The sequence below is a fragment of the Photorhabdus hindustanensis genome (assembly GCF_002968995.1).
Lineage (GTDB): Bacteria > Pseudomonadota > Gammaproteobacteria > Enterobacterales > Enterobacteriaceae > Photorhabdus > Photorhabdus akhurstii.
Map to the genome: position 1 here is coordinate 1 of NZ_PUWT01000003.1, position 85,913 is coordinate 85,913.

Below are 85,913 nucleotides of genomic sequence, written 5' to 3' on the forward strand. Positions count from 1 at the left end.
GGCGAATCACCTTCTTCCGATTTTCTTGAATATTTCAGTCAACACAACGGCATACTGAATGCTTACGGCCCGACAGAAGCGACCGTTTGTGCGACAGGGAAGCTGTATCAACGGGGGGATATTGCAACAAACATTGGTAAAGCGATTAATAATGTCCGCCTTTATGTTCTTGATAATCACGGCAATCTGTCTCCTATCGGTGCTCCGGGAGAACTGTATATCGGTGGAGCCGGGCTGGCGCGGGGGTATTTAAACCGACCGGAACTGACCGCCGAACGTTTTGTGGCGAATCCCTTTGCCACCACAGCGGATAAAACCAAAGGGTATACCCGTCTGTATAAAACCGGCGATCTAGTCCGCTGGCGGCCGGATGGCACTCTGGAATATCTGGGGCGCAATGATTTTCAGGTTAAAATTCGTGGTTATCGCATTGAATTGGGCGAAATTGAGACGGCCCTTGCGGCTCATTCTCAAGTCAAACAGTCGGTGGTGATTGACCATGAGCATAACGGCCACAAAATACTGGTCGCGTATCTGGTGACGACAGGGGAATTGTCTGATGACAGCCTGATAAAACATCTCTCTTCCCGCTTGCCGGAATACATGCTACCGGCCAACTTCACCCGTATTAAGTCCGTTCCTCTGACTCTGAACGGCAAACTGGATCGCCACGCCTTACCTGAACCAATCTGGGAAGATCGAGATAGCTATGTCGCACCCCGCAATACGCTGGAAACTCAGCTCTGTACCATTTGGCAGGACGTGTTGGGACTGGAACGCATTGGTATTGAAGATAACTTTTTCCGCATTGGCGGTGATTCCATTGTCAGTATCCAATTGGTCTCAAAACTACGTCAGGCGGGCTTTTCCCTTCAAGTTAAATCAATTTTTGAAGCACCAACAGTGGCCCGGTTAGCCCAATTGCTAGCCCTCTCATCATCTACCGTTAACGTGCTCTCAGAGCAGGGATTGTTAAGCGGGGAATTTGGCCTGTTGCCTATCCAGCAGACCTTCTTCGATTGGAATTGGCCAAATCCACATCATTGGAATCAGGCATTTATGATTCAGATCCCCGGGAATATCAAATCTTCACAGATTGAACAGGCTCTGATAATGCTGGCTGAACATCACGATATGCTACGTACCCGTTTTGTAGATACCCAAAACGGCTACCGTCAGTGCTATTCCGCAGAAATGCCATCTTCATATTCTATTTTACATCACTGTGATATCAGGGGATTAAATAAGGAAACATTACATCAACAACTAACCCAATGGCAAAGTGGGTTCGATTACAACAACGGGCCATTATGGCAAGCAGGTCATCTGACCGGATACACGGACGGCAGTGCCAGACTATTCTTCGCATTCCACCATCTGATTATTGATGCCGTCTCCTGGCGGATTATTGCTGAACATATGCGTCTGTTATTACAAGAGATGACCTTACCACCGAAGACCAGCAGTTATCGACAATGGGTAGCGACAGTCCATCATTATGCACAGCAGCATCAGGATGAAATACCCTACTGGCAACAGGTAATAATAGAAAACGATACCAAACCCACGCAGGATAACATCACTCAGCACCTGTTAAGCATTTCTGCCGAAATGACGGACATGCTACTACATGAAGCCAATACCGGTTATCACACTGAAATTAACGATTTACTGTTAAGCGCATTGACACTGGCCTTACAGGAGACTTTCTCCCAAGCGGTAAACTACATCACTCTGGAAGGACATGGACGGGAATCCATTGACGACACATTAGATCTTTCCGAAACCGTTGGCTGGTTTACAACTACGTACCCTGTCCGCCTGGAAATGCATACTGATATTGCAGAAACCATCATCCACACCAAAGAAATGCTTCGTGGCGTACCGAATAAAGGTATTGGTTACAGTGCGTTACATCAAGCGGGATACCTCACTGGCAATCTACCGGCCATCAGTTTCAACTACCTTGGCCAGTTAGGGGGAGCCAGCTATCAAGATTGGTCCATAACCAACGATGATTGTGGGTCTGTGTCAGACAGCAAAAATATCAACCACTTACTATTGAGCATTAATGGCGCGGTTCAGGCGGGAAAACTGCAATTCAGCGTGGATTCCCGCTTACCACAAACCCGGACAGAGATGTTCATCATAGCATTTGAGCAAGCACTGAATAACATCATTGCGACTGGTCAAAAGCAGGCTCAATTAGGCGGAATAAAAACCCCCAGTGATTACGGATTCAAAGACATTTCAATGAAACAGCTAAATCAGCTCATTCATCGTTTTGATCATGTGAATCATGAAAATGCAGACTATCTCTCAGAAAAGAAAACTATTTTGGACGTGTAAAAGATGCTGATACTATTTAAAGAACTCAGTAAAAATCATATATCAATATGGGCCAGTGAGAATAAGTTGAAACTGGCGTTTACCGGGGAAACTCCTCCCTCCCAACTTATTGATAAGGTTAAACAGAGAAAAGAAAACATTTTAGATTTTTTAAATGAAAGAAGTATTTTCTCTGAAAATGACTTTAAAAATTTTTCTTTTAATGAAAATCATTCTGGTTCGAATACTCCAATCGTCTCCTCCAGAAATAAAATTGAAAAGATATTCCCTGCCACCAGCTTACAACAAGGGTTTGTTTATCATCATCTGACTCAACCACAGGATGATGCCTATCGAGTACAATTGCTATTGGATTATCACACCAATATCAACTTTGCCGTTTATCAACAAGCCTGGTCACTGGCTTCACTGCGTTTCCCCATTCTCAGAACCGCATTTGATTGGGAAGGAAAAATATTACAAATCGTAACAACCGGCGCCAGTATTGGACCATCGAACTTCAAGTTCAAAGATATCAGTCAATTACCAAAAGAAGACCGAGATAAGGCGATTAACGAAGTTCAACAACATGACCGTACTCTGCCTTTTGATTTAAGTCAGCCCGGATTAATCCGCTTCACTCTCATCAGGCAGGATGAACAGTTAGCTACCCTACTGCTTACGCAACATCATTGCATTGCCGATGGCTGGAGTAACCCGATTTTATTACAAGCTGTGCATGAGTATTACAACCAATTGATAAAGGGGCAAAAACCCCAGATTGTGGTGGAACAAACTTATCTGGCAACCCAACAATATCATCTGGATCATCAAGCCGAGTCAGACACCTATTGGGCGGCACGCAAAGCCCAATTTCAGGACGCCAATGATTTTTCTGCGTTGTTAAGTCATCGCGTCGATTTAGCCCAGATAAAAAGCGTTGAAAACCCGGCAGAACAGGAACTCATTGTTCAAGGCGGCGCTTATACGCAGCTTAAAGATATGTGCCGAACACAAGGGGTGACGCTAAATGTGGCCCTGCAATTTGCCTGGCATAAACTCTTGCACAGCTACACGGGCGATACACAGACCCTTGTCGGCACCACCGTCTCCGGCCGCGATGTTCCGGTGGTGGGGATTGAATCCAGTGTTGGCCTATATATCAATACTTTGCCGCTGATAGTGCAATGGCATCCAACAGACAGTATAGCGGCGGTTCTACAGGATATTCAGACGGCTATCGCTGCCCTCAACAGCCACAGTGCTATCTCGCTGGCGAGCTTACAATCCGACGGGGAACGATTGTTTCACAGCTTACTGGTATTTGAAAACTACCCTGCTCCCTCGGTAAGCGAAAATCCAGCAGGTATAGAACATACCCTGACATTCCGTCAGGCCGTCGAAAAAGCGGATTATCCGGTATCGCTGGTAGCTTATGAGCACAATAACAGTCTCATCATCAAATTCAGTTATGGCAAAGACTGGCTGACAGAAGCACAGACACTGCGCATACTGAGTCAGCTTGAACGTATCCTGCACGCAGTGGCATGCAACCCAAACCAATCACATACATCAATCACCTTCCTCAGCGAAGCAGAGCGTCATACCCTGCTGCACCGCTGGAATCAAACCGATGCGCCTTACCCGCAGGATAAAACCCTGCAACAACTGTTTGAAGCCCAAGCGGAAAGGATACCGGATAACGTGGCGCTGGTGTTTGAAGGCGAATCCCTGACCTACCGCCAGCTTAATGAACGGGCAAACCAGCTAGCTTATCTTATCCGTGAACGTTATCAGCAACACCATAATGTCCCTGTGCAAGCGGATACCCCCATCGCCCTCTACCTCGACCGCAGTCTGGAAATGGTCATCAGTATTTTAGCGGTACTGAAAGCCGGTGGCGCTTATGTGCCCATTTCCCCTGAATATCCATTAGAGAGGGTTCGGTTTATTTTAGACGATACCCAATCACCCTGTGTCGTCACTCAGCAAAATTATCTGGCAACGCTGGAGACAGACACGCAAACATGCGCAAAACAACGGATGCTGATAGCGGCGGATGATCCGATAATCACCGCAGGCCAGCCTGTGGACAATCCTACATCGGTAAACCAACCCTCAGATTTGGCCTATATTATCTATACCTCAGGCACCACCGGCCTGCCGAAAGGCGTCATGATTGAGCACAAAAATGTGGCTCATATGGCAGCGGCACAGGCAGAAATCTTTGATGCCGCCAAGAGAAAAAAATCCTTAATGTTTGCCGCCTATGTGTTCGATGGCTCTGTTTTCGAACTCTTCCCCAGTTTATTTAATGGTCTGACGCTTTATCTTTGCAGCGAAACAGAACGTCATGCCCAGGCAATTGAAACACTCATTCAACGAGAACACATTGAGATAGCGACCTTACCGCCAGCCATACTCAAACTGTTAATTGGCTCACACTTACCTTCCTTGCAATTATTAGTGACCGCCGGCGAATCACCTTCTTCCGATTTTCTTGAATATTTCAGCCAACACAACGGCATACTGAATGCTTACGGCCCAACAGAAGTGACCGTTTGTGCGACAGGAAAGCAGTATCAACGTGGAGATATTGCAACAAACATTGGTAAAGCGATTAATAACACCCGCCTTTACGTTCTTGATAGTCATGGCAATCTGTCTCCTGTCGGCGTTCCGGGAGAGCTGTATATCGGCGGAGCCGGGCTGGCACGGGGGTATTTAAACCGGCCGGAACTGACCGCCGAACGTTTTGTAGAAAACCCCTTTGCCACCGCAGCAGACAAGGTTCACGGTTATACCCGTTTGTATAAAACCGGCGATTTAGTCCGCTGGCGGCCGGATGGCAATCTGGAATATCTCGGACGCAATGACTTCCAAGTCAAAATCCGTGGTTACCGCATAGAATTGGGTGAAATTGAAACTGCACTCACGTTGCTCCCACAGGTAAAACAGGCGGTGGTGATCGACTATAAGCATAACGGCCATAAAGTACTAGCGGCGTATCTAGTGACGGAAGGGAAACTCTCAGACGATGAGCTCGTCAGGCACTTATCTTCCCACCTGCCAGAACATATGGTGCCTGCCAGTTTTACCCGTATTGAAGCAGTACCCTTGACCCTGAATGGCAAAGTGGATCGGCGGGCATTACCCGCGCCGCTCTGGGGTAATAAAGACCACTATGTAGCGCCTCGCGATACACTGGAAACTCGGCTCTGTGCCATTTGGCAAGCCGTATTAGGGTTGGAGCGGGTGGGTATTGATGACAATTTCTTCCGCATCGGGGGAAACTCCCTGACGGCAATTAAGCTGACCACGGCGATACGTCATGAAATGGGGGTTGATATTCCTTTAAATATTTTATTTAGTTGCAAATGCATTTCTCTATTATCCCAATGGTTGGAAACAGGTAATACAAAACCCAGCTTGCTTAATTTATTAACACCAAAATCAACGGCAACAAATAAGCTGTTTATGGTTCATCCTGCTAATGCAGGTAGTGAAGTCTATGAATTTCTGGCAAATAATTTATCTAGTACGTATAACTGCATAGGTATCGATAATTATAATCTCTGTACAGATAATCAGATAGATTCACTATACCAAATAGCTCAAATTTATAAGGAGTTAATTCTGACTGAAACTTCTATTGATCAACCTATTCGCATCTTAGGATGGTCATTAGGTGGACAATTAGCGATGGAGATTGCATTTCAATTAGAACAGCTAGGCGCAAAAGAAATTCAATTGTTCTTGTTAGATACTATAATCAATAATGATGAGATAAAAGAGTTCAGAGATAACTTAGCTATATCAAGTGAACATGGTCCCATCATTGTAAAATTGCGAAAAATGGGGGCAAGTGATACCTATATTAATAAAGTTTTGGCAGCAATACCATTTGAACATAGAATGACTAACTGCAATTTAAGCGGGAAATTATCTTATACCAATATTATCCTATTTAAAGCAGGCCAAATGACACCATATTGCATAGATGAAATTCAATTAGCTATGGGTAAATTGATAACAAAAATATCGGATAATAATATCTCCCAATGGACAGTCAATCCATTAGTGATTACATTGCTTAATGATTATTATCATGAAAATATTATTGAAGCTGTTTCGATTATCAGCGAAAAAATAATCAACACGCGGTTAATTAAGGATAATATCAATATAACTTGATTATGGTTTACGGGGCCGGCATTGCTGGCCCCGTCAGATTAATACCAAATTACAGATATTAAAAAAGTATGTACAGGAATATGAGCTGAATTTGGAAAAGTGCGTTGCTTATGGTGATTCTGACTCTGACCTCCCTTTATTTAATGCCCTTACTAATACGGTTGCCATAAATGGGACGGATAAAATACATGAAATCGCATTAATTCATTACGAAGGTAATAATCTATGGCAACCCTATCAGCTCATACGGAAAAAATCAGTTGTGAATAATAAGGATATCGCTATGAACTGAAACGCCCTTTCAATTTATAGCGGTTACCGGGAAATAGCAGCCTGGCACTGGAAACAGTGTAATGAGTCGACCAAGTTCGACGACTAATTAATAAACAGGGAGCTTCCGACTCAATTTGCAACAACTTACAGGATCGTGGATCGCCAGCAATCGCTTCCACAATGTGTTCACCTTCCGTTAATGGGGCAATCATTGACAAATAATCGTGTGGCGTAAGCTTGGTAAAATCCTGTTGCAAATAGCCAGGAGCCGCTTGAGCATTGACATAACGATCTTCTATCTGAACAGGAACATCGTTTTCATAGTGGATAATAACTGAATGGTAAATCGGCGTACCGACGATAATATCCAATTCAGCGGCCTGTTTCACATCCGCATTCAGCTCAGATAATTTTAAGATTTTACAGCGATGCTGATGAGAACGAGCTGAAATCTCATCAGCAATGCTGTGAATTTCGAACAGCGCAGATTGTCCCTTCGGTTCAGCAACAAACGATCCCACGCCTTGCAGCCGTACTAATAGCCCTTCAGCGGTCAACTCACGCAACGCGCGGTTGGCGGTCATACGGCTACAGTTAAATTGTTTAACCAATTCAGCTTCAGAGGGAACACGATCATTTGATTTCCATTCACCAGTATAAATTTTTTCAATGATAGATTGTTTCACTCTGGCATACAGAGGCGCAGGTTTGGCAAATGATCCTGATAAGTGCGTCGTCACAATAAATTCCTTATGCTGTAAAAATGTTAAGTGATTAATTACATTCACTTTATCAGGCTATCTTTGCCAAAATAAAAAACACAATAGTACTGTTATTCTAGATAATCAATACCACCAATGTGCTAATTGCCAGGCAATACGCGCCGCTGCTTTTCCACCTATGCCTTGCATATCAAATATTGGATTGAGTTCAACCAAATCAGCCGCCTGTAGTTTACCGCTCTGACAAATTGGCTGAACTAATTGCAAAAGGCGCTCTAATGGCATCCCCAATGCGGCTGGCGCAGAGACAGCTGGCATCTGATAAGCAGGTAATACATCCAAATCGATCGTCATATAAATCAAATCAACTTGCTGGAGTATATCTTGTATTTGCTGTCGCACCTTGTCCAGCATAGTTTCACGACATTGATCATCCCAGATAATCGTGGCATTCAAATTGTTTGCCTCATCCACCAATGCCTGAGTATTAGATGCCAAACTTGCGCCAATGCAAGTATAGTGAAACTGGCGTTGATGTTGCTGACAATATTCAGCAAGTTGACGAAATGGTGTGCCAGAAGTGGGCTGCGGCGACCGCCGTAAATCGAGATGAGCATCAAAGTTAATAATACCAACACGTTGATGTGGAAAAGCATCATAAATTCCAACACCATGAGCAAAAGCCGTTTCATGTCCACCACCCAATACCAAAGTACGTACATTCTGACGCTGGCATTGGGTAACGGCGTCAGATAAGGCTTGTTGCGCCTCACATAATTGATTGGGATTAGCACGAATACTTCCCAAGTCCACCAATCGATCATGCCCTTTATGACTAGCCATATTTGCCAGCGATTGCCGCAAATAATCAGGACCTTGATTGGCGCCTGGCCTCCCTTGATTACGTTTTACACCTTCATCACATTCAAACCCTAATAGAGCAATATAGTGAGAGAATTCTTCCGGCGCAAAATACGGAGATAGTTTAACTGTTTGAAAAAGCCGAAGTGCATTATCCGCTTCTGCCAAATCATTTCGTCCTTGCCAAATAGTCGGCGAAGTAGCATGCCATAAATTCATTTACTGCTCCTTATTTGTTTATATGTTGGAATAAGTCATAACGCCACGAAATACTCTGGTATTCAAAGGGTTATGACCCAACTCATAAAAAATATCAACGGGATTTTCCGCATCCCAAACAACAAAATCGGCGTAAGCTCCCGCACGCAACTGTCCGTGACTCTGCTCTCTACCCAATGCACGAGCCGCATGCCGGGTTACACCCAGCCATACCTCTTCAGGAGTCAATCCAAATTGGACACACGCCATATTCATAGCCATTCGCAAAGAAGCAAATGGGCTGGTTCCAGGATTAAAATCGGTAGATACGGCTATCGGCACATTAAACTGCCGCAATAAATCGATAGGCGGGCGCTGTGTTTCCTGCAAAAAGTAGAACGCACCAGGAAGCAAAACAGCTACCGTGCCACTGTGACTGAGCGCCTCAACTCCCGCCTGATCCAAGTATTCAATATGATCCACAGAAAGACCATGATAGCGAGCGACCAGTTCACTTCCGCCTAAATGAGATAACTGCTCCACATGACCTTTTACTGGGATATTCCAACGTTGTGCTTCCTGAAAGAGTCGTTCAGTTTGTGCCAGGGTAAATCCTACACTTTCACAAAAAACATCTACTGCCTCAAACAACCCTTTTTGCCAGAGTTGTGGCAGGATATCTTCGCAAATCAGATCCATATAAGCGTCAGAATTATGCTTATATTCAGGTGGACAAGTATGAGCCGCTAGCAATGTGGGGCTGATTTCTATCGGATTATGTCGCGCCAAGTTTTGCGTAACTTGTAGCAACTTTTCTTCATTTTCCAGATTTAATCCATAACCCGATTTAATCTCAATAGTCGTTACACCTTCGGCCATAAATGCAGCAAGACGCTGCTGCGCAGAACGTTCAAGTTGTTCATGAGAACTGGCCCGAGTCGCAGAAACTGTCGCGTTAATCCCCCCTCCTTGAGCACTAAGCTCAGCATAAGACATACCATTTAAACGCTGTTCCCACTCATAAGCCCGGTTACCACTAAACACTAAATGGGTGTGACAATCGATTAAACCAGGGGTAATTAGGCGTTGTTGAACATCAATAACCTGACAGCAATTCGTCTGTAATGTTGCGGTGGGTAAAATAGCTAAAATTTTGTCATCACGTACCAGAAGATCATATTCTTTTAATAATCCGTAAGCTGCATTGACAGCAGGGTCCATTGTTGCCAGTCTTGCATTGCGCCAGATGATATCAGTATCACGCAGTTCTATCGCCATGATTAGCATCCTGTTATTGGTCTATATCTGATAAATCAGGTTTCTAGTTGTATATACATTTAATTTCCAACCAACTGTTATTGTCAAATTATTTTGTTAACTACCGAAATATGCCTTCTTATCAGCATTTTTAAACCACAAACTCGGTAAAATCAGGTTTTATTAAGCATAATTAGGTTTAATAGTTAAAAAGATGCAGTACACTTGTCACAAAATGGTTTAATTAACTGAGCAATGATGAAAAATAAATACTCCCTGAATGAGGAAGAAATTCACTTATTTCAACAATCGGTAGCAGGCACCAAACGCATTAACCAGGATACCGTCTTACATTCTCCCAGAAGAAAAAAAATCAGCTATATTGCCCCTGAACGAGTCCAGCAAGAACAAATTGATGCCAGCTACTATTTTTCTGATGAATTTCAGCCTAACCTTGATACCGAGGGTCCTACCCGTTATGTAAGGGGAGATACAAACCATTACGAATTGAAGAAATTACGTCGAGGTGACTATTCGCCAGAGCTGTTTCTTGATTTACACGGACTAACTCAAATGCAGGCCAAACAGGAAATTGGGGCATTGATCGCTGCTTGCCGTCGTGAACATGTCTATTGTGCCTGCATCATGCACGGTCACGGAAAACACATTCTCAAACAGCAAACACCTCTGTGGTTAGCTCAACACCCAGATATCATAGCCTTCCATCAAGCGCCAAAGGAATGGGGCGGCAACGCCGCACTATTAATGCTGATCGAACTTGATGAGCCTTGAGCCTATACCCGTTATCTTTCCATAGGGTATATACATTGCTGGATTATTAGGCTTTTTCTGCTAATTGTGACGGACTGACCTGCCAGACAAGAGTCCCTTTGCCAGTCTGGCTGTTTAAATCTACACATATCATTGCAGAAGTTGCAAACATCGGTGGTGTTTCTGCCGGACATAGCTCAGCAACTAAGTAGCTGACTAATGGTAAATGAGAGACAACTAAAACAGCGTTATGACCTTGCTCAGCAAGAAACTGGAGATAACTACTCGCTGTAGCAGCATCACCTGATGGCGTTAACCCCAGCAATACTTCTTCACTGTCTGGTAAAGATAAAGATTTACGAACAATCTGTAACGTCTGTTCAGCGCGAATATAAGGACTCACCAATACAAGATCAATTTGATGCTTTTGCTGTGCTAACCAACAAGCCATTTTTTGCGATTCATCACAACCGCGAGGAGTCAGTTGCCGGGCGGCATCGCTCATTGCATCTAAAGCCGCGTCACCATGACGCATAATAAAAATTTGCATAGTCCACCGTATGAATGAGTAAGTGCAGTTATTCTACCGCTAACAAATATCAGCAATCCCGACCTGAGTTATACAATAAAAATTGTTACTACAAAAACATTTCAAAGATAGTGAACAAGCATTCTACTCAAAATAAATAAAATGGTTGAACGACAACTCAATGGATGTTGCTTAAATCTATAAAGAGATCTTTTTCATTCAAAAATACTCAATACAATTCCGGTGCCTCAACGGCACCGGAAATCATTTTTTCATCAATGCAGCACAGGCCACTATGGATAAAAACTTTTATTCTGTTCAGCCATTTTCACTAAACATTCACAAGGTACAAATCTGTCTCCATACTGGCTTTCCAGCCTACGCAGAATCTCCACCACTCTGGCACAACCAAGGCTATCAATATAACGGAATGGACCACCAAAGAATGGCGGAAAACCTATGCCAAATACCGCCCCAATATCACCATCACGCGGACTTCTGATAATACCTTCATCCAGACAACGAACAGCTTCATTAAGCATTAGCATCACACAACGCTGAGCGATTTCTGACGAGAGCATATGCGACTCAGGTGTTATATTCAGTAAGTTATAAATCGAGCTATCAACTTTTTTGCCTTTCTTACCAAACTGCCAGAATTTTCTGGCCTCTGATGCATACAAATAGAAACCACGGCCATTTTTCCTACCCTTGCGACCATCTTGCAGTACAGCATCGAGAGATTCAGGCGCAGCAAAACGCGGACCTAGTTGCTCTACCAGAATCGGCATGATTTTGGTGCCAACATCAATACCTACTTCATCCAATAAATTAATCGGCCCTACCGGAAAACCAAAATTAACCAGTGCTCCATCGATATGGTCAACAGGTTCTCCTGCTACCAGACAATGAGCGGCTTCACTAATATAAGGGACAAGAATCCGGTTTACATAAAACCCGGCTTTATCACCCACCACAATAGCGGTTTTACCCTGTTTCTTCGCCAAAGCAACGGCTGTAGCAATCGTTTTCTCACTAGTTCCTTGATGTGGAATAACCTCCACCAGCGGCATCTTATCCACTGGACTAAAATAATGCAGACCAATAACCTGTTCTGGTCGTTGGGCTTTTTCAGCAATCTGATGGATAGGTAGTGAAGATGTATTAGATGCAAATATGGTCTCTGGTTTAGCATTCGTTTCAATTTCTGCCACCATTTGCTGTTTCAGTGACAAATCCTCAAACACTGCTTCAACAACAATATCGGTTTGTGCGAAACCACGATAATCCGTCGTTCCTGAAATCAGCATCATTTGCTGAGCACGCTCTGCCGGGCGTAGTCGTTTTTGCTTCACCCGCTTGGACAACAAATCCCAAGTATATTTCAATACCTGACTAATGCCCTTTTCATTAATATCTTTAATCCGCACCGGCAACTTGCCACGAGTGACTGTTACATTCGCAACGCCTCCGCCCATCAAGCCACCACCTAATATACCAACGCGCTTGATTTCCGCCGGTCTCTCTGATGAACCCGTTTCATTCTTCAACGAAGTTGCAGCAAAAAACAGATTACGTAACGCAGCAGATTCCCGTGTCATTGCCAGTTCACCAAATGCTACCGCCTCAGCCCGTAAACCCTGACTCATGCCTTTTTCAAGACCTTCTTTGACAACATCAATAATTCGTTCAGGCGCAGGATAATGCCCACGAGTTTTCGCCAGCGTCTTTTTACGAACGATATTAAACAAAAAGTATCTTCCCAAGGGGCCAACTAATAACCGTTGTTGCCACGGCAAAGGCTTACGCACAGGAATACCCTTTTTGACTTTTTCAATAGCAATGTCCAGCAGAATATCCAACGGCACAGCATCATCCACCAACCCGAGCCGTAATGCCTGTTTCGCCCGTAGCTGTTTACCTGTCAGAATGATATCCAACGCTGAACTGACGCCAATAAGTCTCGGCAACCGCTGAGTACCGCCAGAACCGGGTAATAACCCAAGTTGAACTTCCGGTAATCCAAGACGAGTTTTATCGTCCAGTGAACAGACGCGCCAATGACATGCAAGCGCTAATTCCAAACCGCCGCCCAAACAAGCGCCATGAATTGCTGCTACGACAGGCAAGGGATAATTAGCTATCTGAGAAAATAGTTTCTGACCCTTTTCAGCCAAATCTCGCGCATCTTCTTTAGTCTTACATCCGGCAATCATAGAAATATCGGCACCGGCAATAAACGTATCCGGCTTACCGGAAATTAATATTAATCCTTTAAGACCCGAAGATTGCTGAGCTTGTTTGAAAACATTCAGAAACTGATCAACAAATTCTGCTTTCAGCGTATTTACCTTTTCTCCCGGCACATTAATGGTGATAACGCCGATCTTATCTGGCCTGATATCAAAACTGAAAACGGAAGCAGTTTGATTTGTACCCGTAGTGATGGGTGCCGCATCATGCTGAGCCTGAGTCATTATTCCACCTCCAATACCATAGCTGTGCCCAACCCGCCAGCAGCACAAGCGGTTGTCAACCCAAGCCCACCGCCCCGACGGCGCAACTCATTCAATACTTGCGTCACCATACGAGCTCCTGTCGCTGCGAATGGGTGCCCATAAGCGATTGAACCACCTAAAACATTAAATTTGTCCATATCGACTTCACCAATTGCCTGAGCACGCCCTAATTTATTACGAGCAAATTCATCACTGGCAAACATTTTCAGGTTTGCCAGCGTCTGAGCCGCAAAAGCCTCATGCATATCGATTAAAGTCAGATCTTTCAGTGTAATACCGGCCCGATCAAGCGCTATTGGCGTGGCGTATGACGGCCCTAATAACATATCCTGCCAGACATCAATGGCTGAGAATGCATAGCTACGCAGATAACCGAGCGGTTTTGTTCCCAACGCCTTAGCCACTGATTCACGCATCAATACGACCGCCGCCGCACCATCTGTCAGCGGTGTACTGTTTGCAGCAGTGACCGTACCATATTTATAGTCAAATGCCGGACGCAGCTTCGCATAAGAGGTCAGTACAGAATTTCTACGAATATTATTATCTTCAAGCAGTGCTTCGCGGTACGGTGGGAAGTGAGCTGTCATGACTTCATCAGCTAACAATCCCTGTTCCCAAGCTTTCGCTGCCAGAATATGGGAGCGGTGTGCTAACGCATCCTGATCCTCTCGACTGATACGGTAAGTTTTCGCCATCTGTTCTGCGGTATCTCCCATGCGCAGACCTGTCGAATATTCCGCTACCGCCGGAGATACAGGCAATAAATCGCGAAATTTAAGGCGACTAAGTAGTTTAAGGCGTTGCGATAGCGTTTTAGCCTTATTCATATCCACCAGAGTACGAGCCAGGGATTTAGTCACACCAATCGGCAATACAGACGAGGAATCCGCTCCGCCGGCAACCCCGATGTTCACCGTGCCAGCCATAATGCTTTCAGCCACATTGGCAATCGCCTGAAAACTAGTGGCACACGCACGGGATACACTGTAAGCATCAGTACTCACACTTAACCCAGCACCAAGAACGATTTCACGGGCAATATTTGGCGCTTCCGGCATCTGCACTACTTGCCCAAACACCAGTTGGTCAATCTTTTCAGGGAGTAAACCACTCCTAGTCACAAGTTCGCTGACGACTGATTTACCCAAATCCACAGCCGGGATGCCGTGATACGATGTTGCCTGTTTAGCAAATGGAATGCGTAGCCCACTGACAATGGCGATACGATCACCTTGCTGTGTCACTTTTGTTAAAGGACGACTCATAACGGCTCCTGAAAGATTATCGTTAACTGAATCAAATTACTGAAAAAACTTTTCAACCAATCTGGACAGGTCTGACCTGACAGATCATTGTTAGCGTAATGTTTATAAATAGCAAACCTGAATAAATCAAAAATGAGAGGAAGCGCAACTTTAATTTATTTAATAGCTAAATGGTTTCAATACTTATTCGAACATGTTCGCAAGCTTTCTATGCGACATTTAGCCTATTTACGCCAGTCACAATTTCATTACTAAAATATTCATAATGAATTTTAATATTTTATCTCCCTTTAACTACCGGGAAACTCGTCCTACCCCCTAAAGAATATTTATTTGCCGAAATTTGATCTTAAAAAATCATTTTTAAACGTTTTTATTAATATCAAAAATCATTTTTTTGTTAACTGAGTCGCGTTTTTGATATCAACTTGGTAATATTTTGAAAACATTCTTGCAACACCAACTGTTATCAGACCTATACTTCACGACTGGTCTGATTTGTCAGCGAGGCAAACCGACCCTACAATCCTGCGCTCCTTGCTAAGATAAGTGGCATAGTTAAATAATAAACAAGAGGGTTTTGGTTATGAACCAGAAAAACCTGTTCACCCGTTCAGCATTAGCGGTTGCAGTGGCAATAATTTCATCGAATGCTGGCGCTGCTGGTTTCCAGTTAAATGAATTTTCTACTTCGGCTTTGGGCCGCGCTTTTTCCGGGGAAGGCGTTGTCGCTGATAACGCAACGGTAGGAAGCCGTAACCCAGCAGCAATGACGCTGTTTGATCGCCCATCATTTTCTATTGGCGCTATCTATATCAACCCTGATGTTGATATTACCGGTAAATCCCCAATAACGGGCAAAAGTACTAACGCTAAAAATATTGCGCCTACCGCTTGGATACCTAACATACATTTCATTATGCCAATCGATGATCAATGGTTTGTTGGTACTTCGGTCACTACCAACTTCGGCCTGGCAACCGATTTTAGCAATAACTATGAAGCAGGCCCTATCGGCGGTAAAACTGACCTGACAACATTAAACTTCAACTTAAGCGGTGCTTATAAGCTGAATGATCACTTTAGCTTTGGTTTAGGGCTGAACGCTGTTTATGCGGATGCAGAAATCGTCCGTCATGCAGGTGCTCTGTCGTATCACCCTAAATTGCCAAAAGGTCTCATAAAACCAACAGATGAAGTTGCTAATCTGTCAGGTAAAGATTGGGGCTATGGCTGGAACGCAGGCATCATGTATGAAGTGGATGAAAATAACCGCTACAGCTTGACTTATCGTTCTAAAGTTAAAATTAAGTTTAAAGACGGTGACTATAAAAACGACATACCTGTTGCGCTAGGTCAAATGGCGCAAAAAATGGGAATAAATTTACCGGGTACTGGAGGCCAAACCATTGGCGGTAGATTGGATCTCAATTTGCCAGATATCTGGGAGATTTCCGGTTACAACCGCGTAGCACCTAAATGGGCTATCCACTATAGCCTGGCATATGCAGGCTGGAGTGAGTTTGACGAACTGAAAGGGACCAGAAATAAAGATGGCTCTGTCCTGTTTAGTAAACATGAAGGCTTTAAAGATGCCTACCGTATTGCTTTAGGTACAACTTATTATCACGACGACAACTGGACATTCCGTACAGGTATCGCCTTTGACGACAGCCCGGTTCCTGCTGAAAACCGTTCTATCTCCATTCCGGATCAAGATCGTTTCTGGCTGAGTGCTGGTGCAACCTACGCATTTAACAAAGATGCTTCTGTTGATGTAGGTATTTCATATATGCATGGTCAGAAAGTCACTGTTAAAGAGAAATTGTCCGAAGCGTTGCCTAACGCATATGAATTCGACGCTAAAGGCACTGCTTGGCTATATGGTGTGAACTTCAACTACTCATTCTAATAATATGCCACTCTCAAAAAGGATAGCGACATTGCTATCCTTTTTTATCTACGCGGTTAAAAACCCAATAAGGAGTTATCAATCATCAATACTATCTAAATCATCCTGTATTGCTTCAGCATTTGGATTTTTCGTGGCTTCCAGTTTACCTCCGCTTGCCATAAAATCATGGCTCTGGAAATAAGCCTCACGCATCATCAAATAAGGATCTGACGAGTTCTTCAACAAGCCATCAGAATCCAGTAAACGAGCACGGTTTTCGATCCCTTCAAATGCCCACTTGCCGGCTGACATCCAAATAGTCAGATAACTCAGCATTGGATAAGTCATATCCGCCCAGTTTCCCCCTTCATCACGTAGGGTGAAATTGCCATAGCCCGGTAATACAACATAAGGGCCATACCCCACCTTATGATAGCCCAGAGTACTCCCAAAGCGTTTTGGCTCTTCTTTTGCCAATTTGGGGTTTGCCATCGTTGCAACATCAATCAGCCCCCCCATACCCAAAATGGTGTTCAGGAAAAAACGATTAAAATGTTTCATTCCCTGATATGGATTACCACGCAAGAAACTGTTTACCATACTAGCCGGCTCTTCGAGATTACTCAGAAAATTACCCAAACCATTTCGAGCAGGCATCGGCACATAATCACGCCACGCTACCGCGACTGGACGTAAAACATAAGGGTCAAGAACATCATAATTAAAGTTGAACATTGTACGGTTAAAACCTTCCAATGGGTCTGAACGCCCTTGTTCAACAGTATCAGATGAATTAGCGCATCCCACTAGTAATGCGGCGGCAAGAGCAATTCCGCCCAAACGATACTTCATACATCTCTCCAAGTAATAACCTTCTAGATTCGGCAAATTAGTTTGTTGCACGACTCGCCGATGATCATCAATAATGTCAATATTACTGACAATCCAACTTGAATGGTACTCAATTCAATCGATCACTAAATAGGCAAACAGTTTATAACGCCTTATATTATGAATGAAAAACCGTTATAATAAAGCTATGTCCCCTTAGTTAAATGGATATAACAAGCCCCTCCTAAGGGCTAATTGCTGGTTCGATTCCAGCAGGGGACGCCAGAAGCATATCCCACCAAGGTTAATAAATTTAAATTTTTCCAATTAAATCATGTAAATAAACTCAATGCTTGTCTAAGCAAGCCCGTTTTTGTTTAGTGGAATCTAAATACAATCTTATTGATTCTCTTATCCATGAAAAAAATAAGCGCCTTACTTGGCGCTTTCATTCAAAATAGGATTTTTACTTTTTTTCTTTCTCTGCACAGCTCTTATCACGATAGATTTGCTGTAGTTTTTCGTACCTATCTTTTGCTGCCTTTCCTTCTACCGTTTTTGCATCGCTAGTATCTATGAAGAAAAGCGGAATCAGCAAGAACACTCCAGTGACACCCAAGGCTGAATTTTTCGCTATTTGTCCATTCAATTCACTATCTTTCTGTTTAACAAGATTCTGCATTTTCTCCATTTCAAAAATGACAGACTCGCATGACATCAAATTGTCACCAGGTTGTGATATTTGAACAGGCATAGGAGTAGTGTGAACACATCCAGAAAGAAATATGGCAGTCAATGGTAAAGTTAATTTTTTAAACATTTCATACTATTAAGTTGTTGACGTTTATTTAATTTACCATTTTGTGCTATTTAATGTAAGCCCTAAATTACGCGTCATATACTTAATCATGCTACCCCATAAAACCCGATTTCTTTATCTGACTCAGGTAAACAAGGGGCCACTCTCCAGCACTGACTACTAAAACACCCAACTCAGGGATAATATTGACCACATTGGCATCAGCCTGTTCCGTTACCCTATCCGTTTCTTTGAAACCTTCCGCTACATCTCAACTGAAATAAATCGCATATATCAATAATCAGCACAGTACAGAAATGCTATCCATTCAAATAGTAAGCTTTTTCGAATTACACGGTACTCTATTATTGATTAGAATTAATACCGACTCAAAGCCGGCATTATTTTATTAATTAATCATCGAATAGATAAAAACCCAAAGATTTGCTTATTTGGCATTTAACACTTCGTTTAATTTGCTTTCATCAAGCTGACGACAACTCTTCGCTACCACAATCGTTGCAACACCATTGCCAATCAGATTTGTTAAAGCTCTTGCTTCTGACATGAAACGATCTATTCCCAATATTAATGCCAGCCCCGCTAATGGTAAATGCCCAACAGCGGAAATTGTCGCAGCTAATACAATAAACCCACTACCTGTTACACCAGCGGCACCTTTGGAGGATAAAAGCAATACAACTAATAGCGTTATTTGATGCACTATATCCATATGAGTATTCGTCGCTTGAGCAATAAATACCGCGGCCATTGTCAGGTAAATAGAGGTTCCATCCAGATTAAATGAATATCCCGTTGGTATCACCAAACCAACAACAGATTTCTGGCATCCCACTTTCTCCATTTTATCTAACATACGCGGCAATGCAGATTCAGAAGACGATGTTCCCAATACGATTAATAATTCTTCTTTAATGTAATTAATGAATCGGAATATACTAAACCCAGTGGCTTTTGCAATTGTTCCTAAAACAAACACTACAAAAAGAATACAGGTGATATAAAAACAAACTATTAATTGCCCCAATTGTACCAACGTACCAATACCATATTTCCCGATGGTAAATGCCATTGCGCCAAAAGCCCCCAAAGGAGCCAACCGCATTATCATATTGATAATACCGAAAATAACATGAGAAAAACCATCAATAATATTAAAGATTGGTTTCCCTTTCTCTCCTAAACGATGAAGTGCAAAACCAAATAACACAGCAAATAGTAGGACCTGCAAAATATTGCCACTGGCAAACGCCCCGATGACACTAGCCGGAATAACATCAAGTAAAAATGCGATTATCCCTTGTTCAGCCGCCTTTTCCGCATATAGGGACACCGCTTTAACATCTAATGTAGAGGGATCAATGTTCATCCCCGCGCCAGGCTGTACAACATTGACAACAATTAGCCCAATAATCAAAGCAATTGTGCTAACTATTTCAAAATATACCAATGCAATAGCGCCTGTTTTACCAACAGCTTTCATACTTTCCATACCTGCGATACCGGTCACAACGGTACAGAAAATAACAGGAGCAATAACCATTTTGATTAATTTGACAAATCCATCACCTAATGGCTTCATTTCTGCCCCAAGCTGTGGGTAGAAATGCCCCAAAAGTATGCCGATAGTTATTGCAACCAAAACTTGAAAATAAAGGCTTTTTAGTAAATTTTTCTTCACTTCTTAATTCCCTAATCCATAGTGTAAAATCAGATTCTATTTATTCTTATTAGAACGGTGTAGTTATTGTTAAATGTACCTTATGTCTTCATTCATATAACACATAAAGTAAATTTTCATCATTTTTTCACAAAAAATTAAAATTAACACACAATTTTTCAAGATATAGATCACATAAACACACAATCAATAACCTCACTAAGATGATTGAACCGATAATCATCTCATAAGTTATTTAAAACTTTCCATTTAATAATATTATTTACTTGAAGAACATTTATTTTTCAATCCATTAAGTATTACATTGAAAAAATTAACAAGTTTTTGATACATGAACGTTTTGAGAACAACTTAATCATAAGATATTATTAACTATAATTGTGCAACCTGGTTGCTTTTTTATAATTTAAGCAACAATATACACGGTATGATATCAATACCTGAAAGAAAATAATTCTCATCATGAAATTAGACAACCCGTTAAATTACCATATGCAGATACCGGAAAATCCGCTCTCTTCTACCCCTGTGGTATTCATCCACGGGTTATTCGGCGATCTCAATAATCTTGGGGTTTTAGCCCGTGATTTGCAGCAATACTATCCCGTCATTCAAGTCGATGTACGCAATCACGGTTTATCCCCACGGGCGAATAATATGGATTACCACGATATGGCACAAGATGTTATTTCCCTGCTGGATCATCTGCAAATTCAGTCTGTCATTATTATCGGTCATTCAATGGGCGGTAAGATCGCGATGGCAATGACAGCACTAGCACCAGAACGGATAGAAAAAATTGTCCTTATTGATATAGCACCTGTGGCTTATCAGGTTCGCCGTCATGACCAAATTTTTACCGCGCTGAACAAAGTGACAGCAGCCGGAGTTAAAACTCGTCAAGATGCCGCTAAGATTATGCGAGAAAATATTCAGGAAGAAGGTATCATTCAGTTTTTACTGAAATCATTCCATCAGGGGGAATGGAAGTTCAATTTACCAGTATTGATTAACCAGTACGAAAAGATCAGCGGCTGGCAAGAAATCCCTACATGGCCTTGTCCCGCCTTGTTTATTCGCGGTGGCCTCTCCCCTTATATTCAGGAAGAATATCGGAACGATATCGCCAGACAATTTCCACAGGCTAAAGCTTGGGTAGTCGCCGGTTGCGGCCACTGGGTTCATGCAGAAAAACCAGACGCGGTTTTAAAGGCAATTCATCGTTTTCTTAATACCGATACGGAATTAATGTAGGAAACCGGTTGATTAGCAATAAAAGTGGCTCATTTATCTTGAGCCACTTGATTATCAGGAATTTAATTAGGCAAATTTCCCCTTGCCAATCGTGACATCTGCCCACGCTGTTGCGATAGCCACTTTCGCTTGACTCTCCAACCCCTCAATAAAACCATTATCACCGACTGTCGGAGCGAAACTACTCATTGCCTGAATCAAAGAGTCCACCGCATTATCTGACAGTGCCGTAAACTCACGCTCCCCTGACCCGTTCTTATCACCCATCTGAGTCACCAATTTGGCACGATTGCCATTAAAGTAATCATCAAAGGTAACCGAACCTACTGATTCAAATAACCCCTGCGCACTGTTGTCCCGAGTTTGGCGCTTCACTGACAGCACCAGATCATACCCGCTGCGCTGCAACCACAGGTTTCTCCAGTCAACACCATTAAGATTAAGCAATATCATGTCTTCTGCGCTGATATCATTGACTGACGTATCAATCACCTCTCCGCTAACCACAAAACTGTCCGCACCCAAACCACCCCGGAAGCGGTTCTGGTACCCGCCAAGCACCAGCAAATCCTGACCTTCACCGCCATCAAATTCACTAAACTTCGAAATCGCCGTGGCTATTAAGTGATCATCACCTTCCCCACCGTTGATTACCGCATGGTAGCCCATCAGTTTTATTGCATCATTGCCGGAATAGCCATCGATCCGGTTGTCATTGCCAAATACTCTGGCAAAATCATTGCCTTCACCCAATTCAACCTGGTTATTATTGCCGATGGCGACAACGTAATCCTGACCTTCACCGCTATCTACTCGGTTATAGTTGCCGGAGATGGTGACGTAATCCTGTCCGTTACCAGCATCAATAAAACCGCCTTCACCAAAGACAAACGCCTGGTCATTGCCTTCCCCCATAAACACATGGTTAATACGCCCGGCCATTACTGCGGTATCATCGCCATTACCGCCAAACATCCAGTTTTCACGTCCCATCAGGACGCCTAGATCATCTCCTTCACCGCCGGTAAAGATGTTGGAAGTACCCATTGAATAATAAACATCATCACCGCGACCACCCCAGAAGTTGTTGTTATCTCCCAGATAAGCGCCAAGATCTTTACCGTCGCCACCCCAATTGAAGTTATAGCTTCCCAACGATATATGGATATCGCCATCGTCATGCAAATGACCGCTGTTACGCAGGAAATCAAACGTCTTTTCCTCCATATTAAGCAAATCAACCGTCAAGTTTTCTTTCAAATGCGTGATTAAGGACTTCATTTCTGTTTGCTTATCTTTACTGAACATCGTCGCAAACAGATTAGGCAAATTCAGTGAATTAAAACCAAATGCAGATTTGGCTTTATCATCATCGGTCTGAGCACGCTTTCTATCGACGCTCACTGGAGATTCCGGTTCACGATTTCCATCAGACGCTTTCTCTTGCAGGCCATGACTTTCCACAAACGATCTGACGCCATCCTCGCCCATATCAATGCCCGCTTTCAAACCATCAAGCAACTTCTCTAGATTTGTAAAAGCTTTCAGTTGATCCCCGCTAAATTCTGCAATCACTGCCAGCATCTCTTGCAGAATCGCTTCGCTATCAACCGATTCCCCTGTAAGGGAAACAATTTGGCCCTCTGCGGTGTAATTCACGCCAAAAATGTCCGCTAGGGTAGTCTCTGCATTTACACTTGCTAATCGACCAAGCAGCTTATTCCTAAGCTGACGCGGCAAGTCTTGCGGATGATAGGTAAAAGTGGTCTTCGCCATACCCGTTGCCGAATATTGCTGAGTCATCAGACCAAACAACGAACCCAGGTTGGTATCCATAATCGACTGGATATGGTCACCAAACATAAAATTCCAGTTTCCGGCTGTTACCTGGATATCCGCTCCTTGACCACCGATGGCAAAGTTAAAAGCCAGCTTCTCATTAGCCTGCCGGAATTTATTTGCGCGGCTCATGGTGCCCATACTAGTCACATTGCTGGTTAACCATTGGTGATATTTTTTATTCAATGTTGATTCAATATCTCGCTTCAAACCGCGGCTACTACGTTCATGCTGTAAATCCAGCTCAACCAACGTTTTGTAGTTCACACTACTGGTTTGATCCAAACGGGACATATCTTGTACAAACTTGTTCGCACCGGCGATGGTCCATTGCTGATCTTGCGCGATTAACCAATCTTGTTCTTTGCCAGAGTAAGCAATACCTTGTAGTACACCGGCAACATGCACCACACCATCAAATGGATTAACCAGTGGCGGCGTTGGAATGGATTTGTCCATCATCACAATCAAGTCATTACTGCTGCCCTGATTGAAGCTCACGTTACGATTACCGATAAACATCTGCGCCCCTTCAAACGCTTGGTAACCATTGATATCGAAGCTGTATTTACTGTCTCCATCACCGATATGGACCATCACATTATTGTCACCGAAGGCCAGTGATTTAAAGCCACCGCTACCCACTTTAATACCGACATTTGATGTTCCCCAATTGAGCGCAGTAAACTCCCCTTCACCCACATTAACCTGAATGTTGCCGGAGTAGCTAAACTGATTATTCGATTTATCGTTGGAGTCAATCTGAATAGTATTTTCACGTTTCTTTGGCATGGTAAAAGGACGACGATAATCTGCAACTGCCCCTCTGGTCACCGCATCATCCCCGGTGTATCCCACCTTGGAAAGGGTGATATCACTTTCAGTAACACCGCGAATAACCCTTTCTGTACTGGTTGTCAATTCACCCTGTTTATTCCATTCGAATACAACTTTGTTATCAGGCAAGTTATTAACCCATTGGTTATTGGCATCACGGGTAAATTTACGGCCTGTTGCATCAATTGCTACTTCGCTACGGCGGGCGGAAACATTACTACGAATACCTTGTTTATCTAACTCAGTGATAAAGCGACGAGCAAAACCGTCCCGTTTGTCATCACTTATCAAAGAACAACCCACAATGCTGATATGGCCTAGTTTACCCGCCGATTTAAGGTCGTGACTGAACTGCTTTAGTTTAACAGCGAGTTCATCGGCAGTGTAACCACTCAGGCGAATGTTATTTTGCTCCGACGTATCACGGCCATGACCGACAATTTGCCAACGTAACTTGCCGGATAATCTGGCAGGATCGCCATAGACGACACGATATTTACCGTCAGCATCCAGTTGCACCACTACACTGGAATCCGGATGTTTACCGGCCAGATTGGCGGCGGCTTTGGCAACGATCGGATCATCTTCCATTTGAATAATAATCTGACCATAAAAACGCGTTGCACGATCATCGGTTTGTGGTGTGACAACCACCTGCTCCCAAGTTCCCGCATCTTTGTTTTTGATGATGTCACTTGATGACAATTTTTCCAGTGAAGAGCTCGCCGCATCACTATCAACCGGCACTTTAAGTATCAACCGATTTGCTGCTGGATAAGAGAGGACTTTATCGATATTCGACTGCACAAAGCTGGCCGCTTGTTTAAAGTTGTTGCTCTCAATGTCAACCAGAACCTTCTTAGTTTGTTTACCTTGCTTAGCTGTCACTTCCAAGGTGATATCACCTTCTCGGTAATCAACTACACGCCCAGTGACGTTTGAGCCTAAGTTAAATACCTTGCCTTGCTCTTTCAATGCGCGCAATACGTAGTTTTGTTCACCATCACGTGACGTTTTCCAAACGCCGTCATATTTCGCAATGGTTCCCTCTTCAAACTTATTAAATTGAACATAAAAGCTTTGGTTGGATTCTTTACTTGCCTGAAATTTATAACTCGTTATAAATCCTTTATGGAACGTATCCATAAAGCGACGGAAATCGTTATAGTTAGCAAACGATTTGCCACCATAGTTAGGATCATAAAATGACCAGACTGTTTGATTGATTTTTTTATGTACCACAACGGACATAGCATGTTCTTCAGACATGAATGTCATATAAGTCGATTTTCTTACATGACGCAGCTTATCCATGACGGATTCATAGCCTTCCGCAGAGTAATTCAGTGCATTATTAATGTTCGGCCCGGCCAATCCATTAGCTTTCAATTTGCCGCCATAAGCAGCATTCGCTTTTTTATAGGCTTCAAGAGTAGAGTCATCCATAAATTGGCTGTACTGCATCGATAATAAATCTTCAATAACCACCCCAATATTTTGACGGCGATATTGAGTCAGCAAAGCGGATTCAATGGCGTTGATATCGGTTTTCTTATTGACTGATTTGTCGTTATAGGCTTTAACAGTGTCCTTCAACCACAACATATAAGCTTTACCACCCCCAGAGCCATGTACTCGCTCTTCCATTAAGTAACGGGCAGATAAAGCAAAACACAATCCTTTCATGAGCTTTTTAGACTCAGCGGTATCTCCTTTAGTCAAGAGCACACTGCCAATTTCTGGGATGATTTTGCTAACTTTTTCCAACACATTACCATCTTGGCTAAAATGGAATGAATAAGCCTCCAGCTCTTTTCCATGTGCTATGAAGTCAAAAATTTTGTTATCAATTTTTTGAAAAACATCTCCTTTTATTACCCCACGATGTTGAGAAGATGTTGTTAGCAGATTTTTATCCAACGGAGATTGATTATTAACCTGCAATCGATTAATCATGTTTTCTGCATCTTTCAGTATAGTCAGATCTTCTTCTATCAATCCTACACTGAATCGCCCATCTGCCTGTGCGACAAACTCAGGGTTAACATGGCTGCTGGTTTCAGGCATAGCCGTGGACTGATAAGCCTCTCCCGGCAAACCGCTACCAAGTGCGCCTATTCGCTGTGGCTTAGCATTGTCACTCTGTTTCGCGCTCTTCGCATCGGTTTGTGCCTGAATCACTTTCTCCTCAGCCACAGCAATATCACGTTTGCCTCGATTTTCTGCCTCTAGATAAGCAACACTGGCATTACTTTCCGCTCTTTCTGCTTGCCGCTGTTGTAACAGGGCCTCTTTTTCTCTCAATTCCACTTTTTTATGAGCGTCTATCATATCTTGTCGCACGCCAATACGATGCTGCTCACTTTTCGCTATACCTGCCTCCGATTGTGCAATCGCTTTTTTCACACTCTGTCGGTTATCGCTAATATTTTGCTGTACATTAACCAATGCTCTCTGTGCATTAGTTTTGGTGTTATCCAACTTACTCTGAACATTGTTTAAGAATTCGGCAGCAAATTGATTACGCCATTGATCACCAGATTTACCGTGATAATTATCAAAGTCATTCAATGCATCCAGACCTTGAGTCATGGAGAGCAGCTCATCTGTCACTGCTTGTGATTCTTCTTTTATCGCATCACGCTGCGCTTGCCCATTGGTGTTTAGCACCGCCTGATCCGTTGACTCCAATCGAGATTGTGTTTCTGCAATTGCTGCCAGTTGTTTCTCTTTCTCTTGTTCCAAGACGCGGCGATCTTCTCCAGCCTTATTTTTATCACTTAACGCGTTTTGCGCCGCTTTATCCTGTTTTACCTGTTCGATAACGGCCTTGGCTGGTCGTGAGCTTTCAGATTTCGCAACAATATTATCGAGAACATAACCTACGCCATCATTTAAACCTGTACCTTTAAATGCAATTTGGTTACTACCGGTTTTCGCTGTCAACTCCAGCGTTTTGTTTTGCCATCCAGCGGCATCTCCAGAAGTTGAGAATACCTGTTCCCCGTTCCAGAAAACCTCCATGCCATTATTGGTAAGATAAGCATTGGCGCGATTGGCAAAATCAAAGCTCAATGAAATAACTTCTCCCTCGAACAAGTCTTGTAGATCCTGATAAATCGCAGTGTTTCTATCCGCGTCAAGTTCACTAACCCGCTCTCCATGCCCCTCGTTATCAAGACCGTAAGCACCGGCTGAGTGATATGCTTCAATACCATTAGTTGCCAGCCAGCCGTAATTACCTTGCTCAAAATTACCATTGATGATCAGATTGGCTTCCTGTTTCCGATCATCGCTTTTATCAATATTCAATGAATGATGGATATTTTCGAGCTCGGGCGTTTCTATCGCTGTTACAGAACTATTCAGACGACTGCTTAAATCTGAACTTACCGGTGCGATTTCATCCATCTTAAAACCATCAATAGCAGAAACTTCGGCTAAATTAATAGCCCCCCTGCCTTTATGTGTCCCAGATGTACTAGCCTCACCGCCCTCAACCAGATAATTGATCGCCTGACTGCCCCCCACACCTAACGCTGTCTGTTTGATATGTTCAAAGAAGGAAGAGAGTTTGTTGCTTTGCGTATTGCTTTCTGCAACAGAGAAACTATAGAAATCACCGTTACCGATCTTAATCGCCACGTTATTACGTGCATAAGAGGCATTCATCCCCAGACCATCACCAATATGAATATTGGCGTTATTTTTACCTTTCATCACCGCAACATTCAGGCCATTTCCAACTTTAGTATTAACATTGAAATTACCCCATGCCACGTTAACGGAAACACCCTCACCCACTTTGGTATTCACATTCAGGTCGCCATGCGTCGCCGTTACATTTAAGCCATTTCCCACGGTGGTGGTGATATTCGCTTTGCCTTTTGCCGCGGTAACTTGCATGCCATCACCCGCTTTGGTGACAATATTCCCTTTACTCCACAAGGCATTAAAACTATCACCGTTACCCACCTGAGTCACAATATTAGCCTCACCTTTGGCAAGCACCACATTGCGCCCATTACCGACCTTGGTAATGACGTTAGCTTTACCCCAGGCGCCGGTGTAATCATCACCGTGACCAACATGAGTGATAATATTGACATCACCCTGAACGATCGTCACTTCTTGTCCATCACCCACTTTGGTTATGATGTTCGCTTTACCTTTCGCGAAGTTATAACGATCACCATGCCCCTTTTGCGTCAAGATATTAGCTTCACCCCAAACCGCATTGATACCGGCGCCATTCCCCACTTTGGTAATGATATTGGCTTTACCTTTAGCAAATCCCACTGTTGTGCCATCACCAACATGGGTCATGACATTCCCCACATTCGACACAAGCAAGCCGACAGTCGTCCCCTCTCCCACTTTGGTCAGAATATTACCTTCGCCAAGCAGTACGCCAGCAGTCACCGCGTTGCCTACATGAGTAATAACATTAGCTTTCGCCCCTGCAACCACCCCCATAAAATCATTACCGGTTTTGGTGACAACATTCGCTTCTCCTAACGCCAAAACACCGGTTAAACCATTGCCGACATGGGTCATGATATTGGCCTGACCAAACATTGCCGCCAACGTTGTGCCATCACCGATTTTAGTCATTACGTTCAGTTCACCGGCAAACAAGCCAATACTGGAACCATTACCCACATGGGAATAGATATTAGCTTTACCTATCATCAAAGCAGTTGTCAGATCATTACCGATCTTAGTCAACACATTGGCGCCACCGATCATGGCGGCAAAGGTATTACCATCTCCCATATGGGTAAAAATATTGGCGCCACCCACCATTGCGGCTAACGTCATACCATTACCCACCTTAGTCGCGACATTACCTTTTGCCAGCATCAGGGCGACACTACTCCCATCACCAATGTGGGTAAATATGTTGCCTGCGGCTATCATCAGCGCCAACGCATCACCATCACCCACTTTAGTAAAGATGTTTACCGCGCCTCCCATCAACGCCCATACATCACCCTTACCGACATGAGTAAAGAGGTTGCCTGCGCCAATCATGGCTGCAATCACAGCGCCATCCCCGACTCTGGTAAAGATATTGCCTGCCGCTCCCATCACCCCCACAGTCTGACCGCCACCGACATGGGTAAGTACATTACCTATCCCAAACAGAGTGCCGGTAGTATCGCCGTCTCCTATTTTTGTCAGGATGTTGGCGCCACCGAGCATCACACCTGTCGTATTTCCGTTACCAATGTGAGTCAGAACGTTTGCACCACCGCCCATCACTGCCAACACATTACCCGGCCCTTTCTTGGTAAGAACATTAGCGCCACCCAAGGCAATTGCCCTAGTATTCGACACTTCAGCATCATCACTGATATGCGTGATAATGTTAGCCCCGCCGAGCATACCGGAAACCAAATCACCGGTACCGAGCTTAGTCAGCACATTGGCGCCGCCCACCAATACCGAGGAGAGACTGCCATTTCCTTTTTGGGTCATGACATTAAAACCGCCCGCACCTAACCAGCTCGCTCTACCATTGCCTATCTGCGTGTGCGTGTTGCAGCCACCTAACATGAAAATCTGGCTGTTGCCATTGCCGTTGTGGATTGAAATATTGCCGACCGCCAGAAGATGTGCCAAATATCGTCCATCTCCGACACGGACGAAAACATTTGCCGCACCACCAGCATAAACATCCATATCTCCACGCTGACTTTGATGAACAACGACATTTGCCAGACCTGTGCCACGGAATGTCAACTTACCCTCTTCCCCCTTTTTTACAACGACGTTCGCAGCACCCGCTCCTTCAAAATTGACATTGCCATAGGTGACGCTGGATGTAATAACATTTCCGCCGCCAGCGCCATTGAATTGAATATCACCGGAGCTGTCACCACTGTTAGTAGATGAGTTCACCAGTGCTTGCTGACGGTATTCTTCGGTATGTGCCAACCGATCAGAACCATACCGCATCGTTGCATTAAGGCTATATTGAAGCTGACTTAACACACAACTACCTGCACTTATCGAGTGATAACCGTTTGCGGATGAAATATCTTCATCAGCCAGATTGCCGGTATGATCACCCGCTTTGAACCACGCGTTGACAAGGTATTTGAGTTCCTGCGTGATAGGATCATTTCCCAGTTCAACCACCACCACTCTCGTGTATGATTCTAGATATTTAGCATATACATAAGTATTCGGTTGACGGTTCGATCTCACCGCGGAAACATCAAACTTCTGACAATTGGCAGAGATCGCATGCCCTCCCATCTTTGCATCAGAGAGGGTGATATCTTCCGCTTTGACCGCTGTCCCACCCGCATAAATAACCCATTCATTTTCAGACAAACCTTCTTCAACGGCATGGATAGTTACCGGTTGATGATGTTCAACCATTAAATTGAAAAGTCGGTAAGCATCATTGATGTTGATATTGACAAATCCATTACCGGAAGAAATCTCCGTTGAAGCGAGACCATTGAGGTGATTACCCTCTTTATACCAGGAGGTAGCGTAATAATTGAGCTTGCCGGTTTCGGGATCATTTTGGAGCTGAATTTTGCTGATTTTCGTATACATTTCGTCAGCAAAGGCAAAGAGATAAGTATCAGGTTCAGTGGTTGATTTAATACCTGTCACTTGCCGGGCTTCTTGAATCCAAGTTCCGCCCATCGTCGCTGTAGTTAATACAATATCTTTAGCCTTAGCATATTCCAGCGCCTCATCACGGAGACTATTATTGACACCTATTCTTGATATTTGGTTGTAGGCTCCGACACCGGAGAAATTAATATTGCCATGCGCAATATTAGAATAAATCTTGTTATAACCACCTGCCCCCTCGAAAGAAATATCACCACGGGTCTGTACGTAAACATCTTCCTTTTGGCGAATACGCTTAATTCGGTTCGATGCCCCAGCACCACTCAAGGTAATATCACCCTCTTTACCTTTACGTACAATGTGATTATCAACCCCGGCACCTTCAAAAACAATATTACCGAACTCTGTCCGCGAGCTAATACTATTTGCCGCACCTGCGCCATTAAATGTGACATCGCCACGGCTTCCGTTGTAATTGTCATACCAAGTGCGGTCAATTTTGTTACCCGCTCCAGCGCCATCAAAGAATAAATCTCCCTGATTGGTTCCGTGCCATAATTTATTGTAGCCGCCAGAACCATTGAAGCTCATATTACCCGTTAGACCGTCACGGTTCATTTCGTTATAAATGGCCGCACCGGTAAAATCCAGATCACCGTGATGACCGGTGTGATCCATAACAACGCCACCCGCGGCACCAGAAAATGAAATATCACCATCACCATCTTTATCAATATCAGTGTAACCCGCACCACCTCTTACTACCAAATCACCTGTGGAATCCACAATGGATAAATATGCCGCACCACCGACTACCGTGTCATTACCTGTACCGGTATAAACTTTGGCGGCAATCGACCCCAGAGCAATATGGTCATTTCCTCCGCGGGCATAGATATAGCCACCAAATCCAATGGCATCAATGTCATTATCATTGTCATCAGCGAAATAATTCCCGGTAAAGAAATATTCCGCACTTCTGCTTGATGATTTCCCCATAAACAATCCCTTAGTTTAATAGAAGTTAAAACCGTACTCGACGGATATAATGGTTAGGTTGAATGTCTCATTTTTTTGGCAATATAAATCCTTTAGCCTCTTCATGATAAAAAGAGACCAAATAACAGATTGTTAGCAACGTTAAAGCGGTGATCACGGGATATAATCATTTCGAAAAAAACAGATATTCCGGCTCAACGATTAAGCTTTATTTAAAATACTGAATGCAGGAAAATGCTACTCCACCATTATTTCATTTATCCGGCAATTTAGTTCTTAGCACACAGAATATAAGGTAAGCAGCTCTCCTGCTGATATGCAGATTAGAGAGAATTTGTACAAATCTTTTAGACATACTTTTACTCAAAAGACAATTTATTCATAAAAAACGCACCATAAAACTTTAAAATCAAAAAATACCTAAACTGATGTATAGACAAATACTTTCAAATAAAAAAGCCAAAATTAAAAAACAATATTTAACGCAGAAAACCTCTTTCTTTCACATAAGATATAACGTTTCACTAATTATGATCAATTATTTATTTTTTCTTTATTAAAATACCAAAAATATATTTTTACGAATAACATTAATTCCGCACATATAATATATTATTAATATAATAACAATTTGAAATAATTAATATCGATTCTATTTAATGTAAACCTGCCACCTACCATGACGTTAAAAAAATGCCCAGTTCACATTTGACTGGGCATTAATCTAGAAAAGAGAGATTAAAGAAGGAGAATGATTTTTCTTAATTCTATAGAAAAATCATGAGAATACCCCATGTTCCAGACGCCAGATGAGATCTAGCACTTCAAGTGCGCCACTTTCAGTTGCAATAAGAGACATTGGAGTAACTCCACCAAGCCCCTTAACAGGACTTTTTAACCATATCCATGCTTCATTCTTATTTCCGCTAAAAAGTTGTACTGCGGCATCAAACACACGAATCAATCGTGCAACACGCTCACTCTCTTCGGCAGAAAGAACACAACCTGCATTTTTTCGGCAGGCAACGTTTCGCTCTTTATATTTGTATTTGTCAAAGTTGTACATATGACACCTTAGTTAATCTGATAATAATGACCGCTATAGCTCGGCTATCACAAATTATGAACTTAGAAGCTTGCAAGATACAAAAACAATCGTACAATATATTGTACGATTAATCGGTATTTCGTTGTATTTTTCAGGTTATTTCTTGACATAGGTGGGATAAATGAAAGTGTTAACTTACTCAGAAGCAAGACAAAATTTTTCTAAAACGATGATAAATGTCGTGAACGATTGTAGCCCAGTGATTATCACTCGTAAAAATGGCGAAAGTTGCGTACTTATGTCATTAGCTGATTTCGAATCTTTGCAAGAAACAGCTTATTTGATGAGATCACCAACCAACACGAATCGCCTTATAGAATCTATTTCTCAGTTAAGAACCGGGAAAGGAAAGGTCAAGGAATTGGATTTAGACTGATGAAAGTAACTTTTTCAGATAACGCCTGGGAAGATTATCTTTATTGGCAACAAACTGACCGAGCAATATTGAAGCGTATTAACAACTTAATCAAAGATATAAAAAGACAACCATTTACAGGTATTGGTAAACCTGAACCTCTTAAACACAATTTTACCGGGTTCTGGTCAAGGCGTATTACTGAGGAACAGAGGTTAGTATACTCTGTTGAGAATGATGAACTATTAATAGCACAATGCCGCTATCACTACTAAAAATACCCTATATAGGAATTTCAGATTCTTTAAGCAGACAAAATAGCCCCTAATTCCCGCTCAACTTATTGATGTTCAGTACAGAGCCGGGAAAACTCCCAGCTCTGACCGTTAACGATGTTTTGGATAAAGCGGTACGTTATCAACAATCCGATCTTATCCAGTAAACTATTGATACTCGACCATCATATAATTCACTCTCTCAGGCGCCGATTTATCCATTCTTCACTTTACCTTTTACTGCTGTGGCAAACGGTTTACCACCATCTAACGCAGTGTAGTGGAGATGAATCTGAATATCTTTCAACTGCGATGTATAAAGGTTGGGAACCAGGACATCAATCACAGACTGATCGGGGAATTCCAATGTCCAGGTTGAAATGGCTCCTGTTCCTTCGAAAGGCAGATAGCGATCATCATCAAACATCAGGGTGCATAGCCAGTTCTCTTTAGCGACACCACCATCATCTTTTTCATTTAAGGAAGAGAGGGCAATTTGCTGTTGAGCGCGCAGATTCTTCACAATATTTTTATCGCTTCCGCTATTTCTGGTTGGGTCATAAAGCCAGGTTACCCCATCAATATCGGTATTGGTTAAAGTGAAACTGCTGGTTTGTGTCAGGATGGCGCTAATCTCCGTCGGTAATGCAGGGTAAGGGCTGGATATGTTTAGTGATATCGAAACGGAAATGCGCTTAATCTGGCGTAGATAATGTCCGGGATAATTCGTGTCGAACAGTTTAGAATCCAGCGTAAAACTCACCGCCTTTTTATTAATGATTTGAGTTTTCAACCCATTGTCTGACAGCAATTTACTGAGCGAGATGGTTTTATTGATATTCAAACGGCGTTCATTGCGTTGTAACCAAGCGCTTTCCATTTGTAATAGATCAAGCTGCAAAGATTCCCCTGCCAGCAAACCCTGGTAAGAATCATTCCACGCCGAGGTTTTGATAAAACCTTGCCGCTGATAATCCCCGACTTCATACCGCCAGCTTCTTTCCGCCATCAAACACATAGAAAGTACCGCATCATAGGCTGGCGCATACAGTGCTGCGAGACGACCCATCAGCCACTTATAGGTTGGGACAACCAGAAAGCCGGATGTTATAAACTCATACAGCTCACGGGCAGCGGATTGTTGTGCCTGAGCTTCTTGCAGGGCGGTTTGAGAGCTTTTGATAAGCAATTCCTGCTCTTTTAATTGCATCTCAATGATATTGATTTCGCTGTGGGCTTGTTTGTACTCAATTTCCCATTCCTGGCGGCGGCGTTGGTATTCTGCTCCGTCTTGCAACCTGTCGGCAGTGTTGTCTAATACATCAGAAAGAATTTCAGCAACGATAGCTACATTTTTGACAGGCGCTTCGTACCTTGTTCCCCCAACTGCCAGACCAAAAATATTGGGTATGGTTTCCAGTGCCGCGCTGGTGATAAAGAAAGGCGCCGCCGTCATTCTGGATATTCCTGATGCCACTTTCATGCTGATGGCTGAAATCTCCAAAGCAGAAAGATTTTCTTCATATAGAGCGTGATAATGTTGGTAGCGCTCCTCTGCCATTTTTTTGCTGACTTCCAGTGTGGCTTTCCCCATTTGCGCAAGTTGCAAGGCTTGTTGTTGCAGTTCCACTGTAAAAGCAGATAACCGGAGCGCTTGCGATTGTACCAGCACGTCCTTTTCGGCATCAACTTCAGTTTCTATGATATGAAGTAACCGATGTCCCATTTCAATTAATTGTTTTACCGCGCTATTTGCGCTTTTTAACATCAATGGGAAGCGATAAGGGGGGATCTGCTGCTGCATATTGTTCAGCCCGCTGGTGAGATAGCCTGCGTTTCTTTGCGTCAAGCTCTCTGCACTCGCGGCACTAGCATAAAGTGGCAACGGTTGTACTTTGCCATCCAGTGTTAGGCCATGACGCAAGTTATAGAGCCGAGTGTTCAACGTTTTTTGAAATTCAATCAGTTTTTCATTGAACGGGGATTTAAATAAATTTTCAGCCGCACGTACTTTGGGTTTCAATTTTGCTTTGACCTTTTCCAAGGTCTCTGGGCGCCAATGACTGGCATCCAAACCTTCCGGTAATGCGCCGAGCAATTGCAAAGCCTGTTGATAACATAAACCAGCCTCATTCAGGCTATCTCTGGTCAGTTGTCTGTAGAGGTTATCGCCTTCTTGTATCCACAAATTGATTAAGAAATGGAACAGGGATTTCTGATAATAGACGGGCTGGTTGTAAGCGATAGTATCAGGATCGGCCGTTCTCATTATTGGAGGAAGATCATTGCCATTTTCGACAATGGCGCGAGAATTCCACATTCGAATATTGTTATAAGGGTCAAACAGGTAATTAATAAACCATCGGCGTGCATCATAAAAACGCTGCTCTTCATAAAGTCGGGAAGAGATTAGGAAAGGAAGATGGAAAAACAGTTCCCAGAAATATTGCCCGTTAGCACCATTAAAATCGACTTTTGTCGGTGAAGTTTCGTTATCCAACGCAGGCTCCAGCAAGGATTGAGTTTCCCATGCCAATACCTTGTCAATGGATTGCGTCGCTCGTGCGACCAGTTGTTTGCCAAATAATGTGTTTAATCTAATGGCGGTAGATTTGAATTTCAGGTTGGTTATATCTAGATATTGAACTTGCTTTGTATTTCTTTTCAACGTAATGGCAGGAATTTTATCACCTTCTTCGATCGTGAGTTCGTATATATTCTCGATAACTTGTAGTTTATTTTCTGATTCAATTAATCCTGCAACTAAACTAAAAGAATAAGTATTGATATTTGGCTTAAGATTAAAAATGATATCTTGTATTACCGCGTTACCATCTAGTGGTAATTCTTGTATGGCGTATTGTTCACCTTGTGGGTATGTTCTGAAGATCAGCACAGATGATAAATATTCCCAACCATCTTGGATTTTGTATATCTCTTTACGTAAGGAAATATTCTCTCCCTCAATGGAGAGGGACAGGTTTTTATCACTGAGATTCCATTGTGTACTGGCCTGAAATGCACCGCTACCGATCCATGAAAAATCGTGGCTTTTGGTAATTTGATCATCTTTCCATTCAGAAGGTAATAACTTGAAAAGTTGTGTTTCATCATAGCTGATAATAAAAACATCCGTTGGTGCATTTTCTCCAACCCATTTAAAATTAAACGTTTTTATTGCCGTATCACTGGCAGGAATTTCGACTTGCATTTGAATGTTCTTAGTATCGATCACCCAAAAAAGTGCTTCAGAGGGGAACCTGTCAGGGTTTGATGATTCTAACTGATGGCGTTTAACCAATGTGTTTCTGCAAGTTAACAGAAGATTAGTTCCTCCGCTGCCTACTTTGCCCTCTAATTGCAGAAAAGAAGATTTATGTGGTTTAACACCATCATAACTATTCTTCGTTTCCTCCTCGGTTTCTTTTATGGTGAGAAACTTCGCTGTACCTGCATAGTGATGTTGTAGTGTGTCTGGATTGCTGAACAACTTATACCACATCGTAACAAGTGTTTTTTCATTCTCTTGAGTCAGGGACTTCTTATCCAGCAATAATAAGTCGCGCAATTCAAGGTAATAATCTTTGTTTTTCTCCCACTTGCTGCTATCTTTATTTTCGGAGTCGTACAATAAAACCCCCATCCATTGGTCTCCGTCCACTTGTAGTTGTACATCCACCATGGCTATCAACCCAGGTTTATATTTTTCATCTTTCAAGTAAGGGTTACTTTTATCGGTAACGCGCTGCCCCTCTTGTGTCGGATATTCACCGTTGGCATCTCTACCATCCAAGCGGAGTAATAGATTGGGGGCGCTCCATTCACCATTGCTTTGTTTGAAGGTAAATTTCACATTAATGGCGCGATAATCGGTGGGTTTCTGATCTACACCCATCAATGGCGTTGCTTCACGCTCAACCCAGATTGCATATTGACGGCCAGAAATCACAATAGGCCGGATTGCCAGCATGGTTCCGGATAAAGACAATGTGATTTTTTCCCATTCACTCCACGCCAGTGGGCTAATGACATCGTTGTTATCACGCAGCTTAATATCCAGTGTGCGCCAGTAATACTCTATAGGTTCGACATTGCTTTTACCGATAAAGTGATAGCTATCGTTTTTAGGGTCAGTACCGTCGATATAGCCGCACATTAATTGCAAATTGCTGATCCGTTCAAATTCGGTCAGATAATGCAGAATGGCTGTTTGGATCATATTGTTGTTCAAACGTGATTGACCCAAATCGTTTTCCAGCGTGGTAAAGGCGCTGGTTTTACGCAGCCTGCTAGCGGGGGAGATAAAGTTTTCCGGGAAGTTTCTTTGCCTTTGCCAAGCTTGCCAACGGTTATATTGATTCAGAAAGTTCTCCCAGAACTGGGTGCGTTCATCACTGATGATTTGTCCCTCATAGCCGGTTTCCATCCGGGAAAAGAGACGAAACAGATAACGTTGTAAGCTGGCAATGCAAAAAGCCACTCTACTGGTATCGACTTCTTTAGCAACCAATATATCGGTCAGGAAATAGTTTGAAAGATCTTCAACGGTCGTGATATCCGATGAAGCATCGCTGGAAGGCGCCCAACGCCGTAACAGATATTCGACCATCGCATCGCGCCAGCGTTCATTGAGTGAACCGCCTAGCTTGGATTGTACTTCGGAAGAGGTGGCGGCAAATAAAGCGCTGCTGACTTGATACCAATGATCATAGCTGGATGCTGTGGTCAGTTTGGCGATATCCAGTAATGGCTGGGCAGATACTTGACTCTTTTCGGCCAGTGCTTTTAGACGCATGACGGTACTAACGTCAACGACATTCTGTGCCACCTTCAGATTGAAATCGCTGGTTACCCGCAGAACCTCTTTACTTGACCAGCCAATTAATTCGGCCAGATTTGTGGCTGCCTGTTCAGCACTCCAAACTTTGGCGTCAGACGGTTGTTGCCCAATTTGACCGACTTGATACAGATAGTAGATCACATCAACTTCTGTTTTATTGGCGGGTAATAAATTCAGCCAATCACTATAACGGCTCAGGCGATGGAGAAACGTCAAATCAAGGGGGCGAAGTTGGTTATCTTTCTGGAGATTGAACCCGGCAGGGTAACTCACTAATGCTATAACGCTTGTATCTTTCAGCTTGAATAGCTTGCAAATCTCAGCATAACGGTTGAGATCGTACCATGTAGTCAGCGCTTGCTCTGTTTGTTGTTGAGAACCGGAACGACGAGCCAATACAATGGTCTTCCTCAAAAAGTTAACGTTGCTATTTCCCGTCCATCGCAATAGTGGCAGCGCAAGTGAATCCTCAATATCAAAGACATGGGCGATAGCATTAATTATCAGATCCTGTTGGGCAATAAAGGCGTTGCCTATCAAGGTCGTTAACTTTTGTGTCCAGGTATCCCCTTGTTGTTGCCATTTATCATCTTGGGCTAATTTTTTAAGAATTTCGCTGACTTTGCCGCTTAAGGCTTTTTGATCATCGTTTGAAACGACTTGAACCAAAACAACACCTAATTCTCCTATCAGTTGATTAAGCTCATTCATCCACTGGATCGGCGTCTTCTTCGCCTGAAAGTCTTGCATGACAGCGCCAATTTTAGCTTCACTCAACAGCGCATCGCTAGCATCAGGGATAACAGTTCTGACTTTGTTAATCCAATCAATATTCTCAATATCAACCGTCACATTGCCGTCAGATCGATAAGGGGTGAGTAACGTGTTCAGCGACAGGGGAGATAAATTATGGCGCTGAATCCACTGTGCCGCATTCATGACCGCGATAAGTACATCAAGGATATCAATGGCCTTGGCATCTTGCGCCAATGTTGGAATACCCGCTAGCTGTTGCAGATAATTGTTATTATCACGGCTCAATATGACGAGTAGCCCCAAACCCTCTTTAATTGACATGCGTAACTGACGAGGCAATTCTACCAAGCGATACAGGGCGGAAACGACATTCAGTGAACACTGGGGTTTCTTCAACCCCTGAACATACATCACGAGCGTTAGCAGAATTTGGCATGTTTCATCATCAATATTCAGACCTTTGCATAGCTGATTAACGATTAAAGCATCAGGGCCTTCGGTCGCCATTGGGTCAAATTCACGATTATCCAGCACAAGCACAGAGGAAGAGGATGCCTGTTTTGACAGTCCTTGCGCATTGAAAATCCTGTCAAAGAAGGAGAGTTGATCGCCGAGAGCATAAGGCGTTATCTGGCCGATAAAAGCAGCAAACCGCTCTGCGGTTATGTTGTACTCTTGCCGGAAATGCAGGAAGACGCCCAATGTGCGGATAGTTGCTTCTGTGATAACAAAACCGGTCTGTTTTTCTGCTTGTCGTGCGGTTGCCAGTAACAGATCCAGTTGCTCATAAGAGAGTTTCAGTGCTTTTTGCAGATGCAGGAAACGTTGGATACGGTCAAAGTTATCAGTACTGACGTCTGAGATTAGGATAACGCTTTTGGCGGTGTCTTTATTCTCGAATTTTTCCAGATAGAGCGCGGGAGCTTGACCCGCATTGATATAGGAAGCGGCATAGTTAGCACCGGAAGGAAACCGTTTATCCACATTGTCGGGTTTGATGACATTCGCGGAATAAGTGACGGTACTGTATATCTCGTCTTCTTCCTCTTTTGATATGCCATTAACGGCAAACAGGCGTTCAGCTTCTTGGGAACTTAGCCCGGTTTGTTGGGTAAACACTGTGAGGCGAGACAAAGAGCGTTCCGCCTCGGCTGCATCGCCTTTGAGACCGTAGTAGTTATCGAAGAAATCTTTTTGGCCGCTTTGTGATGTTTCCAACAGCAAAGCTTGCAGTTTGGGCGCCAAGGTACTACTAACCATCATGGCCGTTTGCAGCGAATCCACGCTCAGGTTGTCATCTATAAAATTGGGGTATTTTCTGTCGGCTTGTTGAATAAGATCCAGTAATGAGATCTGCTTTTCGGCCAGTACGGTTGTCGTTTGCTGGAGTGGAAAATGAAATGGCAACGAAAGCGGGTAATAAATATCAGCCAACGAACCCGTCAAAGGTTGGTCGTTATTGAGATATGTTTTAACTTTTTCGGCAAGAATTTCAACAACAAAGGGTAATGATTGACTGGTTTGATTGAGATTTGTGCCATCAAGCAGTAATTTTTCAATATCTGGCCGTCGTTGGCTAAGAAGCCGGGCACTCTTTTTATCGGCATCTTCTTCAAACAAGCAGGACTGTTGATACAGATCGACCAAATAAGCCAAAGGGCCATCGTTGGCTTCAGGTAAACCGGGAAAACAATAGAGATCTTGGTTATCGTTAAATAGCGTTTTATAGCTAATTCGTGATTCTATTTTATTTGCCATAAGTAATTACCTTTTTAATAGAAAATAGGAGTATTCATCAAACATCATGATGCTTAGATGTTTGATGAATAGGATTACACTATGGCCTATCACGGTGAATCATCCAGTCTAAAATATATTTCTACTTTAATCGTTTTTAAAAAATCGTTTTATTTTAATCTACCGTATATATCTCAGTTCAATTAAATCTAGATTTTATATATCCAATTTACACGAGAATTAAAACTATTCTCAATCATCATATAGATGATTAATCCATTCAATAAATTAATACTAGACTAGTAATGCAATCAATTAATAAACACAATAGGATTAATAAAAAGATAATAAAAATCACCTTGCTATAATAGTTATCCAATAAAATATTTATACTATTTTCAATTTCAAAAAAAATAGTTAAAATTTCACACAATACCTTTCATACCAGAAGAATGCCAGATTCACCACTTTTCCACTACGCTTTAAGTTGACATAGGATGGAAAGAATAGCAGCATCGCAGCACTCCTGTGGTTGCCATATTATTAGCCTCTCAGTTTACTTATCAATTTTCGGTAATGGCCCCAATTTCACACCTTCTGGGTAATATTTCCAGCCATCACGAATACGGATGTTTTCATCCCAAGGCAATTTATATTCACCGTTTGCCAAATCGCGCACCCAAGTCAAATAATTAGCTCTCTCCCCGCCAGGTTTACCAACATAGCCTCGGCAACCGAGATTAAAAATACTGTTCTCTAGCGCCCAATTCTCACGAGCCTTATCCGCCAGACGCGGGAATAGTTCAGCGGTAACAATTTCCCACGGATTACGCTGACCTTGCTGGATAACGTTACCGTCATAATTACAAATCGTACCTTCACCGAAATAATAAAAAACTTCATCGTAACCTGCCAGATTAACCGATACGGTATACATTAAGTTCTGCCAGGCATTAGTGCGATTAGTCCAGATCCATTGATCGTTGACTTGGGTAGAATAACCAGAAATACGGATAAAAACGTTACAACCTTTATAGGCTGCTTCACGCGCCAACTCAGGAAACATACCATCATGACAAATACACACCGCCAGCTTTGTACCTTTAGGCCCTTCACAAACCGGCATGCCCAAATTACCCGGCATCCAAGGCTCAATCGGCACCCAAGGCTGCAATTTTCGGTAATGCAATGCAATCTCACCATTATTGTTAATAATAATTGCAGAGTTATAAGGTGGCTGAGACGGATCTTCATTACGTTCCATGACTGAAAACACGCCCCAAATATCATTGCGGATACAAGCCTGGCGAAAACAATCCACTTCTGGACTGTCCAGCGATAACAACATTTCATCGTAAGTCCAGATCTTGGTATTTAATCCCTGAGCGGAATATTCAGGAAATACAATAAAATCCAAGTCAGGATAACCGGCTTTAGTTGAATCGATTGTTTTACAAATCTGCCGCACTTGAACCTGAATATCTTCAGGCCCCTTAATAATAGGAACAGGATATTGAATAGCGGCAATTAATAACGCTTCATCCCACGCACTGACACTTCCGGTACTGCCCATAAAGACCTCTGAATGAATAGTAATTATTAAAATTGAATAACAAGTTTCATCGTTATACAGACAAAGAGAACGTTATCTTTACCCGTCGTTAAGCGATTTCGCTAATGCATAATAGCGTCTCTTTTATTCACAAAAATGCGATCTGTAACATTAAATAAAAAAATTAATAACTTTGTAGTAAACAATACCTTTATTAATATTAGGGTTAATTTGTCCTAAATGACTTTGCAAAAGTCGAACACTTTGAAGGAACTCAATCCGGTTCGAGCGATCTAAGGAGTTATAAAAAATCCCCAACAATCTGTTTGGCCTTTGCCGCATGTTGACCATCAGCCATCAGTTGATAGAAGACTTAAATTCACTGCATTTGAGTGTAACAGCTAATAATGCAAGTGCGTAATAGCTAATAATGCAAGTTCGTAAAAGCTAGTAATTCAATATCGTAATAGCTAATATTGTATTCCCGTATTAGCTAATACTTGAACATCTGCTGGAAGAAAGACATGGCAAAAACTGGAAACGAAAGGTTGGCAGAAGCGCTGAGAGCTGCAAGCGATGCGGCCGTGGGCAACGTGTTGAGTTCTAAGTCAATCACTGATAAACAACGCACACTTCTGATCAATAAAGGCTATTTCAAGCAAATCATCAGGGGATGGTATCTCCTGGATGCAGATTTCACGACTGAAAAAGCAGGTGATTCAGTACTTTGGTATGAATCCATCTGGTCTTTCGTTGGGCAGTACGTCGAAAGTATCTTCGGAGATGATTACTGGCTAAGTCCCGAATCCTCTCTTGATTTACATACAGCAAACAATGCCTTACCAAACCAGATAATTGTCTACACCTCAGACACGACGCCTCGCACACTTAACCTACCTAACAACATGAGTATGGTGATCATCAAGGGAAGGGTTCCCTGTAAGACTATCAGAGTAAACGGTATAAATGTTCATTCGTTAGAAAGCGCACTCGTTGAAACTGGCCCACAAACTTTCAGAGCCAACCCTATAAGCATTCAGCTAGCACTCAGGAATGCTGATCTGAGTCTGCTTTCAGAAGCAGTACTGACAACCAAGAATGTTGCCTCAGGAAACAGATTAATTGGCGCCTATCAGCAGCTAAAGATGAGAGCCGAAAGCCGGAAACTACAAACCATCATGGAAGGAGCCGGTTTTGAAGGTATTAAGCAGGTTAACCCATTTGACCATATTCCGATGATAGTAGGTGGTAGTCGGGGAGAATCCCCAAGCGCAGTTCGTGTGAGGCTCTTGTGGCAGGAGATGAGACAAGAAGTCGTCGAGGTATTTGATGACTTTCCACCACCTTTTGACTTCTTTGAGCGCTCAATCGAAAAAATACACGCCATGATGAGCAGCCTCTACATAAGCGATGCCTACAACTCACTATCCATCGAGGGTTACAAGGTTACGCCAGAATTAATCGAGCGCCTGTCTAAAGGTGACTGGTCGCCGGATACAATCCAAAGGGACAAGGAGCAGAAGGATGCAATGGCTGCCAGAGGCTATTACGATGCCTTCAACAAGGTGAAAGAGCTACTGCGTGAGGCACATGAAGATAAAGAAGGCTTGGATATCCACTATCTGATCGACGTTGGCTTGACTGACTGGTTCACTGCGCTGTTCAATCCTTGTGTAGATGCCGGAATTATCAACAGACTAGATTTAGCGGGATTTCGCAAAGGACCAATCTATATCCGCACTTCAATGCATGTGCCACCCTCCAGCGAGCAATTGATGGACTGTATGGAAGCACTGAAAGAGTTGATCGCTAATGAGAAGTACTTTGTAGTAAAGGCTATCTTGGGACATCTTTTTCTGGGTTACATTCATCCGTTCCCCGATGGTAATGGCCGCACTGCCAGATTCTTAATGAATTTCTTGCTGGTAATCGGAGGATACCCTTGGACGGTGATTAAACTCAAAAATAGAACTCAGTATTTATCAGCGCTAGAATCAGCCTCGGTAGGAAAAAACGTAAAGCCATTTGCGGAGTTCGTAAGGCAATCTATGCAGGAAGTAGAACACAATATCGCAATATGAACTAAAATCGGGGCTGACAGGCCCCTTAGAAACTAGCAAATCTTCCAACCTTATTTGTGATCTATTCCATTTAATAACAAAACCCTAAATTTAATATTAAAATAATGATGAAGAATTAATAAAAGCATTAACAAATAAAACTCAGAAATAATCTCTAAATAAAAATTCAAAAAAATGGCCCATCTTTCTGTGAGCCATTTTTATTTCTATAACAACGCTATATGACTGCTTAATTAATCAGGCAAACTTCCCCTTACCCATTGTGGTATCTACCCACGCCATTGTTATAGCCGCTTTCGTTTGACTCTCCAGGCTTTCAATAAAACCATTATCACCCACTGTCGGGGAAAAACTACTCATGGCCTGAATCAAGGAGTCCACCGCATTCTCTGATAGCGCCGTAAATTCACGCTCACCTGACGCATCCTCATTGCCCATCCGTATCACCAATTTGGCACGATTGCCATTAAAGTAATCATTAAAAGTGACCGAACCTACCGATTCAAAGATCCCCTGAGCGGTAGTGTCCTGAGTTTGACGATCCACTGACAGCACCAAATCATACCCACTGCGCTGGAACCACAAGTTTTGCCAGTCAATATCACCATTAAACAGGATCACATCTTCTGCGCTGATATCATTAACCAATGTATCAATCACCTCCCCGCTGACCACAAAGCTATCCACGCCGGTACCTCCCCGGAAGCGATTCCGATACCCGCCTAACACCAGTAAATCCTGCCCTTCACCGCCATCAAACTGACTAAATTTCGAAATAGCCGTGGCTATCAGGCGATCATCACCTTCTCCACCATCAAGCACCGCGTGATAGCCCATCAGCTTAATTACATCGTCACCAACGTTACCATCAATCCAGTTGTTGTTGCCAAACACTCTGGCCGAATCATCGCCTTTACCTAGGTTAATCTGGTTGTTGTTGCCGATGATTACCGCATAGTCCTGATCTTCCCCAACATCCACCCGATTATCATTGCCGGAGGTTATTACGTAATCCTGCCCGCTGCCTACATCAATAAAACCGGCTTCACCAAAGACGAACGCTTGGTCATTGCCCTCCCCCATAAATAAATGGTTAATGCGCCCGGCCATCACCGCAGTATCATTACCCATACCACCAAACATCATATTTTCTCGCCCCATCAGGACACCGAGATCGCTACCTTCACCTGCGGTATAGATATTAGATACCCCCATTGCATAGAAAACGTCATCACCACGACCACCCCAAAAATTATTGTTATCTCCCAGATAAGCACCAAGATCTTTACCGTCACCGCCCCAGTTAAAGTTACTGTTGCCCAACGACACGTGAATATCGCCATCTCCTTGCAAATGACCACTGTGACGCAGAAAATCCAACGTTTTCTCTTCCATATTCAGCAAATCGGCCGTTAGATTCTCTTTCAGATGGGCGACTAATGATGTCATTTCCGTTTGCTTATCTTTACTGAATATCGTCGCAAACAGGTTAGGCACGTTCAACGCATTAAAACCAAATGCCCGTTCCGGGGTGCGATTATCTGTTGTTGATAAGTTGATTTGTGCCTTTTCAATATTGTGATTACCTGTCGAAACCTGGCTTTTTTCCTCAACTTCTCTCTTTTTTAAGCCGTGACTTTCCACAAACGATTTCACACCCTCCGCCCCCATACTGATGCCAGCTCGCAAATCATCAAGCCATTTATCCGGGTCAGCAAAGGCTTTCAGTTGTTCACCACTAAATTCCCCAATGATATTAATCATCTCTTGCAGAATAGCGGCACCATCAACCGGTTCACCCGTGCGAGAGACAATACGCCCCCCCTCGGTGTAATCTACGCCAAAGATATCGGCAAAGGTTGTCTCCGCGCCAACCCCCGACAACCGACCAAGCAGTCTGTTCTTAAGCTGACGTGGTAAGTCGTGCGGATTATAGGTGAAAGTCGTCTTCGTCAAACCTGTTGCCGTAACCTGCTGCGTCATCAGACCAAACAATGAACCCAAGTTGGTATCCAGAATTGACTGGATATTGTCGCCAAACATCAAGTTCCAGCTACCTGTTGTCACCTGAATATCCGAGCCCTGACCACCCACCGCAAAGTTGAACGCCAGTTTTTCATTAGCCAAACGGAATCGTTCTGCTCGACTCATATTGCCGATGTCAGCATGGCTACCATTGCTACTTAACCACTCGTTATATCTCTTATTCAGTGTTAATTCGATATCGTCTTTCAGTGCTCGGCTGCTACGTTCATTGCGAGAATCTAGATCTATCAGGGTGTGATAATCCACGCTGCTAGTTTGATCTAAACCAGACATATCCTGGATAAATTTCTTCGCGCCAGCTAATGTCCACTGTTCATCTCTAGAGACTAACCACATTTGTCCTTCATCAAAACGCGCAATACCTTGCAGTACACCAGCAATACGGGCAGCACCATCAAACGGATTAACCAGTGGCGGTACCGGAATGGATTTATCCATCATCACAATCAGATCGTTACTGCGACCCATATTGAAACTCACATTACGATTACCGATAAACATTTGCGCCCCTTCAAGCGCCTGATAGCCACCGAGATTAAAACTGTGTTTACTATCACCATCACCGAGATGCACCATCAGGTTATTGTCACCAAAGGCCAGTGATTTAAAACCACCAACACCCACTTTGATGCCCACGTTCGAAGTTCCCCAGTTGATCGCGGTAAATTCCCCCTCTCCCACTTTAACTTGAATATTGCCGGAATATTCCCAGTGATGAGTATTCGATGTACTACCTGAATGAGTATTAATCCTGGCCCGGTGCTTCTCCGGTGTAGTAAAAATATGCGAATTATTCGCAATCGCCCCTTTGATTGATTCATCTAAGTTAGCTACCCCCACGTGAGAGAGGTTGATTTCACTTTCAGCAATACCGTGCAAAACTCTTTCTGTACTGATTTTCAATTCACCCTGTTCATCCCACCTGAATATGATTTTGTTATCAGGCAGGTTATTCACCCATTGGTTATTTTTGTCACGTGTAAATTTATGGCCGGTTGCATCAACTGCAACTTCACTACGACGAGCGGAAACATCACTACGGATACCCTGCTTATCTAATGCCGTGATAAAACGGCGGGCAAAGCCATCTCGCTTATCATCACTTATCAACGCACAACCGACTATACTGATGTGACTCGGTTTACTCGTCTGACCAAAATGCTGGCTAAACTGTTTTAGTTTTACTGCCAGCTCATCGGCACAGTAACCACTCAAACGACTGTTATTCTGTTCTGATTCATCACGGCCGTGGCCCACAATCTGCCAACGTAAATTGCCCGATAATTGAGCAGGATCTCCATAGACAACGCGATATTTGCCATCAGCATCAAGCTGAACAATCACACTGGAATCTGGGTGTTTACCCGCAAGATTAGCCGCAGCTTTGGCAACGACCGGATCATTTTCCATCTGAATAATAATCTGACCATTAAAACGCGTTTCGCGGCCATCAGTTTGAGGTGTGACAGTCACGCGTTCCCAAGAATCGACATTTTTGTTTTTAATAACGTCATTTGATGACAATCTTTCTAATGCAGGAAGCAACGCTTCCTTATCAACCGGCGTTTTAAATGTCAATTTACTTACCGCCGAATAAGTTAATACCCTACTGATATTCAACTGTACAAAGCTGGCTACTTGCTTAAAGTTGTTACCTTCAACTTCAACCAACACTTTCTTGCCTTGTTTAGTTGTCACTTCTAACGTTACATGACCTTCACGGTAATCAACCACACGCCCAGTAACCCCTGAACTCAAAGTAAAAGCTTTACCTTGTTCTTTTAATGCACGTAGTACATAGCTCTGTTCACCATCACGCGCCTTTTGCCAGATACCGTCATATTTGGTCATGGGACCTTCTTCAAACCGATTGAATTGAACATAGAAGCTCTGATCCAGCCGCTCGCTCGTCTGAAAGTGATAATGCGTCAGGTATCCTTTATGGAAATCATCCATAAAACGGCGGAAATCATCATAATTAGCGAACGATTTAGCGCCGAAGTTAGGATCATAGAACGACCAAACTGTCTGAGCACGCTCTTTGTGTACCACAACGGACATGGCATGTTCTTCAGACATAAATGTCATATAAGTCGACTTTCTTACATTACGCAGCTTATCCATGACCGCTTCATAGCCTTCAGCCTCATAATTCAACGCGTTATTGATGTTCGGTCCTGTCAATCCATTAGCTTTTAACTTACCACCATAAGCGGCATTGGCTTTTCGACGCGCAGCAACGGTAGAGCTATCCATCGACTGGCTGTACTGCATTGATAATAGATCTTCAATCGCCGGGCCAATATTTTGCCGACGATATTGGTTGAGCAAAGCCGTTTCAATCGCATTGATATCGGTTTTCTTATTAACTGATTTATCGTTGTAAGCTTTAACCGCATCTTTCAACCACATCATATAAGCTTTGCCGCCCCCTAAACCCTGTACCCGCTCTTCAATCAAATAGCGGGCCGACAAAGCGAAACACAATCCCTTAAGGAACTCTTTTGACTCAACCTTATCGCCATGAGTCAGGAGTACACTGCCAATTTCTGGAATAATTCCCCGCAGTTTTTCCAGAAAATGGCTATCCTGGCTAAAATGAAATGAATAAGCTTCCAACTCTTTTCCATGTGCTTTTAAATCAAAGATCTTGTTATCAATTTTTTGCAGTATATCGCCTTTGACAACATCATGATTTTGCCCGGAAGAGTGGCCCGTCGTCGTGACATCGGGAGCCTTCACCGAATATTGGCGCCCGATATTGTCCTGTAGCTCGATCTTATCCTGTAATCCGATCTTATCCTGTAAATAGTTAACCGCTTGTTCAATACGATTCAGCCCTTGCTGTCTCTCCCTTCCCTAACCCTTGACTAAACCGGCCATCCGCATAGACAACCGCTTCGGGATTAATCTGGCTGCCGATTTCTATATTACGCTTTGGCTTATAAGCCTCTCCTGACAAACCACTGCCCTCTGCCCCCTGACGTTCTGGCTTAGCATGATCACTCTGCTTCGCGCCTTTAGCATCAGCTTGCACCTGAGTGACTTTATTTTCAGCCTCAACAATGTCACGTTTGCCACGACTCTCAGCACGCTGATAAACAGTATTAGCGTTATTTTTCACTTTTTCGGCCAACTGTTGCTGCGAAAGCGCCTCTTCTTTTCTCCGCGCTGTATCTGTTTGCGCATCCATCACATCTTGACTTACAGCGACACGATGCTGTCCACTTTTTGCCGCTCCGGCTTCTGACTTGGCAACCGCTTTTTCGACTTCTTGTTGGTTAGCGACGATGATTTTCTGTACATCACCAAACTGCCGTTGAGTAGCAGAATTTACTGCATTTAATTTATCCTGAACGCGGTTTAGCAACCCACCGGAAAAACGATTACGCCACTGTTCACCTGATGGCGGATAATGGTTTACATCACTATCAAGCTGATCCAAACCTTGAGTCATAGCAATCAGTTCATCCGTTACCGACTGCGCCTCCTCTTTTACCGCACGACTCTGCTCCTGCCCCTGAGTATTCAGCGCATTCTGATCTGTTGATTCCAATTGGGATTGTAATTTGGTCACGACTGCCAGCTGTTTATCTTTTTCCTGTTCCAGCAGCAGGCGATTTTTTTCCGCTTTTGCTTTATCGTTTAACGCATTTTGCGCCGCTTTATCTTGTTTTACATATTCAGGAATGGCCTCGGTTGGTAATATCCCCCCAGATTTCGCCACAACATTATCCAGCAGATAGCCTATACCATCATTCAAGCCTGTCCCTTTAAACTCAATTCGATTACTGCCCGCTTTCGCTGTTAATTGCAGCGTTTCGTTTTGCCATTCCGTGACATCTCCAGAGGTTGAGAATACCCGTTCACTATTCCAGAAAACCTCCATGCCATTGTCGGCGAAAAGGGCATTATGGCGATTGGCAAAATCAAAACTCAGTAAAATCACTTCCCCTGCGTATAAATTTTGCAGGTCCTGATAAATCGTGGTGTTAGTTTCAACATCAAGTTCACTGACCCGTGTTCCATGTTCTACATCATCAAAACCATAGGCACTTGCCGATTGATATGCCTCAATATCATGAGTTGATTGCCAACCTTGATCATCTTGTTCAAAATCACCATTGATAATCAATGATTCTTCGGATTTCACAATAACGTTATCCAGAAGGTAACCTACCCCATCATTCTGGCCGATACCTTTAAATTCGATTCGGTTACTCCCCTCTTTTGCCATTAGCCTCAACGTCTTGTTTTGCCATGCCGCTCGCTCACCAGACGCGGAGAATACCCGTTCACCGTTCCAGAAAACGTCCATACCATTATCCGCGGAAATTTTTGGGCGCGCGGTAAAATCGAAGCTCAATACAACCACTTCTCCCTGATACAGGTTTTGTAGATCTTGATAGAGGGTGGTGTTAACTTCAGCGTCAAGTTCAGTGATCCGATCGCCATGTCCGGCATTATCAAAACCATAAGCGCTCGCTGGACTGTAAGCCTCAATCCCCTTAGTTGATTGCCAGCCTTGATCACCTTGTTCAAAATCACCGTTGATGATCAGATCTCCATCCCGGCTTGATACCGATTTGATTCTCCTATTCAACGTGCCTTCAACCGAGTCAATATCAGGCATCGCGATATCTGACACTGAACCACTAAGCTGGTGATTTAAGTCTGAACCTATTTGTTCGACCTGCTCCATGTCAAAACCATTAATGGCAGAAATTTCCGCTACATTAATTGCACTACGACTTTTAAGTATGCCGGAGGTATTCGCTTCATCACCGCGAACCAAATAGCTAATTGCCTGACTGCCCCCCACACCTAATGCAGTCTGTTTGATATTGTCAAAAAAGAGGGAAAGTTTATCAGTCTCAAGGTTACTGACCGCCAAGCTGTAAAAATCCCCATTACCCACTTTAATCGCCACATTATTACGGGCGTAAGCGGCACTGACGATCAAACCATCCCCAAGATGAATATTGGCATTGCTTTCGCCTTTCATGACTGCAACATTGAGACCATCCCCAACTTTAGTCTCGATATTACCGTTGCCCCACGCCAGATTAACCGAAATCCCCTCACCCACTTTCGTACTGATGTTAAGGTCGCCATGAGCCGCTGTGACACTTAACCCCTTGCCCACCGTGGTCGTGATATTTGCTTTGCCTTTTGCCACAGTAACCTGAATGCCATCACCCACTTTGGTGACAATATTTCTGTCACTCCACAGGGCATTAAAACTGTCACCGTTACCCACCTGAATCGCAATGTTGGCCTCACCTTTGGCAAGGAGAACATTACGCCCGGCACCTACTTTAGTGATGACATTCGCTGCCCCCCAGGCGCCGGTGTAATCATTACCGTGACCAACATGAGTGATAATATTGGCTTCCCCCTGGACAACCGTCACTTCTTGTCCATCCCCCACTTTGGTCACGATGTTCACTTTACCTTTCGCGAAGTTATAACGATCACCATCACCCACTTGGGTTAGAACATTGTCCTCCCCCCAAACCGCGTTAATACCGGTGCCGTTCCCCATTTTAGTCATGATATTGGCTTTGCCTTTAGCGAATCCCACGGTTGTACCATCACCAACATGGGTCATCACATTCCCCACATCCGATACCAGTAAGCCAACAGTCGTCCCTTCCCCTACTTTAGTCAGAATATTGCCTTCGCCAAGCAGTACGCCAGCGGTTATCCCGTTGCCCACATGAGTGATAACGTTAGCTTTCTTTGCAACAATAACCCCCATAAAATCATCACCGATTTTGGTGACAATATTCTTTTCCCCCAACGCTAACGCACCGGTTAAACCATTACCGAAATGAGTCATGATATTGGCTTTACCTGACATGACAGCCAACGTTGTACCATCACCGACTTTAGTCATCGCGTTCAGTTCACCGGAAAACAAACCAATACTGGGGCCATTACCCACATGGGAATAGATATTAGCTTTACCCATCATCAAGACGGTTGTCAGATCATTACCGACCTTGGTCAACACATTGGCACTGCCGATCAGGGTGGCAAAGGTATTGCCATCACCGATGTGAGTCATCACATTCGCATCACCTATCATCGCGGCCAAGGTTATGCCGTTACCCACTTTAGTCGCGATATTGCCTTTCGCCAGCATCAAGGCGACACTTCTCCCGTCACCAATGTGGGTAAACGCATTACCGGAGGCAACCATCAGAGCTAACGCATTACCATCTCCCACTTTAGTAAAGACATTAGCCATCCCGCCCATCAGTCCCCAAACATCATCGTTGCCAACATGAGTAAAAAGATTGCCTTTCCCCATCATGACAGCAAGCGCGTCCCCACCGCCGACCTTAGTAAAAATGTTGCCGGCAGCCCCCATCACCCCCAATGTTTGACCGTCACCAACATGGGTAAGCAAGTTACCTATACCAAACATGATGCCAACCAGATCACCGTTGCCGACTTTGGTCAGGATATTAGCGCCGCCTAGCATCACCCCTGTTGTGTTGCCGTCACCAATGTGCGTCAATACGTTGGCGCCTCCCCCCATCAGCGTTAGTGCATTACCCGCCCCTTTCTTGGTCAGAACATTGGCGCCGCCCAACGCAATAACCGTGGTATCTGACGTTCTAGTCTCATCGCTAATGTGGGTGATAATATTCGCGCCACCGAACATACTGGATACCAGATCACCAGCACCAAGCTTAGTCAATACATTAGCGCCGCCGAAAAGTACGGAATACACATCCCCGTGACCTGCCTGGGTCATGACATTAAAACCACCCGTTGCGGACCAGTTCGCTCTGCCATTACCTATTTGGGTATGGGTGTTGTAGCCACCCAACATAGTAACCCGGCTTTCGCCATTACCTTTGTGGATCGAAATATTGCCAACCGCCAGAAGATGGGCCAGATATCGACCATTACCGATCCGCACGAGTAGGTTAGCCGCGCCGCCAGCGTTAACATTCATGCTTCCACGCCGACTTTGGTGAACAATAACGTTTGCTAAACCTCCCCCATGAAATGACAGCTCTCCCTCTTCTCCACCTCTTACAATGACGTTAGCAGCCCCTGCGCCGACAAAATTGATATTGCCGCGCGTAACACTGGATTGAATAACGTTTCCACCACCCGCACCGTTAAAATTAACGTCCCCCGAACTCTCACCGATATTCTGTTTATCAAATTCTTCCGTATGTTCTAATTGTTCAGAGGTACTGTATATCGTATCGAACTGATATTGGAGTTGGCTGAGAGTACAACCACCAGCTTCTATGGGGCGGTAACCATTTGCCAAAGAAAAATCTTCATTAGGCAAATCACCGGTATGATCACCCGCTTTGTACCACGCTCTGGTCAGATATTTCAGTGAATCTGTTTCAGAATCATTTGCTAATTCAACCTGCACCACTTTGGTATACGATTCTATATATTTGGCATACACATAAGTATTCGGTTGACGGTTCCACTTCACTGCGGAAACATCCACTTTCTGGCGATTAGAAAAGACAAAATGCCCCCCCATTTTCGCATCAGAGAGAGTAATATCTTCTGCCTTAACGTCCGCCCCAACAATATAAGTTACCCACTCATTCTCCAGTAAGTTTTCTTCTACGCTATGAACAGTGATGAGTTTCTGATATTCAACCACTAAATTGAAAAGACGATAAGCATTATTAACATTTATATCGATAAACCCATTAGATGAATAGATATTTTGCGACGCGAGATCCTTAAGATGATTACCTATTTTATACCAAGACGTAGGGTAATAATTGAGCTTACCGGTGACAGGATCATTTAGAAGTTGAATTTTGCTAATATGAGTATACCGATTATCGGTATATGCAAAGAGATAAGTATTTAACTCTGTTGTGGATTTAATACCCATCACTTGCTGAGGTTCCCGAAGAAAACTTCCTCCCATCATCGCGGTTGTTAATACAACCTCTTCGGCCTTGGCATATTCCAATACCCCACCAATTGCTTCACCATGATAAATATCATGGGTACTTGATCTGGTGATTTCATTGTAAGCACCCACACCAGAAAAATTGATATTGCCATGAGCAACATCAGAATAAATCTTATTGTAACCACCAACGCCCGAGAAAATAATATCGCCACGGGTTTGCGGGTATTGATCCTGACGTTGACGCAAACGTTCAATTCGGTTTGATGCACCTGCGCCATGTAAGATAATATTCCCTCCTTTACCCTTACGTATGATGTGATTATTAGCACCTATACCGGTAAACGTAATATCACCACGCTCCACCCACGAACTGACACGATTTGCCGCCCCTGCGCCATTAAACGTTACATTACCTTGAGAACCCTGATAACGTTTCAACCAGGTACGGTCGATTTTATTATTCGCACCAGCTCCGGCAAAATACAAATTACCCTGATTGGTTTCATGCCATAATTTGTTGTACCCCCCCACACCGGTAAAATCAACATCACCCATCAAGCCTTTACGGTTCAAACTGTTATAAGCCGCCGCACCAGAAAAATTCAAGTTACCATAGTTACCTGAGTGCTCTACAGCAATACTCCCGGCAGCGCCAGAAAATGCAATGCTACCATCACCATGCTTATTAATATGTGCATAACCGGTACCACCTTTGACAGACAGATCACCCTTAGAATCCTCTATTTCTAGATAGGCAGCACCACCGACCACCGTATCATGCCCAACATCGGTATACACCTTCGCCGCAATTGAACCGAGGGTGATATGATCATCCCCGCCATGCGCATAAATATGACCACCAAATCCAATAGCATTAATATTATTATTATCGTCATCAGCAAGATACTTCCCAGTGAAAAAGTATTGCGTACCACGATTTGATGATTTACCCATAAGAAATCCTTTAGATTATTTTCATTGCAGTTCAGCGAAATAAAGAAAAAACACACTGGTGTTTATTGATATAAAAGATATTTTACATAAATTCTCCAGCCATTTTTTACCTAATAAAAACTTATTAATAAAGTAATTCGAAATAAATAAAAAATTAAACTCAGATGAATCCTGAGTTTATGTATCTACGAGTTCTTTGAGTAAATTTGTGATTAATGAGCTGAATAAATTTTGCGAGATAATATAGAGTAGAAATGCAAAAGCAATATCCACACACAAAAAGTCTTTTTATCCCCCCTGACACTTCCTAATACTCACCATCATGACTATTAGTGCTAACTCAGTTAATAAAATAGCATTAAATTAATCATAGACAATTTTTATTCAGATTTGAAAAATAAAATATTTATAGAGTAATTTATTAATATTTAAAACATAAAAACACCACAGATATTTAACTTATCTATTACAGAATCACTATGAAAAAAATAATAAATTATTACAATCAATTCGATAATAATAACCCTGTTTTTAAACAAAATAGAAAAACTTAATCAAAATATAAAACAAAAAATGGCCCACCTTTCTGTGAGCCATTTTTATTTCTATAACAACGTTTTTACTGACTTATAGAAAGAGCTAATAAAGAGTTAATTAAGCAAATTTCCCTTTACCAATCGTCACATCGGTCCACGCCGTTGTGATAGCCGTTTTCGCCTGACTGTCCAGACTCTCAATAAAACCATTATCACCCACAGTCGGGGAAAAACCACTCATGGCCTGAATCAAAGAATCCACCGCATTATCTGACAGTGCGGTAAATTCACGCTCCCCTGACACGTTCTTATCACTCATCCGAGTCACCAATTTGGCGCGATTGCCATTAAAGTAATCATTAAAGGTGACTGAACCTACCGATTCAAATCTCCCCTGAGCGGTATTGTCCTGAGTATGGTGATTCACTGACAGCACCAGATCATACCCGCTACGCTGGAACCACAGATTTTGCCAGTCAACACCGTCAAACAGGATCATATCTTCTGCGTTAATATCGCTCACTCGGTTATCAATCACCTCTGCGCCGACCACAAAGCTATCCACACCTGCGCCGCCCCGGAAATGGTTCTGATACCCGCCTAATACCAGCAGATCCTGACCTTCACCGCCGTCAAATTGGCTGAACTTCGAAATAGCCGCGGCTATCAAGTGATCATCGCCTTCGCCACCATTGATCACCGCATGGTAGCCCATCAGCTTAATCGCATCATTGCCGGAATAACCATCGATCCGGTTGTCATTGCCAAATACTCTGGCAAAATCGTCTCCTCCACCCAGTTCGGCCTGATTATTATTGCCGATGATTACCGCATAATCCTGACCTTCCCCACTATCCACCCGGTTATAGTTGCCGGAGGTGACAACGTAATCTTGTCCGTTACCGGCATCAATAAAACCGCCTTCACCAAAGACAAATATCTGGTCATTGCCTTCCCCCATAAATAGATGGTTAATACGCCCGGCCACTACTGCGGTATCATCCCCCTTACCGCCAAACATCCAGTTTTCACGTCCCATCAGGATGCCAAGATCATTGCCTTCACCGCCGGTAAAGATATTGGAAGTCCCTAGCGAGTAATAAACATCATCGCCACGGCCACCCCAGAAGTTGTTGTTATCTCCCAGATAGGCACCGAGATCTTTACCATCGCCTCCCCAGTTGAAGTTATAGTTTCCCAACGATACATGGATATCGCCATCACCATGCAAATGCCCGCTGTTACGCAGGAAATCAAACGTTTTTTCTTCCATATTAAGCAGATCGGTCGTCAGGTTTTTTTTTCAGGTTAACCACTAACGATTTCATCTCTCGCTGCTTCTCTTCGCTAAACATCGTGGCAAACAGATTAGGTAAGTTAAGTGAATTAAAACCAAATGCAGGCTTGGATTTATTATTGGTCTGAGCATTTTCTCCATTAATACTCACCGCAGATCCTGATTCCTGACGCTCATCGGGCGCTTTCTCTTTCAGGCCATGACTCTCCGCAAATGACCTGACGCCATCCTCGCCCATATCAATGCCCGCCTCCAGATTATCAAGTAACTTTTCTGGATTGGTGAAAGCTTGCAATTGATCACCACTAAATTCCCCAATCACTTCCAGCATCTCTTGCAGAATCGCCTCACCATCAACCGATTCGCCGGTGCGGGAAAGAATTTTCCCCTCCGCGGTGTAGTTCACGCCCAAAATATCCGCTAAGGTGGTATCCGCATTTACACTCGCTAATCGACCAATCAGTTTATTCTTAAGCTGACGCGGCAAGTCCTTTGGATTATAGGTAAAGGTGGTCTTCGCCATGCCCGTCGCCGAATATTGCTGCGTCATCAGGCCAAACAGCGAACCCAAGTTAGTATCCAGAATCGACTGGATATGGTCACCGAACATTAGGTTCCAGTTACCGGTTGTCACCTGAATATCGGCGCCACGCCCGCCTACAGCAAAGTTGAAGGCCAGCTTCTGATTGGCCTGACGGAATTGCGCTATACGACTTATTTTGCCCATACCGGTGCCATTGCCATGTTCGCCTAGCCACTGATTAAACTTCTTGTTCAATGTCAATTCAGCGTCATGCTTCAAACCACGGCTGCTGCGCTCATGTTGCGAATCCAGATCAGTCAATGTGTTGTAGTCCACGCTGCTGGTTTGGTCCAAACCGGACATATCCTCCACAAACCTCTTCGCACCGGCGATGGTCCACTGCTGATCTTGCGCCGCCAACCAATCGTGATCCTCACTAAAACCGGCAATCCCTTGCAGTACGTGAGCAATACGCACGGCACCATCAAACGGATTAACCAACGGCGGCGTTGGAATGGATTTATCCATCATCACAATCAGATCATTACTGCGGCCCTGATTAAAACTGACATTACGATTACCAATAAACATTTGCGCCCCTTCAAGCGCTTGATAACCTGCAACATCGAAGCTGTGTTTACTGTCGCCATTACCGACATGCACCATCACATTGTTATCACCGAAGGCCAGTGATTTAAAACCACCGCTACCCACTTTAATACCGACGTTCGAGGTTCCCCAGTTGAGGGCGGTAAACTCGCCATCTCCCACATTCACCTGGATATTACCGGAGTAACTGAGCTGATTATTCGATTGATCGTCAGGGGCAACCTGAATCGTATTTTCACGTTTCTTAGGTTGAACTAACACTTCATTGTGGCCGGTAATCGCGCCTTTAATAACGGTATCCGCTTCGGTGTGTCCTACCCTGGAGAGGTTGATATCACTTTCAGCAATACCACGACGAACCGGTTCGCTATGCGTGATCAGCGCATTTTTATCATTCCAACTTAATACAACTTTGTTATCAGACAGATTATTAACCCATTGGTTATGTTGATCACGGGTAAATTTGCGTCCACCGGCATCAACCGCCACTTCACTACTGCGAGCGGAAACATCGCTGCGAATGCCTTGCTTATCCAATACGGTGATAAAGCGACGAGCAAAGCCATCCCGTTTGTCATCACTGATCAAAGAACAACCCACAATACTGATGTGATCAGGTTTGTAAGTTATGCTTTTACCCAGATTAACGTCCCGATAAAACCGCGTTAATCTGGTCGCCAGTTCATCAGCCGCGTAACCACTCAGACGAATGTTATTTTGCTCCGACGTATCGCGACCATGACCGACAATCTGCCAACGTAACTTCCCGGATAATCGGGCAAGATCGCCATAAACCACACGATATTTGCCCCTAGAGTCAAGTTGAATCACTACGCTAGAATCGGAGTGTTTACCCGCCAGATTGGCCGCGGCCTTAGCGACGACCGGATCATCCTCCATTTGGATAATAATCTGACCATCAAAGCGAGTTTCACGGCCATCAGCCTGTGGCGTCACCTTCTCTACTTGCCAGTCACCGAGTGGTCTGCTCATTTTCTTATCCTGATGAGGATCGTCGATGATAGTCGGTTCTGGCCTCTTATTTTTACCCGATAACCCGTCTAACTCTTCCACCGCTGGACGACTTTGTGGCTTCACTCTGACATGTTTCTGATAGAATTCCCCGGTTTCCTGAAAAGCGTTATCCAGCGCCTGACTTACCCACACTTTGCCTTCTTCACCGGCAATATCCACCAGATCCCGATAATTGGCAGTGTAGCTGTTCAGTACCTGTTGACGTTCGTCACCCGTTGCCTGTAGCGCCTGATAAACCGCCAAACTTTCATTGACAGAATGGCCTCCATCAAATACCAGAAACGCCAGCGTGTTGAGATAACCCTGCCCAGAGGAAAAGCCAGGTTGCTCTCTGGCAATATGGTGATTAAGGTGAACCATGATATTAGTCGAGCCAGAAGCTCCCGTCACCACAGAGTGGCCTTGAGCTAACGCATGACGCTCAAATTCCGTCTCCCATCCAGGAACTAGAATCCGCCCCGCCGCGACCTTCCGCCCAAACAGGAAATCATCGTGCTTGCCATTCGCAGGTTGATAAGGCAACGCTGTGCCATAATCGTTGGTCAGCTTGCCCGCAACTTCTACTCTGTATCTAACATCCGCCCCGGCGGTCAGTTCAGAACTGGTCGAGCGGGCTTTAATGATAACATCCTCATAGAAACGATCCCCTTCAAGCTTCCATGCCGTTCGATCCATCCCCATCCCAGAAGTAATCGCCATTTTTACCGACAGAAACGGCACTTTGATCACATCAAAACCGTTATTCACCGTGGTCATCATAGCCTTGAAATGGACAAAAGTTGGCTCGTCTAGAAATGTCGTTACCTCAGGGACCCGACTAAACCAAGGGCGAAAATCCTGATTGATGGCTCTGGCAAAAAGGCGCATCTTAGCCGCAATATGCTTGTCACGTACAACCTGATCCGAGTAATAACCGCTTATCCACTGCTCAAATTCCTGCACCAAGAAATTGCCCGTTCGCTGTGCGGCATCTCTGGCCTCCGGCGATGCGGTTTTCACCAGTTCATAAGCCAATTCAGAATCAAAATGGCGGCCAAACAGGTTGTCAATATACTGCCCGGTCATCTTCTCTTTGCGGGCATCAGTCAGTAATTGTTGAGCCAGAGAATGCAGTTCAGGATGCGCCTGCAATTGAGTAACGGCATCTTCAAATAGCTTGATGGTTTCCTGTTGTGTCACTTGTCCGCTAAGCCAAAGATTTTTGGCTCGTTCAATTAGCGGCATACCTTCGGGAGTCATTTCCTGCTGCAATCGGCTAACGAAAACAATCAGGCTTTCACTTTCAATTCTCGGTGCCTCGCGTTCCGCAACAGAGTTAATTTGAGTCAATGGTTTAATTTGTAAATCAGTGAGATGATTAATTTCACTCTGTGCGATATCATCTTTCAAGCCCACTATACGCCCAAACCCATCAAACGATACCTGTTGATCAAACTGTGCAACATGGTCAGGCGCTAGGCTAACCCCTAAAATCCCGGCTGATTCAGCTCTTTTTGCTTGAAGGTAGGCAACTCGTTCCCCCATTTCAAAACGCAGGCTTTTAACTAATCGGCCACGCCTGGCAAATTCATTGGGATCATGCTGTTGCCAATGAGCAAGCGCTTGCTCAAGCTGCAACACATGCCGCTCATCAGGTTGTTCAACCGTATTGTTGAAAGCCTCTCGTACTGCCACCAGCGCCTTACTGGGCCGATCGGTATTTATCTGACCAAGATATCTTTTCGTCGAATCAATAAACCGTTTGTCACCCTGACTCAGCAAGAAAGGCTCAAACTCTCTCAGGATGGAAGAATGGGATTTAAGGCTATCTCCACCAGCAACTTGCCCTAACCCTTGCAAATTGATACCCGAAATTACAGGTGCTTTTGTGGTTAACTTTCTCGGTTGATTTGAGGCAGGTTCCGCAACCCTATCGGATGACGTTCCGGTAAGCCGCGAAATGACCGAAGCACCGACATGTTCAGCACGAATACCCCTGTTGATCTGTAGTCGATTAACCGCCCGTCGCGCACTATTCAATGCCGCCAAATCTGCGGCTGTGAGTGTTAGATCTTCACTGTTCCAGCCATTAGCTTCCGTTTTGGATTCAGGATTAATATGACTTTTCGGTTTCGCTACGTCGATTGGTGTATAAGCTTTTCCAGACAAGCCACTGCCGATCGCCCCGCTACGATCGGGTTTTGCACCACCAGCCTGTTTCGCTCCTTTCGCATCAGCCTGTACCTGAGCGGCTTTATTTTTCGCTACCGCGCTATCATATTCACCGCGTTGTTTCGCTTCTTCATATACGGCATAGGCATCGCTTTCCGCTTTTGCCACTCGCAGACGTTGTGAATCCGCTTCTTTCTGTCTTGATCTCGCTTCTGTACGCGCATCCTCAATATTGTCGTCTGTGTTCTTTATATTCTGATAACTTTGCTCTAAACCTGCTTCTGATTTGCCAATTGCCTTTTTTACTTGTTGTTGGTTATTAATAAGGCACGGCTGTAAATCAGCTAATTTTTTCTGTGAAATAAATTTAGTGTCATCTAATTTTTCCTGAGTACGGTTCAAATATCCCATAGCAAACCGGTTACGCCACTCATCACCCGATTGACCTGTGTAATTGACATAGCCATTAAGCGCATTCAGACGTTGAGTCATGGAGAGCAACTCTTTCGTTACCATTCTAGACTCTCCACTTATTGCATCACGCTGTACTTGTCCATTGGTATTCAGCGCATTTTGATTTGTTGATTCCAATTGAAGTTGTGATTTTGAAATTGTTTTAAGTTGGTCATCCCGTTCTTGTTCCAGAATGCGGCGATTTTCCTCCGCTTTCTCTTTATCACTTAACGCATTTTGCGCAGCGCTGTCCTGTTTTGCATGTTTAATAACAGCATCAGCTTGTGATGATGATTCACTCTGAGTCGAATCAACTTCGTCTCCAATATGCAAAGCATGCTGGATAGCCTTAGTATCAGGCGTCTCCACCTGAGTGACCGTACCGCTTAATTTATTACGCAGATCCGAACCAACGCCATCAATGGCATTCATCTGGAAACCATCAATGGCAGAAACTTCAGTTAAATTAATCGCCCCTCGGCCTCTATACGTACCAGAACTATTCGCCTCATTACCGTGAATCAAATAGCTAATCGCCTGACTACCTTCCACACCTAACACAGTTTGTCTAATCGTTTTAAACAGAAAGGAAAGGTTATTACTTTGCGTATTGCTTTCCGCAATAGAAAGCGTGTAGAAATCGCCGTTACCAACCTTAATCGCCACATTATTACGCGCATAAGAGGCGTTAATCCCCAGACCATCACCAACATGAATATTGGCATTGCCCTTGCCTTTCATGATCGCAACATTAAGACCATGCCCGACTTTAGTATTAACGTTATATTCACCCCACGCTGCGTTAACGGAAATACCATCACCCACTTTGGTATTAATATTAAAATCGCCATGCGTCGCAGTAACACTTAAACCATTCCCCACCGTGGTAGTAATATTCGCTCTGCCTTTTGCCGCAGTAACCTGCACACCATCACCCACTTTGGTGACAATATTCCCTTTACTCCACAAAGCATTCAAGCTGTCACCGTTACCTACCTGAGTCACAATGTTGGCATCAGCTGTGGCAAGTATGACATTGCGCCCATCACCGACCTTGGTAATCACATTAGCTTTGCCCCAAGCGCCGGTATAATCATCACCTTGCCCCACATGGGTGATGATATTGGCATCCCCTTGAACAACCGTGACTTCCTGCTTATTACCCACTTTGGTAATGATGTTCGCTTTGCCTTTGGCAAAGTTATAACGGTCGCCATCACCAACCTGAGTCAGGATATTAGCCTCCCCCCAAACAGCATTAACGCCGGTACCGTTCCCCACTTTGGTAATGATATTCGCTTTACCTTTGGCGAAACCCACCGTCGTGCCATCACCGACATGGGTCATAATGTTACCCACATCGGAAATAAGTAAACCGACGGTTATCCCGTCACCGACCTTCGTTAGAATATTGCCCTTACCGAATAGCACGCCGGCAGTGGTTGATGATCCCTTATGAGTGATGACGTTAGCCTCCGCCGCCGCAACCACTCCCATAAAATCATCGCCCACTTTGGTGACAATATTCGCCTCTCCTAACGCTAAAACACCGGTTAAGCCATTACCGGAATGAGTCATGATATTGGCTTGACCAAACATTGCCGCCAATGTTGTACCATCACCTACTTTGGTCATTACATTCAGCTCACCGGCAAACAAGCCAAGACTGGCGCCATTACCTAGATGCGAATAGATATTGGCTTCACCAACCATCAAACCAAACGTCAAATCATTACCCGCTTTCGTCAGGATATTGCCCTGCCCGATCATCGCCGCAAAAGTTGAGCCATTACCAATATGGGTCATCACATTGGCCTCGCCGATCATTGCCGCCAGCGTCATACCGTTACCCACTTTGGTGGCGATATTGCCTTTAGCCAACATCAAGGCAGCACTCATTTCATCACCAATGTGAGTAAACACATTGCCGGCAGCGATCATCAATGCCAGCGCCTTACCATCCCCCACTTTGGTAAAAACATTCCCCAAACCTCCCATCAACCCCCATGCATCACCGTTGCCAGCATGGGTAAAGATATTGCCCGCGCCAATCATGGCCGCAATCGCAGTTCCATCACCCACTTTAGTAAAAACATTGCCTGCGGCTCCCATAACTCCCAGAGTCTGACCGCCACCGACATGAGTCAGTACATTACCTATGCCGAGCATGATACCTGTGGTGTCACCGTTTCCGACCTTGGTCAAAATATTAGCGCCGCCTAACATCATCCCCGTCGTACTCCCATTGCCAATGTGCGTAAACACATTGGCGCCGCCGCCCATCAGCGCAATAGCACTACCTCTGCCCTTTTTCGTCAAAATATTGGCGCCGCCTAACGCAACCGCCGTGGTACCTGATATTTCATCATCGTGGAGATGGGTGATAATATTCGCACCACCAAGCATACCGGCAACCAAATCACCGGCGCCAAGCTTAGTCAGCACATTAGCGCCACCCACCAGTACCGAGGAGACCTTCCCCTCACCTGTTTGGGTCATCACATTAAAACCACCGGCGCCTAACCAATTGGCGTTGCCATTACCGATTTGACTATGAGTGTTGTACCCACCAAACATGATAACTCGGCTATCGCCACTACCTTGGTGGATCGAGATATTACCTATCGCCAGGAGATGAGCCAGATACCGCCCATCACCGATTCGGACCAATACGTTTGCCGCACCGCCAGCGTAAACATCCATTTCTCCATACTGGCTTTGATGCACCAGCACGTTTGCCAGACCTGCGCCACGGAATGTCAGATTGCCCTGTTCCCCACGCTTCACAATCACATTGGCAGCACCAGCGCCTGCAAAATTAACATTACCGCGTGTGACACTGGAGGTAATGACATTGCCGCCCCCCATGCCTTTAAAATTAATGTCACCGGAACTGTCACCCATATCCGTAGATAATTTCACCAACTCCTGATGACTATACTCTTCGGTATGCGCTAAATGCTCAGAAACACGACATACTGAATTCACTTTGTATTGCAGATGGGTTAGGGAGTATCCGCCCACATCCATTGAGCGATAACCATTTTTAGGGGAAAAATCTTCGGCAGCCAGATTGCCGGTATGATCACCTTCTTTATACCAAGCACTGGCATAATATTGCAGCGCACCGGTTTCAGGATTATTCGCCAATTCAACCATCACCACTTTGGTATATGACTCAACATACCTGGCATAGATATAAGTGTTCGGTTGACGGTTTGATTTCACTGCTGACACATCCAATATCAAACCACCGGAATGGATTGCATGCCCATGCATTTTGGCATCAATCAACGTGACATCTCCTGCTCTGGCATTGGTTCCACCGGCATAAGTCACCCACTGGTTTTCCTGCAAATCTTCTTCAACAGTATGCTGAATAGTAACGGGTTGATGATGCTCAAAGATTAAATTAAAGAGGCGGTAACCACCATTGGAACGTATATCGAAAAATCCATTACTTGAAGAGATATTCTCCGTAGCAAGATTATTGAGATGATTGCCCTGTTTGTACCAAGAAGTAGCGTAATAACCGAGCTTACCGGTTTCAGGATCATTTTGAAGTTGAACCTTAACCAGCTTAGTGTACATTTCATCGGCCAGCGCAAAGAGATAAGTATTAGGCTCGACAGTTGATTTAATCCCAATCACCTGTTGGTGTTGGGATTGTTGGAGCCACTTTCCCCCTATTGTCGCTGTCGTTAACACAATCTCTTCGGCTTTAGCATATTCCAAAGCGCCATCACGAGAGCCGCTATCTGCGCCGATTCTTGATATTTCATTGTAAGCACCGGCACCATCGAAAGTAATATCACCATGTGCGACATCAGAATAAATCCGGTTATAACCCCCTGCCCCTTCAAATTCGATATTACCGTGGGTCCGACCATATTGATCTTGGCTTTGGCGCAAACGCTCAATACGATTTGATGCCCCGGCGCCATGCAAAATAATATTGCCTTCTCTACCTTTACGTATAATGTGATTATCCACCCCGGCACCTGTGAAATTAATATTGCCGTTTTCAACCCGTGAACTAATACTATTTGCGGCTCCCCCGCCTTCAAATTTCACATCGCCGTGACTTTTCTCATAGTGATCATACCAGGTACGATCAATTTTATTACCAGCGCCGGCGCCAAAGAAACTTAAATTGCCCTGATTGGTTTCATGCCATAATTCGTTATAACCACCGACACCTTCAAAAATCACCTCACCAGATTGCCCTTTACGACTCAGGCCATTATAAGCAGCCGCCCCAGAAAAATTGAGATTACCGCGGCTTCCCCGGTGATCGATAGCAACCCCTCCCGCCGCGCCAGCAAATGAAATATCACCATTGCCACTCTTATCAATACCTGAATAACCGGCAGCGCCATGTACTGACAGATTACCTTCCTTATCCACTATTTTTAAATATCCGGCGCCGCCATTGACAACCTTATTACCAGAATCAGCATAGACCGTCGCCCCAATCGATCCGAGGGTAATACGATCATCGCCTCCTTTGGCATAAATAACTCCTCCTACGCCGATGGCAACAATATTATTACCATCATCATCATCGTAGTATTTTCCAGTAAAGAAATATTCTGTACTACGGTTTGATGATTTTCCCATAAATAATCCCTTAATTTAAGTTGAGGTTAAATAGAAAACCACTGCATCTGACAGATACAGCAACGGTTTTGAGAATCGAGTTTTCCGTGGACAGTGCGAATCCACCGTTCTTACCACGGTAAAAATATAATGACAGCCATCAATGATGGCATTATTTGGCCTAATTAGTCAGATTACCCTAACTCTATTAAGTTACTATTTCATTGATTATTTACTTTATGTTCAATGCAATAATGAGAGAAAACACCTTTGTTATGATTGATATCAAAGATGATTGTTCGAATTTTTTAAACATATTTCGCCCTTAACAAGAAATTTATTCACAAAGATTGTAGAATATATAGTGAAATAAAAACCTAAGCTCAGAGACATAATGAGCTTATATATACACATAGTGTTAAATGAATAATCAGAATAAAATAATATAGAGCAAAAACTCAAAATCAATATTAATACACAAGAAAGTCTGTTTACCCCCCACATATTGCCCTATATCCCCACATTGATGTTAACAATACAAATAAGACAGTAAAAAATAAGATTAAATCACAGATTAACCTGTTGTTTTTATTAAAATTATTAAAAGATTTTCATAAATCAAATTACTAAGGTTAAATTATTAACATTGTTGCATCAGAAATGTAGGTAAATTTAACTTATTTCTTTGCAACAAAATATCTATAGTAAAAAAATAACCGTTCACTTCCATTATTCTGATATAAATAAATGCGAACAATAAATACAATATTACTAACTATAATGAGTTAAATTAATAGCAAAATTAGACTTCAAACACTGTTCTGGCAATTTATAGACTTTACAATGAGGGATAACGCGTTGGGTGAGGATTGATATATCGCAAGTTAATTATAATGGAATCATTCAGATCGATTATGAAAAAACCCACAAAGTGGGTCTATTGGATGGGTAATTCGCTAGGGCAACCGCATAAATGATCAAATATTACCCATATTAGAAAATCCCGCTTGTAACACTTGATAGCTGTAATTTCATTTTACCCATTATACTTACTGCCCAAATGTCTTTACCAAATGTGACATCTCTTAGTTATTAATCCGGCGGTAATTTATATCTGTTCATATAACTCCTAAAGGAATAGGATTACTGAAACTCCGATGCTGACGTTATTTCTATTGCGACTCCAGTGAAATGTTTTGATATTTCATTAATAGATAAGATCCTTTCTCTGGATCTAATATAAAAAATTTGTTTTTATTGGCTTTTTCTAAAATAACGAAATGATTCATATCCCAATGGAATATGCAGGTTTTTTTAAAAGGAATGGATCTCACTTTCAATCAAAACCCTATTATTTATTTTTAATACAAATATTAAAATAAAAAGAAAAAATATCAAAAAAACACTATTGAATATAAAAAAATAGAAGATGGGTAAATTTTAATTATTGTATTGGCAACCCACCTATTTTCATCCTTCTATTTATTTAAACTTTTAAAAATACTATCATTCATTATTATTTTGGCACCAAATCTTAATTAGATAGTCATATAAACAAGTGGTTATAAGGCAAATAAAAAACCAGTTAATCCATGATACTGAATTCTGTAAAACAGATATTGTAAATGGATTTCCTATAGCATAGTCCATCAATGGTTGCCTAACAAGCCGTCCCATGATTGCTAATTCAATTAACCACATAAGGATACCTCTTGTGATAGAGGTATATGTAGGAAGACTCTTTTTTATGAGAATATATAAAAATGTTATACCCAGTCCTGTCTCTAAACTTGTTAATGCAGCAAGATATCTAACATCCCAAGACGGAGCTACAGTTATATTGCTTACTTCATTCCTTATATAAGGAACTACCCACTCGGAGTTGATAACATGAATCACAAAACCTACACAAGAAGTCAATATAGATACGATTAGAATAATAAGAAATATTAATTTTTTCTCTTTGTTTACCATACAATCCTCTCTTTAAAAGTAGGAGGGGAATTAGCCCCTCCTTTTCACTAATTTGTGGGGACCCTCAGCGCAAAGTGGGTCTATTGGATGGGTAATTCACTTTTCGAAATAATTGCCAATCTATTCTGATGATGTTCAGGATCTCCCCATAACCAAGATTCTTGGCGACTAACATCATTCTGGGTCAAAATCTTACGCAACTCACAGGTAATCATATCATAAGCATAAACATGCATATTATACGCCAGCGCGTCGTACATACGGGCCTGCCAAAAAGAAATACCGTCATGAGTCTGGTTCATATCCGACACAATCACATTATAAGATTCGAGCAAGTAACCGAAGAACACCTGACCAGCCAGTTCATGCAAAACCGTTCGATGTTCACGTTTCAGAATACGCCAAACAAGAATTTGTGTTACTGGACGACAAGTCACTACCACATTTGGCTGTATAACTACTCGATTATAATAGGCGACCTCTTTAGACATATCATTAACCAACGCAAGTTCGAAGTGGGATTGACTGATACGATTACCAAATCGACCATCAATACGAACCATGCGATAACCTGGCGAAAGTAACAATCCTTTTATCTGGTCAGTAATATCAACCCCATTCATTAACGCAACATAAAGGGTATGATTATCTGAGCTTCCATTCAAATGAGCAAAAACCTCATTAACCTTTTCAGGATTTACCAATCTTATTGACATATAGCCTCCTCCTATCCCCCGCTAATCCTCTAAAAAGGACGATATAGTTATCAAATTCATAACTGTACCTTAGATCGAAGGTAACGATATGATCTTTTCACTTCCCGTCAAACTTGCGTGTTATACATGTGAAGTAACGGATCGCATTAAGAAAAAATTAAATTCAAATAGAAAAAACCAAATTTATGTTAGCATCATTCATTAAGTATTTACTACTTAATCCCAATAAGTGTAACTACTGCCAGCTACCCTTTAATAAGGGTAGTTAGCACAAACAATATGAAAAACTAAGAATATATACTTAACACAACAGACGTAATTTATTGAGTTCAATCTTTAGGTCACATCAAAAATGTGTTCAAAAACTACCGTTTTTTTCACGCTACTGCTCAGATTTTTTCTTTATTACAAAGAAGAGTAAATAAAATAATTTAAAAAAAAAGCCCTTAAGCATTAGGACAAATAATTATTTATCAATTGAAAACAGCTAGAATGCTGATAGTTTTGAGTATAATCTGTACTTATTGACCACCAATGATGCCTGTTTTCCAGCTAAAAAATGGCGGATATCAGGCACAGCAACAGTCTCCAATCGCTCTTTCAATAAACACAAAAATAATCCACATCTAAAATAGTATATATAGTTATATTCATTGTCATTTAAAGTTTCATTATAAAATAGTAAAAATTCAATTAATAAACATACGCTTTTTGACGAGAAAAGCATTATATCCTATTATATAGCTGTCCGACTAAGACATAATCGAAAACACAACTGTTCAGATAACAATTTAAATCGAAATTTAGGAGTTACTATGTCAAATATAAGAAACAAATCCACTCTTATTACGCCACAATTAACCATGATGTGGGATAAAAGCAATGAACCTTGGGGTGCCAGAGATCACCAATCAAGGTTTATTTATGCTAACCCTGCTTTCTATCAACTGCTCAACCTTCCTAAAGATTTCGATATTATAGGGCTTTCTATGGGTGAATTACCTTCACCTGTTGCTGAACATGCAGAAGAATTCCACCGTCAGGACCAAAAAGCCATCCAGACTATGCAGCGCGTCACTTCATTGGAAACGCATCAGTTTGGAGAAAATAACATTAAACAAAGCTATATTTGTGATAAATTTCCCCTTTTTGATGAGAATAATGATTGCATTGGGATCTTCTTTCATATGTACAAGGCTCAAGATTTTTCTGTTTCTTACTATTATGAAAGAATATCGCCAACAAACCTGGAATTTATGCCACCGAATAATATTCTGACACAAACCGAGTGGGAAGTCCTTTTTCTGACTTTACGCTCACAAGATGAAGAGAGCATCAGTCAAGAATTAATGATGAGCACAGAAGATGTCGTTAATCATATTCAGTCAATTTATCAGAAATTTGACTTATCACCTCATGTAGAGTTAGCAGATTTCTGTAAGAAAAATAACTATCATCTATATATTCCTGAAAGATTTCTCACTATTGGTAGCAGGGAGTTATAAATTTATAAGCCATTAACTACACAATAGGATCTCATTATGAGAAAAACCAATAAGCTAGTTATCTCACCTCAAGTCATTAATACTTTACAGCAAAGTAATGAACCTTGGGGAATCAAAGATAAAAATTCGTGCTGGATTTTTGGTAATCAAACATTTAAATATATTCAAAATCTTTCAGGCTCATTTGATTATGAAGGGCGATATGATGATGAAATTCCTTGGGATGGGGCTGAGTTTGCAAAAGAATTCGTTATTCACGATCAAAGTGTAATGGAGAAACAAACAAGATTATGTTCGCTTGAAACTCATATGTATGGGAAAGATAAATTTCTATCATCTCATTTTTGTGAAAAATATCCACTCTATAATGATGATAACGAATGTGTCGGCGTCATTTTCCACGGATGGGAAGCTCAAGATTTCTCATTTACCCGTCTATTTCATGGAAAACTTCCTTCGTCTATATTATTTCAACCACCAACTGATCTATTTACGCAACGGGAATGGGATGTTATTTTTCTTCTGTTACAAAAATATACCAGTAAGCAGATGGGTAGGATGCTAGATATTTCCTATCGTACGGTTGAAACCCATCTCTCGCGAATATATAAAAGAATTGGTGTTCACTCTAGTCATCAATTGGAAGATTATTGCCGCACAAATGATTATGATCTTTACGTACCAGAAAGATTTGTACATCCAGAAAGCAGAATATTTCCTTAACTCCTAAATAACAACCGAGTTTTTATGCAGAAGAACTATGAAATATCACCTCAAATTGTTAACGCAATGGCAATAAGTCATACACCGTGGGGCGTAAAAAGTAGTTCTTCATATTTTATTTATGGTAATTCAGCAACAAAAGAATTTACTCATAATATTGAGGAATTATTTGATTGCAGAACACCTTATAATCATAAACCTCCTTAGAATTATTCTGAATTTGTAAGATAATCAATCGACTAACAAATGTACTTTTGAGCTAACAAATTGCTGGATATTACTATATAAACTATTGTTTTAAATATAATAAACAAGAAATTAAAACAATAATCCAGTCTGCCATAACATATAAAACTAGAAAATTATTATGAAAAAATTTAATTTTATTGCTATACCCCAGAAAGCACCAGGAAATCCAAAAGTAGAATGTTTATTTAAGCTGAAAACTATTAAGGAGTTTTTATGAAGAACTGTACGATATCACCTCAAATCATCAATACAATGGAAATCAGCAATGAACCGTGGGGAATAAAAGATAGTTCTTCAAATTTTATTTATGGAAACTCAGCAACCAAGAAATATATTCATAATTTTAAAGCATCATTTGACTACGAAGGGCTTCATGATCATGAACTTCCTTGGGACGGAGCTGAATTTGCTAAGGAATTTATTATTCAAGATAAAAAAGTCATGGCAACAGAGCAAAGAATATGTTCAATTGAGACACATATATTCGGACAAAATCAAATTTTGTCATCTTTTTTCTGTGAAAAATCACCTTTTTATCATGAAAATGGACATTGTATCGGCATCATGTACCATTGTTGGGAAGCCAAAGAGTATTCATTGTCTTACTTGCATCAATATTATAAAAAACTACCGGCATCAATTATGCTCCAACCACCAAGCGATATTTTTACGCCGCGTGAATGGGATATCATTTTCTTCTTTTTACAGAAATACACCAGGAAACAGATTGGACAGAAATTAAATATTTCTCACCATACCGTTGAAACTTATATGTCTCGGATATATGGCAAGATAGGTATTCATTCTAGTCAACAACTGGAGGAATACTGTTTAGCGAATAATTTTCATCATTATGTGCCAGAAAAATTCTTATTGTCATAGCAATTTTATTATTAAACCGCTCTGCTGCTAATAATAAAATTCAATCTGGACGTACCAGAAGAAAAAACGGTAGCCTTGATCTATTAATAAGGCTACCGCTGAAACAGTATAATTAATTTCATTATGGTAAAAAGAATTAAAACAATCCCCTTGTCTTTATATTTCAATTTAAAATTTTATTTACCTAGATATTGTAAAAAATAATATCAGGAATATTGTTCTTGTAAACGATAAAATATCGAATCCTCACAGACAGAAAATATCCTACCACAAACCCAGTGATAATATTCATTGTAATCATTAAAACGTTTATCTCATCGCAAAATTTATTATTAAAATTCAATCTGATATGAAAACTGTATTTAATTTATGTCACAATTTTACAACTTTATTAACAATATCGCTATTGTTGTTCAAATCGTTGTTATTACCTTATTTCTAGATGAATATGGGGAAACAAAATAATCGAATAAAAAACAGTCTTAATAAAAGATGTTTTCGAGTACAATAGTCCTTTCTACACCAACACGAAATGACAAAAAGATTTATGCTCAAAAAAACAGCTCGCTCAGGAACTTTTACCGATAACATGAAACTCCCTGTTCACCGGTGGTTTCGCTATTCCGCTGGTTTTTCGGCTGAGTGGGTGAATTCTGAGATTTTAAAATTTCAAGACGAAATGGGTAAAAAAGCGATAATTCTTGAACCTTTTGCTGGTTCAGGTACAACCAACATTGCAGCCGATTTTTTTAATGTTAGCTCTTTCGGATTTGAGGGACATCCCTTTGTAGCAAGGATCGCAAGAGCTAAACAGCTTTGGTATTTAGATACGAATGACCTAAATGATGCAGGAGAAGAGCTTATCGCATACGCATCGTCTTTAAAGACAATGCCCGATCCTATTCACTACAACGAAAATAACCTTTTAGGGAAATGCTACTCCGTTGATTCATTTAACAAACTTGAACGATTAAAAATTGCATATGAAAAATTATCTAATGCTGAACCGATCTGGGAATTGATCAGGCTAAACATAACATCAATATTGAGAGCATGTAGCCATGTGGGCACAGCTCAGTGGCAATATGTATTACCTAATAAATCCAAATCTAAAGTGCTAGATCCCTTCGAAGCTTTCTCTGGGAAGCTTGAAATGATGAGAGCCGATATGCTTCATGCAATTTCGTCAGGTTGGCAGAGCTACTCACATATTGAACACAAAGATGTGAGGCAACCGTTTAAAGCAGAAAAGTGTAACTTGCTAATTTCATCACCGCCATACCCTAATAACTATGATTACGCAGACGCAACAAGACTAGAGATGATGTTTTGGGGGGAGATAAATGGCTGGGGAGACCTCAAAGATGTTGTCAGACCTTCACTGATGAGATCATGTTCTCAGCACTCGTCTTCAGATAAAATCGACTTGGATGAAGTTCTTAGCAATCCACTTCTCTATCCAATAAAAGATGAAATATCTGATGTAACCAAAAAGTTAGACATAATAAGGCATAGTAAAGGCGGTAAAAAATCCTACCATACCATGATTGCAGCTTATTTTTTAGACATCGCCAAAATATGGATAAATATTCGTAAAAATATGGAGAAAGATTCAAAAGCCTGCTTTGTTATTGGTGACTCCGCACCATACGGTATACATGTTCCTGCTGAAAAATGGCTTGGGGAACTTGCTGTTTCTGCCGGTTTTTCCTCTTTTAGCTTTGAAAAGCTAAGAGATAGGAATGTTAAATGGAAAAATAGAACACATACAGTACCTTTACATGAAGGTCGTTTATGGGTTGAAGGGTAAGAATATGGCCATATCTCCATCTCACAAACTTGGGCAACTCATTGGGAACATACTCGAAAATTTATTCGTTCCTTTATTACAAGATATAGCAAATAAGACAAACTTATATCTTGATGTTGTTGGACAACCAAGAAAAGCACGCAAAGGAAAAAAAATAACTTGGGAAGATACTTATGGAAACACTCATGACTTAGATTTCGTATTTGAGTATTCTGGTTCAGCAACAACATTAGGAAGACCCGTCGCCTTCATTGAATCAGCATGGCGTCGATATACCAAACATTCAAAAAATAAAGCTCAGGAAATTCAAGGTGCCGTTCTTCCTATTGTAAGTAAATATCAACTTGAATGTCCTTTCAAAGGCGCAATACTCGCCGGAGAATTTACAGAACCTTCCTTGAAACAACTTGAGAGTTGTGGTTTTCAGGTTCTGTATATTCATTATAAAGATATTGTTTCAGCATTCGCTTTAGCCGGGATTGATATGGCTTTTGATGAAGATACCTCAGAAATAATCCTTGCTGAAAAAGTTGCACTTATTGAACGACTTAAACAAGATCAACTTGAAATAGTTAAATCTAGTATTTTTAACTCAAATAAGGCAAACATTGAAAAATTTACAAAAGCATTGGAATGGAAAATACAAAAAACACTCAAATATGTAGTTATAACCCCTTTGTATGGGCATGACTTTAAATTTCAAACTTTAAAGGAAGCTAAAGACTTTATTGCTACATACAACAGCACGCTCATTCCCAATCACCTAATATTCAATACATTTCTAATCCATGTTAAGTACATGAATGGTGACAGTGTTGATGCTGAATTATCTAGTACTCAATCAGCTTTAGATTTTCTAGAGCGAATTCTCTCTTAAACTACCAAAGGCTTGCACAACAATGGCAAGCCTTCACTTTGTATTACAAATGATCATTTACGACACGAGTAACAAAACACACACAAATACCTAATCCATATACCCTTGCTGGCGTAAATGGCGGATCAACACATTCCCTTCCGGCACAAACTCAGTGCTGAAACGCACCAGCCCTACACCTTTGAGTTCAGCATTGATGACATAACGCAGATGCCCCGGAGCAAGCTCCGGCAATAACGTCACATTGACTTGCTTCAAACGCGGTTCATAAGTCAGCAACGTGTGTTCAATTGTCGAGATCAAGCGCTGCGACGACGCGGGCAACCCTCGCAGAATGGTGTTGAGATCAGGCAGACCATAATCGGGCAGATGGGTAAGCGAACCGGCACGACTATTGAGGATACGCTGCATATTGTCTAATACCGACAAAATTACCTGATCTTCTTCACTCACCTGATGTAACTCCAGACCACAATTAAAATTGCCGAAAAGGCTTTCATACAGAGAAGGTTTTTTCATTTATTCGCTCCTTTTCAGGCAACAAGGTCAAAGCTTTGTTATCTCGCAACTGATAAACCCGAACCAATGCCGGAACGGACAGAGCAGCACTTTCTTCAGCGTCGGTATTGACCGCTGCCCGTGGAATAAAATCCAGATGCAACGTCTTCACCTGCTTATGAAAAGGGGAGTGAATGGCCGCTGCCGTGCCATCAGTCACCGTCTGAGTCAAACCGCCCCCTGCCAATAGTAATATTATCGCCGTCATCACCGACGCAACCTTATAAAAAGGTATAACTAACATAGTCTTCTCCTTTATCTTGATTATTGTCTGGAGATATCCCCTGATAACCTCCCAGATTCAGCGTAATGTTGTCAGGCACTGCCGCCTCTTCAACTTTTAAACCTAATACCCCTGTCAGCCCTAACTGAACAGGCTGACCACCTAATATCGGCGGCGGCAATATGCGAGTTGGCAGAGTCAGTTGCAATACGGCTTGGTATCGCCAGCCCAGATAAACCCGCAGCAACACCAAAAAATCGCTGTACAACTGCCCGCCCGGCAACCAGCCCCGAGCTTCATCCGGGCAATCCGTATGCAGCGCCAGCAATAACTGGCTATTGATATCAATGCCCATTCTGCCTAGCACGGTGCGCTGCGACAGGGAAATTCGGTGAATATCTGAAAGACTCGCCGGTTGCATGAGATGGATCTGTCGTGGGCAAGAGGGCGTCACCACGATCCGGGTTTTCGGCGCCAACAATGCCACCAGCGCCGATACACCTTCAGCGGTTCGAGTTGGCAGACGCATAACACTGAGCAACGCCAGAAAACGAGACATCGGCGTGGCTATCTGTTGCTGACTACCCGGTATCCCTAAGCCAATCAGCCCAAGCAAACATTGGGATGTTCTGTCGGTTCCTCCGGTAGCAAAAGTCGCCGGATAAGAGTATTTACGCCAGATACGGTAAAACTGGGTGAACATCCGGTGGTTAAAAATATCCAGAAAGGCTTCGATTGTTTCATTCCCTTCCCTTTGCTGAGCGATATCGTTCAGGTAAGCGGTCGGCAACAAAGAATCCACCCCATATAACCCCATAAACGCTGTTCTGGCCGTCGGTGGACGCTCTGGATGTTCACTGTCAGTTTCTATCGCTTTCAGTTCACTGACGGGAAATCCCAAACCCGGATGAGGCCGCAAACGTATCGCATCATCAGCCGGATTTTCCGTACTACCCAGTGGCGGCCGCTCAGGGACTGCACGTTCAATGATCTGGCAGAACTGGTAGAAATCGAGTGTCGAAATGTCAGCTTCCAACATCGCCATCAGCCGGGAATGTTCTGACAGTGTTGTTCTTCCCATAACAGTCGTTCCCCCGTAGGTTGTAAAATCAGCGTAAGTCGGTTAAACAGATGAATATCGGTGTACAAGGCAAAGAAACGGCTGAGCATTTCGCCAAACAAGCAGATATCACCGTTGCCTGCAAAGCCGTTGCTATCCAGAGTCACTTCAATGTGTACGCCCCGCCGCAAACATCCCTGCTCAAATCGCTCAATCAGCGAATGCTTCACTGCGACAATCGCCTCCAGACGGCGATAATTCATCTCATTGTCGGTCCAGTCATACAGGGCCAACGTCCCGCGCAGCACTTCCGGGTTATCCATCATGCTAAGAAAGTTAGAACCAAGATGGCTGAGCACTCGCCAGTGGAAACGGTCCCGATTTGGCGGATAGCAGGGCAATGTCGGTTCACACAGATTACGTACCGTAAATTCCGCCAACGGAGGATTAACGGCGGTATCCAACGACGTATCCTGCAATGCCCTACGAGGCAGTTGACCATTGGTGCCGGTCATCGTGAGTGACAGAACTTCTTTTTCATACAGTTCATTATCATCAAAATCCGCTCCACCCAGAATAATCCAGGTGTCACACAGACCTGACGGCCCTCGTTTCACTCGGGTATGGTAGTAGCACTCCGGTGCGTCATGGCGCCACATGCCGCCTTTATGACGGAAACTACTGAACGGCACATACCGGCGGCCCTCGCGTTTTGAAGAGGAGACCTCATCCACGGAATAAACCTCGGTATGCCCATCCTGAAAGCGTACCGGATACAGCAAATACTCAGTTTGCAATGGTGATAATTGAAGCGGATCGGATTCCAATCGAAACAGGTTAATCACCGGGGTACAGTGCAAACGGATATGCTCGGCAGCAAATGGCAAATCACAGGGCCAACTTTCACGCAGAACCACATCCAACTCAAACCACGGCGTTCTCTCGGGGAGAGTCAACTTTTCCAGCCCACAGAGCGTAACAAACATAAACTTTTCACGGAAAGTGAAATATTCCAGCAGCAGTTGATAACCACTAAACGAACTTTCCCCTTTCGGCCATAACCTCTCCTCTTCGCCAAACCCCATTGGAGAGAATCGGCCTTCAAATGGCTGACGATCAGGTTGACCGGGTAAACGCAGGTAAAGTTGCTGTGTTTGCAGCGTAAACGCCCGATGCAATGCACAGGCCAGCGGGCTGTCGGCACTGAGATACAGCGGTAAACGGCTCAAATCAATTTGGCGCCAGTCCACCAATGTTCCACAGCTAAAACGCAATCGAATAACGGAACGTCCATTGGGTTCTTCTTGCAGGGAAGCGTCGGTCAATGCCAGAGGCAGCAACTGAACCGTCTGAGTCGTGGTATAACGACACCGGGTCTTGCTTGGGCCGATCGGTTGCGAAAGGATTTCAAAACCCTTTTTCACCTGTACCGAATTTTTCAACTGTGCCCAATCCATCCCAAATTCAACAATGGAAAGGGACGGAATCGTGCGTAGGTAATGCGGCCACAACAAGCTAACCAACCCTTCCGTCAACTCCGGCAAGTCATCATCCAGCTTCTCACGCAGGCGCCCGATCATAAAGGCAAAACCTTCAAACAGACGCTCCACAAAAGGATCGCGCATACCGATTTTATCCAGATTAAGCGCAGCCGCCCGGTCAGGATGAGCCTTAGCAAACTCTCTACCTGCCTCACGCAAATAGCGCATTTCTGCCTCATAATAGCGCAGGGTTAAATCATCCATAGGATGTTCCTCCAAAAGAGTTATTAAAAAAATACCGTTTCCCGTTCAGAATAAATAAGAAGGGAAATAAAATATTAGAAAAAAAAATAGCCGTAGTCTGATATCACCTAAAAACAATGCCAGACATAACGACATTCTCTATTTTATTGCCAGAGCAATCACGCAATAAGCAATTAATATTCAAAGGCAATGTTTCATACCGAAATACCTTGTCATTGATTTTTAAATTATTACCTCAACTAAAATAGTTATATAAATAGCCACATAAATCAACAAACAACATATTAGTGAAAAAGCCCACACCGGCAATCAAGATACTCATCAAGAACACGCCAGGAATCAAAAATAACACAATTTTATATTTTTTCCACCTTCCACGTTTAATTATCCGACGAATGATAAGTATATCAATAACCAATATTGCCGGACTAAAAACCAACATATAAAGCAAAAAAACCATTAGCAAAAAAAGCCATAACACCTTGCACCTCCCATTAGTGAATTATTTAAAACACTATCTCTCTCACTTTATTACTATTCGAAAGCATCCGGCCTTCTACGAAAAGTTTTCGTTATTGTATCCCAAAATGTGATCAATTCATCTTCGGTATATGGCGTTGCAGGTAACTGGTAATTCATTAACATAATGACAATACAAACTTTTTTATCATCCAATACCATATCATTTGCAATAAAATCAAATTGATAACGAGGATTATTATCAAAAGATTGCAGACCTACCGCTAACAACTCCGCGCCATGTATCCCATTTATCTCTCTTTCTCCTTCTCTTATTATCCTGCCATAGTTAACGAACCAATCCCTTTCAATTTCACCAATATGTTCAAGTAAAATCCCTTCCCCTTTAAGGTCATTAATGACTTCAAGACTAAATGTGAAATTATCATCCTGATTTCCTTGATAGACAAACTTTATACTTTCTTTTTCATTATTATAGTCGGCAATAAAACCATCAGGGATACAGATTCCTGCCTCTGTCGGAATATCGCTATCCTTTCTGCCACTGATTCTGGCAATTAGCTTTTGCATTTTGTCCAGAGTCTGAGAAAGCATTTTATATTGGCTTTCGGTCAATCCAGATTTTATATAACGGTCCCTTGAATAACTGTATTTATCATCTGATATCTCTGTAAACTTCATTTCTATAATAAAAGCAACCCCATTATCATATAAATGGGCTTCTAATACTCGGGTAAAACCGGGCTCACTGATACTGTTATTTCTATCAAAAATCACACCATATAAATTTCCCTGGAGATGATAAGTCTTCTTTAAAAAGGGCAGATCTTTCAAATCGGCCGTTTTAGTCGTCCTTAATTTTTGCTCTCTTATCTCTATTCGCTGTTCAAATGCGGATAAATGCATACGCTTGGTTTCTATTTTTGCATCACCAATAAATATCTCATTATTGATGATGTTTTCAAATGCTAAGGGAATATCAATCAGATAATTCCCGACACAACGAGTCTGCATATTGGATAATATTTCAGTTTTCATTTAATTTTCCTTTTCAGGTTAAAACGAGATAATAAAAGGCAGGGAAATATCACTGCTACAGGGTATAAATTGCTACGATAGTGAATAAAATGAGTAAGGTATTTTCTTATTCAATCTCACGCCGTATCAACACCATTGACGAATTACGTTTTTCATTTCTCAGGCTCCTTGAATGGGGTCGGTTCCAACGTTTTTCCCGCCCAACGCGCTTTGAGATTATCTTTGGTCATTTGCAACCGCCGCTCTTTGAGAAATTCCCTCTGCTGACGGGTCATTTCGCCCACGTTATGGGTGAACGCTTTTCTATACTCCGGTCCTGCCAACAGGGTGATCAGATCGCCGGAAGTTAAATACTGCACGGTCACTTCCCGCTCAGTGGCGAGGCTCTCGGACACTTTGTCGACAACCTCCACCACCGTGTTGGCGACTTTTTTCTGTTTCAAGGAAGACAGTATACCGCCTAGCGCTGGCGACACGAATCCCGCCACAGTGCCAGCCACCGACAGGAGTGACAGCGGTCTGCTGCAAATTGTACCGAAGTAAATTATTCGGTAGCGGAAATAACCTCCCAGCGGTTCACGTGAACCGAATGTCGAGTACATAAACCAGGCACGGGAATCGTGAACCTGATTATCATATAAGGCGATCAACAATGACTCGGGCGATTCCTGTTGACCGGGTTTTGCCGCCGGAACAGGCCGAAAAAGCTGTTTGACCAACCGCTCTCCCGCCGCTTTCATTTGTAGATACTCCAGAAGGTCATCATGATCATCCAACATGTAAATTGCCTGACGTGGCACGGTATCGACGAGAAACTGCCACCCACTGTGTTGTTCCCGCTGGTCACCGTGGTAGTCGCTGCGAAATTCCGCTGCCGCTTCCCGCAACTGGTTCTGGGCGGTTTCCGGGTCGAAATCCGGCACTCCCTGCATTAACAACGGCGGCGTCTTTCCTCCATCGCGAAAAAATTCATTCCACTGCGCTTTCCGTTTAGCCTCGACCTGCTGTTGCGCCGCTTTTTGTGCCTGTTCACTCTGTTCATAATGCGCCTTTTTCGCATCACGATTAGGAGCCTCATGAAAAAACGGCGCACCGAGCAGCATGCCGTTGGCGTAGCGATTGATACGCCAGGCCGTCAGCCAGTTCATCTGGTTTTGCATCGCCTGTTCCAATGCCACAGAGGCCCGCACCGGTTCAAAACGAGCCGCGTCTTCATCTGACAGGGGTTGTTTGGGCATCTCCAAACCTAATGTAACTTGGCGCCAGGCGTTGAAGCGCTCAGATAATGTTGTTGAAATAAAGAATTCGGAACCAAGATCAAGCGGCATTGAACGCCAAATGTCTTGAGATAATTCTTGTGGTAAAGCATTTTTGGGCACTTTCAGAGGAGCGCCAACTTCAAATGCTGCCGCATACATTTCATGCAGAGCAATCTGTGATAACAACAAACCATCGGTTTTACCTATCGCCTTACCTTGTTCTCCCGGTGGATAACCACCCCCCAAATCAGAATGCACGCCGGGATAAATCACCTCGGTACTGCCTGTCGGGTAAGTGCCATCCGAACGGCGAATGGAATCCATCGGGAAACACAACCGCTGTTCATGGGTCGAGACCAGGTGCACACAACGTTTCACCAGACCACCGTAAGTCTCCTCCGATGGCAGTTCCTGCGTGCCGTCCGCCCAGGCCATATGACCTTCAACAACGGGGATCATATGGGGCACCCCGACCGACGCCACCGTGTCAAACAATCCGAGAAATTCTACGCTGATGGGTAAATTACTATCCGGGTCTGTATCGTGTTTATGTTGCAGACACTGAGCCGGTTTCTGCCCTGCTTCTCTCGATGGTGGAAGCAGCTCGGTCAGCCAGTTAACAAAAGTCCGTGCCTCCGCAGCCCCACGGGAAAAACCATACACATACAATTTCATGCCCAACAACTTACACTTACCCCACCCCGGCTGACTGCGGGCTATCCTCAGTTCACGTTTTAAGCTCGCAAACTGCTTATAAAACTCCTCATAGCGGTTATTACTGCCACCTAACTCCAGCATATTCCATGTGGTTGCCATCGCTTTCAGGGATTTTTGACAAACATCATCATCAATGGTGTCGTTTACCAATACGCGCTTTAATACATCAATCAACCGCAGTAATGCCCAATTGATCCGGTCCTCTCCTCCGCTAGCTGTCGCCAGCCCCAATTTACTGTAATCCAGTTCATTAATTTCCGGGAAAGGAGTTCCCACACCGGGAATATAATACTTAAAGTACTTTCTTCCGGTGCTCTCAATATTATCCAGTAACGGCTTACCTGATGCCCCGCCGGCATAACCCGCCCCAATCGTCGCCTGAAAAAGGCGGACAACATTGGTCGGATGGTTAGGAACAACCTGATAAAGGTCGTTATATAAATTATTGCCTGTGCCGTCAAAAAACAGGCTGACATGCAACGTATTACAACAGGGACGGATCACCCGGCGATTGGCAGCCAGACAAAGTTCCTGATAATAAGCTTTTTCCTGACTGTCCTGTTGCTGACAGTTTTCCACCAACAGATAACTTTTGGCAGGCAACCGCCCCTGAGCCGGAAAAGGGGCTGGCAACCAGACCAGATCATGATGCTTTATTTCGGACATACTTTTGGCTCCTTCATTTCCAAGGGTTCTTTAATCGGGTAGTTCGGGCTACCGTAGGCATAACACGAGGTCGTAACTTTTATCTGATCACAGGGTAGGAAGTGCACCGTAATACCGCAGGTATCACCACCATTCTGATAATAAGGAACCGGCACTACCTGGCTATGCTGGCGCTTCTGAGCTCTGATTTTTCTATCCCATTCCAGATATTTCTCTCTATTTTCATAGCCGGGAAAATCGTCGGAAAAAGCGACACCGGTCTCCCAATCCACCTTAACCGTCATCCCCGGACGCCACTTATCTGGAGCCCGATAGCAGCAACCGCCACCACCGCCCTGATATGGTCCGATACTGTCGATACCCGGTTGATCATCCACAGTGAACCGGTTAATCGCCCATTTGGTATGATTAATGGCGATAATTATCCCCGCCTGTGCCGGAAACTGGCTACAGACGACCAACAGCAGGGATAAAACCGCCAGCCTCAATTGTTGTTTTTTCATCTTCTACTTCTTCACATTAGTGATAATCTGGACTTGAGGTGCCTGTATGCATTACTTCGGACATACTTTTGGCTCCTTCATTTGCAAGGGTTCTTTAATCGGGTAGTGAGGACTACCGTAGGTGTTACACGAGGTGGTAACTTTGACCTGATCACAGGGTAAGAAATGCACTGTAATACCGCAGGTACGCTGCCCGGTATAATCAGGTACAGGCACTACTTTGCTATGCTGGCGTTTATAAGTATCCATTTTCTTTTGCCACGCTAAATATTTCTCATCATCTCCAAAACCTGGGAAACCATCCATTTCCCCTACACCCGTCTCCCAATCCACTTTAACCGTCATCCCGGGCCGCCACTTATCTGGGGCTCGATAGCAGCAACCACCACCACCACCCTGATATGGGCCGATAATGTCGATACCCGCTTGATCATCCACAGTGAACCGGTTAATCGCCCATTTGGTATGATTAATGGCGATAATTACTCCCGCCTGTGCCGGAAACTGGCTACAGGCGACCAGTAGCAGGCATAAAATTGCCAGCCTCAATTGTTGTTTTTTCATCTTTAAATACCTACTCCTATTTACTCTATGGTGTCTCCAATACTGGCGACGTTATTAATAATTTCTACGGTCATTGGCAAACAACACAAAACTAATAAAAGTTCGGCATGTCATTATCGTCATACCGGGGAATAACCCACACAGATATTTCCCAACCGGTAGTTAACCGGGACGAAGATATTTACACAGGCCGCTCACCTTTTCGCAATAAATCATGCATAAACAGAATGAGCGATTTCTGAATTTCCCTATCTTCTCGGCGGGTGCTTATAAAAATCAACTCTTTTTTTTCAAAAAAAATACGATTCTTAATGCACACCCCTTATCACCACCGATATAACAGCATGTCGAACAGAATAATTTAAACTTCATGACAATAAAATGACATTTATTGACAAAACTAAACTGACATTGATTGCCATAAAATGAAGGCGACCTGAATACGCTGTTATAATCATATTCCTATGATAACAACATCTATTTTCATCCTATTCAATAAATTATATCCGCTTTAATCTTATCACTCCTTTTTAAATTTCATTTACCTCATCACTATAAAGAAGAATCATTCTCATTCCTGCAATACGAATAACAAGATATTTAATCACATCAAAAAATCCCATAGCAGTATTTCCTCTTCATTGAGAAAAGCATCATCATGCTTATCAACAATATAACCAAATATCTTTATCGGAATGTCTGTAGCAATATCTATTATGGCAGTTATTATATTAACGAAAAAAGTTAACGATTACGCTATTTCTTCATTTATCCCCAATAGCATGCATTATTCCGCTATCAGGTCATCGTCATTTACCGCTGATATTGTCCTGTGACTACCCGGTTTTACCGCAAAGATATTTTTCGGCAATTTAAATCCGCGCAATTTTAATAATGCCAGCGGCCCTTCGCCTAATTCTGTACGCAAAATCCAGGTCAACGGTAATCCATCCGGGGCAGTAAATATCAGGCGGTAACGGCTTTCATCCAGCCTTTCCGCTTTCGCCCGCTCCAACCAGCGGATCAACCCCCAGTTTCCCTGATAATCACCGAACAACCGCGCCCCAGTATTGACACTGGTCCACATCAGCGTCACCCCCGGTTCATCGGTCTCGCCCGGCCAGCGAAAACTCTGCCAGCTTTCCATCTGGTTAAAATAGCGCAATTGCTGTCCATCTATCGTCAGGTCGGTTTCCGCTACATCCCGAACCGGTTTGGCCCGCAGTTCAAACCGCAGCCCCTGACTGCCATCGGCAAACAGCAGGTCCGATAACTGACTAAGCTGATTTATCGCTTTCAAAAAATCCGGGTTAACCTGTACGCCCTGACCATTTACCTCATCCACCACCCACTGGTTCCCCGCTTTATGCACTATTCCGCCTAACTGACGCGTCAAAAACTGCTCTATCCGCCCCGAATCCGACCGAATAAACTGCCCCAACATCGGCAATGAGATTTCACTTTCCCCTCTGGCAAACGGGTAACGACCCGCGAATGCCCGGTTCCAGTTGTCGACTATCGCCCTCTGCCACTGGGTGTTCAGATTCGCTTCCGCCGGTTTCAGTACGCCCTGCCACGCCTGCGTTAATGGCTCCACAAACATTGCCTGACCAAAACCCCGCCATTGTCCCCCCAGACTGGCGGCTATCAGACGACCGTAGCCCTGTGTATCGGTCAAATCGGTGCTTTTCCCTTCAAAGACCGTCTTAGCCAACGCATTCGCCATTGCCGGCGGGTCATCACTGTTGTTCATCTGTTGCAGTTTCAGCCGCACTTCGGTTACCCGCGTGAGGAAGGTTTGTAAATTCAGCGTGCTGTCGGCTTTCATGCCCTCCGTTCCTCTGTTTTCTCCCATCAGCGCCAGCAACGG

Annotated in this window: 41 protein-coding genes, 1 tRNA gene and 2 pseudogenes; 15 read left to right on the forward strand and 29 right to left on the reverse strand. The window is 43.1% G+C overall.

Going from position 1 to position 85,913, the window contains the following annotated elements:
* The 3 genes from C6H66_RS01430 to C6H66_RS27545 all read left to right on the forward strand — a co-directional run.
* The coding region (locus C6H66_RS01430; protein WP_146111009.1) for a condensation domain-containing protein at positions 1 to 2,349 on the forward strand (2,349 nt) is incomplete at its 5' end.
* Between the two features lie 3 nt (positions 2,350 to 2,352).
* On the forward strand, positions 2,353 to 6,522 hold the full coding sequence (locus C6H66_RS01435) for a non-ribosomal peptide synthetase (protein WP_105394608.1): 4,170 nt from the start codon (positions 2,353 to 2,355) through the stop codon (positions 6,520 to 6,522).
* Positions 6,523 to 6,577: 55 nt separating this feature from the next.
* Entirely contained in the window at positions 6,578 to 6,814 is a 237-nt protein-coding gene (locus tag C6H66_RS27545; protein WP_422615607.1) for an HAD hydrolase family protein, read from the forward strand.
* On the opposite strand, the gene hutC is transcribed toward C6H66_RS27545, so the two are convergent.
* The 3 genes from hutC to hutI form a co-directional block, all read right to left on the reverse strand.
* Positions 6,804 to 7,535 (reverse strand): histidine utilization transcriptional repressor HutC, encoded by a 732-nt coding sequence (gene hutC, locus C6H66_RS01445; protein WP_181150133.1) that lies wholly within the window; start codon positions 7,533 to 7,535, stop codon positions 6,804 to 6,806. The two genes, C6H66_RS27545 and hutC, sit on opposite strands and share 11 nt — an antisense overlap.
* A 105-nt stretch (positions 7,536 to 7,640) precedes the next feature.
* On the reverse strand, positions 7,641 to 8,597 hold the full coding sequence (gene hutG / locus C6H66_RS01450; RefSeq protein ID WP_046394625.1) for a formimidoylglutamase: 957 nt from the start codon (positions 8,595 to 8,597) through the stop codon (positions 7,641 to 7,643).
* Between the two features lie 18 nt (positions 8,598 to 8,615).
* Entirely contained in the window at positions 8,616 to 9,854 is a 1,239-nt protein-coding gene (gene hutI, locus C6H66_RS01455) for an imidazolonepropionase (RefSeq protein ID WP_105394609.1), read from the reverse strand.
* Positions 9,855 to 10,091: 237 nt separating this feature from the next.
* Between hutI and smrB the strand changes: the two genes are divergently transcribed.
* Positions 10,092 to 10,625, forward strand: a complete 534-nt coding sequence (gene smrB, locus C6H66_RS01460) for an endonuclease SmrB (RefSeq protein ID WP_065390313.1) — start codon at positions 10,092 to 10,094, stop codon at positions 10,623 to 10,625.
* 46 nt (positions 10,626 to 10,671) lie between these two features.
* Here smrB and sixA read toward each other — a convergent pair whose 3' ends face one another.
* The 3 genes from sixA to fadI all read right to left on the reverse strand — a co-directional run bounded on the left by sixA (position 10,672) and on the right by fadI (position 14,920).
* Positions 10,672 to 11,154 carry a phosphohistidine phosphatase SixA gene (sixA, locus tag C6H66_RS01465; RefSeq protein ID WP_036777700.1) on the reverse strand — a complete coding sequence of 161 codons (483 nt, stop codon included), beginning with the start codon at positions 11,152 to 11,154 and terminating at the stop codon, positions 10,672 to 10,674.
* Positions 11,155 to 11,426: 272 nt separating this feature from the next.
* Positions 11,427 to 13,610, reverse strand: a complete 2,184-nt coding sequence (fadJ, locus tag C6H66_RS01470) for a fatty acid oxidation complex subunit alpha FadJ (RefSeq protein ID WP_105394610.1) — start codon at positions 13,608 to 13,610, stop codon at positions 11,427 to 11,429.
* Positions 13,610 to 14,920: an acetyl-CoA C-acyltransferase FadI gene (gene fadI / locus C6H66_RS01475; protein ID WP_105394611.1), complete on the reverse strand. Its 1,311-nt coding sequence runs from the start codon at positions 14,918 to 14,920 to the stop codon at positions 13,610 to 13,612. The genes fadJ and fadI overlap by 1 nt, the downstream gene beginning before the upstream one ends.
* Before the next feature lie 586 nt (positions 14,921 to 15,506).
* On the opposite strand from fadI, the gene fadL reads away from it, so the two are divergent.
* Complete coding sequence (fadL, locus tag C6H66_RS01480; protein ID WP_105394612.1) at positions 15,507 to 16,832, forward strand: long-chain fatty acid transporter FadL; 1,326 nt, start codon at positions 15,507 to 15,509, stop codon at positions 16,830 to 16,832.
* A gap of 78 nt (positions 16,833 to 16,910) precedes the next feature.
* Here fadL and mlaA read toward each other — a convergent pair whose 3' ends face one another.
* Entirely contained in the window at positions 16,911 to 17,666 is a 756-nt protein-coding gene (gene mlaA / locus C6H66_RS01485) for a phospholipid-binding lipoprotein MlaA (protein WP_036777690.1), read from the reverse strand.
* Between the two features lie 189 nt (positions 17,667 to 17,855).
* On the opposite strand from mlaA, the gene C6H66_RS01490 reads away from it, so the two are divergent.
* Positions 17,856 to 17,930: transfer RNA gene (locus C6H66_RS01490), tRNA-Arg, on the forward strand.
* Between the two features lie 181 nt (positions 17,931 to 18,111).
* Here C6H66_RS01490 and C6H66_RS01495 read toward each other — a convergent pair.
* Complete coding sequence (locus C6H66_RS01495) at positions 18,112 to 18,363, reverse strand: hypothetical protein (RefSeq protein WP_049789783.1); 252 nt, start codon at positions 18,361 to 18,363, stop codon at positions 18,112 to 18,114.
* A gap of 529 nt (positions 18,364 to 18,892) precedes the next feature.
* Positions 18,893 to 20,146: a dicarboxylate/amino acid:cation symporter gene (locus C6H66_RS01500; RefSeq protein WP_105394613.1), complete on the reverse strand. Its 1,254-nt coding sequence runs from the start codon at positions 20,144 to 20,146 to the stop codon at positions 18,893 to 18,895.
* A gap of 492 nt (positions 20,147 to 20,638) precedes the next feature.
* On the opposite strand from C6H66_RS01500, the gene ybfF reads away from it, so the two are divergent.
* The gene (ybfF, locus tag C6H66_RS01505; protein WP_422615608.1) at positions 20,639 to 21,400 is read left to right on the forward strand and encodes an esterase; all 762 of its coding nucleotides are present in this window, start codon (positions 20,639 to 20,641) and stop codon (positions 21,398 to 21,400) included.
* A gap of 66 nt (positions 21,401 to 21,466) precedes the next feature.
* Here ybfF and rtxA (C6H66_RS01510) read toward each other — a convergent pair whose 3' ends face one another.
* Together rtxA (C6H66_RS01510) and C6H66_RS01515 are read right to left on the reverse strand one after the other, a co-directional pair.
* On the reverse strand, positions 21,467 to 31,672 hold the full coding sequence (rtxA, locus tag C6H66_RS01510) for an MARTX multifunctional-autoprocessing repeats-in-toxin holotoxin RtxA (RefSeq protein ID WP_105394615.1): 10,206 nt from the start codon (positions 31,670 to 31,672) through the stop codon (positions 21,467 to 21,469).
* A 778-nt stretch (positions 31,673 to 32,450) separates the two neighbouring features.
* Positions 32,451 to 32,738 carry an antitoxin Xre/MbcA/ParS toxin-binding domain-containing protein gene (locus C6H66_RS01515; protein WP_082300791.1) on the reverse strand — a complete coding sequence of 96 codons (288 nt, stop codon included), beginning with the start codon at positions 32,736 to 32,738 and terminating at the stop codon, positions 32,451 to 32,453.
* 163 nt (positions 32,739 to 32,901) lie between these two features.
* Between C6H66_RS01515 and yefM the strand changes: the two genes are divergently transcribed.
* Both yefM and C6H66_RS01525 read left to right on the forward strand, forming a co-directional pair.
* Positions 32,902 to 33,156, forward strand: a complete 255-nt coding sequence (yefM, locus tag C6H66_RS01520) for a YoeB-YefM toxin-antitoxin system antitoxin YefM (RefSeq protein WP_046394634.1) — start codon at positions 32,902 to 32,904, stop codon at positions 33,154 to 33,156.
* Positions 33,156 to 33,410 carry a Txe/YoeB family addiction module toxin gene (locus tag C6H66_RS01525; RefSeq protein ID WP_046394635.1) on the forward strand — a complete coding sequence of 85 codons (255 nt, stop codon included), beginning with the start codon at positions 33,156 to 33,158 and terminating at the stop codon, positions 33,408 to 33,410. The genes yefM and C6H66_RS01525 overlap by 1 nt, the downstream gene beginning before the upstream one ends.
* Before the next feature lie 214 nt (positions 33,411 to 33,624).
* On the opposite strand, the gene C6H66_RS01530 is transcribed toward C6H66_RS01525, so the two are convergent.
* Entirely contained in the window at positions 33,625 to 40,764 is a 7,140-nt protein-coding gene (locus C6H66_RS01530) for a Tc toxin subunit A-related protein (protein WP_105394616.1), read from the reverse strand.
* 535 nt (positions 40,765 to 41,299) lie between these two features.
* On the reverse strand, positions 41,300 to 42,316 hold the full coding sequence (locus tag C6H66_RS01535; protein WP_046394637.1) for a formamidase: 1,017 nt from the start codon (positions 42,314 to 42,316) through the stop codon (positions 41,300 to 41,302).
* A 503-nt stretch (positions 42,317 to 42,819) separates the two neighbouring features.
* Here C6H66_RS01535 and C6H66_RS01540 point away from each other — a divergent pair.
* Positions 42,820 to 44,376, forward strand: coding sequence for a Fic family protein (locus C6H66_RS01540; RefSeq protein WP_105394617.1), 1,557 nt, complete (start codon positions 42,820 to 42,822; stop codon positions 44,374 to 44,376).
* Between the two features lie 237 nt (positions 44,377 to 44,613).
* Here the strand turns inward: C6H66_RS01540 and C6H66_RS01545 are convergent.
* The 7 genes and pseudogenes from C6H66_RS01545 to C6H66_RS01570 form a co-directional block, all read right to left on the reverse strand.
* Positions 44,614 to 49,122 (reverse strand): annotated as a pseudogene (locus tag C6H66_RS01545) (C80 family cysteine peptidase); the annotation flags it as partial.
* A gap of 124 nt (positions 49,123 to 49,246) precedes the next feature.
* On the reverse strand, positions 49,247 to 55,291 hold the full coding sequence (gene rtxA, locus C6H66_RS01550; protein WP_105394618.1) for an MARTX multifunctional-autoprocessing repeats-in-toxin holotoxin RtxA: 6,045 nt from the start codon (positions 55,289 to 55,291) through the stop codon (positions 49,247 to 49,249).
* Positions 55,292 to 55,945: 654 nt separating this feature from the next.
* Positions 55,946 to 57,100 carry a calcium-binding protein gene (locus tag C6H66_RS27550; RefSeq protein ID WP_422615605.1) on the reverse strand — a complete coding sequence of 385 codons (1,155 nt, stop codon included), beginning with the start codon at positions 57,098 to 57,100 and terminating at the stop codon, positions 55,946 to 55,948.
* 1 nt (position 57,101) lies between these two features.
* Positions 57,102 to 66,515, reverse strand: coding sequence for an MARTX multifunctional-autoprocessing repeats-in-toxin holotoxin RtxA (rtxA, locus tag C6H66_RS01555; protein WP_422615606.1), 9,414 nt, complete (start codon positions 66,513 to 66,515; stop codon positions 57,102 to 57,104).
* A gap of 1,151 nt (positions 66,516 to 67,666) precedes the next feature.
* Positions 67,667 to 67,828, reverse strand: a complete 162-nt coding sequence (locus tag C6H66_RS27555) for a cysteine peptidase family C39 domain-containing protein (RefSeq protein ID WP_422615609.1) — start codon at positions 67,826 to 67,828, stop codon at positions 67,667 to 67,669.
* Positions 67,829 to 68,000: 172 nt separating this feature from the next.
* The gene (locus C6H66_RS01565; protein WP_105394619.1) at positions 68,001 to 68,468 is read right to left on the reverse strand and encodes a hypothetical protein; all 468 of its coding nucleotides are present in this window, start codon (positions 68,466 to 68,468) and stop codon (positions 68,001 to 68,003) included.
* Between the two features lie 80 nt (positions 68,469 to 68,548).
* Complete coding sequence (locus C6H66_RS01570; RefSeq protein WP_105394620.1) at positions 68,549 to 69,184, reverse strand: hypothetical protein; 636 nt, start codon at positions 69,182 to 69,184, stop codon at positions 68,549 to 68,551.
* Positions 69,185 to 69,999: 815 nt separating this feature from the next.
* On the opposite strand from C6H66_RS01570, the gene C6H66_RS01575 reads away from it, so the two are divergent.
* The 5 genes from C6H66_RS01575 (at position 70,000) to C6H66_RS01595 (ending at position 75,230) form a co-directional block, all read left to right on the forward strand.
* Positions 70,000 to 70,689, forward strand: coding sequence for a PAS domain-containing protein (locus C6H66_RS01575; RefSeq protein ID WP_105394621.1), 690 nt, complete (start codon positions 70,000 to 70,002; stop codon positions 70,687 to 70,689).
* A 36-nt stretch (positions 70,690 to 70,725) separates the two neighbouring features.
* Positions 70,726 to 71,412, forward strand: coding sequence for a helix-turn-helix transcriptional regulator (locus C6H66_RS01580; RefSeq protein ID WP_105394622.1), 687 nt, complete (start codon positions 70,726 to 70,728; stop codon positions 71,410 to 71,412).
* 462 nt (positions 71,413 to 71,874) lie between these two features.
* Positions 71,875 to 72,543: a helix-turn-helix transcriptional regulator gene (locus tag C6H66_RS01585; protein ID WP_046394644.1), complete on the forward strand. Its 669-nt coding sequence runs from the start codon at positions 71,875 to 71,877 to the stop codon at positions 72,541 to 72,543.
* A gap of 532 nt (positions 72,544 to 73,075) precedes the next feature.
* On the forward strand, positions 73,076 to 74,353 hold the full coding sequence (locus C6H66_RS01590; protein ID WP_219847602.1) for a hypothetical protein: 1,278 nt from the start codon (positions 73,076 to 73,078) through the stop codon (positions 74,351 to 74,353).
* A 4-nt stretch (positions 74,354 to 74,357) separates the two neighbouring features.
* Positions 74,358 to 75,230 (forward strand): DNA methylase, encoded by an 873-nt coding sequence (locus C6H66_RS01595; RefSeq protein ID WP_146111010.1) that lies wholly within the window; start codon positions 74,358 to 74,360, stop codon positions 75,228 to 75,230.
* 90 nt (positions 75,231 to 75,320) lie between these two features.
* Here C6H66_RS01595 and tssE read toward each other — a convergent pair whose 3' ends face one another.
* From tssE to C6H66_RS01645, 9 genes and pseudogenes are all read right to left on the reverse strand, one after another.
* A complete protein-coding gene (gene tssE / locus C6H66_RS01600) occupies positions 75,321 to 75,749 on the reverse strand; it encodes a type VI secretion system baseplate subunit TssE (protein ID WP_046394646.1) in 429 nt (142 codons plus the stop codon).
* 34 nt (positions 75,750 to 75,783) lie between these two features.
* Positions 75,784 to 76,032, reverse strand: a pseudogene (locus C6H66_RS01605) (type VI secretion system lipoprotein TssJ); the annotation flags it as partial.
* Positions 76,010 to 77,092 carry a type VI secretion system baseplate subunit TssG gene (tssG, locus tag C6H66_RS01610; protein WP_105394624.1) on the reverse strand — a complete coding sequence of 361 codons (1,083 nt, stop codon included), beginning with the start codon at positions 77,090 to 77,092 and terminating at the stop codon, positions 76,010 to 76,012. The pseudogene C6H66_RS01605 and the gene tssG, both read right to left, overlap by 23 nt.
* Positions 77,056 to 78,816: a type VI secretion system baseplate subunit TssF gene (gene tssF, locus C6H66_RS01615; RefSeq protein ID WP_105394625.1), complete on the reverse strand. Its 1,761-nt coding sequence runs from the start codon at positions 78,814 to 78,816 to the stop codon at positions 77,056 to 77,058. The genes tssG and tssF overlap by 37 nt, the downstream gene beginning before the upstream one ends.
* 534 nt (positions 78,817 to 79,350) lie before the next feature.
* A complete protein-coding gene (locus C6H66_RS01625; protein WP_105394627.1) occupies positions 79,351 to 80,334 on the reverse strand; it encodes a T6SS immunity protein Tli4 family protein in 984 nt (327 codons plus the stop codon).
* A gap of 152 nt (positions 80,335 to 80,486) precedes the next feature.
* On the reverse strand, positions 80,487 to 82,976 hold the full coding sequence (locus C6H66_RS01630; protein WP_105394628.1) for a T6SS phospholipase effector Tle1-like catalytic domain-containing protein: 2,490 nt from the start codon (positions 82,974 to 82,976) through the stop codon (positions 80,487 to 80,489).
* The gene (gene tli1a / locus C6H66_RS01635) at positions 82,964 to 83,479 is read right to left on the reverse strand and encodes a Tli1a family immunity protein (RefSeq protein WP_105394629.1); all 516 of its coding nucleotides are present in this window, start codon (positions 83,477 to 83,479) and stop codon (positions 82,964 to 82,966) included. The genes C6H66_RS01630 and tli1a (C6H66_RS01635) overlap by 13 nt, the downstream gene beginning before the upstream one ends.
* A 51-nt stretch (positions 83,480 to 83,530) precedes the next feature.
* Complete coding sequence (gene tli1a, locus C6H66_RS01640) at positions 83,531 to 84,043, reverse strand: Tli1a family immunity protein (protein WP_105394630.1); 513 nt, start codon at positions 84,041 to 84,043, stop codon at positions 83,531 to 83,533.
* 787 nt (positions 84,044 to 84,830) lie between these two features.
* Positions 84,831 to 85,913, reverse strand: a 1,083-nt coding sequence (locus tag C6H66_RS01645; protein ID WP_282183104.1) for a type VI secretion IcmF C-terminal domain-containing protein, incomplete at its 5' end; no start/stop codon positions are given.

Coding starts and splice junctions, on each gene's coding strand:
- C6H66_RS01595 (WP_146111010.1), top strand. CDS start 74,358: ATGGCCATATCTCCATCTCACAAACTTGGGCAACTCATTGGGAACATA.
- yefM (WP_046394634.1), top strand. CDS start 32,902: ATGAAAGTGTTAACTTACTCAGAAGCAAGACAAAATTTTTCTAAAACG.
- C6H66_RS01590 (WP_219847602.1), top strand. CDS start 73,076: ATGACAAAAAGATTTATGCTCAAAAAAACAGCTCGCTCAGGAACTTTT.
- ybfF (WP_422615608.1), top strand. CDS start 20,639: ATGCAGATACCGGAAAATCCGCTCTCTTCTACCCCTGTGGTATTCATC.
- C6H66_RS01570 (WP_105394620.1), bottom strand. CDS start 69,184: ATGTCAATAAGATTGGTAAATCCTGAAAAGGTTAATGAGGTTTTTGCT.
- C6H66_RS01540 (WP_105394617.1), top strand. CDS start 42,820: ATGGCAAAAACTGGAAACGAAAGGTTGGCAGAAGCGCTGAGAGCTGCA.
- tssE (WP_046394646.1), bottom strand. CDS start 75,749: ATGAAAAAACCTTCTCTGTATGAAAGCCTTTTCGGCAATTTTAATTGT.
- sixA (WP_036777700.1), bottom strand. CDS start 11,154: ATGCAAATTTTTATTATGCGTCATGGTGACGCGGCTTTAGATGCAATG.
- rtxA (WP_105394615.1), bottom strand. CDS start 31,672: ATGGGGAAATCATCAAGCAGAAGTGCGGAATATTTCTTTACCGGGAAT.
- C6H66_RS01530 (WP_105394616.1), bottom strand. CDS start 40,764: ATGGCAAATAAAATAGAATCACGAATTAGCTATAAAACGCTATTTAAC.
- rtxA (WP_105394618.1), bottom strand. CDS start 55,291: ATGGGTAAATCATCAAATCGTGGTACGCAATACTTTTTCACTGGGAAG.
- C6H66_RS01515 (WP_082300791.1), bottom strand. CDS start 32,738: ATGTACAACTTTGACAAATACAAATATAAAGAGCGAAACGTTGCCTGC.
- C6H66_RS01435 (WP_105394608.1), top strand. CDS start 2,353: ATGCTGATACTATTTAAAGAACTCAGTAAAAATCATATATCAATATGG.
- C6H66_RS01565 (WP_105394619.1), bottom strand. CDS start 68,468: ATGGTAAACAAAGAGAAAAAATTAATATTTCTTATTATTCTAATCGTA.
- fadJ (WP_105394610.1), bottom strand. CDS start 13,610: ATGACTCAGGCTCAGCATGATGCGGCACCCATCACTACGGGTACAAAT.
- tli1a (WP_105394630.1), bottom strand. CDS start 84,043: ATGAAAAAACAACAATTGAGGCTGGCAATTTTATGCCTGCTACTGGTC.
- C6H66_RS01495 (WP_049789783.1), bottom strand. CDS start 18,363: ATGTCATGCGAGTCTGTCATTTTTGAAATGGAGAAAATGCAGAATCTT.
- fadI (WP_105394611.1), bottom strand. CDS start 14,920: ATGAGTCGTCCTTTAACAAAAGTGACACAGCAAGGTGATCGTATCGCC.
- C6H66_RS01630 (WP_105394628.1), bottom strand. CDS start 82,976: ATGTCCGAAATAAAGCATCATGATCTGGTCTGGTTGCCAGCCCCTTTT.
- tssF (WP_105394625.1), bottom strand. CDS start 78,816: ATGGATGATTTAACCCTGCGCTATTATGAGGCAGAAATGCGCTATTTG.
- hutI (WP_105394609.1), bottom strand. CDS start 9,854: ATGGCGATAGAACTGCGTGATACTGATATCATCTGGCGCAATGCAAGA.
- C6H66_RS01575 (WP_105394621.1), top strand. CDS start 70,000: ATGTCAAATATAAGAAACAAATCCACTCTTATTACGCCACAATTAACC.
- C6H66_RS27550 (WP_422615605.1), bottom strand. CDS start 57,100: ATGGAAGAAAAAACGTTTGATTTCCTGCGTAACAGCGGGCATTTGCAT.
- C6H66_RS01625 (WP_105394627.1), bottom strand. CDS start 80,334: ATGAAAACTGAAATATTATCCAATATGCAGACTCGTTGTGTCGGGAAT.
- mlaA (WP_036777690.1), bottom strand. CDS start 17,666: ATGAAGTATCGTTTGGGCGGAATTGCTCTTGCCGCCGCATTACTAGTG.
- C6H66_RS01585 (WP_046394644.1), top strand. CDS start 71,875: ATGAAGAACTGTACGATATCACCTCAAATCATCAATACAATGGAAATC.
- rtxA (WP_422615606.1), bottom strand. CDS start 66,515: ATGGGAAAATCATCAAACCGTAGTACAGAATATTTCTTTACTGGAAAA.
- C6H66_RS01525 (WP_046394635.1), top strand. CDS start 33,156: ATGAAAGTAACTTTTTCAGATAACGCCTGGGAAGATTATCTTTATTGG.
- hutG (WP_046394625.1), bottom strand. CDS start 8,597: ATGAATTTATGGCATGCTACTTCGCCGACTATTTGGCAAGGACGAAAT.
- C6H66_RS01580 (WP_105394622.1), top strand. CDS start 70,726: ATGAGAAAAACCAATAAGCTAGTTATCTCACCTCAAGTCATTAATACT.
- C6H66_RS01535 (WP_046394637.1), bottom strand. CDS start 42,316: ATGGGCAGTACCGGAAGTGTCAGTGCGTGGGATGAAGCGTTATTAATT.
- smrB (WP_065390313.1), top strand. CDS start 10,092: ATGAAAAATAAATACTCCCTGAATGAGGAAGAAATTCACTTATTTCAA.
- fadL (WP_105394612.1), top strand. CDS start 15,507: ATGAACCAGAAAAACCTGTTCACCCGTTCAGCATTAGCGGTTGCAGTG.
- tli1a (WP_105394629.1), bottom strand. CDS start 83,479: ATGAAAAAACAACAATTGAGGCTGGCGGTTTTATCCCTGCTGTTGGTC.
- tssG (WP_105394624.1), bottom strand. CDS start 77,092: ATGGGAAGAACAACACTGTCAGAACATTCCCGGCTGATGGCGATGTTG.